The sequence below is a fragment of the Devosia indica genome, from assembly GCF_003056405.1.
Lineage (GTDB): Bacteria > Pseudomonadota > Alphaproteobacteria > Rhizobiales > Devosiaceae > Devosia > Devosia indica.
Genome location: NZ_PYVZ01000003.1, coordinates 1 through 115,343, shown reverse-complemented (window position 1 = coordinate 115,343; position 115,343 = coordinate 1). Strand labels below are relative to the sequence as shown.

Here is a 115,343-nt window from a genome sequence, read left to right as displayed (position 1 = left end):
GCCGCTGGACATGCGAGCAACGAGATCGTCTGCGGCGCCGTGCGCCTCGACGCGCGCAGCGGCAAGGTGACCGTCGAAGGTCAATCGGTGAAGCTGACGAGCCACGAATTGCGGCTTTTGAGCTATCTCATGCACCACAAGGGCAAGGTGATTTCGCGGACCGAGCTGACCGAGCACCTGTACGATCAGGATTTCGACCGCGACAGCAACACGATCGAGGTGTTCGTCGGGCGTTTGCGCAAGAAGCTGCCGGAGGATTGTATCCAGACCGTGCGCGGACTGGGCTATCAGATCCTTGGCGACTGACACGGTTCCTGGACCGGCGTGGCCGGCGGTATGAGGCGCTGAGATGTTGCGCAAGGGCTCGATCGCAGCCGCATTGTTCTGGTTGTCGGCAGGCTGGCTGGTGCTGGCGCTGGTAACAACGGGCGTCCTTCTGACCGATCTCTATTCGCGCACCCTCGACACCACCCTGACCGATACGCTCGACTTCCACGTCGAGAGCCTCGCCGGTGCCTTGCTCGAGGCGGGTGATCCCCAGGACAATGGCATCGCTCTGGCCGACCCGCGCTTCGAGCGGCCGCGTTCTGGCTGGTACTGGATCATTCGCGGCGAAGAAGGGGGGCTGATCAACCTGTCGACATCGGTGGTCGGCATCGATCTGCCCGGCGTGGGCACGGCGGCCGACGCCATGGGGCGCAGCACCGAGGTGATCAACGACCCGTTCGGCACGCAATTGCGCATGGTCGAGCGCAGCGTCACCCTAGATGACACGACATATCGGATCACCGTCGCGGGCAATCTGACCGAAATGCTGGAACTGGTTGCCGATTTTCGCGGCCAGACATTCATCGTGCTGGGCGCTGTCGGCATCATGCTCGCGATAATGAGCGCGATTGTTGCCCGCATCGCCTTGCGGCCGATCGCGCGGCTGAGCACGGCGGTCGAGGCCGTGCGGGAGGGCGAAAGCGCCGAAGTTTCCGGAAGCTACCCGACCGAAATTGCGCCGCTGGCGGAAGAGGTCAACGAGTTGCTGCGCTCTAACGTGCAGATCATCGAGCGCGCGCGCAATCAGGTCGGCAACCTTGCTCATGGCCTCAAGACGCCCATCGCGGTGCTGCGCAACGAGGCCCATGCCCGCAAGGGCGCCCTGGCCGACATCGTGGCCTCCGAGACCGAGAAGATGAGTAATATGGTCTCGACCTATCTCGAACGGGCGCGGCTGGCGGCCCGGACGTCGGTGGTGGGCAAGAAGGCCGATGCCACCATGATCATGCTGCGGTTGACGCGGGTGATGCGCAAGATCCATCCCGATGTAACTATCGCCTTTCAGCGGCCAGATGCCTCGCTGCCCTGGTTCCGGGGGGATGAGGCCGATTTCGAGGAAATGGCCGGCAATCTGCTCGACAATGCCTGCAAATGGTCCAAGGGGCAGGTTGGCGTGCGGCTGGGCAGCGTGCGCGGCGAAAAGGGCACGCAGCTCCTGATGCGGATCGACGACAATGGCCCGGGGCTTTCCGAGGCCGATGCGCAAAAAGTGTTGCGCCGAGGCGTCAGGCTGGACGAGAAAACGCCTGGAACCGGGCTGGGACTGGATATCGTCAAGGAACTGGTCGATGTCTATGGCGGCGAACTTGAACTCAAGCGCTCACAATTGGGCGGATTGCTGGTAGAGCTGCGGCTGCCGACAGCGCGCCTGGGCGGTTTGGTCAGGCCGCCCGGGAACTGACGCACTTTCGCCGCATTGCGACAACAAGAACCAACTGACTGCACCAGAGGCCAATCACCCCATGAATCGCATTTCGTTCATCGCCCTCCCGATCCTTGCCCTGGCGCTTGCCGCTTGTTCGAGCACCGGCACGACGCGCATTGCCCAGGTGCCGGTTACGCCCCAGCCCGTTGCGACACAGCCGCTGGTGCCGACCTCGGCCCAGACCGTTCAGACCGCCAAGCTGACCACCAGCATCGCCAACGGATTTGTGGATCCGGCCGCTTTGGCGCTGATGACGGCAAAAGATTCCAACGAGGCCAACAGCGCCCAGTTCTATGCCCTGCAGTTCGGCCGTCCCGGTGCACCGCGTCAGTGGGCGGGCGATCAAGGAACAACCGGTTCGGTGGCCGTTGGACCCTATGTGCGGGTGAACAATCTTGATTGCCGTGACTTCACACACACCGTCAAGGTGGGCGGCACGGACTATGTCAAGAAGGGCACTGCCTGCCGCGAACAGAACGGTAATTGGAACGTGGTCCAGAGCGCAGCCTGACTGGAAGCGGGCTTGCGGGAAAAGGATTGTTTACCACGGTCCTATAGGGTCGATGGAGTCATCATTGCTGACCCGAAGACCTTATGAACCAGCCTGCCACGAGCATTCCCGTAGCAACGCCGACACCCTCACGACCTGAGGCCGAGGCAAACGCGAGTGTGCGCCGGCCATTCTGTGGTCTGATCGACCCGGTGCTGGTCAACGAACCTGTGCTGTTTCCGCTCGGCAGTTCGGTCAGCGTCGAAGCCGCCAGAGGCGCCTGGGTCTGGGTGGTGCGCGACCTGTGTTCCGACCTGATTTCGGCCGATGGCGTGGCCAACGGCAACTTTGCTGCGACCGATCTCGAGCCCCTGATGCCCGAGGTGCTGGCGCGCATGAAAGCTGCGCTGGAAAAGATCGACGGCGACACCGAGGCCATGCGCCGCCTGCGCGCCCAATCGGGTCGCGAGAACTTCCGCGACGAAGCATCTGTGGTCATGGCAGCGCTCAGGGCGCGGGCCTTGTTGCCGAAAGCGCAGGGTTTCGGCCGGGCCATCAATACGATGAGCGATGAAGCTGCACTCGGCGTCGCCTTGCAGTCCATGCCGTTGCAGGATCCCAAGCTGGCCGGGCTGATGTTCCATACCGCAATCGGGCAGGTGGCCAATCCGACCCGCCTCGTCACGGCTGTGATCAAGTTGAGCGGCAATGCCAGCGAACAGGCGATTGCGCGGAACGGCTTTGGTCCCCTGATCGAAGCAATCCTCGGACAGGCGCAGAACCAGCTCAAGAACCTGCAGTTGGGCGGCCCCTTTGCCGACATCGACATGGCCTGCCGGAGCCTGGATCGTTTTCACCGCCTCGTGCGATCGCTGACCGGATATATCGAGTTTGCGCGCGGCAGCCGTTCCACGCAAATGCTCTCTACCATCACCAAAATGGTGTCGGACCGGGTCGAGCCGCGTCTCAAGGAGGTCGTTACCGACCTCAACCAGGCCATGCGCCGCCCGCGCGAAGGGACAGACCGGATCGACAATGATCGCCTGCTGGGCGCCATCAATGGTGTCTATCTGCTCTCGGCTGTCCGCGATTGCCGCGATTCGCTGGCGCTCAATGCCGTGTTCGACCAGGCCTGGAGCCAAACCGGGCAGGCCCTTGAACTGCATATCCAGCGCAATCTCGATTTGTTGCGTCAGGACCCCGACGATGCGGTGACCGGGGAAAGGTTGAATGCGGCGATCAAGATGGCCGAGATCCGCTTCAACCCTGAATATGCCGACACGCTGAAGCGTGCTCGGGCTGCGGCAGAGCGGCGCGCCTGATCAGGCATCCAGTGCCGCGATTTGTGCGCGTACGATCTGGCCCTTTTCCCGAACTGTGACTGGATAGTCGATTGTAGCCGCACTGGCCGCCACCAGCCCAATGGCTCCGGACGGCTCGTGGCGCAGGATCACGCCAATCGAATAATGAGGGTGACGGGCATCGGAATCGGGAAAGATCAACGCCCCGGCCTCCAATATCCGTGCTTCACTCGGAATTATGCGAACAAGCCTGGCCTCCGGGCCATATCGCCCAAGGAGGAAAGACGGAATCTCGGTCGCTTCGATGGGGACCCAAGTGTCGGGACTGGACGTTTCCTGTTCGACTGACAGTGGCACGGAAGCGACCCGTTCCTGCGCGACGATACCGGCGGCGTCTACCGGGATCAGCTTAAGGTCCACGCCGGCCGCGACCTCGTTTACCGCCAGTGCCTGTGGAGCCTCCGAGAGGAGCGTCAGAACGCCCGGCGCTGGTCTCCAGAAGGCAAACCTGCGCTTACGCCCCGCCTCGGCCGGACGCTGCAAAAGACCAATTCCGGCGTCGAGATAAGTTGGTGCGCCTTCTGGAACCGGCTGGGCGATTGCAATCGGGCCGTCGGGTGTTTCATGCAGGGGGTCAACAATCGGGTCATCCACGGCTCGACGCTCCCGGCCAAGCAGTTGGTCGACGGCGTCGGCGCCGCTCTGAATGCAGCCTCGCCGGGTGAAATAGCCTGCCGCACCACCAGCCAGGGCAATCGAGTCAAGGCGTCCCTGCGCCTCGATCCTGCCGCGGCCGGCATTCCAGACGCTGGTACCGCCGGCAATGTGCCACAAAGTGAGGTCAGGCTGCCAGCCGCCGCAGACCAGCAGGCGGTCGGTGACCAAGGCGGCCTCATGCCGGTTTTCCGTGTGGATGGACAACAGGCCGCCAGCGCGGGCAATGCCCACCGATGCCACCACTGCGCCAGGGGATTGCACGATCCCGTAGGCGCGCGAAAAGGCTATGAAACGCGATGCGGGTTCGGGTCGGGCGTCGAGAATCCGGCCAATACCAATGCCGGCATCGCTTGCCAGCATGGCCAATCGGTAGGCCGGATTGCTGCTGGTGGCCACAATAGCGCGTTGGCCCGTCCAAACGCCAAACCGTGTTGCCATTTCATAGGCGTCCAGACATCCGGCGATTCCGGGTAACCGGTTGCCCGCAAATATCGGCAGGCGTTCAAGCGCGCCTGTGGCGATGACGATGTGCGCAGCAGCAATATCGATGACACGACCGCGGCTGGTGCCGGGCGCGGTCTCGATCCGATGCGCACGTGCCAGACCCGGTCTTATCGAAAACACCTGGGTCGCGGTCAGAACGGTGATCGCCTCGGCCCCTTCGACCTCGGCGCTCAAGCGTGCCATGCTCTCTTCGGGGGCGTCCTCACCTTCCTGGGTGCCGAAAAGCCCCGAGTGTCCGCCGAGAAATCCCCTCGCCTCGACAAGTGTGACGGTCAATCCGGCACGTGCCCCGGCCAGAGCTGCCGAAAGGCCTGCGACGCCGCCACCGATCACCAGTAGATCCGTGGCTGCATCTGCGGCGCCAGGAATGGTGCGCCAGGGCCGAGAAAGCGGATGGGCCGAATCGAGCTTCAATCCAAGCGTCCGGCCAGGTTGAAACAGGCGCGCCACGCCGCGCGAGCGCTCGACCCCAAAGGTCACGAATTCGGCGCCGTCCTGAGCCGGGGTTCTGGCCATGGGGAGAGCAAATTGCGGGTCATTGGCAAGGCTGGCATGACTAATGGCCGGGTGGGCCCGCGATGTCAGGCCAATGGGGCTATCTAGGTGCTGGCCCACAGTGTCGATGCCAGCAGCGAGAGCAGCGCTCAAAACCGTATCGCCAGCAAATCCAGACACGATCCGCCCGTCGAGCCGGAACCGCAACGGTTTGGTGCGGTCAATTGCAGTGCCGGCAAAGCCCTTGGGTGCATTCTCCGGCAACCGATTGATCTGCGGCCTCATGCAGCGTGACCTTCCAGCGGCCATTGGAACTCATCAACGCGCGTCTGCCGGCTGGTGCGGTTGACCAGGTGCTGGTCGAACCATCGGGCCTCGTCTGCAGATGCCCCACCAGCCAACCACCGGGCGAGGGACGGCGCGATGAACGCCCCGTGGCACCCGGTGTTCGCGACAATGTCGGCGCCTTGCCCAGCCGCGCGACCAAAGGCAGGTGCCCCGTCTTTGGTCGCCAGCGCGGCATAGCTCGTCTGCCCGGCCTGTTCCACTTGCCTGTTTTGACCCAGAAGGCCGTGAACATGCTCAGAAAATGCGGACCTGTCGCCTGGACCAAAGGCGGCAACCCCGCCTTCTGCCTGCTGCGTCAGGAACAGACCCTTGTCCAGTTCGAGCATGATGGGAGCGGCCAGCGAACGCGTCGGCGTGGTTAGAATGCTTGTATGGTGCACACGCTGGAATAGCGTTGGCCACTGGCGCAGCGGCAGCCATGCCACGATCGCCTCGTCGTCGGCCAGCACGGCCTGCTGGGCCCGGCTTGTTCCCCCGTCGGTTTCAATCTTCACTGCGCCGTCATTCTCGACTGCAACCGAACGCGGCGCCAGGCGCTCCACGGAACAGTCCGTCAACCAGCGCTCCAGTCCTATTTCCAGCTGTGGGCGGTTCAGCCGCATGGCGTCGCGAAGGACCATGCCCGAACGATTGCCGCCCAGCACGGATTGTCCAACCGGTTCGGCCGCAATGCCAAATCCCCCTGCCATGTGGCGCATGTGGGAGAGGGCTTCAACGGCGCGCGGGTCCTCGGCAAAGAATATGGGGTCGACACGCGAAATGGCACTTCGACCGGCAATCCTGGTTACCAGACGTGCGGCCTCCGCAGAGGTACCAGGCAGCATGGCCCAGCTTTGTGGCCGCGTAATGGGACCAACAGAAAGGTCAATACCGCGGGGCAAGCGATAGCCTGCCCGATTCTGCCCGATGAGCAAGACTTTCCGGCCGTGTTCACCGCCCAGCAGCCCCGCCAGAAGCTGCGCCATGGGGGTTGAACCAAAGATCGCAAAGTCGAATTCGGCTGCGCTCATGCGGCAATTAGGCCTGCGACCACCGGCCCCTGTGGCAATGCGTCCTTGCTTTCACGCGCTGTTTTGATGGTTTTTTGCCGCATTCGGCTTATAGAGGGCCATGCCTTGCCGCGTCTGGCAGACAAGCGTTTGGGGCCCATGATTTTCTGGTCGATTGCCATTGCCGTTACCGCCATTGCCTGCGCTGCCTTGTTCTATGCGGCGGCGGGTCGCACGGTCAACGAGACGACCGGCGAAATGACTGATCAGAACAGACATTTTCGCTTGGCGCTTGATGCCATTGAAGCCGATGAGCGCAATGGCAAGCTCGATGCCAGCCAGGCTCTGGCCGCCAAGGGCGAACTGGCCCGTGAGATTTTGCGCAACAAGGCGGCGCCCGGTCCGGCGCCCGCTAAGTCGCTCGGTCAGGCACCGCTCCTGTCCGGTCTGGCCGTCACCGCCGCGCTGAGCCTAGTTCTTTATGCATTTCTGGGTCGGCCCGACCTGCCGGCCCAACCCCTGGCCGATCGGCCGGAACTCGTTGCCCAATCCCTTGATCTTGATGATGCGGTGGCACGGATTGAGGCGCGGTTGATCGAGGCGCCAGATGATCTGCGCGGATGGCAGGTCATTGCGCCGGCCTATGTCGAAATGGGTCGCTTTGCCGACGCGGCAGAGGCCTATCGCCGCGTGATGGCGCTGTCCGGCCCCAGCGCCGATCTGCGCACCGATCTGGCCGAAGCGCTGTTGCTCGATGCCAATGGTGCGGGATCCGACGAGGCGATGGATCAGCTTGAGCAAGCCGCCGCAGCGGACCCGGATCATGTGCGCTCGCGTCTCTATCTGGCCGCCGAGTTCATGCGGCTTGCTCGCTATGACCAGGCTCGGACCTATTGGCAGCAAGCCATCAACCTGGCGCAGGGCAACGAATCCTGGTTGCCTGCAGCGCGGCAGGGATTGGCGGTTGCGGCGAATGACGGCGTTGACACAACGGCCGCGGACCAAGCCGAGATGATCCAGGGCATGGTTGGTGGCCTGGCCGATCGACTATACGCTGAGGGCGGTTCTGTCGAAGAATGGACCCAGCTCGTCCGGTCCTATCTGGTGTTGAATGATCGTGACAATGCGCAGCGCGCTTATGATGCCGCTGTGGTCGCCTATCCCGCCGCGTTTGATCGTGGCGAACTCGATACGCTTGCCCTCGATGCTGGCCTGACGCTGAACGGAGATGATCAATGACCATGCCGGCAAACGCCCGCCGCGGCATGACCCGCAAGCAGAAGCGCCTGGCCGTTATTGCAGGTCTGGCCGTTGTGGTCGCGATCGCCACGGCACTGGTGCTGACGGCCTTGCGTGACCAGATCGTGTTCTTCTATGCGCCCAGCGACGTGATCGCGCGCGAAGTTGCACCAGGGCAGGCGATCCGCCTCGGTGGACTGGTCAAGGACGGTAGCTGGACCCGCGACGGACAGGACAACGTGTTCACCATCACCGATGGCGGACATGACATCGTGGCCCGCTATGTCGGCATCCTGCCCGATCTGTTCCGCGAAGGGCAGGGGGTTGTAGCCGAGGGCAGTCTTGGACCGGATGGTCGCTTCCAGGCCAGCAATGTGCTGGCCAAGCATGATGAGAACTACATCCCCAAGGAAGTCGTCGAGGCGCTCAAGGCGCAGGGCGAGTGGCGGCCGGGGGAGACCATGCAATGAGTATCGAGCTTGGACATTTTGCCCTGGTTCTTGCCTTTGCGATTGCCGTCGTTTCGGCAATGGGCGGGCTGCTGCTTTGGCGGCGCGGTGAGCGGCTGGCCGCGGTGCTCGGTCAGGCCGCCATCCTGCAATTCGTTCTGGTGTCAGTGGCTTTTCTGGCCGTGGTGCATGCCTTCGTGGTGTCCGATTTCAGCCTCGCACTGGCGGCCAATCATTCGCATTCGCTCAAACCCCTGATCTTCAAGATTTCAGGCGTCTGGGGCAATCATGAAGGGTCCATGCTGCTTTGGGTGTTGATCCTGGTGCTGTTTGGCGCTTTGGCGGCCGCATTCAGCCGCGGCCTGCCGTCCGACCTGACCAACCTGGTGCTTGGTACGCAGAGTCTGCTCACAGCCGCCTTTGCCGGCTTTACGCTGTTTACCTCCAATCCCTTCGCCCGGCTGTCGCCTGCGCCATTGGAGGGGGGCGACCTCAATCCCGTGCTGCAGGATGTGGGCCTGGCCATTCACCCGCCGCTGCTCTATGCGGGCTATGTCGGTTTTTCGATCTGCTTTTCCTTTGCCATTGCCGCGCTGATCTCGGGCCGCATCGATCAGGCTTGGGCGCGCTGGGTGCGGCCCTGGACCATGCTGAGCTGGGTCTTCCTGACACTGGGCATCGCCATGGGTTCATACTGGGCCTATTACGAGCTTGGCTGGGGCGGCTGGTGGTTCTGGGACCCGGTGGAGAACGCCAGCTTCATGCCCTGGCTGGCCGGCACGGCATTGTTGCACTCGGCGCTGGTCATGGAAAAGCGCAATGCGCTCAAGATCTGGACGGTCTTCCTGGCCATCATAACCTTCTCCTTGTCGCTCCTCGGCACCTTCCTGGTGCGCTCGGGCATTCTGACCTCGGTCCATACCTTCGCCAGCGATCCCACGCGCGGTCTTGTGATTCTGGCCATGCTGGCAGTGCTCATCGGCGGGGCTTTCCTGCTTTTCGCGATCCGGTCTCCGGCACTGCGCCAGGGCGGTTTGTTCGCCCCGATCAGCCGTGAAGGCGCACTCATTCTCAACAATCTGTTCCTGGCCACCGCCGTGGGAGCCGTGCTGGTCGGCACGCTTTACCCGTTGCTGCTCGACGCGCTGACCGGAACCACCATCTCGGTGGGTGCACCCTTCTTCAATTTCACCTTTGGTGCCCTGATGGCGCCGCTCCTGCTGGTCCTGCCCTTTGGCCCGCTCCTGGCATGGAAACGGGCTGATCTGGTTGCCGCCGGGCAGCGCCTGATGGGTTTTGCCGCCCTGGCGGTTTTCCTCGCCATTCTCATTTCGGCCCTGGCTGGCAATTCGATTTCACTGGTGCCGATCGGGCTGCTGCTTGGGTTCTGGGTGACCTTCGGCGCACTTGCCGAATTGATCGAGCGCAGCCGGCTCGGGCGCATTCCCCTGGCCGAGAGCCTGCGGCGGCTGGCCGGATTGCCGCGCAGTATCTGGTCGACGGCCATTGGTCATATGGGGCTGGGGCTGACAGTGCTGGGCATTGTTTCGGTCTCTGCCTGGGAGACCGAGCTGGTAACCACGCTCAACCCCGGCGAAACCGCCGAACTGGCAGGCTATGAGATTACCTTTGACAGCTTCGAACAGCTCGAAGGCGCTAACTACCTCGCAGACACCGGCGTGTTCACCGTGACCGACCCGAATGGGGGCAGCGACGTGCTGATGCCTGAACGCCGGACCTATGTGGCAAGCGGAACGCCAACCACGGAAGCGGCGATCCAGACCTATGGCCTGTCCCAGCTTTACCTGCAGCTTGGTGAGCCTTTGGACGACACCCATGTCATCCGGGTCTGGCACAAGCCCTATATTCTGCTGATCTGGATTGGGGCGCTGGTCATGTCCGGCGCCGGCATCCTGTCGCTGAGCGACCGCCGTGTCCGCTTCGGTGTGCCGCAGGCGGCGCGCAAGGCGAAGCTGGAGGCGTCCCGGTAATGCTGCGTGTCACGCTGATGTGTCTGATGCTGTTGCTGGCGCCGGCAGCTCAGGCGCTTGGGCCCGACGAAATTCTGCCTGACCCGGCCCTGGAGCAGCGGGCGCGCGATATTTCGGCCGGGCTGCGCTGCCTGGTCTGCCAGAACCAATCCATCGACGACAGTGACGCCGACCTGGCCCGCGACCTGCGCGTGCTGGTGCGCGAACGCCTGGTGGCCGGCGACACCAATGCGGAAGTCGAGCAGTATGTCGTTGACCGCTATGGCGAATATGTCCTGCTCAATCCACGCCTTGGGGCCCATACGCTGCTCCTTTGGGTGGCCGCGCCGCTGCTGCTGCTCGCTGGCCTGATCGCCCTGTTCATCGCGCGCAGGCGGCAGGCCGCGGTACCTGCAGACGGTCTGACCGCAGAGGAGACCGCCGCACTCGATGCCCTGAAACATGGCAGTGACAAGACCGGGACCTGACACAATCCCGCCCGCAACATTGCCAAAGCTTAATCTTGGCGCAACTTCATAGAAAGGCGCGCCGTTGCATACGTATCGCCACAAGCTGTTGAGAGCTTAACGAAGGAGATACGTTCCCATGCGTTCGACTATTCTTTCGCGCACCCGCCACTGGCTGGGCGCATCGGCACTGGCCCTTCTGGTCGGCGTCGGCGGCGTTTCCACCGCTTTTGTCCTCACAGGCCAGGCTGCCAATGCGCAGATGCAGAACGCCGCGCAGATCGTTGTGCCCCAGGCACAGGTTCAGCAGGGCTTCGCCGATCTTGTCGAGGCGGTTAAGCCCGCCGTGGTCTCCATCCTGGTCGAGGCCGAGGCCCCCGGTCGCACCGTCCAGCGCGGTGGCCGTGACTTCAACTTCGAGTTCAATTTCCCCGACCTGCCCGAAGATCATCCATTCCGCGACTTCTTCGACCAGTTCGGTGGCCCCAACGGTCCAGGTGCGCCCGGCGGACAGAGTGCACCGCGCCGCTTCATGGCGGCCGGTTCCGGCTTCATTATCTCCGATGACGGATATGTGGTGACCAACAACCACGTGGTTGAGGACGCAACCAAGGTCACGGTGGTCTTCGAAGACGGTTCCGAACAGGTTGCCGAAATCGTCGGCACTGACGAACGCACCGACCTTGCCGTACTCAAGATCGAAGGCGAGGACCTGCCCTTCGTCACCTTCGAGAACGATCTGGAACCCAGCCGCGTCGGTGACTGGGTCGTGGCGGTGGGCAATCCCTTCGGCCTGGGTGGCACAGTGACAGTGGGTGTCATTTCCGGTGCTGGCCGCGACATTGGCGGTTCCAACTATGGTGACTTCCTGCAGATCGACGCTGCTGTGAACACTGGCAACTCGGGCGGGCCGGCCTTCAACGTCAATGGTGAAGTGGTTGGTGTGAACACCGCCATCTATTCCCCCACTGGCGGCAATGTCGGTATTGCGTTCGCTATTCCGGCCCGTACTGTGAAACTGATTGTTGATCAGCTTATCGAGGACGGCACGGTGACCCGTGGCTATCTCGGCGTTTCGATCCAGGACGTCAGCCGCGATATCGCCGATAGTGTTGGCCTGCCCGACGCGCGTGGCGCCATCGTTCGCGAACCCACCGAGGATGGTCCGGCTGGTGCCGCAGGCGTTGAATCGGGCGACATCATTATCGAAGTCGATGGTGAGCAGATCGATGACGCGCTTGATCTCAGCCGCACGATTGCCAGCAAGGCCCCTGACAGCACTGTTGAACTGACGATCTGGCGCGACGGCGCGGAGACCACCATCTCGGTTCAGCTCCAGCAGCTTGATGAGACGGCAGCCGAAACGCCCGAGCAGCCGACACCACCCCAGGCCCTTCCGGAAGCCGCTACGGCTCTGGGCATGACCCTGGTGCCCAATGGTGACGGTTCGGGCGGCCTGTTGATCCAGGACGTCGACGGCGACAGCCCTGCGGCTCAGCGCGGCTTTGCCACTGGCGACGTGATCCTCGAAGTGGACAACAGGCCCGTGGCCGAGCCCGGCGATTTCGATGCGGCTGTCCAGGCTGTACGTGATCGGGGTCTCAACACGGTCCTGATCAAGATCGCCCGCGATGGCGAGGCCCGCTTCGTCGGGCTGCCGATCGGCGATACTGAGTAACAAGTCTTTGGCCTCCGGGTTTTGCCCGGGGGCCATCTCCCAGAATTATCGGAGCGTCAGCCGTGAAGATCCTGCTCATCGAAGACGACCGCGAAGCGGCGAGCTATCTCGTCCAGGCCCTCGATGAAGCCGGCCATGTGACCCATCACGCCGCGGACGGTGAAACCGGTTATGCCATGGCTTCGGCCATGGATTACGACGTGCTGATCGTGGACCGCATGCTGCCCCGCCGCGATGGCCTCAGCATCGTGGAAAGCCTGCGGGCCGAAGATGACAAGACCCCCGTGCTGATCCTGTCTGCCCTCGGCGAAGTCGATGACCGCGTCACCGGCCTTCGTGCCGGCGGCGACGACTATCTGACCAAGCCCTATGCCTTCACCGAACTCCTGGCCCGCGTTGAGGTGCTGGCGCGCCGGTCAAGCCCGGCCGAAGCAGCGACCAGCTATACTGTTGGTGGCTTGTCGCTCGATCGCCTCAGCCGCAAGGTCGAGCGCGATGGGGAGAACATACTGCTCCAGCCGCGCGAATTCCGCCTGCTCGAATATCTCATGAAGAATGCCGGCAAGGTGGTGACGCGCACCATGCTGCTTGAGAACGTCTGGGACTACCACTTCGACCCCCAGACCAACGTCATCGACGTGCATATGTCCCGTCTGCGCTCCAAGATTGACAAGGGTCACGCCAATCCGCTTCTGCACACTGTACGCGGCGCCGGCTATATGATCCGGGAGTAGCCCGTGAACCGCTTCGCCCAGGTTTGGCGCACATCAACTGTCCGGCTGACGGCCACCTTCATTGCCATCTTCATCGTTTTTGCCATCCTTCTGATGGCATTTATCGGTTGGCAATCGAGCGTGCAGATCCAGCGCCAGCAGACCGACGACATTGATCGCGAAATCCGTCAGTTCCAGCGCATCGAAACCAACCAGGGTATTCGGGCGCTGGCTTTCGCTGTCAACCGGCTCTCCTCACAGCCGGGCCCCGGCATCTACTTCCTTGGCGATGCTGCTGGCCTTTATTTGCTCGGCAATGTGACCGACGTGCCGGCCGAGGTGGTGATCAATCCTGGTGTCTATAGTTTCGATTATGAACGGCCCAATCCGCTCGGTGACGATGTGGTCGAAGAAGGCCGCCCGCCCCGCCAGCGCGAGGGCATTGCGGTGGTTCGATCCATAGAGCTGGGCAACGGCATGCGCCTGGTGGTGGGGCGGGATGTCGTGGAGCGGCGAGGCTACTCGGCTATCATTCTTCAAAGCTTCATGGTTGGCGTTGTTGGCATTGTGCTGTTCTCGCTGATCGCCGGCGGCATTACTGCGCGCCGGGTGCTGCGGCGCATCGATACCATCCAGCAGACCTCGACAAAGATCATGTCGGGCAATCTTTCCGAACGCGTGCCGGTCACCAGGCGGAATGATGAATTTGACGCCCTGGCGACCAATCTCAACGCCATGCTTGACCGTATTGAGCAGCTTTTGCAGGGCCTCAAGGAGGTCACCGACAATGTCGCCCATGACCTCAAGACCCCACTGACCCGTCTGCGCAATCAGGCCGAAGCGGCCCTGCGCGACACCGCTAGCGTCGAAACCCGGGAACAGGCGCTTGAAAATGTCATCGCCGAAAGTGACCGCCTGATCCAGACCTTCAACGCCTTGCTGATGATCGCGCGTGTCGAGGCGGGCGCGCCCTCCGGAGCGCTTTCCGAAATCAATATCAGCGAGATCGTGGCGGACGTTGCCGAACTTTACGGTCCCGTCGCCGAGGACGAAGGTATTGCGGTCGAGACCCGGATTGCCGAGGGCGTTACGCTCAAGGCCAATCGGGAACTGATCGGCCAGGCTATGGTCAACCTGCTCGAAAACGCTATGAAATATGCCCGTCCTGAAGACGGGAAGTCGGGCAGAATTGATGTCTCGCTGAGCAATGAGAGCGACCGGGTCTGTATCTCTGTGGCCGACAATGGCCCCGGTATTCCGGATGCGGATCGCAAACGCGTCCTGGAACGCTTTGTCCGGCTCGAAAAGAGCCGGTCCGAACCGGGCTCTGGCCTCGGCCTGTCGCTCGTCAATGCTGTGGCCAGGCTCCACGGCGGCACGTTCCGTATCGAGGACAGCGCGCCCGGCGTGCGCGCTGTGCTGGAGTTTCCCGCGCGCTAGCGCGCCGCCTTGCCGGGACTGCAGGGGCAGGGTATGCCTCAAAAATGAGCACAATTCTCGCCCCCCTGCCGGCCACCGATACCCCCCTGTTTCAGGCCCTGCTGACCGAGTTGCCCGACGCCGTTGCCAGCGCCCTTGGCGCCGAAGCGTCCGCGCTCGGTCCGCTGCTGGAGGCAGCACCCTATCTTCTCGATCTGGCGCGGGCACATGGCGAATGGCTCGCCCAGGCCCTGGACACGGGGCCGGACCGCGCCTTTGACGCGCTCTTGAACGAAATGGGGCGCGCAGGACGCGAGGATGACGAAGCTGCGGTTGCCCATGTACTGCGCTGCGCCAAGGGCCGCACAGCCCTCCTGGCGGCTGTCGCCGAAACCGGCGGTGCCTGGACCACCGCTCGCGCCACCGAAGCCCTGTCCGATCTGGCCGATGCCGCTCTTGAGGCCGCGCTGGACCTGCTGATGCGCCAGGCCTTCGAAAAGGGGCACCTGGCCATTTCCGCCCAGGAGGCGCGCGCCGCCAATTCCGGCCTCGCCATCTTTGCCCTGGGCAAGCATGGGGGGCGGGAACTCAACTACTCCTCCGATATCGACATCGTCGCCTTCTTCGACCCGCAGAAGCCGGTGCTCGCCGATCCGCTCGAAGCCACCAAGATTTACTCGCGCATGGTGCAGAAGCTGGTGGGTCTGATGGAGGACCGGCAGACTGGCGGCTACGTGTTCCGCACCGATCTGCGCCTTCGTCCGGATCCCGGATCGACCCCGGTGGCCATCTCGTTCGACGCGGCCCTGGCCTATTACGAAGTGCGCGGCCAGAATTGGGAGCGCGCGGCCTGGATCAAGGCGCGTCCCTGCGCTGGTGACAAGGCGGTCGGTGAGGCCTTTCTCAAGGAATTGGCGCCCTATGTCTGGCGCAAGCATCTCGACTTCGCCACCATTGCCGATATTCAGGCCATGAAACGCCAGATCAACGTGTCCAAGAAAGTCGGCGACATTCGTGTCGAGGGGCACAATGTCAAGCTCGGACGCGGCGGCATTCGCGAGATCGAGTTCTTCGCCCAGACCCAGCAATTGATCGCCGGTGGCCGCGACAAGGCACTGCGCGTGCGCCCCACGGCCCAGGCACTGGCGGCTCTGGCAGGGGCCGATTGGATCAGCCCGCAGACCGCCGAGGAACTGACCGAAACCTATTGGTATCTGCGCGCGGTCGAGAACCGCCTGCAAATGCTGCGCGACGAGCAGACCCACACCATGCCCGACAACCCCGAAGCTGTTGCCGTCATCGGCCGGTTGATGGGCCAAGCCGATCTGGCGGCCTTCGAGAAAGCCTATCGCGCCGCCCTCGAACGCGTGGCCCGCTACTATGCCGAGCTTTTCACCCAAGGCGAAACGCTGGGCTCTGGCGAGGGCAATCTGGTTTTCACCGGCAGTGACGATGATCCGGAAACGCTTGAGACCCTGACTGCCATGGGCTTTACCGATGCATCAAAGGTGATCCAGACCGTTCGCAAATGGCATTATGGCAGCTATGCCGCCACGCGCACCTCGGCCGCACGCGCGCACCTCACCGAACTGCTCCCCGCGCTGCTGCTGACCCTCGGGCGCGCGGGCAATGCCGATGAGGCGCTGGCCCATTTCGACGATTTCCTGTCGCGCCTGCCGGCCGGCGTCCAGCTCTTTGCGCTGTTGCGCAATCATGCCCAGCTCCGCACGCTCCTCGTGCAATTCATGGCCTCGGCGCCCCGCATGGCCGAGGCGGTCATTCATCGTGCCCATGTCATGGACGGCTTGATCGACCCCGCCTTTGCCAACGACGTCACCCATCGTGATGTGCTGGTGGCCAAGGTCGACGCCTTCCTCGCTGACGCGCGCTCCTATGAAGAGCTGATCGATCGTGCCCGCATCATCGGGCAGGAGCAGAAATTCATGGTCGCGGCGGGCCTGCTCTCCGGCACAGTCAGCGCGCAGGGGGCGGGGGAGCAGTTTACGGCGCTGGCCGAAACCCTGCTCAATCGCCTTTTCAGCAAGGTTCAGGATGAATTCGCCGTGCGCCATGGCCGAATAGCCGGGGCCGAAGTTGCATTGCTTGCGTTCGGTAAGATGGCGAGCCGGGAGATGACATTCACCTCCGATCTCGACTTTTTCCTGCTCTACGATGCGCCAGAGACGGAGTCCGATGGCGAACGCCAGCTCTCGACCTCACATTACTTTGCCCGCCTCACCCAACGCCTGGTGGCGGCCGTCTCGGCTCCCACGGCCGAAGGCGTGCTGTATGAGGCCGATATGCGGCTCCGCCCCTCGGGCAATTCAGGGCCCCTGGCAACCAGCCTTGCCGGGTTCAGGGCCTATCACAAGGACAATGCCTGGACCTGGGAGCATCTCGCGCTGAGCCGCGCCCGTGTCATCGCGTCAACTGGCGCATTGGCTGACAAGGTCAACGCCGAGATCGCCGATGTCATGTCGCGGCCCCGCGATGTTGCAAAAACCATCGATGACGTTGTCTCAATGCGCGCGCTGATGGCCCGCGAACGCAAGCCGCGCCATGCCTTCGACCTCAAGCTGGTCAGCGGTGGCCTCGTCGACCTTGAGTTTGTCGCTCAATCCGCTCAGTTGGTGGCTGGATCGAAGGTCAATCTTCCGCAGGAAACCACGGCGCGGGTTCTGGCGCGGCTCGGAGAGATCGGACTGGTACCGCAAGGCCAACGCCTGGCCGAAATCCACGGCACCTATTCTACGGCCTTGCAGGTGATGAGTTCGGCGCTGGTTAGCCCGTTCAAGGAAGAGGCATGGACACCCACGTTCAAGGAATTGTTGGCCCATTTGTCCAACTATCCCGACTTCGGGCGGCTTGAGCTCGATATTGCCCAGATGCGCGGCGAGGTCGAGGCCGCGGCATCCGAGTGGTATGGAAAGGCCAGGGGGCTTTAGGCGGCCAAGTTGGCTGCGGCCGGCTCCGTGGGCAAGGAAATCGCGACCGTCGTCCCGATCGTCGGACTGGAGTCGATGGCAAGATTGCCGCCGCTTAGTTCGGCTATTGCCCGGGCAATAGAGATGCCCAGCCCCGGGCCAACGCCCTCGCGTGTAAAGCTTGCGTCTCCCAAAGCAAAGGGCTGGCTGAGACTGGCCAGGCGATCTTCGTCCATCCCGATGCCGGTATCGCTGATTTCGATCACGACCCCGTCATCGGCGGCAAAACTTGCCAGTGTGACCTGGCCACCAGCCTGAGTGAAGCGCAGGGCATTATCCATGATATTGCCGATCATTCGCATCAGCCCCAACCGGTCGCCGCGCAGGACCGCGCCCGTTTCCCGGCCAATCAGCAGGGTGATGCCAGCCCGCTGCGCCTGTCCCTGAAAGCGATCGACAACGCTTTGGAGCACTTCGTCCAGTAGCACCGGCTCCTGCCGCAGCGCCTTGCGGCCGCCTTCGAGTTCAGCCAGGTCGAGAATGGCACCGAAAGAACTCAGCAGGTGCTCGCCCGAATTCTTGATTGTGGCGACGTAGTCCACATAGCGCTCGTCTCCTAGCGGACCATAGGTCTGGTGCTGCATCAGCTCGGCAAATCCGATGATATGATTGAGCGGGGTTCGGATATCGTGGCTGAGATGGGCCAGGAAATTGGTCTTGGCCCGGCTTGCAGCCTCGGCCTTGAGCTTTTCTTCATGGTAGCGGCGGGCCAGCAGACGCTGTTCCTCACGGATGGTTTGCAGCAAGGCGTCGGTGCGCTTGGTTTCGGTAATGTCCGAGACCAGCGTCATGAAGGCACCATCGCCCAAAGGGCGCTCGTCGATCTGCAGGCAGGTGCCATCTTCACAATGCAGCTCAAGCAGACGTAGGCTGTCGTCCTCACGCACCAGTTTCATGTAGCCCCCAGCGATCAGCCGGCTGACCGCCTGGTGGTAAGTCATCCGGGTGTCGTCAATGTCCAGCCGATCGCGATACTGCGCATTGCACACGATCAACTGGCCAGTCCCCGTCCAGCAGGCCAGGCCCATTGGAATGGCGGCGGCGAGCTGGTCATAACTCTCGCGTTCTTCGGGAGCAGGCACCCCTTTGCGCCGCCGGGCTGACAGCAGGGTGAGCAGGCCCGCCAGCGCGAAGGCCGCCGCGCCGCGCCCGCTGAGATCGGACAGAAGTGTGGTCTGTTCGACTTCCAGCCCCAGCAATCCATGTCGGCCGGCTGCCACAGTTTCGGTGAGCTGGCCCGGCGTGGCGCTGGCGGAAAGGCTCGCCTTGATCAGTCCGCCGGTCCTGAAGGTGGCCGCATCAAGTGCGGCCTTTGCTTCGCTGGCCGAACGCATGGCAATATCGGCGGCCAGCATTTCTCCAATTGCCGAAAGTTCATGCCGGACGCCGGCAAAGGTGCGTGTGACGTCGTAGACCACGAACAGGCTGGCAGCAAAAAATGCGGTGGCAGCGACAGCGGCGCTGGTGCGGGTAAAGCGCCACGCCCAGGGCGCAGGATTTGCTTTGTTGCGGCGTCCTGTCCCGTTCCATTTGCCGACGCGGAATCCAAGTGCGCCGGCGCCGGATACTCCCGACGACCGCATGAAATTCTCCATCCTTGAAAGGGGTTTAGACCCAAACCAAACTCGCCCTTAACAAGGTATGAATCAGGTCGCCCTATGTTGTCCAGTGTGCCTTGGAACGCAAATTTGAGCAGATTGGAAAAAGCAGAGTCGGCTGAATCACTTAGCTCGAAAGAAAAATTCTTCCAAAAAATTGGTCAATCAACGCCGGTGTCATGATGGACCGGGGAACGGCCGCGCCGTTCCCCGATAAGCTTGCTCACCCAGCAATAATGCGGTCAAGGATTTCGCCCACATTGCGGCTGAGCGTGTGTTGGTCCTTGAGCGCCTGCAGGGCGGCCATGCCTGCCTCGCGGCGCGGCGCCTCCAGTGTGGGGAGCACGCGGAAGCCGGTGAGAATGCGTGAGGCAACCTGCGGGTTGACCTTGTCGATCTCCACCACCGCCTCGGTGATGAACCGGAAGCCGGTGCCATCAATGCGGGTGAACTGCACCGGGTTCGCCATCACGAAACTGCCCAGCAGCGACCGCAGCCGGTTCGGATTGGTCTTGGGGAAGTCCGGTGCGTTCAGCGTCGCGCGCATCCGCTCGATCACTTCGTCGTCCGGCGCCTGGGCCGAAGCGGTCAGCCACTTGTCGAACACCAGAGGATCACCGGCGAAGCGGGTACGGAACTCGCCGAGCAGGGCGCTTGCCTCGTTCGTCCAGTTGCGCACTGAGATGGCCATGGCGGCATAGCGGTCCGTCATATTGGTCGCCGCTTCGAACTGCTCGGCCGCAAGGCTCGCGCCGCGGTCCGACCCGGCTGTGAGCAGAGCCAGCAGACCATTGCGCAGCGAACGTCGCCCGGCCTGGGCCGCATCGGGGCTATAGACATCGCTGCTGGCCAGGGCCCCATAGGCGCTGGCCAGCTTGGCGGCCACTGGCGAAACCAGGGCCGTGAGCAGACTCTTTCGGGCAGCGGCAACCGCATCCGGGTTGACGTCCTTTCCGATATGTCGGCCCACCACCGTCTCGGCCGGAATGTCGAGTGCCTGGGCCTTGAAGGCGTCATCGAGCTCGGCATTGTCCAGCGTCTCGATGAGCGCGGCGCGCAAGGCCTCCACATCACTTTCCGACCATGCCTTGCCCTGCGCAGCATTGGCGATCAGAGCAGTGGACACTGTCTGCAACGCATCCCAGCGATTGAAAGGGTCGCTGTCATGGCGGGCAAGGAACAGCAAGTCGTCCTGACTGAGATTGGTGTTCACTTTCACAGGCGCCGAGAAACCGCGGAACAGCGAGGGGACCGGCTTGTTGGCGACACCTTCGAATGTCAACGTGACGCTGTCACCGTCGAGCAGGACCAGATCGCCTTCTACTGCGGCGCCGGACACGCCAGTCCAGCCCATCGGGCTGCCATTGGGGCCGATCAACCCGAACCGCACCGGGATCAGCAACGGCTTCTTGGTGGGTTCACCCGGTGTCGGGTCAGTGGTCTGGCTAAGGGTCAATGTGTAGGTCTGGCTGGCAGCATCGTAGCTGTCCGTAGCACTGACCTTTGGCGTTCCCGCCTGCAGGTACCAAGTGGAGAATTGGCTGAGGTCGCGCCCGCTCGCATCCTCGAAGACCTTTATGAAGGCCTCGATTGTGGTGGCCTCGCCATCATGGCGCTCGAAATAGAGGTCCATGGCCTTGCGGAAGCCGTCCTCGCCCAGGATCGTGGCCAGCATGCGCACGATCTCAGCGCCCTTCTCATAGACCGTGGTCGTGTAGAAGTTGTTGATCTCGCGGTAATTGTCCGGGCGCGGGGGATGGGCCAGTGGGCCGCCATCTTCTGGAAACTGGCTGGTCCTGAGGTTCTGCACGTCATGGATGCGCTGCACCGGGCGGCTGCGCTCGTCGCTGGTGAATTCCTGGTCGCGGAATACCGTCAGACCTTCCTTGAGGCAGAGCTGAAACCAGTCCCGGCAGGTGATGCGGTTGCCGGTCCAGTTGTGGAAATACTCATGTGCAATGACCCGCTCGATGCCGTGGTAATTGGCATCGGTCGCCGTCTCGGGTTTGGCGAAGACCAGCCGGTCGTTGAAGATGTTGAGGCCCTTGTTCTCCATGGCGCCAAAATTGAAGTCCGACACGGCCACGATATTGAACACGTCCAGATCGTATTCACGACCGAACCGGCGCTCGTCCCAGGCCATCGAGCGGATCAGGCTGTCCATGGCATAGGCGCATTCAGCCTCCTTGCCATGGGTGCAGTAGATGCCCAGCTCGACCTTGCGGCCGCTCATCGTGGTAAAGCTGTCCTTGATTGATCCCAGATCGCCAGCAACCAGTGCAAACAGATAGGCGGGCTTGAGGAACGGATCCTCCCAGACAGCAAAGTGCATGCCGTCGCCCAGCTCGCCCTTGTCCACAAGGTTGCCATTGGCCAGCAAGACCGGTGCTAAGGATTTGGGTGCACTCATGCGCACCTTGAATGGGGCGAGTACGTCCGGGCGGTCGAGATAATAGGTTATGCGGCGGAAGCCCTCCGGCTCGCACTGCGTGCACCACGTGCCGCTGGAGCGGTAAAGGCCCATCAGCTTGGTATTGGCCTCCGGCTTCAGCGTGACTTCCGTTTCCAGCACAAAGCGCTTGTGCGGTGGCTCCACCAGGGTGAGTGAATTGGCATCGCTCGCATAGGCAGACAGCACAAGCGGCGCGCCATCCAAGGCGATGGAATCGAGCTTGAGCTCATCGCCATCAAGCACCAGCGGCGTACCCGGCGCGGTGTCCTCGCGCGGCTCTATGGTCAGTTGCGCCCGTACGCGGGTGCTTTCTTCCAGGATTTTGAAATCAAGCTCTACTGACACGATCCGGTATGGGGTCGGGGCATAGTCCTTGAGGTAGATGGTCTGTTCACTCTCGGTGCGCATGAAGCGGTCCAACTGTCATGGTTTTCTGGCAATAAGGTGTGGCCGTCCGGTGACAGCCGATTCTGCATTCTCGTGTATCCTACGCGGCTCTCGACTGCATAGCATGACTCTTGTGGCGTCAATTGGGACGCTATTGAGGAGGAGGCGCTAGGCGGCCGTCTGCACGTCGTTCCTCTGCGCCTTTCCGGTCGCACGAGCGATGGTTCCGAAATTTCCGTGCGGGTACAAACCGTCGGCCAGTTATGCCTTGGCCTCAACCGCGTTTGAGGTCGCTCAGCTATGGCCGACCTAATACACACCGCTTTTGAACGAATGGTCTTAAGACATGTTGCGCTGGTTTGAATCACGACTGGACCCCTATCCCAAGGGTGATCCGGTCGAACCTCCCAAGGGACTGCTGGAATTCTGCCTCCACTATAGTGACGGAGCCAAGCGCTGGCTGGCCCTGATGGCGGTCTCCGCCGCTCTGGTGGCAATTGGCGAGATCATCGTCTTTGGCTTCATCGGGGACGTCGTGAACTGGCTGGCCGATGCCGATCCGGCCACTTTCCTTGAAACCGATGGCAGGAAACTGGGCCTGATGGGCGCGATGATCGTCATCATCCTGCCCGCCATCATGCTGGTGTCCACGCTCACCATGCACCAGACCCTGCTGGGCAATTTCCCCCAACGCATCCGCTGGATGGCGCACCGCTACCTGATCCGCCAGTCGATGAGCTATTTCCAGGATGAGTTTGCCGGCCGCATTGGCGCCAAGTTGATGCAGACCTCCCTGGCCGTGCGCGAAGTGGTCATGAAGCTGCTCGACATGCTGGTCTATGTCGTCGTCTATTTCACCGGCGCGGTGATCCTGGCAGCCTCTTCGGACTGGCGCCTGGCCATCCCCTTCCTGGTCTGGCTGGCCGCCTATGTGTCGATGATGATCTATTTCATCCCGCGCATGGGCAAGATTTCCCAGGCCCAGGCCGATGCGCGCTCGATGATGACCGGCCGCATCGTTGACAGCTACACCAATATCGCCACGGTCAAGCTGTTCAGCCATTCCAATCGCGAAGAGACCTACGCCAAGGAGGCTATGGATGGCTTCCTTGACACAGTCTATCGCCAGATGCGGCTGTTCACTGTGCTCAACATGCTGGTGCTCTGGTCCAACGCACTTTTGCTGTTTGCCGTTGGCGCCGTGGGTGTGTGGCTTTGGATGGGCGGATTGATGTCTCCGGGGTCGCTCGCTGTCTCCCTCGGACTGGTTATGCGCTTCCAGGGCATGAGCCAGTGGGTCATGTGGGAAATGTCGTCGCTGTTCGAGAACATCGGCACGGTCAAGGATGGTATCAATTCCATCTCTCTGCCGCGCGTCGTTCAGGACAAGCCCGAAGCCAAGGCCCTGCCGCGGGTCAAGGGCGATATCAAGTTCGAGAATGTCGCTTTCCATTATGGCAAGGCCTCAGGTGTCATCGAAGGGCTGAACCTGCACGTCCGCCCCGGCGAGAAGATCGGTCTGGTCGGTCGCTCGGGCGCCGGCAAGTCCACCCTCGTCAACCTGCTGCTACGCTTCTACGACCGCGCTGATGGCCGCATTCTGATCGATGGGGAGGACATTGGCGGGGTCACGCAAGACAGCCTGCGGGCCAATATCGGTGTCGTGACGCAGGATACGTCCCTCTTGCATCGTTCGGTCCGCGAAAACATCCTCTACGGCCGCCCCGATGCCACCGAGGAGATGATGCGGGCTGCTGCTGAACAGGCCGAAGCCGCAGAATTCATTGAGACACTGAGCGACCCGCAGGGCCGCAAGGGTTATGACGCCCATGTCGGGGAACGCGGTGTGAAACTCTCGGGCGGTCAGCGCCAGCGCATCGCCATCGCCCGCGTGCTGCTCAAGAATGCCCCGATCCTGGTGCTGGACGAAGCCACATCGGCACTGGATTCCGAGGTCGAGGCCGCCATTCAGGGGCAGCTGCAGATGCTCATGCAGGGCAAGACAGTCATCGCAATTGCGCACCGGCTCTCCACCATCGCCATGATGGACCGGCTTGTCGTGCTCGATAAGGGCATCATTGTCGAACAGGGCTCGCACACCGAACTGGTCGACAGCGGGGGCATTTACAGCCAGCTCTGGGCCCGCCAGTCCGGCGGCTTCCTCGATGTCGAGCAGTCCGAAGTCGCAGCGCAATAGATCGGGGAGGGCGGGGCCGCAGGTTCCGCCCTTCTCTTATCCGGCCGCCCGGCCCTCGCGCTGCACAGGCGTACGCTCCCGCCTCAGATAGGTCTCGACCTCGTCCACGGCCATTGGCCGGCCGAAGAAATAACCTTGCATGACAGTACCGCCCAGGGCGATCAGAGCCTGCAATTGCTCCTCGGTTTCGACTCCTTCGAACACGCAGGAAATGCCCAGATTGCGGCACAGATCGACCATTGTCTTGACGATGGCCCGGCTGGCAATGTCATTGGTGACTTCGGCGACAAAACTGCGGTCGATCTTGATCCGATGCAACGGTAATTTCTGCACATGGGTCAGGCTGGAATGTCCGGTGCCAAAATCGTCTAGCGCAATGCGCGCGCCAAGGCCGAGCAGGATGAGCAGCGACTGATTGGCCTGTTTGAGATCACGCATCGCAGCCGTCTCGGTCACTTCAAAATCGATCTGGCACGGTCCGCGTCCACGCTCGAACAACGCCACGATTTGCTCGATCGCGGTGGTCGAGCCGATGTCGTTGGCCGATAGATTGACGGAAAGCCTGATACTGGGTGGCAGCGTCCGGCCGATCGCCAGGGCCTTGCGCAACACGCATTGGGTAATCTTGCTGATCCGCCCGGTGCGCTCGGCCATGGGGATGAAATCTGCCGGAGAGATCTCCCCGAGCACCGGGCTGCGCCAGCGCGCCAGCACTTCGAAGCCGGTGGTTGCCCCAAGCGCAACGTCATATTGCGGCTGCAGCACCACATAGATTTCGTCGTCGAGATCGGCGGAATACAGCAAGTGCTCCATATGGCGCACCTTGCTGATCTCTCGTGCGTGAACCTCCGAGAAGACAACGGCGCTGCCTCGTGCCTCCCGCTTGGCGGCGGACAAGGCATAGTCGGCGCGGTCAAAAAGCTGGTCACCGGTGTCATCGGGTTGGGAAACGGCAAATCCTGCGGATGCTGTCAGGCGGATCACGCCCTCGGGTTGCTCGAAGGACAGGCGCATGGCGCCGCACAGGACTTCGCCTGCATGGACAAGGGTTTGCTGGTCAATCGGTCCAGCCAGGATCAAGCCGAATGTATTGCTTTCCAGCCGGGCCACAAACGTGTCTGCCCGCCGCAGCGACTCGATGCGCCGCGCCGCTTCCACAAGGACCCGGTCACCCGCCAATTGACCAAAGATCTGGTTGATTGATTTGAAGCCGTCCAGGTCGAGCCGCCCCACCCCGATCTGCCGCCCCTCGGCTTCTGCTCTTTGCAGGGCAAGGTCGAGTTGGCGGTCGAAGCTGCGCCGATTGGGCAGGCCCGTTAGGGTATCAATATTGGCCAGCCGCTGGTTCTCTTCGCCAAGGCGCTGGGTCTCCAATTGCCGCTGCGCAATGGCGCTGCGCGAGGCGACCAGGTCGGCAAAGTCGCGAGAATTGCTCAACAGGATGATCAGCAGCACTGTCACCACCAGCACCATGTTGATGGCGATCGCCCCCAAAGTCTGTTGGCCAGTCGCGATGAAGAAAACGGCGAAGGGCCCCAATACGCAGATGCCAACAGCCAGGGCGGCCGCCCGGACGTGCATCAGGCAGAACATGCAGCCAATGGTGGTGATGCCCATGTAGAAGGCGATCTGCGATTGCAGATAAGCATCGCCGTATGGATATAGGCTGAAGCTCCAGGCGGTGAAGCCGATGGCCAGGGCCGCACCCACCCAGATCATGGCACGCAGATTGGTACGTGCTTTTTGGGGATCCAGGACCTTATGCCTGTTTCGCCACCACATCAGCATCCGGACAACACACAGGGCTGCCAGAGCTGCAGGAACATAGACAGTCAGTTCCAGGGGGGCGACAGCACTATGCGTCCAGGCCACGATCAGTGTGTTGGACACCAGCATGACATACATCAGTGGAATTTGTCGGCTCAGGGCGCGCCATTGTGCCAGGGCGAGTTCAGGCGTGTCGGTCGGCGCCGAAACCAGTCTGGAGATGCGCGTGAGCAGTGACATGATGCTCGCCCTTCCTGCCGCAAGCCTATGCGGTCAAATCCTAATTTATCTGTAAAAACGTTTTCGGAATTCTCGCGGTGAGAAGGCCAGTTCGCCCGCGGGGACTGGTGCTTTGCGCACATTGCCCGGCAAGCATGGCTTGATATAACGTTGCATTGAAATCGATTGCAGAGACTGGTATTGGCCAGCGCAATTCGGCGCTTTGCCGACCCCGGAGGATAGATTCATGGCCGTCCCAACGCACAATTCCGCCCTTTATCTGGGCGGCGCATTCACTTTGACCGCAGACGCGCGCGGCCTTGAAACGACCATGAACCTGCCTGGCGATGTGCATCACGCCCTTCTGGCCGCAGATCTGATCCCGGATCCCTATTTCGGCGAGAACGAGAAGGAGGTCATGTGGGTCAATGAGACGGCCTGGAGCGTCGAGCGCCAGTTCACAGCCACGGACGCCGATATCGATGGCTACCTGACCCTGACGCTGGCAGAGGTCGACTGCATTGCCACCATTTTCCTCAATGGCGAGGAGATTGCCCGGACCGACAACAGCTTTGTACGCAACGATATCGATGTGACCGGCAAGGTGCATGCTGGCGAGAACACGCTGCGCATCGATTTTGACATCGCGCCGGAGGTGGCCAAGGCGCGCGCCGATGCCCATCCCTTTCCGATCCCCTTCACCAAGAACTACCAGACCAATGGACTAAAGGGCATCCATATGAATTTCATCCGCAAGGCGGCCTGCCATGCGGGTTGGGACTGGGGCATCTGCCTCATGCCCATTGGTGTCTATGGCACAATGAGCCTCAGGAAGGCGCGTCTGGCGCGGCAGGAAAGTGTCCAGGTCGATCAGGCCCATGGCCAGAATTCGGTCGAACTCTCGATAAAGACTCGGCTTTTCGCCTTTGCTCATGGAGAGGTTGAACTCGAGCACACCATTGATGGTCAGGTCATCACCGACAAGGTGGTGGTCCATAAGGGCGACAATGTCTTCACCCACAATGTGACCATTCAGAACCCGAGGATCTGGTGGCCGGCGGGGCAGGGTGAACAGCCGCTCTACGACCTCGCGACCAATCTCGAAGGCGAAGTGACCACCCGCAAGATCGGTCTGCGCCAGCTCGACTGGGTCGTTGAAAAAGACGAGATCGACCATTCCTTCAAGTGCCGCATCAACGGCCGCGACGTCACGATGATGGGTGCGAACTGGATACCGGCCGACGCCATCCCCAGCCGGGTCACCCCAGCCGTCATTCGCGATCTGCTCGAAAGCGCCAAGGCCGCCAACATGAACATGTTGCGCATCTGGGGCGGCGGGCAATATGAGCCCGACTGGTTCTACGATATGTGCGATGAACTCGGCATTCTCATCTGGCATGACTTCATGTTTGCCTGCATGAGCTATCCATCAGACCGCACATTCCTCAAAAGCGTCGAGACCGAAATCACCCAGCAAGTGCACCGGCTGAGCCACCATGCCTCGATTGCGCTTTGGTGCGGCGACAACGAGGTGATCGGTTCGCTCGACTGGTACCCCGAGACCAAGGCGGACAAGGAACGCTATATCGCCAATTACGACCGGCTCAACTCGATGCTGCACCGCATCGTCGAGGATGAAGACCCGGCCCGCCGCTTCTGGCCGTCCTCGCCTTCGCTGGGCTATATGGATTTCTCCGATGGCTGGCATTCCGACACCCGCGGCGACCTGCACTATTGGGACGTCTGGCACTCGGCCAAGAGTTTTGAAGCTTACCGCACGGTCAATCCGCGCTTTGCCTCCGAGTTCGGCTTCCAGTCCTTTACCTCCATGAACGTCGTGGAGACTTTTGCCGAAGAGAAGGATCGCAATCCGTCATCGCCCGTTATGGAAAACCACCAGCGCAATGCCGGTGGCAATGCGCGCATTCTGGAAACCATGACGCGCTACTTCCGCTTCCCGCGCGACTTCGAGCAGATGGTGTTCCTCTCTCAGATCCAGCAGGGTCTCGCCATTAAGACCGCCATCGAATACTGGCGCTCCACCAAGCCGCGCTGCATGGGAACACTCTATTGGCAGATCAACGACATCTGGCCGGTGGCAAGCTGGTCGAGCCTGGACTATGGCGGGCAGTGGAAGCTGATGCACTACATGGCAAGGCGCTTCTATAATCTGGTCAATGTAGTTGCAGTGCCCCAGATCACCGAAGTGCAGACCAATTCGCGCGGCACCCCGGTCGAGGGACAATTGCCCGACCAGATTGCTCTGCGGGCCATCAACGATACCGGCAAGCCGGTGTCGATCGCGCTGGAAGTAACAGCCGTCAAGGTGACGGGCGAAAGCCGCGTGGTCTTTTCCGGCAATTCGGCGGTTGGTCCGGATGCGGCCATCACGGTGGCCGATATCCCCTTCGGAGACCTGGCCGAAGACGAGTTCCTGTATTTCATCTGGAAAGACGCACAGGGCAACATCCTGGGCGAAAACGATTATTTTCCGAAGCCCTATAAGACCTATGAGTTGGTCGGGGCCGATATCCGCGCGGAATGGTCGGATCGTGACGGCAAGGCCGTGCTCACGCTTGAATCTGACAAACCGGCCTTCTTCACCACTGCCACCGTGGATGCTCCGGGCTATTTCTCGGACAATGCCATCACCCTGTTGCCCGGTCGGCCCGTGGACCTGACATTCATCCCGCGCCACGGGGCAGTGGTCAGTTCTGCCACGCTCGCTGGCTCGCTGAGGCTCCAGCACCTCGCAGAGACATTCTAGCGGCGCACGCTTCCATACAAGAAACTGCCGCCCGGTCATTGACTTGGGCGGCGCTCTTGTCCAGCCTTGCCGGTGGCCGCACCTCTCCGCGGCCTCTGGAACTCTAGATGTCTCGTCCCTATTCTCCGCCAGCAGAACAGCGTCTGCTGGGCATCGGTCTGGCGCTGGCCGCTTATTTCATGTTCACCGGCATCGACTCCTCGGCCAAGTGGCTTGGGATGGTCGGCATCTCCTTCATCCAGATCGTCTTCCTGCGCTATGCGGTCCACCTTGTGCTGGTCGCCACCATTCACCTGCCGCGCCATGGCCGCAGCATGGTGCGCTCGGGCAATCTTCGGCTGCAATTCTTTCGGGCGCTGGCACTGCTTGGCGCGACAAGCTGCAATTTCCTGGCCGTGCAATTTCTGCCGCTGACCGTCACCGGCTCCATCGCTTTCACGGTCCCGCTGTTGATCTGTGCCCTGTCGGTGCCGCTCCTGGGCGAACAGGTGGGCTGGCGCCGCTGGAGTGCCATCGCGGTCGGCTTTCTCGGTGTGCTGGTCATCGTCCGGCCCGGCACTGATGCCTTCCACCCCGCAACCCTGCTCTCGCTTGTTGCGGCCCTCAGCACCGCCTTCTACATGCTGCTCACCCGCAAGGTATCCAGCTATGATAGCGCTGCCACCAGCCAGTTCTATGTCGGCATCTTCGCTACGATGTTCCTCTTGCCGGTTGTGCCGTTCTTCTGGTCCTTCCCCAGCAGCGCCGATGGCTGGTTCGTGTTCTTTGCCATCGGCATGTTCGGCTTTGTCGGGCACCAGCTCATCACGGTGGCGTCCAGCCTGGCCCCGGCCACGGTGCTGGCACCATTTTCCTATTTCCAGATTTTCTTTCTGGCCGCGGCAAGCTGGATCATCTTCAACCAGCCGCCCGATATCTGGCTCTATGTCGGCGCGCCCATCGTCATCGGCTCCGGGCTCTATATCTGGCTGCGCGAACGCAAACTGGCCAAGCCCGAGACTGTGGTCGTTTCCGAGCGCTAGTTTTCGTCCACCTCTTCAAGCGGCTTCTGGCTCGCCGCTTCCCCGTGCGTGATCAGCCGCGCGCTGCGCTGCCCGGTGAGATAGATCCATAGCCAGCTCAGCGTGATGAAAATGCGGGTGCGGGTTTCAACCAGGAAGTAGATATGGGCAATGCCCCAGAGCCACCAGGCCGGCCAGCCTTTGACCTTGGTAAAGCCGAAATCGATCACTGCCGAACTCTTGCCAATGGTCGCCAGATCTCCGGCATGCTTGTAGCGGAACGGCTCTGCCGGGCGGCCCGCCAACTTCTGCTTGATCACTCGGGCGACATGCTTGCCCGCCTGCTTGGCCGCCGGCGCCACCCCGGGCACAGGCTTGCCATCCGCCTGCGTGACGCTGGCCACGTCACCGATCACGTAGACATCTTCTAGCCCCGGCACCGACAGATCGGGCGCGACTTTTACCCTCCCGGCACGGTCCCCCTCGATACCCAGCCATTTGACCACCGGCGACGCCGCCACGCCCGCCGCCCAGATCACGGTATGCGTCTCGATCCGCTGGTCGCCAAACCGGACACTCTGTGCGTCGATCCCGCTGACCATCCGGCCAAGCTCCACCTCGACCCCCATGCGCCGCAATGCCCTGAGCGTGTAGTCTGAAAGCTCCGGGTCGAAATTGGACAGCACCCGCTCGCCACCCTCGACCAGGACCACCCGCAAATCCTTGGGGTCGAGCGTATTGAACTGGCCTCTGATACTGGCCCGCCCTAGCTCGATGATGGCACCGGCCATCTCCACACCGGTCGGCCCGCCGCCGATAATCGTGAAGGTCAACAGGCCCTTGCGCCGTTCATCGTCCGTTTCACGCTCTGCCGCTTCCAGCGCCAGCAGCAGCTTGCGGCGGATCGCCGTCGCGTTTTCAACCGTCTTGAGTCCTGGCGCGAATGTCTCCCATTCGTCGTGGCCGAAATAGGCGTGCTGCGCGCCCGTGGCCAGCACCAGGCTGTCAAAAGGCTCCTGCGCGCCGTCTTCCAGCAGCACCCGTTTGGCCTTGGTGTCGACGCCACTCACCGTGCCCATCAGCACCCGCACATTGTCCTGCCGACGCAGCAGATGCCGGATCGGCCAGGCAACTTCCGACGGACTTAGCGCCGCCGTGGCGACCTGATAGAGCAATGGCTGGAACAGATGATGATTGCGCCGGTCGATCAGGACAATATCGACATTGGCCTTTCCCAGCGCCTTGGCCGCCGACAAGCCACCAAATCCCCCACCGACGATGACTACTTTATGTCTGGGGGATGGCATGTTGCGCTCCATTGGCTGCGGCGCGAGCGCATCAACCTTGTGTGCGCGCTCTCCACCTTTCGATATAGGCCTCAAGGTCCTCGGCTTGCAGAGCCACCACTGCATGGCTGCCCCCGGCCTCGGGCAGGACCCCACCGAACAACAGGCTGGCCCCCAGGCTCGTTCCCGTCGCATCGCCTGACGCAAACACCGGCACCCCGCTCAGATGCGCCAGCGCCTGCCCGAACAGCCGGTTGCGCGCCAGCGGCCCTTCCAGCGTGATGCTGCGGCCCAGGCCGCAGAGCTCCAGACAGGCGCGCGCGACCAGCGCCAGATAGAGCGAGGCGGCCACCGTGCGCTGACCCGGCGTCAGGCTGCCCGGATCACAGGTCCAGCGCCCGGTCTTGTCGCCAAATGGCCCCACCCCGGCTGCAAAACTCGGCAGTGCCTGCACGTCATTGGCGATGACAAAGGCCAGATCCGCCTCGGTTGGCTCCGCGATCTCGGGCACCATCGCATCGAATTCACGCCCGCCCATGAAACGTGCCGTGGGGACCGGTCGGCCATAGGCATCGACATTGGCCAGGCTATCCTTGGCCGGATCGAGCGCGCCCGTGTCACCGCCCACCGTCATCAGGATTGACCAGGTGCCGGTCGAGACAATGGTGAATGGCGCTTCCTGCCGGCCCAGATGCGGCACCAGCGAAGCATTGGAGTCGTGAATGCCGACGGTCACCGGGGTCTCGGCGGGCAATCCAGTTTCCGAAGCAATTTCGGCCCGCAGCGTGCCGATGACTGATGTAGCGGGTCTCACATCAGGAAACAGATTACGCCACCCCAGCGCGTCGACCATGCTGGAAAAATCGCCGCGATCCGGTGCCCAGAGATCGGTATGGCACCCCAGCGACGTCACCTCGCTCGCCAGTTCTCCCGTCAGCCGCCACGCCCAGTATTGCGGATAGGGCACAATGGCAGTGACCCTGGCGAAGTCTTCAGGAAACATCCGGGCCTGCCAAAAAAGCTGCGCGCCCCAGTTCAGCCCGTTCGGCAGGCGAGGGGACAGGCTCTCGGCAAAATTCGGGCGGATACCCGCATAGTCGGTGGCAACCTCTTCCGGCCCGTCAAATTCATAGTCGAGCACGGGCAGCGCCAGTTCATCGCCCGCCAGCAGCGCGCCTGTAGCGCCATGGGTGGTTATTGAAATGCCATCGACCCCATGGTCCTGGTGCAATGCCTTCAGCCCCTCCGACATGAAACGCCACAGCATCGCGACATCGGCATGCGGGTAGGGTCCATCCGTACGGATAGCATTCGGCACACTTTTCGCAGCGACCTGCATGCCAGTTGCGCTGTCGATCAGCACGACTTTGGCATTGGTCTTGCCGATATCGATGACAGCCACATGGCGGGGGGTGGTCTTGGTCATGGCCGAACCTGAATTGAACAGATGCGGGGGACTTAGACCATTTCGCGTCGCTATGCCACCACTGACATGTTAGCTCTATTTCACCACCAGAACCGGCATATCGGCATGGGCCAACACCTCGGCGGCCTGGCTGCCCAACAGCAGGCGCCCAAGGCCCCTTCGCCCATGCGAGCCCATGACCACTAGATCCGCAGAAATCTCCTTGGCCGCGTGCAGAATGCCCTCTGCAGCGTGGCTGTTGGCCACATGCATCTGGGAGAGGTGAGCACCGGTTTCCCCGGCGATCTTTTCCGCGTCGGCCAGAATACCCTTGGCCGTTTCTTCCTTGGCCTTGTCGAGATCCTCGATGATCGAGCTGGTATCGACCATCATGATCTCGGCGCCCGGTGCAACGACGATGGAAGGCTCTGTCACTGTCACCGCCGTCACCTTGCCACCCGTCTTGGCGGCCAGCGCGAGCGCATGGCGCAGTGCCTTATTTGCGAGGTCAGACCCGTCGACACCGCACACGATATTGGAATACATGGCGAACTCCCTTGACGCTTAATTGTGTTCCCACACTGCATCAACGCATGGCATCACGCTTTGATCCAGATCAGTCGCGAGATTGCATAGGTGGGCCTTCCGCACTATTTCGGTGCCGGATGATGCCCTATTGGTGGCCCACCACCTGATCAAACCCATGGAGCGGCGGTTTTTTGCAGCAGCTAAGCTTACACAGTGCGACCACCCTGGAACGGTCCCGCCGATTCTCGGTGGCGCCGATGATGGACTGGACGGATCGGCATTGCCGCTTCCTCCATCGCCTGTTGACGCGCCATAGCCTGCTCTTCACCGAAATGGTCAATTCCGGCGCCATCGTACATGGCGATGCCGAACGCCATTTGCGCTTCCATGAAACCGAGCATCCTGTGGCGCTCCAGCTTGGCGGCTCCGACCCCGCGGAACTGGCCAAGGCGTCGGCGATTGCCGGGACCTTCGGCTATGACGAGATCAATCTCAATGTCGGGTGCCCGTCCGATCGGGTGCAGTCCGGACGCTTCGGCGCTTGTCTGATGGCCGAGCCCGATCTGGTCGCCACCTGCGTCCGCGCCATGCGCGACGCCACGGACCGACCGGTAACCGTTAAATGCCGCATCGGTATCGACGATCAGGACACCGAAGAGAGCCTTGATCGCTTCGCTGACGCCATGGTCGAAGCGGGGGTTGATGCGCTCTATGTCCATGCCCGCAAGGCCTGGCTTCAGGGGCTCAGCCCCAAGGAAAACCGCACTATCCCACCGCTCGACTATCCGCGTGTGCACCGGCTGGCCAAGCGGCTCGCCCCGTTGCCCACCATGATCAATGGCGGTATCGAAACGCTCGACCAGACCATGGAACATCTGGACCACATGGATGGCGTCATGCTGGGGCGCGCCGCCTATCACAATCCCATGCTGCTGGCCGAGGTCGACGCGCGGGTCTTTGGTGACTCTTATCCGGCTCAGGACCTGGCCGGGATCATGGCGCTGATGGCGGACTACGCCGAAGGCGAGCTGCAGGCCGGTGTCCGCCTCAACAACATTGCGCGCCACATGCTTGGCTTGGCCAATGGCAGGCCTGGTGCTCGCCAGTTTCGCCAGATCCTGAGTGTCGATGCCTGCCGCCCAAAGGCGGGGCCGGACGTGTTTGCGCGCGCGCTGGCCGCAGTCGAAGACCGGGCGCTGGCCGCAACGGCCTGAAACATGTTTCCCGAAGGTGGCCAACAGTTTCGGGACAATGACAGGCGCAAAAAGGTCTAAAGCACAAGGCGCCGATCTGAAAGATCGCGGCGCGGTTTAGTCCACCAGTTCCAGCGAGTTCTGCGTCACGCTGTAGCGGCTGAGCGTTTCGAGGAAAGTCATGCCGAGCAGGCTCGTTTCCAGCGCTCCGGGCTCTGTGACGAAAGCCGTCAGGTTCTGCCGCACGATGCCACCCACCTCGATGCTGTCGAGCCGGGTTCTGGCGGCCAGGCCCTGGCCATTGGCTGTCGAAACCGGAACCGTGTAGCGCAGCCCTTCAACGTTCAGGCCCGCCGCTTCCGCATCCGCAATAGTCAGCACCACGGCGCTGGCGCCGGTATCGAAGATCATCGGCGTCGTGTGGCCATTGATCGTAGCATTGACCTCGAAATGCCCGCCCATGCCGCGCCGGAAGATCGCGGTACCTGCCTCGCTGTCCACCAGCGCAACACCAGGCTGTAGTTCCCCCGCGACCCGGCCGACAACGCCCAGCAATTCGTCGCGATAGGCATAGGTCACCATGGCCACGCCAAACAAACCCACCCAAAGCAGAAGGCCGCCCACCAGTTCGGAGGCGCGGTGGCGGCGGGTGAACAGGCCCCCCGCGAAGATGATGAGCAGCACCAGCAGCGGAACCAATTGTGCTGTCTGCATCTGGTTCAGGCCCACCATGCTCCCGACGTCGGCACTGATCAGCAGCACGATGCCGGCGGCAATGATCAGTGCGATGCCGATAAAGCCCATCAGATTTGCCCTTTCACATTTCCCTTCCCGATTAAGGGCGTGGGCGCGGCGATTTCAAGGCATCACGCGAAGATCAGCAGCACGGTCAGGGCTGCGACTTCGCCCAAACCCGCAGCCGCCCCGATCAGGTCCCCGGTTTGTCCCCCCACCAGTCGTTTGCAGATGGCCGTCCACCCCAATACGACAAGGACAACGGACAGTGCCGAGAAGATCACCCCAAGCAGGCTCGATGCCGGCGCCCCGATCACGAAGACCAGTATCAAAGCGAGCGCCGCCCCGATCCAGAATTGGGACGCGGGCAGTTTGCCCGCTTCGGCGGCAGCGCCATCGGCGCGGGCAGGGGGCAGTGCAACAGCTACCCACAATGCGCCCGATCGCCCCGCGATATTGGCGGCCAGCCAAAGCGCGGCGGCGGCCAGCGGATTGATCGTTGCTACACTGCCAATGGCCGTCACCCTCAACACCAGAAACAGGCACAGCGCGGACACACCATAAGTCCCCTGCCGGCTGTCTTTCAGGATTTCAAGCCGCCGCTCTGGCGTCGATCCACCAAACAGCCCATCGGCAGCATCGGCGAGCGAATCCTCCATCATGCCGCCACCGACCACCACCATGGCCGCGACCGACAAGGCCGCCGCAAAATTTCCGGGCAGGCCCAGCCATACCCCGGCGAGAAGCAGGATTGGGCCAAGACCGATCACCACCGAGGCAAGTGGCAGGGCCATGGCTATCCGCCCAAGATCAGGCTTTTCATGTGGCGTGTCGCCCGTGGGCAGGCGCGAAAAGAACCGCAGTGCCATCACTAGGTCGTCCTTGAGACCTAGGCCGCCGCGAGCGGCTTGCGGCGCATGGTCCTCGCGATTGGCAGTGTCGATCCGCCCTGCCTCGCCGGTTCTGGCCCCGTTCTCGCTCAATTGCTTTTCGCTCCGTTATGGGCAACAAGACGCGCGCCTTCCTACCATATCGCGCCGGACCTGCCATGCCACTCAACCCTGCCTTTGCTGACATTGTCGAATTGCTTGTGGCCGTGCCCGATGGCGATGAACAGGCTGTGACCGCTGTCCGGCAACGTGATGCCCAACTGACCAAGCCCCCCGGTTCGCTGGGCCAGCTTGAAGGGCTGGTGGAGTTCCTGGCGCGCTGGCAGCATCGCTCAAAGCCGCGCCTGGACAATCCCATGGTCACCATCTTCGCCGGCAATCATGGCGTGACCGACCAGGGCGTTTCCGCTTTCCCGCGCGAAGTTACCGCCCAGATGGTCGCTAATTTCACCAATGGCGGCGCCGCGATCTCACAGATCTGCGGCCTGCACGAAATCAATCTGCGGGTTTTCGAGCTGGCGCTGGAACTGCCCACCGGCGACATCACAAAGGAGCCCGCGCTGGATGACCAGATGTGTGCTGCCACCATCGCCTATGGCATGGAGGCGGTCGCGGGCAAGCCGGACCTGATCTGCCTTGGCGAAATGGGCATCGGCAACACCACGATTGCAGCCGCCATCTATGCGGCCCTCTATGGTGGCAATGGCGCAGACTGGGTTGGTCGCGGTACCGGCGTTGACGATGAAGGCCTCAAGCGCAAGGCCGATGTTGTTGACCGCGCCCTGGCGCTGCACAGGGCCGAGCTCGACCACCCACTGGCCATTCTGGCCCGCCTCGGTGGCCGTGAGATTTGCGCTATGCTCGGTGCCCTGGTGGCCGCGCGGCATCAGAAAGTGCCAGTCATCATCGATGGTTATGTTGCCACCACGGCCGCAGCCATCGCTCACGCCGTCAATCCGGCGGCCATCAATCATTGCCTGTTCGCCCATGTCTCGGCCGAGGGCGACCATGCACGGGTGCTTTCGAAGATGGGGCAGTCCGGCCTGCTTGATCTGGGCATGCGCCTGGGCGAGGGGAGTGGTGCCGCGCTTGCAGCAGTCATGGTCAAGACGGCCCTGCACCTGCACAACAACATGGCGACCTTTGAGGGCGCATCTGTCAGCGGCAAGTCTGTCTAGATCAGCCAGAGCGCTTCAATCAAGCGATGATGCGCTCTGGTCGTCCTGAGGCCGCCCCTCGAACCCGTTGGGGCCGGGCGCCAGGTCAAGCAAGTTGACATTCATCTGGTTGCGGAAGCGCGCCACCGCGGCCATGGCCAGCGCGTAGAGGGTCTCGAGGTCCTTTTGCGCAAGCGCAGTGTTGAGCGCAGCGTGCTCGACCAGGAAGTTGAGGACATAGCCCTCTGCCATTTCCTGGCGCTGCTGGTCGCTCAGCCTGAGGAAAGTCGGATCATTGGCAAAGGCCTGGCGCAATTGCTGTTGGACCGGACGGCTGTCGACTTCGACACTATAGGCGCCATTTGCCGCCACCCAGTTGAGCACCCAATAGGCGGTCAGGGCGTCGGCTACATTGTTGGTCGTGAGTCCATCGGGCGCAACCAGTTCCTGCCAGATCTCGCTCGGACTGCGCTCGGCAAACGCCTCCGCCAGATTATCCCGTACCTCGGCTCCGGCTGACCACCGAATGCGTGAGAGAAACTCACGCTGCATCCGCGCCGATATGCTGGGAGATGGCCGATAGCTGGTATCGAACTCCACTGCGTCCGCTGTTGCAGGAGCATTCTCAACCGCCTGGGGCAATTGCTGTGCAAGGGCCCCTAGAGGCGGCGCCAGCAGCAAGAGAGCTGTCAGAAATGGGCGTATGAGCATCGAGCCTCCAAACACGCGATCCTCAGTGTGATCGCGGCAAAATTTCGGCACGCAGCAAATGGCCGGGCAGTTTTCAGCCAGCTTCCGAGTAGATTTCCAGCCGATTGCGCTTTTCCACAACGGGCGCCAGTGCATCCATCACCCGGGCGCGCGGGAAGGTGGCGATCACCTCGGTGCCGAAACGCAGCTTGGAAAACAGGTCGAACCGGCCCTGATGCAGGTCCATGATCTTCTGCACGATCGGCAGGCCCAGACCAGCACCTTGTTCGGCGGTCTTCTGCGCCAACGATCCCTGGCCGAACGAGGACAGGACAGTCGCGATTTCGCTCTCGGGGATGCCCGGACCATTGTCCTTCACCGAAATCAACTGACCGCCATCGCCACTGCGCTGCACCACGAGCACGATTTTGCCCTGCTGCGGGGTAAACTTGATTGCGTTGGAGAGCAGGTTCAGCACCACCTGCCGGATCGCGCGCTCATCCCCCCACAGCCGGGGCAGATTATCGCCCACGCTGAACACCAGCTCGATATTCTTGGACTTGGCGCGCAGCTCCATCATCCGCCGGCAGTCGTCGGCAATATCGACCAGCGACACGACCTCTTCATTGAGCTCATACTTGCCCGCCTCGATGCGGCTGAGATCGAGCAATTCGTTGATCAGGTTGAGCAAATGCTGCCCGCTGGCGTGAATGTCACCCGCATACTCCTTGTATTGCGGCACCTGGTGCGGACCGAGCAATTCGGATTTGAGCACTTCGGAAAAGCCGATAATGGCGTTGAGCGGCGTGCGCAGTTCATGGCTCATCGTGGCCAGGAACTGGCTCTTGGCGATATTGGCCTGCTCGGCGTGCCGGCGCGCTTCGTCCGACATGTTGCGCGCCTCTTCCAGCTCGTAAATCAGCGTATCTTTTTCGGCCTGGTGGGTGATGGTTTCCAGTTCCGAATTGTGCAGTTGCCGGGCCAGGTAAACGAAAAAGATCTCACCGCAAATGGATACTGCCGCCAGCGTATAGTTGAGCGTGCCGCCCAGCGCGATCAGCGAGATCGACACCGTTGTCGTGACTGGCAGCGTGCTCATCAGCGTGGCCGGGGGCAGGGTATGGGTGGCAATGGCATTGCTCGCGATACTCACCAGCACCATGGCGAACATCACCGGCGCCAGCGCCTCGGGGTCGGTCACCAGGGTAAACAGTGCCAGCAGCGATAGTGCTAACCCGCCCAAGCTCTCAGCCGCCACAAAGCTGGTGGTCCAGCGCGCGGCATTGAATTTATGCAGTTCGACCGATTTGAACCGCCGCGCCGTGACCACCACCACCAGGAGGCTCGAAATGACCAGGCCTGCCCAGATGGTCGTGACCATCAGGGGCACCCAGAAACTCGCGACAATGGCCAGAATGCTGACAATGGCAGCCATGGGCATCGCCGCACCGATCCGGGAATCGGCATAGTCATGCATGAGTTCGAAGTCGAAATCGGCGCGCGTGCCAGAGCTCGACGTCAGCCGCTGACGTGCCTCAAGCACGGCTTTCTGTGCTGTACGCTTGCCGTCACGTCCGGGGCGTGCGCGGACACTGGCGTCGTGGACCGACATGGAAGACTTACTCATTTACTCGATACTGCGAACAAAAACGCGCTCGCGACGCTCTGGATCGAACCTTAGGGGCGCCTTGGTTAACAGGGCGTGAAACCGTCCCGCCAAGATCCTGCCCATTCAGCCATTTGAAACGACATCGCTCAAGAATGCGCTGGCCTGTTGGCGCACGACAGCGTTAATATAGTCCTGCGACATTTCCTCGATTGCCACGCGCAATAATATTGCCCCGCTACCGCGATTATGGCACTTGTGTTGGCGTTGATGGTCAATTTCTATTGGCTGCACGAAATCTGATTTCAAGAGATCGAGATGGCATTGGACAAGATCGACCGGAAAATCCTCACGCTCCTGCAACGGGATGCCACCATGCCGGTGGCCGAGATTGGTCGAAAGGTGGGGCTTTCCACCACCCCCTGCTGGCGCCGCATCCAGAAGATGGAGGAAGACGGGATCATCCAGCGTCGCGTGGCCGTACTCGACCCGGTCAAGGTCAATGTCGGGGTCACTGTCTTCGTGTCGGTCAAGACCAACGAACACAACGATTCCTGGATGCGCAAATTCTCCGGCGTGATCGATGAATTCCCCGAAGTCGTTGAATTCTATCGCATGAGCGGCGATGTCGATTATCTCATGCGTGTCGTTGTTCCCGACATCGGTGCCTATGACACCTTCTACAAGCGCCTGATCAGCAAGATCAATTTGACCGATGTCAGCTCGGCCTTTGCCATGGGGCAGATCAAGTACACCACGGCCCTGCCGCTTGATTTCGCCATCATCTCCGATGATGACAAATAGGCCTTGAACCATGTTGCTCGGCTTTGAACATGTCGGCATGACCGTGAGCAATATGGAGCGTGCCATCGACTTCTATTGTGGACTGCTCGGTCTGCGCCTGAAGTTTCGTAGAACCACGGCGGGCGGTGAGCTCGCCTTTCTCGATGCCGGTGGCGGCATGCTCGAGATTGCGGCGCCTGCCATAGAGGTCGGGCCATTTCGGGATGTCCCTCATTCCGAGGCGGGATTTCGTCACATCACCCTGGCCTATGACGATGTGGACGCCATGATCGAAACGCTTGAAGAGGCTGGCGTGGAGATCACCGAGCGGCCCCGGGCAGCCTATAATAGTGAGATGATCAAGCGAGTGGCATTCGTGCGGGATCCTGACGGAGCGCTTGTCGAGCTGATCGAACGCGCGGAGGGACGCTAGAGCGCTTCGGCAATCGCCGAACACCGCTGCATTGCCCAATCAGTCAGCCGCGCATCACCATCTGCGAACGCCTCATGCAGGGTCTCGAGTCCGATCCGCAATTGGTAGCAGGTCAAGATTTCCCGTTCCGCCAGGCGCCAGGGTTCAAGCTGCTCGAAATAACGGCATTGCTGCTCCATGCAGTCGAGCCAGCTCCGCCAGAACAGAATATTGGCCACATCATAAAGCGGGTCGCCAATCCTGGCTTCGGACCAATCCAGTACACCGCTGACCAGCCCATGCTGCACCAGCACGTTGTTTGATCCGAAGTCGCCATGCACCAGCCCCTGGCGCTGCGGCAGGCTGGCGACACATCCCGCCACAAGGTCCGTCCAGCGATCAATTGAGTTGTGCGCGCCGGTACTGGCCTGGCGCCAGTCCAGCCGCGTGACCGTCGCAACAAAGTCCGGCCAGCTTGCCTGCGTGGCCATCAGCGGGGTGGCTGCCAGACGGTGCAGAATTGCCTCGTCGAGCCCGGCAAGTTGATCCAGGATCTGCGCAATGGCACTGCCGAATGCAAAGGCGCCGCCCTTGGGCAGAGCTTGCAGTGTGTCACCGGGCAGGAGCCGGGAAACGCAGGCAAAACGGTCATCCTCCAGCGGGGCGATCAGCACGACGTCTGGCACCGGAATGGCGCTGTCGGACAACGCCGTACCGATAAGCCGGTCCATCTCGAAGCCCTCCGCCGTCGCGTTGACGCGAACGACGAGAGCCTCTTCCCCGTTTTCTAAGGCGAAAGCCCGTGATTCCTCGCCTTCCGTCAGTTGCCGCGATAGCCCTCGGAGGGGGAATGCACTTTCGAGAAACCGGTCCAGAGCTACCGCCGAAAACTCCGGTTTAGCCACCCGTCACGCTCATATGCCGCGCCACGGCGGGCTCTGTACGGGTCCGGTCCAGCACGAAATCATGGCCCTTTGGCTTGATGATCATGGCATGGTCCAGCGCGGCGTCGAGGGCTTCAGCGCCACCATTGCGCCAGGCATCGCGCAGATTGACCTGATCATCCTGCCCCAGGCAAAGATAGAGCTGCCCTGTGGCCGTCAGGCGCACCCGATTGCAGCTTTCGCAGAAATTGTGGCTCATCGGGGTGATGAAGCCCAGCGTCCCACCGGTCTCGGCGACATGTACATAGCGCGCCGGTCCGCCCGTGCGCTTGTCCAGCTTGGTGAAGCTGTAGCGGCGTGCCAGCCGGTCATGCAGTTCACGCAAGGGAAGATAGGTATCGACCCGGTCGATGCCGACCTCGCCCAGCGGCATGCCCTCGATCAGCGTCAGCCCCATGCCGCCACCATGCGCCCAGTCCATCATGGTTTCGATTTCGTCGTCATTGACGCCGCGCATCGCTACCATGTTGATCTTGATGGCCAGGCCCGCTGCCTGGGCGGCGCCAATCCCGGCCAGCACATCGCCCAGCCGGCCGCGTCGGGTGACCTGCGCAAATCGCGCTTCATCGAGCGTATCGAGCGAGACATTGAGGCGACGTACCCCGGCGGCAAACAACCCCTCTGCGTGCTTCTGGAGCTGGCTGCCATTGGTCGTGATGGTCAATTCGTCCAGGCCGTTGCCGATCCGGCCGCCCAGAGTGCGCACCAGGTCCATGATATCGCGCCGCACCAGCGGTTCGCCGCCGGTCAGCCGGATTTTGGTCGTGCCGCGGGCAATGAAGGCGCTAGCAATGGCCTCGACTTCCTCGAAGCTGAGTACATCCTTTTTGGGCAGGAAGGTCATGTCCTCGGCCATGCAATACACACAGCGGAAGTCACAACGGTCCGTCACCGAGATGCGCAGATAGGAAATGCGCCGGCCGAAACTGTCGACAAGGGGGCGCTGAGGTGTGGACGAGCCTGTCATGTCCTCAGCTTATCCCGCTGATCCGCCAACGCAAAGCGCCCAAAAGAAAAGAGCCGCCAAATTGGCGGCTCTTGCTGAAAATCTGTGTCTTGATCAGTGATTGACCACGATCAAAGCACCGACGCGGACTCGCTCATAAAGATCGATCACATCGTCATTGGTCAGGCGAATGCACCCCGAGGACACCGCCTGGCCGATGGACCAGGGCTCGGAAGTGCCATGCACGCGATATAGCGTCGAGCCGATATAGAGCGCCCGTGCGCCGAGCGGATTGTCTGGGCCACCGGGCATATAGGCCGGCAGATCTGGCACGCGCTTGCGCATGGCCGGCGGCGGCGTCCAGCCCGGCCACTCGGCCTTGCGGGTGATGCGGTGGGTGCCGGCCCAGCGGAAACCGTCGCGGCCGACGCCAATGCCGTACTTCATGGCCTTGCCGTCTTCGAGCACCAGATAGAGCCGGCGTTCGCTGGTTTCGATAACAATCGTGCCAGGCTTGTGATTGGTTTCGTAATCCACGACCTGCTTGCGGATGGAGCTGCTGCCGGTCCGGCCGCTGGCTGAACGTTCCTCGAACTTGTTGGTGTCCGGGTTATACCACAGGGCCGCGCTTGACGGCAGTACGGTGCTGACCGCCAGCAAGACTGCCATGCCAAACGCCAATACAAATCTTGTGATGCTCATGCTTCCACTTGGCCTCTCAAATACGCAGCCCTGATTCGGGCCTGCGACTATTTGCGCTACTTACTTGGTCTCGATCGGGGCCGAAAGGGACCTGCCCAGTTTCCGCCACATATGCGTTATCATCGCCACATTGTGTTGCCAGTCGGTTACACCTGCGAGTCACCAATCCGTGAACACCCAACTTTCGGATGCTTGACAGTCATAGTGCCCCGCTGCCAAACCCGCCGAAATTGGCGAAAGGACTGACCAATGAGCGAAGCGCTGAAGCGCGAGGCTGCGGCTCGGGCCGTCGCCGAGATTACCTCCGGCATGAAACTGGGCCTGGGCACCGGTTCGACGGCGCGGCACTTCGTGGAACTGCTCGGCGAGCGCGTGGCGCAGGGCTTGGAGATAGTGGGCGTTCCCACCTCGGAAGCCACCGCCCGGCAGGCCCGGGAATGCGGCATCCCCCTGACCGATCTGGATAGCCTTGATCGCCTGGACCTCACTGTTGATGGGGCAGACGAAATCGATCCGTCTCTCAACCTTATCAAGGGAGGCGGTGGTGCGCTGCTGCGCGAGAAGATCGTGGCGGCGGCGTCTGACGCCATGATCGTGATTGCTGACAGCTCCAAGATCGTCGACGCGCTTGGTCGGTTCCCTCTGCCCATTGAGGTCAACCGCTTCGGCCTGGGCGCGACACGACATGCGATAGCGGCAATAATGAAGCACCATCATGCCCAGGGTGAGCTGAAATTGCGGACCTCCGGCAATGGCGAACCTTTCCTGACCGATGGGGGGCACCTCATCCTGGATGCATTTTTTGGCCGCATTTCGCAGCCAGAAGCCCTCTCAAACGAGCTTCTGGACATTCCGGGCGTGGTCCAGCATGGACTGTTCCTGAAAATGTGCCGCAAGGCTTATGTGGCAACGCCGAATGGCGTAGAAACACTTCTCAAGGGCAACTGACCAGCGTGGGACGAGACAAGATGGCATTGTGGAATATTGGAAACTGGGCACGCAGTGCCAGGATGATGGCGCTGGCTGCACTGGTTGCCGGTACTTTTGGCTCGGCTGTTCCGGCTTTCGCCCAGGAAGTGGCGCCCGAGCAGCTTGCCATGGCGCGTAAATATATTGACCTGACCGACCGCGGCGCCGTGTTCGAAACCACAATTGTGGAAATGGGCATCGATACGATGCGCCAGATCATCACCCAGAATCCGGAAATCCAGGAAGAGACCAGCGACGCCATCGGCGAGGTCATCAAGACCTATAACGGCCGCAAGGGTGAGCTGCTCGACCAGTTTGCCCGCGTTTACGCAATCTACTTCACCCTTGAGGAACTGACAGAAATCGTCGCCTTCTACGAGTCGCCGGTCGGCCAGAAACTGGCCACCGCCAATTCCGAACTGAATGCCGATGTTCGTCGCGTGCTGCAGGTTTATACAAACAATCTGCGCACCGAATTTTTCGCCAAGGTGCGCGCCGAGCTGCGCGATCAGGGCATCGAGCTCTGATCCTCCGGTCTTGCCAGACATCGACCCCGCTTTGTGCGGGGTCTTTTTTTGTGCAAAGCCGGAACTATATTCATCGGCATTAGACGATATAAGACCGGCATGCTGTGATGCGCTGAACCGAGCAGGGGACTGAAATGGATTTCGACTATGATCTGATCGTCATTGGCGCCGGTTCCGGCGGCGTCCGCGCGGCGCGCATGGCTGCGACCTATGGCGCCAGGGTGGCCATTGTCGAAGAGTTCCGTGTTGGCGGAACCTGCGTCATTCGTGGTTGCGTGCCCAAGAAACTCTATGTCTATGCCGCGCGCTTCCGCGACCAGTTCGATATTGCACAAAGCTTTGGCTGGCAGGTCGACGCCAGCTTTGATTGGCCGACCCTGGTTGCCGCCAAGGAAAAGGAAATCACGCGGCTCGAACACGCCTATGTCAGCAATCTGGAAAAGCCCGGTGTCGAAATCATCCGCGACCGTGCCGAAGTGACTGGTCCCAATGGCATTCGTCTGGTGCGCGACGGGCGCGAACTGAGCGCCAAATTTATTCTGGTGGCCACCGGCGCGCGGCCCTTCATTCCCGATATTCCGGGCGCCGAATTCGGCATCACCTCCAACGAGGCCTTTGATCTGCCCAGGCTGCCGCACTCCATCCTCATCGAGGGCGGGGGCTATATCGCTGTCGAGTTCGCCACCATCTTTGCCGGCCTGGGTGTCAACACTACCATTATCCATCGAGGTGACTGCATCCTGCGTGGCTTTGATGAGGATATGCGGCGTGGTCTGGAAGCGGGCCTCACCGAGCGCGGTATCCGCTTGATCTATCAGACCACCATCAAGTCGCTGGCCAGGACCGGTGATGATGTGACGGCCACGTTCAGCGACGGCGTCTCTGCTCCCTACGGGGCCGTCATGTTCGCCACTGGCCGCCGCCCCAATATCGACGGTCTCGGTCTTGAAACCGCTGGGGTGAAGCTCACCGAGCATGGCTCGATCGCTGTTGACGACTATTCGCAGTCTTCCGTGCCCTCCATCTACGCCGTCGGTGACGTCACCGGGCGCGCCCAACTGACTCCGGTGGCGATCCGCGAAGGCTGGTACTTCGCCGAGACCGTGTTCAATGACAATCCGCTCAAGGTCGATCACTCGTTGATCCCGACTGCGGTCTTTGCCGAGCCGGAGATCGGTACCGTCGGTCTGACGGAAGCCGAGGCTGCGACCCATGGTGATATCGATGTCTATGTCTCGCGCTTCCGCCCCATGCAGAACACGCTTTCGGACCGCACCGAGCGGATGGTCATCAAGCTCATCACCGAGAAGGATGAGGGCAAGGTGCTCGGCGTTCATCTTCTGGGTCCAGGAGCCGCAGAAATGATCCAGCTCGTCGGCATCGCCGTCAGCATGGGCGCCAGCAAGGCCGATTTCGACCGCACAATAGCCCTGCATCCCTCTGCCGCCGAAGAGCTGGTGACCTTCAAATCGCCCAGCTATTCCTACCGCGACTGCAAGCGCGTCTGACCCTTTCCGCTTGGCAGGGGCGCTCTGGCTTGCTAGATCGCCCTCACTCATCCTGCCCGGCCCGAAGCGAGACTGATTATGACCACCTGGACCCCCAGTTCCTGGCGCGACAAGCCGATCCGGCAGGTGCCTGCTTATCCCGATCCAGCGGCCCTACAGGACGCTGAACGTCAGCTCGCAACCTTCCCGCCGCTTGTCTTTGCCGGGGAAGCGCGTGAACTCAAGTCTCGGCTCGCGGCGGTCGCGCGTGGCGAGGCCTTCCTGCTCCAAGGTGGTGATTGCGCCGAGAGCTTTGCCGAGCACGGTGCTGATCATATTCGCGATTTCTTCCGCGTTTTCCTGCAGATGGCGGTGGTCCTGACTCATGGGGCATCCAAGCCCGTGGTCAAGGTCGGCCGCGTCGCGGGACAGTTCGCCAAGCCGCGTTCGGCCGATACCGAAACCATCGACGGCCTTGAACTGCCCTCCTATCGCGGCGACATCATCAATGACATTGCTTTCACCGAAACATCGCGCGTCCCCGATCCAAACCGTCTGCTGATGGCCTATCGCCAATCGGCGGCGACTCTGAACCTGCTCCGCGCCTTCTCAATGGGCGGCTATGCCGAACTCACTCGCATCCACGAGTGGACCATGGGCTTTATGAAGGGCTCGAGCTGGGATGCGCGCTTCGAGGAAGTGGCCCGACGCATTGACGATGCCATCACCTTCATGTCTGCCCTGGGCATCAATCCCGACAATACGCCGGCACTCAAGCAGACCAGCTTCTACACCAGCCACGAGGCGCTGCTGCTCGGCTACGAGGAATCGCTGACCCGCCGGGACTCGATAACCAATGACTGGTACGCCACCTCGGGCCATATGCTCTGGATTGGCGATCGCACCCGAGACCCTGACGAAGCCCATGTCGAGTATTTCGCCGGCATCCACAATCCCATCGGCATCAAATGCGGCCCCAGCCTGTCTAGTGACGATTTGCTGCGGCTGCTCGACCGGCTCAATCCGACCGACGAGGCCGGTCGCATTACTTTGATTTCCCGCTTCGGGGCCGACAAGGTGCATGAGCATCTGCCGCGCCTGATTGAAACGGTCCAGAAGGCTGGACGCACCGTCGTCTGGTGCTGCGACCCGATGCACGGCAACACCATCAAGGCGTCGACAGGCTTCAAGACCCGCCCGTTCGACCGCGTGCTCGCAGAAGTGAAGCACTTCTTCGAAGTGCACCGCGAAATGGGCAGCTACGCCGGCGGCGTGCATATCGAAATGACCGGCGACGACGTCACCGAGTGCGTCGGCGGCGTCTCGGCAGTCACCGAAGCAACACTTTCGGATCGCTACAATACCTATTGCGACCCGCGCCTCAACGCCAGCCAGGCGCTGGAACTTGCGTTCCTGGTCGCCGAAGAAGTGCACGCGCAAAAGCCGCCACGCCAGCAGCGTCTGGCCGGCGAGTAGTCTTCCCAGCCTGCATCGCCGCTTCCCGATTGCGCCGCTTGCCCTCGCCAGGGTGAGCGGCTAATCCTTGCGCCGCATCCGGCGCCATGCCGGATGGTCCTGTCCCTTGCACCCAGGCCAGCTTCCAGTGACCGACCAGCTTCGTATCGCGCTCGCCCAGCTCAATCCCAAGGTGGGCGACCTGTCCGGAAACCTTGCGCTCGCACGCAAGGCATTGGACGACGCCAAGGCTGCGAGGGCCGACATCCTGATGTTGTCCGAATTGTTCCTCACCGGCTACTTTCCCGACGACCTGCTGTTCAAGGAGCAGTTCATCAAGGACGCTATCGGTGCCGCGCGCGCGCTGGTAGCCGATACGAAGGGCACCGATGTGGTCCTCATTTTGCCCACCATTTGGCTCGATGTGACGGGCCTGCACAATGCGGTCCTCGTTGCCGAACATGGCGACATCATCGCCATCCGCTACAAGCGCGAACTGCCAAACAGCGACGTCTTTTATGAAAAGCGCTACTTCGAGGCCGGCCCGCTGCCGCTGCCCGTTGCCATCAAGGGCGTCTCGGTGGGTATTCCGATCTGCGAGGATGTCTGGCACACGCCCGTCTGCGAGCATTTGGCTATGCGCGGCGCCGAAATCATGCTCTGCCCCAACGGATCGCCTTACTGGACCAACAAGCAACATATCCGCAAGGACCTGGTGCGCGCCCGCGTTGCCGAAGACGGCGTGCCCATGCTCTATCTCAATCAGGTCGGTGGCCAGGACGAGCTGGTCTTTGACGGCGCCTCCTTTGCCATGGAGCCGGGCGACAAGCTCGTCGTGCAAGGCAGGTCTTTCGAGCCGGATTTCATAGTTTCGGACTGGACGCGGAGCGATAGTGGCTGGACCTGCACCAACGGCCGCATTGAGGACCTGACCTCGGTCGAGGAAGCTCCCTGGCGCGCTTGCGTACTCGGCTTGCGCGACTATGTTCAAAAGAACGGATTCTCCCACGTCGTGCTGGGGCTTTCCGGCGGCATCGATAGCGCTGTCGTTGCCGCCATGGCCGCTGATGCCTTCGGGCCGGAGAAGGTCCACGCCATCATGCTGCCCTATCGCTACACCTCCGAGGCCAGTCTGCGTGATGCCAAGGATTGCGCCGAAAGGCTCGGTGTCCGCTATGACGTGGTTGCCATAGGCGATCCTGTCGACAACGCGCTCAACGAATTGCAGCCCATTTTCGGCAACCGGCCAATCGACATAGCCGAGGAAAACATTCAGTCTCGCATGCGCGGCACAATACTAATGGCAGTCTCGAACAAGCTGGGCTCCATGCTGCTCACCACGGGCAACAAGTCCGAAATGGGCGTTGGCTACGCCACCATCTATGGCGACATGAATGGCGGCTATAATCCGCTCAAGGACATGTTCAAGATGGATGTTTACGCCCTGGCCGCCTGGCGCAACAAGAACATGCCGGGTGATTGCCTGGGTAGGGCAGGGGAGGTCATTCCTCAATCCATCATCGACAAGGCGCCCAGCGCGGAATTGCGCCCGGACCAGACCGATCAGGACAGCTTGCCACCCTATCCGGTGCTCGATGACATTCTGACCTGTCTTGTTGAGGAGGAAATGGCGCTGGGCGATATCGTTGCGCGCGGCCACGATGCGGCTCTCGTCAAACGTATCGAACGCCTGCTCAACATTGCCGAATACAAGCGTCGCCAGTCAGCGCCGGGCCCGAAGATCACGCCCCGCGCCTTCGGGCAAGGTCGCAAATATCCCATCACCAATGGCTACAAGGATGGGACCATCGGATGAGTGTAGTTGTTCGCTGGGCGCCGTCTCCCACTGGCCGCATTCATCTCGGCAATGCCCGCCCGGCCTTGCTCAACTGGTACTTTGCCCGCCGCCATGGCGGTCGCTTCGTGCTGCGCATGGATGACACCGACCACGCGCGCTCCACCCGCGAATTTGCCGATGGCATCGAGGCGGACCTGTCCTGGCTCGGCATCCAGCCAGACCTGTTGGTGCGTCAGTCCGAGCGCACAGCGCTCTATGATGCCGCACGCGATCGTCTGATCGCGGCCGGTCGTCTCTATCCGTGTTACGAAACTGAGGAAGAACTCGACCGCAAGCGCGCCCGCGCGCGCTTGCTCGGCAAGCCGCCGATCTATGATCGTGCTGCACTGAGCCTCACGGATGAAGATCGTGCCCGGCTCGAGGCCGAAGGCCGCACTCCACACTGGCGCTTCAAGCTCGATGGGCGGCCGGTGCAGTTCGATGATCTCATCAAGGGTCCGCAGACGGTCAACACCGCATCCATGTCAGATCCGGTGCTTATCCGTGCGGATGGGTCTTATCTCTACACGCTGCCATCCGTCGTCGATGATATTGATCTGGGCATCACCCATATCATCCGGGGCGAGGACCATGTCTCCAACACGGGTACCCAGATAGAAATCTTCGAGGCCCTGGGTGCCGCGCCGCCAATCTTCGGTCACCACAACCTGTTGACCGACGCACAGGGACAGGGCTTCTCAAAACGCCTCGGTAGCCAGTCGATTGCCGATTTCCGTGCAGAGGGCTACGAACCGCTGGCCATAGCCATTGTTGCCACCCTGACCGGCACCAGCCTGCCGGTCGAGGCTTATGACAGCCTTGATGCGATCGCCGAGAAGCTCGATTTTTCGATGATTTCGCACGGCTCGGCCCGGTTTGATCCAGCCGAACTCGATACGCTCAACGCCCGCCTGCTGCACGCGATGCCCTATGCTGTCGCCGCGCCACGCCTCAGCGCCTTGGGGCTGGAAGGCGAGGCCATGTGGACCCTGCTGCGTGAGAACCTCGTCAAGTTCCCTGACATCGTGGAATGGTCCAAGCTGCTGACCGGGCCAGTCGAGCCAGTTGTTGCCGACGAAGACCGTGACTTCCTGGCATTGGCCAAGGCCCTGCTGCCCCCCGAACCCTGGGACGAGACCACCTGGAGCCATTGGACGAATGCGCTCAAGGCGAGTACCGGACGCAAGGGCAAGGGTCTGTTCCTGCCGCTCCGCATGGCGCTGACGGGCCGTCATGACGGCCCAGAACTCAAGTCCCTGCTTGTCCTGCTCGGGCGTAAGGCGTGTCTGGACCGACTACCCTGACACTCTTCCCGCCAAGCTCGACAATCCGCAGTTCCGGCGCGGCTGGCGCACTTGGCTGACGGGCAATTTCTCCTGGCCCTGCCGGACGCGGTCTGGGCAGGGGTACATCGACAAGGGCCACAGTCGCCACGGCTTCCACCGGGGCAGCCTGCACCGGGGTAACGCCCCTTGGGTCGCGCAACGGCATGGGAATGCGTAGCCCATTGATGTCCAGCATGGCCCGATTGCTGCCATCTGCAGCGGCCACCACGGTCACCGACCCATCGGCGGTGGGTGCGGCGCTGCAACTGGCCGACTTGTCGAACTCATTGCGATAGGCGAAGGCCGTAGGCAGCGAAACATAGGGCACGCCATTGATGCTGCGCATCTGTTCAGGCTCTTCGCCGGGATTGTTGTAGTAGTAGAGCTCCACTACCGTATTCGGGCACATCTGCTGACAACTGATGGCATCATTGCCAATGAACTCGGGCAGGGTCGCGTAGCTGATCGGCCAGAAATAGCCGTCACTCAGGCGCACGCATACCGTGCGCACGGTGTTGTAGCCCTGATAGCCCCAGTAGTCGCCGCCATCAATAAAATCGCCATTGGTGAAATCACCCTCCGACGTCGTGCCGAAAATCCGGTCGAAAATATCCTGACGCTCGCGCGTAAAAGTCGCATTGGATCCCGAATTGCAGCCAAAGCGTGCCATTTCCTGAAGGATGGCCTCGCGCTGCTGGGCCACCGCATTGGCTGTCTCTACCGACTGGCTCACCTGGGCGTAGTCGTCCCTCAGGCTCAGCACATCTCGCGCGATCAACTGGCAACTCCGGCTCAGCGTGCGGCCGGCGCGGGCATCATCATTGCAGCCTTCACGAATGTAGCGGCTCTCCGCCTGTTGCACTTGGCGCTGTAACTGGCGCGCCGCGTTGGAGTTGCTGCCGAGCTGGCGGAAGTCGCCATTGCGGTCGAACTGGGCCAGCGCTGACTGCAATTGCTGGCACTGGGCCGCCTGTGCATGGGCTGCCTCGACATCCAGCGCCAGGACGATTGTCGTCAGGATCAGCAGGACAATTGGGCGAAGCCCGGACAAAGTGAAATTCACGCCATGTTCCCGTTTGCGGAGGCCAAACCAACTTGCGATTGACGGCCCCTGTTGGATCGCGCGGCAAATCAATGACTTGAAGCGCCAAACCGATTCTAACGCCATGGATAATGCTTTAACGTCCGTGGCAACATTATAGCGACATGATTTGCCCCGCGGTAGCGCGTCCGGGCAACACAAGCTTCAAGGAGAGATCGCATGAAACTCGCCACCCTGCGCAATGGCCGCCCTGACGGTCAGCTCGTGGTTGTTTCCAGCGATCTAGAAAGATGCGTTTCGGCGGGCCGCATCGCGCCCAACCTCCAGGCCGCAATGGATGAATGGGGACGCGCCGAGCCTGCCCTGACGGCGCTGGCGGCCCAGCTTGATGCTGGCGAGATTGCCGGCCAGGTCTTTGACCCCAAGGCAGCACATGCGCCTCTGCCCAGGGCCTACCAGTGGATTGATGGTTCGGCCTATATGAGCCATCTGGAGCGCGTCCGGTCGCTCAAGGGCAGCAAGGACGAAGAGCTGCAATCCATCCGTCCGCTGCTCTATCAGGGCGGCTCCGATTCGCTTTCCGCCGCGACGGCGCCCATTATTATCGCCAGTGAGGATCTGGCCCTTGATTTTGAGGGCGAAGTCGGCGTGATCATTGGGGCCGTGCCCATGGGCGCAACGCGCCAGCAGGCTGCGTCCGCCATTCGCCTTGTGACCGTACTCAATGATGTGTCGCTGCGCCGTTTGGTGGCTGATGATCTTCAGAACGGCTTCGGCTTCTTCCACGCCAAGCCGTCCACCGCCTTTGCGCCCATTGCCATGACTCCGTCCAGTCTCGGCGCCGACTGGCGTGACAATCGCCTGCACCTGCCCATTCGTATCGAAGTCAACGGCAAGCTTTACGGGCGCCCCAATGCCGGCATCGGTATGCATTTCGATTTTGCCGATCTGATCGTCGAGGCGGCACGCACCCGCAATTTGGCAGCCGGCACCATTATTGGCGGCGGCACAGTGTCCAATCCGCACGATCAGACCCTGCCGCTCAAATCCGATGGCATCGGCTTTGCCTGCATCGCCGAGGCGCGCACGGCAGAAAAAGCCAAGTACGGCAGGGCCCGCACGCCGTTTTTGAAACCTGGCGACAGGGTACGCATCGGCGCTGTCGATGAAAAAGGGAAGTCGGTCTTCGGCGATATCGATCAGACGGTCGAGTTGCTGGCCGCTGGTTGATAACTTTCACGTGTGCCCGTTGGGACTGTCACAAAGCCATGTAATCGTGCGCTCAACGGGAAGAGGGGCCCGGATCGGTGCACATCTTGTTTGAGGGAACCCATTGATGCTCAACCGCAAGCTTGCCAGCTTTGCATTCGCCGCCTTTGTGGCCGTCGGGGCTGCCACCGTATTTGCCCAGGAGGCGTTCACCCCGCCTGCGACTCCAGAAGAGGCCGTCTCCATGCGCCAGGCGCTGATGCGCGAAGATGGTGGTATTCTGCGCACCGCACGCGACCTGACCGGCGCCGAGGCAGTGGCGGCGATGACAACCCTGCGCGACAATTACAGCCACATTCCCGCGCTGTTCCCTGAAGGTTCCATCGTCGGGGACAGCGAGGCTTTGCCGGCCATTTGGGAGAACTGGGAAGCCTTTACGGCCATTGTCGATACCGGTCTGGCCGCTGCGGAGGCCGGCCTTGCCGCTGCCGAGGCAGGGGATGCGGCCGGCTATGCTAGCGCGTTGCAGACCCTGATGGGCACCTGCGGCCAGTGCCACCAGCAATTCCGCTCCTGAAAGCGGCATAGAGTTTCATTCGCCTCCAAAGCGATCGGGCGGTCTGCGGACCGCCCCTTTTTTGGTTGGGTGCCTTTCCCCAATACTGAGCCTGTTTTGCAGTTCGGAAACGTGGCGCGCAAAATCACTTGATTTCTACGCGTCACCCGGCCAATCTCCGCGCCATGAACACCGCGTGCACCATTATCTGCTGCATTATTACCTGCTAACCCCAGCGTTGGCGGAGCGGTCTTCTTCATCCTGATGGTTTGAAAACGGATAGAGGCTCTCCCGCCAGAGCAACTCCGTATGGCCCACAGGACCTCGCGATGACCACGGCAAAGCCGCAGCTTTCTCTCTACAACACGCTCACCCGGACCAAGGCGCCCTTCGTGCCAATGGACGAGAACAATGTGCGCCTCTATGCCTGCGGTCCCACGGTCTATGACTTCGCCCATATCGGCAATGGTCGCGCTGCAATCGTCTTCGACCTGCTGTTTCGCCTGTTGCGCCACACCTATGGGGCCGAGCACGTCACTTATGTGCGCAACATCACCGACGTCGACGACAAGATCAACGCCCGCGCCCTACGCGACCATCCCGACCTGCCGCTGAACGAGGCCATCCGCAAGGTTACCGAAACCACCGCCGCGCAATACCAGAAGGATGTTGCTGCGCTCGGCTGCCTCGAACCGACCATCCAGCCCCGCGCCACCGAAAACATCGCCGAGATGCAGACGATGATCCAGCGCCTGCTGGACAAGGGTAATGCCTATCAGGCGGGCGGCGAGGTGCTGTTCGCCGTTGATTCCATGCCCGATTACGGTCAGCTTTCCGGTCGCAATCTCGAGGATAATCTGGCCGGCGCCCGCGTCGCGGTGGACACGCACAAACGCAATCCGGCCGATTTTGTACTCTGGAAGCTGTCGTCCGAGGACGAACCCGGCTGGGACAGCCCCTGGGGTCGCGGCCGGCCCGGCTGGCATATCGAATGCTCCGCCATGTCCGAGCGCTATCTGGGCCAGACCTTCGACATTCATGGCGGCGGACTCGATCTCATTTTCCCGCACCACGAAAATGAGATCGCCCAGTCGCGCTGCGCCCACGGCTCACACGCCATGGCCAATGTGTGGATGCACAACGGCTTCCTGCAGGTCGAAGGCCAGAAGATGAGCAAGTCGCTCGGCAATTTCTTCACCATCCACGACCTGCTGGAAACCAATGCTTTCGGTGGCCGCAAATGGCCCGGCGAAGTCCTGCGGCTGGCGATGCTGATGACGCACTACCGCGAGCCGATTGATTTTTCGCAGCGTCGATTGGAGGAGGCACTTCGAATCAATGAGAAGCTGCGTCGTTGGGCGCTCGCGGCTGACGAGCTTGGATTTGAACCTGACTACGACAGACTTAGTACAAACTCCGATTTTGAAGCTGCGTTGATGGACGATTTGAATACTCCTGACGCGATACAGTCGTTGCACCAGCAAATGTCCGACCTGTCGGATCGCGAACTTCAATCTAGGCCAGAGCACAATCGGCGACTTGCGGAGTTCAGGCAGTCGCTGCGGTTGCTGGGAATAAAGGTCGAGGCCGACACTGTAAGCCCGCTCGTCAGAGAACAGCTTGCCGCCCGCCTCGCCGCCCTCAACGCCAAAAACTTCGCCGAAGCCGACCGCATCCGCAACGAGCTTGCCGAACAGGGCATCGCCCTGATGGACTACAAGGACGAAACCGGCCAGCGCCAGACCAAGTGGGAGGTCAAGCGGTGACCTTCCTGCCATGCCCTGTCAGCGGAATCGCGCCAGATCGCCACTCCTCAAACCGGAGTTGGACCCATGCTTGATCACGTTGGAATTCTCGTCGCGGACTGGAACAAGGCCAAGGCCTTTTACGACGCCGCATTCGCCCCGCTGGGCATCACCCTGCTCAACGAAGTGCCGGTGGAATTTACCGGCGGCGTCAAAGTGGGCGGCTATGGCAAGGATGGGCCGGATTTCTGGTTGACGGAGGCGAGCGAGACCGGTCCCGGCCGCCATTATGCCTTCCGCACCGAGACCCGCGCTGACGTGGACGCCTTCTACGCCGCTGCTCTGGCCGCAGGCGGAACCGACAACGGTGCGCCGGGCCTTCGCGAGCACTACCACCCGACCTATTACGGCGCTTTTGTCATCGACCCGGATGGCAACAATATAGAAGCAGTGTGTCATGCCCCAGGCTGAAGCCCATACCGGCGGCTGCCAGTGTGGCGCGGTTCGTTTCCGCGTCACACGTCTCGGCCGGCCCTCCATCTGCCATTGCCGCATGTGCCAGAAGGCCTTTGGTGGCTTCTTCGGACCCCTGGTCACTGCGCATAACGCCGTCTGGACCCGGGGCGAGCCAAGATGGTTTCAGAGCTCCAATGCCGCCCGCCGCGCCTTTTGTGGCGAATGCGGCACCCCGCTTGCCTATGAAACGCGTTTCGGGCTCGAACTGGCCATCGGTGCGTTTGACGACCCAAATGTCGCCGCCCCGGAAATCCAGGTCAATCTGACCGACAGGCAGCCTTTCTTTGCCGGGCTCAGCACGCTGCCTGAACGTCATGATGTCAGCGACGAGTGGCGCGACTTCATGGCCGGCATCCATTCCAACCAGCATCCAGATCACGACACCAATGACTGGCCACCCAGGGAGGAAACCTGATGGACCGCTACAAGAAAGAGGTCAGTGGCGGCTGCCAGTGCGGCGCCGTGCGTTACCATGCGACGGAAATGATGGATAACTCCCACATTTGTCACTGCCGTATGTGCCAGAAGGCGGTGGGCAATATCTTTGCCGCACTGGTCGCCGCCCCGCGCGAAGCGATCACCTGGACTCGAGGTGAACCGGCACGCTTCCGCAGTTCCGACCACGTCGACCGCGGCTTCTGCGTCCGGTGCGGCACGCCGCTGTTCTATGACGACCTGAGCGGCGATCGTGTCAATTTCACCATTGGCTCGCTCGACCACCCGGAAGAGTTTCCGCCCCTCGCCAATACCGGCAATGAAAGCCGCGTCCCCTGGTTCGATACATTGCCATCCATCGAGCATGGCGGCATTACCGAGGACCCCGAGCGCGAAGACTGGTGGAGCGCAATCCGAGCAACCTCCCACCAGCACCCCGACCACGACACTGACGTCTGGCCCGTAAAACAGTAAGCCCAGTTAGGCCCCCAATGTCCCGCACACGCCTCTATCTATTTGACACCACTCTGCGCGACGGTGCGCAGACCGCCGGCATCGAGTTCTCGCTTGAGGACAAAATCGCCATTGCCGGCATGCTCGAAAAGATTGGCGTGGACTATATTGAAGGCGGTTATCCCGGAGCCAATCCCGTCGACACTGCCTTCTTTGAAGAGAAACGTACCAACAAGGCGATCTTCACTGCCTTCGGCATGACCAAGCGGGCAGGGCGCTCTGCAGCCAACGACCCTGGCGTCATGGGGCTGGTCAATTCGGCGGCTGGGGCTGTGTGCTATGTGGCCAAGGCCTGGGACTACCAGGTCGAACTGGCGCTTGGCTGTAGCACCGACGAGCACCTCGAAGGCATCGCCGATTCTGTTCGCACGGCCTCCGACGCCAAGAAGGAAGTGCTGGTCGATCTGGAACATTTCTTTGATGGTTACAAGGCCAACCGCACCTATGCCCTCGCTTGTGTGCAGACGGCGCTTGAGGCCGGCGCGCGCTGGGTGGTGCTCTGTGACACCAACGGCGGCACCATGCCCTCGGAGGTGCGCGAGATCGTTGAGGACGTGATGACCATCGCCCCTGGCGACCGGTTGGGCATCCATCCCCATGACGACACCGGCCAGGCCGTTGCCAACGCCCTGGCGGCCGTGGAGGCCGGCGTCTGCCAGGTTCAGGGTACGCTGAACGGCCTGGGTGAGCGTTGCGGCAACGCCAATCTGGTGACCCTGATCCCGACCCTGGTGCTCAAGCCCTACTACGCGGAACGCTTCGAAACCGGCATTTCGCACGAACATCTCGAAAGGCTGACGCATATTTCGCGCGCTTTCGACGATCGGCTCAACCGCGCCCCGGCGCGGCAGGCGCCCTATGTCGGAGCATCGGCCTTTGCCACCAAGGCGGGCATCCATGCCTCGGCTCTGCTCAAGGATTTTTCCACCTATGAGCATGTGCCGCCCGAAAGCGTCGGCAATGAACGGTCCATCATGGTGTCCCAGCAGGCCGGCAAGTCCAACCTGCTCACCGCCTTGGCGCGCCACGATATCGTGCTGCAAAAGGACGACCCGAAGCTGGAAAGGCTGCTGGCCACCGTCAAGGAGCGCGAATCTCGTGGTTACTCCTACGACGGCGCTGATGCGTCCTTTGCGGTTCTCGCCCGCCGTGTCCTCGGCATCTTGCCCGACTTCTTCGATGTGGAGAACTATCGGGCCATGGTGGAACGCCGCCACAACGCAATGGGCGAGGAAGTCACCGTTACCGAGGCCGTGGTCAAGATCCGGGTTGATGGCGAACTGCTGATGTCGGTGGCCGAGGGCAATGGCCCGGTTAACGCCCTCGACCAGGCCCTGCGCAAGGATCTGGGCAAGTATTCGTCCCGAATCGAAGATCTTGAGCTGGTGGACTTCAAGGTGCGTATCCTGGACGGCGGCACGGGCGCGGTCACCCGTGTACTGGTCGAAAGCCGCGATGGTAGCGGTGAGCGCTGGGTAACTATCGGCGTTTCGCCCAATATCATTGATGCCTCGTTTGAAGCTCTGTATGAATCAATCACATACAAGCTGTTGAAGACTGAGGCGGCACAGGATTCGACGCTGGGGGCAAACACCAGCCAGGCGAGAACGCTCGCCGGCTGATTGAATTTTTACCGGGAGGGCAAACTGGCCGAAACCGCTCCGAAACGACCTCTGGCTCTGACGATCGGGGCAGCGGCAGTCACTCTACTCGTTGTTCTAGGCGTTCTGTCCGGTCCATCGATTGTCACCTGTTTCAACAGCCCCGAGGGGATGGGGCAGTGCCTGCGCGGCAAGATGGTCGAGGTCGGGCTTATCCCGGCCCCGCCCGCGCCCGCTATTGCCGAGACCGAAGCGCCCGCCGAAGAGGTTGTCGCCAGTGTCGAAGAAGCGGTGCCGGCTGAACCCGAACTCGATGTCACACCACCCGCAGAGCTTGAGGCTGAGCCGGCAGCGGAAGCTGACGTCGATCAGGTCGTTGCCGCCACGTTCGGGCTGCTGCGCGCCGAGCCTGATGGTTCGGTAGTCATCGCCGGCAGCGGCACGCCCGGCAGCCGCGTTGAAGTCTTTGCCAATGGCGAATTGCTCGGCACGGTCGAGGTGGAATCGAGCGGTGACTGGGTCTTTGTGCCCGATGCTCCGCTGCCCCCCGGCGGTCTGGAAATCACGCTGGGCGAAGAAGGCAAGCCCGGCACCGCCGAGGACGCTTTCATTGTCGTTATCGACGAAGACAAGACCAGCCAGCCCCTGGTGGTCGCGAGCACGCCAGGGGAGGCCAGCGAAGTGCTCCAGGGCCTGACGGACCCGGTCCAGATCGCCCAGACGCCAGAGCCCACACGGGAGCCGGCAACCGCCGAGGCGCCGGTATCCGCGGCAGCACCTGAGGCTACCGAAGCAGGCGAACCTGCCGACGTCGTTGAACCGACGGTTGAAAGCGAGACTGCGGAGGCCGAGCCGGTCGAGCAAGGGGACGCGCCTGAACCGACGGCGCCTGAAAGTGACCCAGTGGTGCCCGAGCCCCTGCGTGATGCCGATCAGTCGGTCGACGAGCCCGCCATGGACATCGCAGCTCTTCCAGATCCGGTAGAGCCGGAAGCGTCAACCGATGCTGAGCCGCCGCCCGCCACGCCAGAGTCGGCTCCGACCCAAGAGGCGCCTGCTACCCAGGAGGCCGCAGTCGCCGTCGACGCGGCTGAGCCTGCAGCGGACACGGATACGGCTGAGCCGGCCGTCGAGCCGTCGGTTGCGTCTGAAGTTGCTACTGAGGACACGGTGGACGCCGCCGAGGCCCCTGTGGCCGCCACCGACGAGCCAGCAGTTATAGATGAGACGCCCGTCGAGGAACCTGCGCCGGTGCAGAGCGCTACGGTGCCGCCGACCATCGATGCCATCGAGCTCGAGAACGATCGCACCTTCTTTGCGGGTGCCGGGCCCGATGGCGGCATTATTCGCCTCTATGTTGACGACAGCTTCGTCGCGGACACAACTGTCGAAGGCGGTCGCTGGCTGGTCGAGGCCGGTCCGGTCCTTGATTCACCCAGCCAGCGGGTGCGTGTTGATCTTCTGCAGCCGGGCTCCGCGGAAGTGATCGCGCGCGCGGAAGTAGACTTCGTTGTCGATGTTCCGGGCGCAGAAGTGCCGATAGATGTTGCCGAAGCACCGGCGTCTGCGCCGACGGTAAGTGAACCCGCGCCGGCACCGGAAGCCACTGCTCCCGCATCGACGCCTCCGCCGGCAGAGGCTCCTGCCGAACCTCGGACCGCCACGCCCGAGGAGCCCGTTGTCGAGGCTGATGTTGCTGCGGCTGAGGAAGCTACACCCCAACCTGCAGACGCCGTGGATACATCTGCCGCCGAGCCGGAGCAGACACCTGACGTGACTGACCAGCAAGTTGCTGTCAGCGAGCAGGCTGAGCCTGTGTCGACGGAGCCTGTGACGCCTTCGCCGGCGACTGAAGTGCCCGCCGCCGAACAGCCTCAGCAGGCGCCAGCCGAGGCGGTTGAGACGCCTGCGGAAGTTGTCTCGGACGAGCCGGCCGTGCCGACCATGGTCGCCGTGTCCCTTGGAGATCCGGAAGCCCAGCGTTTTGCCTCCGGCAAGGCCATTATTCGCCGCGGTGACAACCTCTGGACCATCGCGCGACGCGTCTATGGCGAGGGGCTCAAATACACCACGATCTACCAGGCCAATACTGGGCAGATCCGAGATCCGGACCGCATCTATCCCGGTCAGGTCTTTGACTTGCCCGAGGATGCATTGGGTCAATAATCCACTGGAAAACGGCGCCGAAAGGCGCCGTTTTCACGGGCCTATTGATTTTCCGCGCCGCAACCCCCATCTTCCATCGCAATTCACCGATCAACCGGACGGCGCTGGCCCTATCGCGCGGTCCTGATATGTCGAGCACAGCGCCATGCATGATGATGACATTGCCAATACCATGCGCGCACTTGGACATCCCGTACGGCTGGAAATTCTGCGCATCCTGGCGACCCAGCAGCAGGGACAATGCTGCTGCGCCGATGTGACGGACAGCCTGACCCTGGCCCAGTCGACCGTATCCCAGCATATCAAGGTCCTGCTTGATGCAGGCCTGATCGAGCGCAAGCCGCATGGCACGCGCAATCGCTACTATCTCCGCCATGACAGACTGGCTGAACTCAGTTCGTCCTTTGGCGGTCTCCTCAAGGGGCTGGCGCCCGTCGCCGCCAACAAGGAAACGGAACAGGCCTGATGGCTTCTGACAGCACTGAGAAGAAACCGTCCGTCAGCGCGGACGAAGGATCGGTATTTTCTACCGTTCGCAACCTCTGGTCCTATATGTGGCCGGACAATCGCCCCGATCTGAGACTGCGCGTGATCATGGCGCTGGCTGCCCTTTTGGCCAGCAAGGTCGCCACCACGCTCATACCCTTCGCCTATAAGGGCATCATCGACAGTCTGGATGGCCCCGAGCCGGATCAGACCCTTATCCTGGGATTGGCTATCCCGCTGGTCTTGGTCATCGCCTATGTCCTGGGCAACATCATCGATGCCGGCTTCCAGCAGTTGCGGGATGTCTGGTTCGCCAGTGTCGGCCAGCATGCCGTGCGAAAGCTGGCCCTACAGACCTTCCACCACATGCATCGCCTGTCCCTGCGCTTTCACCTGCAACGGCGCACGGGCGGCCTGTCCCGCGTCATCGAGCGCGGCACCAAGGGCATCGAGACGGTCGTCCGTTTCGCCATGCTCAACATCGCCCCGACCATGGTCGAGTTCGTGGTGGTTGCCATCATCTTCGTCTGGCTGTTCGGTATCAGTTATCTCGGCGTGCTGGTGGTGATGATTTGGGGCTATCTCTATTTCACTATCAAGGCCTCGAACTGGCGCATTTCCATCCGCCGGGACATGAACGAGAGCGATACCGATGCAAACGGCAAGGCGATCGACAGCCTGCTCAACTTTGAGACCGTAAAGTACTTTGCCAATGAGGAGATGGAAGCCAGGCGCTTCGACGGCGCGATGGAAGGCTATGAACGCTCGGCCATCCGCATCTGGACCTCGCTCGGCTTCCTCAATTTCGGCCAGGCGGTCATCTTTTATGGCGGCTTCCTCGTCATCTCCATCATGTCCATTCTGGGTGTCATGGATGGCACGCTGACCCTTGGCGACTTTGTCCTGCTCAACACCTTCCTGATGCAGATCTACCGGCCGCTCAACTTCATCGGCTTCGTCTATCGCGAGCTCCGCCAGGGCCTCACCGATATTGAAGAGATGTTCAAGCTGCTCGACCAGGATCCCGAAATCCAGGACAAGCTTGGCGCGAAAGCTCTCGCCGTGACCGGCCCCGTCATCCGCTTTGAGGATGTGAGCTTCCACTACGATCCTGATCGCCCGATCCTGAAAGGCGTGAGCTTCGAGGTTCCAGCCGGCAAGACCGTGGCCATTGTCGGCCCGACCGGCGCCGGCAAATCAACCATCTCGCGCCTGCTGTTCCGCTTCTACGATGTCACCGGTGGCCGCGTGACCATTGACGGGCAGGATCTGCGCGAGGTCACCCAGGAAAGCCTGCGTTCGGCCATCGGCATGGTTCCGCAAGATACCGTGCTGTTCAACGACACCATCGGCTACAATATCGAATATGGCCGGCCGGGGGCTTCTGCAGAAGAGGTCAAGGAGGCTGCGCGCATGGCGCAGGTTGCCGGCTTCATCGAGACGCTGCCCAAGGGCTACGATACCCCGGTAGGGGAGCGCGGTCTGAAACTCTCGGGCGGTGAAAAGCAACGCGTTGCCATCGCCCGCACCATCCTCAAATCGCCCTCGATCCTCATTCTCGACGAGGCCACCTCGGCCCTGGATACCAAAACTGAACGGGACATTCAGGCCGCTTTGGACGAGGTGTCGCGCAATCGCACCACTGTCGTCATCGCCCACCGCCTTTCCACGGTCGTCAATGCCGACGAAATCCTGGTGCTGCGCGACGGACAGATCGCCGAGCGCGGCGATCATGCCAATTTGCTGCAACAGGATGGGCTTTACGCCCAGATGTGGAATCGCCAGCGCGAAGCAAACGAGGCCGCAGAATTGCTGGCACGCACTCAGGATGACCCCGACGGCTTCGTCAAACGCGGTACACCGGCGGCCGAGTAGTCATCAAGCCGGTCTGGCTGTCATAGCAGGCGTGGCGCGACTGTCAGAACGGCAGTCATCGCCATGCCAATGGGCCAGTACAAGGAGCGCATCTGACCCGCATGGAATTGCGTCAGCGCGCGCATTCGGGCGCCCTTCGAAGCGTTCTATTCGGGAGGAACAGCATGACGGTATCGCTCCGCAGGGCGAGGGAGGCGGACAAGCCCGCTATCGCAAACCTCATACAGCTCTACCTGCACGACATGACCGAGTTCATGCCGTTTCCTGTCGGGCAAGACGGTCGGTTTGCATACGACTTTCTCGACCGCTTCTGGCGCCATCCCTATTTCATTATGTCACGCGAAGAGATCGCGGGCTTTGCTTTAGTCATCGACGAATGCCCGCTGACTGGCCGAAAGCCATGCTGGTTCATGGCGGAATTCTTCGTACTCCGCGCCTATCGGGGCAGGGGGGTCGGCCGGACGGCGCTCGACCTGGCCCTTAAGGCACATCCCGGCGCTTGGCATATTGCTGTGCCCCACGCCAATGTCGCGGCCCAGACGTTCTGGCCTCGGGCACTTGGCGGCAGGTTGGTCATGCCCCGTGACATCGTGTTCGATGGCGACGCCTGGACGCTGACAGCGTTTCAGTCCCAATAGAAATGCAGAAAGGCCCGCATCACTGCGGGCCTCTCCCATAGACTGGAAAGATGCTTCTACTCCGCAGCATCCCTTCGGCTGACCACTGTCACGCCATTGGCTTCCTTCTCGGTCAACCCGGCCTGCTTGGAGACGATATAGCGCTTGCTGCTATCCGCTTCCTCCGGGATTTCGACGGCCATGCCGTCAAAGCCTGCCGGCGCCGCTGCTTCCTTCTGGCGGAAGGGGCTGGCGATCCAGGCGCCCATTGCAGCAAAGACCGACCCGAGCCAACGGACCTGGCTCCACATTACCGTGGGTGCGGTAATCATCACAGGCACCATCACCAGGGTCAGGGCCGTCGACAGGAACAGGCCTGACACCAGCGCCGCCGAGAGGTGAACGAACCACGAGCCTGCAATACCACCCACCACGATTTCGCGGCGGATGAAGTCGAACTCGACATTGGCCCACATCGGGATCACGCCCAGCGCCGTCAGGAATGCGGTCAGCAGCACAGGTCGGACACGCTGGCTGACCGTCAGCAGCATTGCCTTGACCGCTTCCACATTCTGGTGCCGGTGGTAGTCGTTATAGGTATCGATCAGCACAATGCCGTTCTTCACCACGATGCCGGCCAGAGCCACGATGCCCAGCCCGGTCATGATCGCCGAGAAGGTCATGCCTGTGATGAGCATCCCCAACAGGACACCGGCGACTGACATCACCACCGTCATCAGTGTCACGAGCACCTGATAGAAGCTGTTATACTCCAGCAGCAGGACGAACGAGATAAGAACAAGGGCCATGATCATCGCCTGCCCGATAAAGGCATTGGCGTCACCCATCTGCTCTTCGGCGCCGCCGAACTCCACGTTCACCCGGTCCGGGAAGTCCTGCTGAGCAATCCAGGTCTGCAACTCCTCCACCTTATCGGCGGGATAGACCCCTTCTGGCAGGTTGGTCAGCCCCGCGGCCACGGTCATCGTGTAAACCTGGTTGCGCCGCTCGATATTGGCCACCTTGGGAACAGCGGTGCGTTCGATGAAGTTCGAAACCGGCACCAGACCCTGGCTGGTTGCAATGCGCATGGAGTCGAGCGCGTCGAAGGTCCGCTCGTCTTCCGGCAGGCGCACCCGAATGTCGAGCTCGTCACCGGTCTCGGCATCCCGATAGGTACCCAGCTTCACGCCAGAGGTCACGAGCTGCACATAGGGGGCCAGTTCGCGCACGCCGATGCCATATTTGCCGGCCTCGGCACGATCCACCTTGATCTCCCAGTCAATGCCGGGAGAGGGACGCCCGTCTTCGGCGTCGACAACCTCCGGCCACGTGGCGAGGTGATCGCGGATCGCGGTCACGACCGGCACAAGGTCATCGTAACTGGTGCTCTCGACACGCAGGTTGATGTCCTTGCCGGCCGGAGGCCCGCTTTCGGCCGCCAGCAACTGAATGTCCAGACCCGCAAAGCCGGATACACGCTCGCGGATATCGGCAAAAATCTGCTCAGCAGGGACACGATGGTTCCAATTGGTTAGCTGAAGCTGGAAATTGCCAATCGTGTCGGGCGGCATGGTGCCGAAGGCGCCGGTCGTGCCGAACTGCATGATGACGTCCTGGATACCCTGAACCTGCAACAGCTCGCTCTCGACCTCCACCAGCATGTCCCGGATCTCTTCGGGAGAATAATTGCCCCTGCCAACCACGGCGACCGTGGCGAATTCGGGCTCCGAGGCCGGGAAGGCTTCCGAGCCGGTCGGATTGGTTGCGTAGGCCACAAAGATGGTGGCGATGACACCGAAACCGACCGCCAGCGTTGGCAGCGGCCAGTGCAGCAGCTTCTCCATCACGCGCACATAGAAACCGGTCAGGCCGCCCACCTTCTTGGAGTCGAACTTGTCCGGATACATGACGATGTCGGCCTTGGCCTTTTCCTTCTCGTCGACATGGGTCGAGGCAATGATCGAGCCGATCACCGGCATGAAGATCAGCGCCGAAATGAAGGATGCGATCATGACAATGATCACGATCGTCGGCAGGTAGCTCATGAATTTGCCGATAATGCCTGGCCAGAAGAGCAGCGGCACAAAGGCGCCCAGCGTCGTTGCGGTCGCTCCCACCACGGGCACGAACATCTTGCGCATGGCCATGATGAACGCTTCGCGCTTGGGCACGCCTTCCTGCAGCTTGCGTTCGGCATATTCGACCACCACCACCGGATCGTCGACGAGCACGCCCACGGCGATCACGAGGCCAAACATCACCATCATGTTGATGGTCATGCCCAGACCCTGGGCGACAAGGAAAGCCATCATGAATGACAGCGGGATCGACATGCCGATCATTATGGCAGGGCGCACACCCAGCGTTGCCACACAGGTGATCAGCACCAGGGCCACTGCCGTCAGCACCGCCGCTTCAAGCGAGCGGAACAGGGCCGTTGTGGTTTCCGCCTGGTCCAGGAAGAACGAATAGCTCACGCCTGTCGGCCAGTCCTTGGCAACCTCAGCGGTCACTGCGCGCACCTTGTCGGAAACGTCAATGATATTGGTGCCCGGCTTCTTGGACACACCCATGATCAGGGCAGGGGAGCCGTTCACATGAGTATATTCAGTCGCATCGGCCAGGGTGCGGGTGATCGTGGCTACGTCGCCGAACGTCACGATGGTGTTGCCATCGGTCTTGAGGGGCAGGTTGAACACGTCTTCAGCCGTGGTGATCAAACCCGGCACTTCAACGTTAAACGAGCCCTGTCCGGTGTTCAGCGTGCCGCCGGCCACCACCATGTTGTTGCGCGACAGCGCGTCGAAAAGCTGATTGGCCGTCAGGCCATAGGCCTCGAGCCGCAGCAGGTCGACCCGCACTTCGAGCTGCTCCTTGCGAGCGCCGGAAAGCACGGCCTCCCGAATCTCGGGAATGGCTTCGATGGCGTCCTGCAGCAGTTCGGCGCGCCGGACGAGTTCCTTTTCGGGGGCTGAACCATAGACGGCAACCGACATGACCGGGCCGATGAAGTCGATTTCCGAAACGGTAGGATCGTTGGCGTCATCTGGCAGAGCGGCGCGCAAGGCGTCCATGCGGGCACGGGTGTCCTGCAGGGCCTTGTCCTTGTCGGTATTGATGTCAAACTCGAGCAGCACTGAAGCGTGGCCCGTTGTCGACGTGGTTGTGATGTTCTGCAAGCCGGGCAGGCCTGTCAGTTCATCTTCCGCCGGCTTGGCGAGCAGGTTCTCCGCATCGCGGGGCGAAACGCCTGACTGGCTGATTGAGACGTAGAGATAGGGAACGTCGATGGCCGGGAAGCTCTCCTTTGGCAAAGAGAGATAGGCAAGTGTTCCGCCGCCTAGAACGACGACCATGATCGTCAGGACAACCCGCGGCATCCTGAGGATTCTTTCGATGAAATCGAGCATGGCTTGCGTCCTTAGCTGGCAACGGTTTCGGAGGGCTGATCGACCGGGCTGGCCTCAACGGCCTGCCCGGAACTCACATTTTCCTGCCCGACGGTAATGACGTCGGAAACCAGGGGTAGGCCGGTGACCCACACGCCTTCGCGCGTGTCGCTCACGATGGTGATCGGGTAGAAGGCCACGACGCCGTCTTCCACGGTACGCACACCCAACACGCCTTCATCATCCAGCGTCAGGACAGATTGTGGCAGCAGATGTCCCGGCGCCGTGCCGATATTCACGATCGCCTCGGCAGTGACCCCGTCACGAATGGCGAAGTCTTCATTGGGGATCTCGATTTCAGCCGGGAAGGCCCTTGTCGCGTTGTCCGCCACTGCAGACACATAGGTCACCTTGCCCGAAACGCTCTGGCCGGTCACGGTCGTAATCTTGGCTTCAAGCCCGGTCTTGGCCAGTTCGATATGCGCTTCCGGCACCATGCCGGTAAAAACGATGGGGTTGAGCTGCACGATTGTGGCGCATGGTGATCCGGCATTGAGCATGGAACCCTCAACCGCAACCGGGTCCTGCACCAGCCCGGCGACCTTGGCGACGATTTCGGTGCGTTCAAGCTCTGCCTCGGCATTGTCGAGACCGGCCTCGGCCTGGCTGACACCAGCCTTGGCCTGGGCCAGTGCAACTTCGACGGCGTTGGCCGTGTTCGCTGCGGCCAGTCCGCGATCACGCAGATCGGCATTGGTATCGAAATTCAACTGCGCCTGGGCAAGAGCCGCCTCTGCCTGGGCAAGAGCGGCTTCCGCCTGAGCCACAGCCGCGACGCGTGTTCCCTGGTCGAGCGTGCACAACGGGTCGCCGACGTCAACGCGCTGGCCTTTGGTGACATGCACGACATCCACGGCACCTGAGGTTTCAGCCACGGCTGTAACAGTTGCCTTGGCCTGGGTGCGGCCGCGCAGGGGAACTTCGATGGGCATGGGCGCCGCTGTAAATCGCTGGGTGCGCACGCTTTGCAGCGGCGCGCCGGAACCTGTCGTTGCTTCATTGCGTTGAGCAATCGTCAGCGCGGGATCGACTTCGGGACCAGAGTGCTCTGCCAGTACGCCAGCATCGGCGAGTGCTGTCGCAATCGGGCCGTGCTCTTCGCCTTCGATGACGGCGATGATCGGCGTTTCGCCATTGCCAGGTCCTTGACCGCCCTGAACCAGGGTTCCGGTTGCCAGCCAGCCGCCGGCGAGAAGCAGGATGGCGAACGCCAGGCCATAGGAGAACAGTGCACGCATAAAGTTTATCTCGCCCCTTACTCAGCCGCGTCTTTGCGTGGCTCGGCTCGCGCCATTGTGATCAGTTCGTGCATATGGGTGCGGAAATGTTGTTCCGCAACCTCCAATACTGCACGTCCGTAGTTGATGACCCACATATCTGCTGCATTGCAGCTATGCTCTGCAGGTGCATGGTCCAGTTGTTCGCGGCTTGTGACCGTCCGCTCCAGAAATTCAGCGCAACGCTGTTCAACCAGCTCGCGCGGTAGAATGTGTGCAAAGCGCGCAAACAGCAGGAATGGGCTGCGAAACATGTCTTCGCCCAGCGGTTCGCTAAGTTCCGCGGCAAATGCGGCCTTTCCGGCCTCGGTTATGGAATAGACTTTGCGCGCGGGCTTGCCGGTCTGCTGCTCGGTGCGGCTGGCGACCAGACCCTCTTCTTCCAGGCGCGCGAGCGCCGGGTAGATCGAGCCATAGCTGGCTTCGACGAAGTAGGCGAAATTGCCTTCCGTACACATCCGGCGAATGTCGTATCCGCTGGCCTCTTCATCATAGAGAATGGAGAGGCAGAGAGTCCTGACGTTCATGCGCGCGTTCCTCTGGCCATATTCTGGTCCGATATATGATCGGCGTATATATGGCTCTCACACCTGCTGCAAGCTTAACGGCAGGGAACGTCGTGCAGATCAGTTAACCGCTCATTGCATGTCTGAGCTCTGCTCAAGGCCAGCCAATGGGTTCCGGGACTTGGCAGTGCAGCCCGGCCGCATTCACAATTCTAAGAGGCGCCGCATCTCTCTGGCCCCGGTCTGCGCAAGCTCCAGGCTGGCTGCCGCGACAAAATAGGGATTGAGGAATTTCAGCTCCCCCTTGCCGTAGCGCATCGGGGCGCCATCCAGGGTGAGAACAGCGCCGCCCGCAGCTTCAAGCACGGCCTGCCCGGCTGCGGTATCCCATTCGCAAGTCGGGGTAAATCGCGGGTAAAGCTGCGCATCCCCGCGTGCCAGCAGGCAGAACTTGAGCGATGATCCCACGGAAACATCGCTTTCCACTTCCAGTGTGTGGCAAAGCTCTGCAAGGGCCGCATGACCATGGCTGCGGCTGGCAACAATCTTGGGGCGCTGCAACAGCCCTACCTTGATGGCCTCACGTCCGGCCACAACGCCGCTTGCGATCTTGCCGGCCCAGGCACCATCCGCGTCACCCACAAAGATTTCGCCGCTGGCCGGCGCCAGAACCACGCCCATCACCGGCCGGCCATGCTCGACCAGCGCAATATTGACGGTAAACTCGCCATTGCGCTTGATGAACTCCTTGGTGCCATCCAACGGGTCGACGACGAAATAGCGTTCGCCCAGTTGAGGGATGATCCCTGCCGCAACGCTCTCTTCGCCCAACACCGGCAGGCCCGTAACCTTCAAATGCTCGATGATGATCGCCTCGGCGGCCGCATCGGCCTCGGTGACTGGCGAGCCGTCATCCTTGGTCACCACATGGATCGGACGGTCATAGACCGTGCAGATCACCCCAGCCGCGGCAATCGCGGCATTGACGGCAATATCGGTCAATGACAGGGCAGGAACATCGGACATCATGCGTCGCGCCCCGCTTGAATAACAACGTCCAGTCCCAGATCGAGAGGTGTGGCGCCCATGGTGATCTGGCTCGTGGAGATGAAGTCCACACCGGTCTCGGCGATAGACCGCACCCGCTCCAGCTTCACCCCGCCCGACGCCTCCAGTTTTGCCCGGCCGCCATTGATCGCCACAGCCTCGCGCAGGGTGTCATTGTCCATATTGTCGAGCATGATGATCCGGGCCCCGGCCGCCAGCGCTTCTTCAAGTTCTGCCAGCGTCGTCACTTCAATCTCGATGGCCACCAGGTGCCCCGCAAAGGCTTCGGCCGCCTTGTAGGCCGCAGCCACGCTACCCGCGACGGCAATGTGATTATCCTTGATCAGGATAGCGTCGTTGAGTGCAAAGCGGTGATTGGCGCCGCCGCCGCAGCGCACGGCATATTTTTCGAAGGCCCGCAGGCCAGGGGTTGTCTTGCGGGTGTCGCAGATCATTGCGCCCGTTCCCGCAACGGCGTCGGCATAACGCCGGGTCTGGGTTGCGATCCCGCTCAAATGATTGAGGAAGTTCAGCGCAACACGCTCGCCTGACATGACCAGCCGCGCCGGGCCGGAAATCTCCGCCACGATCCCTCCAACCTCGACCCGTTCGCCATCTGCTAATCTTGGGTCGAAGTTGACGCCGTCGCCCACGAGCCGGAAGGCGGCAGAAGCAAATTCGAGGCCGGCGATCACACCCGCCTCACGCGCGGAAAGCGTGGCCGAGGCCCAGGCCTCCGGCGCCAGCGTTGCCTGGCTCGTCAGATCGCCTGCCAGTCCCAGATCTTCTTCCAGCGCCGCAATAACGGCGCGTTCGATTGACAGGCGAGGCAGTTGAGGAGGCAGGGCGGTCATGACGCGTCACCGATAACAAGGGCTGGCCCGTGATGTACGACGCAGGCTCGGAGCTGACAACAGCGCCACGGGGTACGCTTTTGTGTCTCTGCCGCCTAACGCAGCAAACTCTGCCCTCCATCGATCCACACCGGGCTGCCCGTGACATGCCGCGCGGCATCGGAAACCAGAAAGGCGATGACATCGGCAACATCGCCGGGTTTGCCTTTTGCCCCTCCTGTCAGCGGTATATCGCCCTCGGGAAAATGTACGGGAATGCCGGCTTCTTCGCTTTCGCGATGCTCGGTATTGTCCTCAATGTCACTTTCGATGGCACCGGGACAGACAGCATTGATACGGATTTTCTTCTGGCCCAGCTCCAGCGCCAACTGCTTGACCATGGCCAATTGGCCCGCCTTGGTTGCGCTGTAGGCTGTTGCGCCCGGCGAGGTGAAGGTGCGCGTGCCGTTGATCGAGGAGACCACCACGATGGCCCCTCCGCCAGCCGCCTCCAGCGCGGGCACGGTATGATGGATGGTCAGGAAGGTGCCGCGTAAATTGACGGCGATGGTCTTGTCCCATTCCTCGGGCGCTAGGTCTTCAACGGGCGCCCAGACGCCATTGATGCCGGCATTTGCCACGACGATGTCAAGCCGCCCGAAATGCCCCAGGATCTCGGCAATCAGAGCCTCCATCCCGGCGTCATCGGTAATATCGCAGGTCGCGGCCCTGGCTTTTCCGCCGGCGCGCTCGATCTCGGCGGCAGTGGCCTCAACCTCATCGCGGGTGCGGCTGACGGCAATCACGACTGCCCCGTCTCGCCCCAGCCTGATTGCCGTCGCCTTGCCGATGCCGGAGCCCGCGCCTGTGACCAGTGCAACCTTGCCGTCCAGAATTGCCATTGCCCATTCTCCATGTTGCTCTGGGGGCAACGCGGCAGACAGGCATTGGTTGAGTTCGAATGTGACGAACGCAGCTAGAGCCGCTTGGGGTGATCGGCCTCGATGATCCCATGCGTGAGGCTGCCGGTCACCGGGTAGAGAGGGATCAGGCAGGCCTGCAAGGCGTGGTATAGGTCCGGCTTGCCAACAAATAGACGCGAGGTCGGCACCAGTTGCTCAGTCAACTCGCTGTGCCAGCCGCCGCGCTCGTGGTCGATCACATGGTTCTCGGCAAAGTCCCACAGTTTTCGATACCAGACCTGGTAATAATCGTCCTTGTCATAGGCACCGATATAGGCTGCCGCACCAATCGCCTCGGCCACCGGCCACCACAGCTTTTCGCGCATGATCGGCTGATTGTTCCAGTCCAGCGTATAGAAGAATCCGCCATGCACCTTGTCCCAGCCTAGCTCGATGGCCTGCCGGAACAGGCCGCGGGCTGACTCGGTCATCCAGCTATGTTCCTTGCGGCACAGAACGAAGAGCTGGAACAAGAGGCGCGACCACTCCAGCGCATGCCCCGGCGTCGTGCCGGCCGGCCGGAACATTTCCGAGCCGAGATAGTCCTTGTTCAGGCTCCAGTCCTCGTGGAAATGCTCCGCCACCCGATAGTCGAGCTTGGCCGCATTGCGGTTGATGATCAGGTCGGCGATTTTGGTTGCCTTCTTGAGATACTCAGCCTCCCCGGTGGCTTCATAGGCGGCCATCAGGGCTTCGGTCAGGTGCATGTTGGAATTCTGGCCGCGATAGGTGCTGATCTGCCGCCAGTCATTGCCGAATTCTTCACGAACCGCCCCGACTCTCTTGTCCCAGAAGCGCTTCTCGATCACTTCGGTAGCGTCGGCGATCACCTGATCGGCCAGGGGATGTCCCACCAGCTTGGCGCTCGCGCCGGCCAGCAGCACGAAGGCATGGCCGTAGGCCTGCTTGCTGTCATCCACATAGCCATCGTCATCCAGCGACCAGACATAGCCACCGTGGTGTTGGTCGCGATGCTTTTCCCAAAGGTAGCGCATGCCATGATCGACAATCTCGTCCGAGCCGGGCCTACCGATCAGGCTGCCGATCGTGGCGCAGTGGATCATGCGTGTCGTGACATGTACCTGCCGAACGCTATTTTCGGGCGAAAGCGGTTGACCGTCATCGGACAGCTCGAAGAAGCCGCCCTTGGGGTTGAGTGATGAGGCTTCAAAAAAATCGAACAGCCGGCTTGCCTGTGTCATCAGATATTGCCGGTGAAACGGGCGGCTTTGCCAGGCTCCCCAATTGGTTTCGGGCAGGCGATTGGGGTCGTGGGTCATGCTGGCTCCTCCCGGCTTGGTCACGCGCCGGCCATCTTGGGCAGGGGTTCTATCGAAACAATGAGAACGTTGCAATTCCTGGGAGGCGCTTTGCTTGGTTCAAGTTTCTCCCTCTGCATGCAAAGGAGCAGCGTCTCCTCATCTACCCCCGTCCATACCAGACTTCCACCCGCTTCACCTCGTTGGCAGATCCCAGAATGACCGGCACGCGCTGGTGAATATCGGTGGGTTCTACCTCAAGAATATCCTGCGTTCCGGTTGTTGAGCGGCCGCCGGCGCCTTCTACCAGCCAGGCCATAGGATTGGCCTCATAAAGCAGCCGCAGCCGTCCGCCCTTGCTGGCAGTCTCGCTGTCGAGCGGATAGAGGAAAACGCCACCCCGCATCAGGATGCGGTGAACATCGGCGACCATCGAGCCAACCCAGCGCATATTGTAGCGCTTGCCGGCGGGGCCGGCTTCACCTGCAATGTTCTCGCGCACGTAACCGGTCGTTGCCGCATCCCAGAAGCGTTCGCGCGCCGTATTGATGGCAAACTCACCCGAGGCGGCCGGCACCTTGGCATCGGCAACTGTCTGAACCCATTCGCCCTCGTTGCTGAGCGTAAAGATGCTGGTGGGCCCCTCGATCCGCACCACCAGGCTCGTCGCCGGCCCATAGGCAACATAGCCAGCGGCCAATTGTGCCCGCCCCTTTTGCAGCGGTCCGCCCGCGTTGGCCAGAACCGAAAAAATTGTTCCGACAGTGACGTTTACGTCGAGGTTTGAAGATCCATCCAGGGGGTCGGTGGCTACAATCAACCGGCCCTGACTCGATAGGTCAACGGCTTCATCCAGCTCTTCCGACACCAGAATCGAAATGGCCGCATTTGCCTTCAAGTGATTCAAAACAATGTCGTTTGAGATGACATCGAGTGCCTTCTGCGCCTCGCCCTGCACATTGTCCGATCCGGCCAGCCCGGTCTGCCCGGCAATGGGAGCCTCGCGCAGCACGGCGGCAATTTCCGCCCCCGCCGCGGCCATCGACAAGATTGCCTCGCCGAGGTCGGTATCGTCCGTCTGCGCGCTTAGCCATTGGGCGAGGTCGGTCATCTTCGGGTCTCCGTTTGCTGATGCCAACATCGGCAATTGGTGCAACCATACAAGGCAGACTTTCGGGTGAGGAGGAAAGGCGCGCCGCTACGCTTCCCTTGCCAGGTCCGTCAGCAGGCCAGCCGCAACGCTCAGACGCGACACGGTAATGCCGCCCTCGGTCAGTTCCTTGACTGCTGCCACGGACCGCGCCAGTGCGACAGACCGCTGCGCCACGAAGTCATCGACACTCCCTGCGACCAGAACATCGGCGGCCAGATCGCGCAGCGCGCGCATCAGATTGGCCAATGCCCGGTCCAACGCCATACGGTCGAACCGGTCCCCCAGAACAATGGCGCGGCCATCCTCGATAATGCGGAATAGGTCGAACAAGCCAGCTACGCCAAAATAGGCCTTGGCTGCCTTGAGCACATCCACATTGCCGCGCTCGGCGACCAGCACGATATCACTGGCATGGCTGAGGAAGGGAAGGGCGCCGATGCGTTGCGCGAGGGCCTCAGGAACCCCGTGCGTCATCAGACCGCTGATCCGCACATCAAGCGCCTGGCGCTGATCCTCCGGCAACAAGCCTTCGGCAGCGGCCAGTTGCGCTACCCCTTCGCGATGCCGCTCCACCAGATCGGCCAGTCCCCTGGTGACCGAGGCATTGCGCAGGAACCACAAGACCTCCTGGCGCAGCAGCGACTCGACTTGTGCATAGAGCGCTAATTGCACCGAGCCGGGCAGGGCGCCATCTAGCGCATCGATCTGTGCATTGAGACTGCGCAGCCCGTACGCGTCGCGCACCGCGGCATAGGCCAGGGCCACTTCGCCGGCGCTGGCGCTGGTCGCCGCGGTCAACTCAGAGACGAATGCGGGCCCGCCGCGATTGATCATGGCATTGGCCAGCACCGTGGCGATCACCTCGCGCTTCAGCCGATGCGCCTGGACCTGTTCGGGATAGCCCTTGTGCAGGGTTTCCGGGAAGTAGCGGAGCAGTTCCCCGGCCAGATAAGGCTCATCGATTGCGGTGCCCGCCAGCAGGTCATCGAACAGGGTCAACTTGGCATAGGCCAGGATCACTGCAAGCTCGGGCCGAACCAAGCCCCGACCTTCGGCGGCCCTGGCATCCAGCGTGGCATCATTGGGCAGGAACTCGACCGTGCGGTTGAGCAGGCCACGCTGCTCGAGCCCCTCAATCAGCACGCGATGGTCGGGCAATTCTGCCAGTCCCGCACGCTCGGCCAGCGATATGGCCAGTGTTTGCAGGTAATTATTACGTAGGCAAAGCGCTGCCACCTCCTCGGTCATCGACGCCAGAAAGGCATTGCGCTCGATCATCGGCAGCGTGCCCGAAGCCACCACCGACGCCAGGGCGATCTTGATATTGACCTCAAGGTCCGAGGAATTCACCCCAGCCGAGTTGTCGATGGCGTCCGTGTTGATGCGTCCGGCACCCAGGGCATAGGCAATACGCCCGCGCTGGGTTGCGCCCAGATTGGCGCCTTCGCCAACCACCTTTGCCCGCACCTGGTCTGCCGTGACGCGGATTGCATCATTGGCGCGGTCGCCAACCTTGGCGTCATCCTCGTCACTCGCCTTGATATAGGTGCCAATGCCACCGAACCAGAGCAGGTCCACCTGGGCCATCAGGATGGCCCGGATGATCTCGGAGGGCGGCGCCGCTTCCTTTTCCAACCCGAGAACGGCCTGCATTTGCGGGCTGAGCGGGATGGATTTCAGCGACCGCGAAAACACCCCGCCGCCTTGAGAAATCAACCCCTTCTCATAATCTTGCCAGCTCGATCGCGGCAGCTTGAACAATCGCTCGCGCTCGGCAAAGCTGGCCGCGGCATCCGGGTCGGGATCGATGAAAATGTCCCGGTGGTCAAACGCTGCGACCAGCCGGATTTCGTGGCTGAGCAACATGCCATTGCCGAACACGTCGCCACTCATGTCGCCGACGCCGGCGACTGTGAACGGCTCTTTCTGGATATCGCGATCCATCTCGCGGAAGTGGCGCTTCACGGCCTCCCAGCCGCCGCGCGCGGTAATGCCCATCTTCTTGTGGTCATAGCCCGCCGAACCGCCCGATGCGAAGGCGTCGCCCAGCCAGAAGCCGCGCGCCGTGGCAATGCCATTGGCGATGTCGGAAAAGCTCGCCGTACCCTTATCGGCCGCCACCACCAGATAGGGATCGTCGCCGTCGCGCCGGACCACATCGGCCGGCGGCACCACAACGCCATCGACAAGATTGTCGGTCACGTCCAGCAGAGCGCCGATGAAGACCTTGTAGCTGTCCCGGCCTTCCTCGAGCCAGGCCTCGCGCGCCATGCCCGCTGTCAGGCGCTTGGGCACGAACCCGCCCTTCGCCCCGACCGGCACGATCACTGCGTTCTTGACCTGTTGCGCCTTGACCAGGCCCAGCACTTCGGTGCGGAAATCCTCGGGCCGGTCCGACCAGCGCAACCCGCCGCGGGCAATGGCGCCAAATCTGAGATGCACCCCTTCCACGCGCGGCGAATAGACCGAGATTTCCCGATAAGGCCGGGGCGCGACCATGCCCTCTACCTTGTGACTGTCGAATTTGATGGCGAGTGCGGCCCGCCTGTCGCCGTTTTCGTCGCGCTGCCAGGCATTGGTGCGCACCGATGCCTCGATCAGGTTCCAGAAGCGCCGCACGATCGTGTCTTCGTCAAGCGAAGTGATCTGGTCGAGCGCCGCCACGATGGCGGCGCGCGCGTCCTCGGCGGCCTGCGCACGGTCGATCACCTCAGGATCGTGCAGTGCTGCGAACAGGGCCACCAGCGCCTGCGCGGCCGACCGCTGTGTCACCATGGCCCTGGCGATGTAGCGCTGTGAGTGGGAGGTGCCCACCTGCCGCAAATAGCGCGACAAGGCGCGCAGCAGGGCGGCGTCGCTCCACTCCAGGTCGGCCAGGGTCACTAGCGCATTGAGCTGGTCGCTCTCGGCCTGGCCCATCCATACGGCCAGCAGCCCCGCCTCGATCGCCCCGGCGCGCGCCAGAACGTCGATATCGCCGTCCTCGTTCAACTCGAGCACCATGTCGTGAAGATAGCGCTCGACCCCATCGCGCGGCACGATGGTGTAGGTCCGCTCATCGATCACCCGGAAACCGAAATGCTCCAGCATTGGCACGCGGTCCGACAGCGGAATGGCGGTGCCTTCATGATAGAATTTGAGGCCGAGCGCCCCGTCCGTGCCGGTACGCCTGACCAGGCGAATGGCCACACCGTCATCGCCCAGCCCCTCGAAAACCGCGATATCGCGCAATGCGTCCTGGGCATCATTGCGGCTCTGATAGGCGCCGGAAAAGGCCTGCTTCCAGTCGCTGACCGCCGCCTGCTCGGTGGCCGCCGCCATCAACATGTCGGAAAAATCATGCGTCAGGGCCTCAACGCCCGTCTCCAGCGCTCGTCGATCGGGCTGGGGCGTTGCCCCGCCATTACGTCCGATGATCACATGCAGCCGCACCAGGTCCCCCTCGGGGAAGTGCGGGTAGTAGGCCGAAACGCGCCCATCATAGAGGTCGGCGAGATATTGGGTGATCCGGGCGCGAACCGCACCGTCATAGCGGTCGCGCGGTACATAGACGAGAATGGAGACGAAATTGTCGAACCGGTCGATCCGCGGCAACACCCGCACGCGGGGGCGGTCATAGAGGCCGGCGATGGCGCCGGCGAATTCGGCGAGTTGCTGGGTGTCGATCTGGAACAACTCGTCCCGCGGATAGCTGTCCAGCGCCCCAAGCAGAGTGCGACCGGCATGCCCCAGCGGATCGACACCAGACTGTCGCATCACATCAGCAATCTTGCGCCGGATGATCGGCACGTCGGTGTGCGGGGTCGCCAGCGCCTGGGCGGTGTAGTGCCCCACAACGCGCAATTCGCCGCTGGCCGCCCCTGTCGCGTCGTATAGTTTGATCCCGACATAATCCAGGTGGGTGCGCCTGTGCACGCGGGCCCGGACATTGGCCTTGGTGACAAGCAGGGGCTCGGGCCCGGCGACAAAGTCCACCAGTTGCGGCGTGCTTTCTACGTAGTGCGGGCCGCTGCGCAGGACTTTGAGGCCTTCGTCGCGCAAGATGCCCAGCCCGGTGCCAGCCACAGGCAGCAGCACGTCGCCGTCCAGGCGGTATTCGCGGCAGCCCAGAAAGGTAAAATTATGCTCGATCAGCCATTCGATGAACCGCTCAGGCTCATCGCGCTGCACGGCCTTGAGCTGCCCCAGGCCTTCGGATGCACGCCGCACCCGCTCCAGCATGGCTTGCCAGTCCGCAACGGCCCGCGCCACCTCCAGCAGCGTTGCCTGCATTTCCTCGACCAGCGCATTGGCATCGGCGACTGGATCGCTTTGAATATGCAGCATGCTGACGCTCTCGCCCCCCTGGGGCACGACGACGCCATTGGCAACTTGCAGCACAGGATGGGCAAACATCCGGATGGTGCCGCCCATGGCCCGCAAAGCAGCCAGGGCACTGTCCACGATGAACGGCATGTCCGGGCAGACAATGTCGAGCATCAGAGCTTCGCCCGGACCAGCAGGGGCGGTGGTTGCAACACGGGTAGCGCCTTGCGGAGTCGCGGTCAGCCGCTCATGGCTGGTGGTCAGCGCGGCAATCAGCGCATCGCCATTCTGTCGCTCCAGATCGTCCGCATCGGCAGCGGAAATCGCCGCAACGAGGAGTCGTTGCAGGCTGTCATTGCCCGCCGACTTTGATTTTGCCAGCTCCAGCAATTGTGCCTTGACCCTAGTCGTCATCCCAAGCTTCCCCCGTGACTCGCAGCCCTACCTTATGCACCTCTGATGACAGTGTCTGCACCACCAAGGTTGGTATTCGAAGTGTCTCCTTCGGGAGCGCAATTCAGCACAGCGTTTCATTGGAACGTCACAATTGGGCAATCCGTTTCTCGGCATCTCATCGGCACGATGCGTTTACGACTTGTTAAACTCTACCGATCTGATAGAGTTAGTGCAGTTTCGAAAGCAGGATCCTCCATGCCCAAACTGTCCCACTATGTTTCCTATATCGGTCTGGCCGCGGCCTTGCTGTTCGGCTTCTTGGTGACTGTTCACGCCGGAGCGATGTTCGGGTAGGCGCGGTTCGCCACCTGAGAAAATAGCAATGGCGGCCAATTGGCCGCCATAATTGTTTGCAGCGATATGGTGCGTTGTATTGGCGCCTAGTGGATAGTCGCTGGTTCAATCGGCGTGGCAGGGCCATTACCGACCTTCGGGCCAGCCCAGAACACGACATAGAGCAGGTCGTGACCAGCGGCATCGGTAATTTCGATCGAGCGGGGCGCGTCCATTTCGCCCCCTTCACCCGCCACTTTTTCAATTATGGCCCGGCCCATCTCTGCGGCAGTTTGCTCTGCGGCATCCAGATCGGGGTGCTCGCTGCCGGACTCGTCGCGGATCAGCGCTTCATCAGTACGGTAGTGAAAGTAATATTTCGGCACGATAAGTTCCCGTTCTCCGGGGGTAAACGTCGCGTGGCGGCAGAGGTTGCCCTGACGCGCACCCATAGTGTGGCACTGCCGGGCCTGTCAGTCGACCCCGTGCAAGGCGCGGTAGCCGTGCCGATGCCAGAGCAGGGGGCTTGCTCCGGTACTGGTTTCCGCTTCGATAATTGCGCCTGCAAACAGCACATGCGTGCCTGTTTCCATCGCCCCGATCACTTCACAGTCCAGCGCTGTCACAGCCCCTTGCAGATAGGGTTGCCCCGAGGGCCAGCGTCCCCATTGTCCGATGCCGAACCTGTCCGCCGGTTCCACGCGCCCGGCAAAGGCATCTGCAATGTTCTCTTGACCGGTCGCCAGCATGGCCAGGGAGAAGCAGCCGGTCTTGGCGATCAGATCGGCCAGTCGGCTCACAATGTCGATAGATACCAGAATGGCAGGCGGCTGTGCCGACAAGGACAGCACCGAGGTGGCCGTCCGTCCCACACGTTCGTCGCCCCGACGGGCGGTCACGACGTGAACACTCGAAGCCAGGCCCGACATGGCCGAGCGGAACTCGGCATCATTGATGGCTGGCCGGCGCAGCGGCCTAAGGGCCATGGTGTCAGGCAATTCGAACTCGGGCATGGGGATAGTCATGGTGGAAACAGGCTACCAGTGCAATGTGGCCGGTGCAAAATACCGGGTTGCACCTCCCCCGCTCAGAGGGAGGATAGGTGGGGTTGAGCCGCGCACGCCGGAGTCGCGGCTCACAGCGGGGCTTTAGCCCAGATTGGCTTCGGCAAACTCGTAATTGGCGAGCTTGTCGAGGAAATTGCTCACATAGTCCGGTCGGCGATTGCGGAAGTCGACATAGTAGGAGTGTTCCCAGACATCGAGACCGAGCAACACCTTGCCCTCTCCGGTGGCCAGCGGGTTGGAACCATTGGGGGTCTTGGTGGTCTTGAGCTTGCCGTCGGTCCCAAGCACCAGCCAGGCCCAGCCCGATCCGAATTGCGTGGTCGCAGCGGTCTTGAAACTATCCTTGAATGCATCGACAGACCCGAAATCCTCGATGATCTTGGCTTCCAGCTTGCCGGGCAGCTTGCCGCCCTCAGGGGTCAGCGCCTGCCAGAAATGGATATGGTTCCAGTGCTGGCCGGCATTGTTGAACACTGGCGCGAGATCAGCCTTGTCGTTTGCAAACGTCACAATCTCTTCGAGCGACTTACCGGCCAGTTCCGGCATCTTTTCGACAAAGCCGTTGAGCGCTGTGACATAGGCCTGATGGTGCTTGCCGTGATGCAGTTCCAGCGTTTCCTGGCTCATGCCATTGCCAGCAAGGGCATCGGCTGAATAGGTCAGGGAGGGCAGCGTGAAGGTCATGTTCGGGGTCCTTTCGCATTCGGCTTGCAAGTTTGTGCGCGCCGGGTTAATTTCCAAGCAATGGCTTTGAAAACCCTTTCCGATGATATGTCAAGTTCGAGCTTGGAAAATGCTGTGTGGTCGCCACGCAGCCCGGCCGAGCGTGTTCTCATGGCCCTCAAGATGCACGGTGCGCTCTCGGCGGCGGCCTTGGGGAAATCCCTGGGAACCACCAGCGAGGCGGCCCGCCAGCAATTGCAGCGTTTGGCCGAAGAGGGCCTGGTGGAAGCGCATAGCGCAGCCAGCGGCGTCGGACGGCCAACCCAGTTGTGGAGTCTGGCACCTGCTGCCCAGGCCCGCTTTCCTGATACGCATGCGGCGTTGACGGTGCAATTGCTCGATATCGTGCGTGACCATCTCGGCGAGGATGTGCTCGACACCATCATTACCGCCCGCGAGACCGATACACGTTGCGCCTACGAAGCAGCAGTAGGGTCGGCGACGGACTTGAGGTCCAGGGTCGCCGCGCTGGCCGATCTGCGCAGCCAGGAAGGCTATATGGCTGCCTGGACCGAACAGCCCGACGGGTCGATGCTGCTGGTCGAGAACCACTGCCCGATCTGCGCTGCCGCAACGGCCTGCCAGGGCTTTTGCCGCGCCGAGCTCGAAGTGTTCCGATCGGTGCTGGGTCCAGACGTTGAGGTCGAGCGTCAGGAGCATATTGTTTCAGGTGGGCGTCGCTGCACCTATGCGATCAGGAGCATTGATAATGCCGCCCCATGATCGGCCATCCGTGGGCACGCAACTGCACCGCATCGGCTGGGATACGCCCGAGGGGCTCGACGAAGCAATGATCCGAACCGTCGTCGATGCGTTCTACGCCCGTGCACGCCGCGACGATGTAATCGGTCCGATCTTCAATCGCGTTATTGCCGATGCGGAATGGCCAGGGCATCTCGACAAGATCACCGATTTCTGGAGTTCGATGCTGCTCGGCTCGGGACGCTACAATGGCCGGCCCATGCCCAAGCACATGGCCATTCCCGATCTCGCCGATATTCATTTCATGCGCTGGTTGCGCCTCTTCCGCCAGACTGTCGAGGAAATCTGCCCGCCCGATATTGCGGCGCTGTTCGTGGAGCGATCCGAGCGCATCGGCAATTCGTTCCGCATGAATATCTCCATGCGTCGTGGCGACGACATTACCCAGATGGGACCACTGCGGCGGGAGCCCGACCCGGTCTGGAAACCAGACCAGGATTGAGATGATCTGAACGCCATTGCCGCACGGTGTATGGCGCTCGATCGCCATTCAACAAAAGTATCGTTTCCAGGAGTATTGCGCAAACTATCTGCGCTAGACTGTGCTCAACGATTCTTCTGGGCTTTGCACGTGCAGGTCACTGGTACAGGATTTGGCGAACACTTTTCAGCGGGCACCTTGCTGCTGCGCGCCGGTGATCTGGATGAAGCCCTGAGTCATTTCAAGGCTGTCTATTCCAGCGCCGAAGAAGCCGGAGCTGCGGACCTTATGGCCGCCAGTCTCTGCGAGATCGCCTGGACCTGCTTCAAGATGGGTGATCCGGAGCAGGGCCTGGAGTGTGCCATAGGCGCGAAATGGCTTTGGCGGCGTCTCGGTAACGCTGAGGAAATTGCGCGCGCTCTGGCCGTCGAGGCCTTCCTGTTCCTCGACCTTGGCTTTGGCGATGAGGCGTTCGACCTTTCGGGCGAAGCGCTGGAACTGGCGCAATCCCTGGATGCGCCGGCAATACTGGCCTTTGCCTTGAATGTGCGGGGCGTTGTGCTTTCGGTGTGCCAGGAGTCCGAACTGGCTTTGTCCTTGCTCGAACAGGCTGTGAATCTGGCCCGGGTGGGCGGCAACACTGCTGCTGAGGCATTCTACACGCTCAATCTGGGCTTTGCGCACTCCAAGATGGCCGAACTGGCGGCCAAGTTGGGGGAGGACGAGCGCCGTGCCGATCAAAGGGCCTTGGCCATTGCCCAAAGCACGGCGGCCGCAGGCCTGGCCGAGGCTGCGGGCGATCTATGGACCTTGCGCGTTGCCCTTTGCAACGGCGCCGAATTTCTGTCCGCTGATGGCCGCAATGATGAGGCGATCAGCTTGCTCGACCGCTGGACCAATGTACCGGGCGAGGCCAGCTCCAGTCTGCATGCCCACCATCTCTATACACGCGGCCTCGTTCTCTTCGCCGTGGGTCAATACCGCCAGGCGGAGATGGCCTGCAGGGACGCCCTGGCACTGGCGGAGTCGGCCGGACAGATTGACCATCAGGTCAATGCTGCCCTGGCGTTGAGCCGCATCTTGGAAGCCATGGGCGACACCGCTGCGGCCTTGGGTATGCATCGCCTCTATCACAACCTCTTCGTTCGCCAGTCTGGCGAAGCGGTCCGCCGCCGCGCACGCGTCGAGGAAATCCGGACCGAGGCCGACCGGCTGCGCGCCCGTGCTGCCGAATTGGCAGACCAGGCCCTGTCCGATCCGCTCACCGGCATCGCCAACCGTCGCAGCTTCGATCAGATCCTCGACCGGCTGGCTGGCAATCCATTGTCGGTGGCAATTGTCGATCTGGACAACTTCAAACTGGTCAATGATCGCCACACCCATATCGCGGGTGATGCCGTGCTTCAGCGCGTCGCCCGGATCATGGTCGACCAGATCGCCACGCATGGCCATGTCGCGCGCCTGGGGGGCGAGGAATTTGCCCTGATCTTTCCCGAAGCCCCGCTGGCCACGGCCGCCGCCTTCTGTGAAGGTGTGCGGGTCGCAATCGGCAATGCCGACTGGGACAAGCTCACCCCCGGCATGAAAGTGACGGTCAGCATTGGTGTTGCCTCCGGGGACGGCATGCGCCCCACGGGTGAGCTGATGCAGCTTGCCGATTCACGCCTGTATCTCGCCAAATCAGGCGGGCGCGACCGGGTCGTGGCAGAGGAACCGCTTGCCTCCAGGCACGCCGGGTAGCCCTGGCTCACCCGAGCAGCCCCAGATCCTTGGAAATATCCCGCTCGCACACCAGCACCCCATCCACCACGGTCAACCGGGCCTGGTGGATCGCCGTGCGCCGCGCCGCAACGTCGGGCGGTCCGTCAGTCTGGCTGCGCTCATCCCATTCGGGGTGGGTGAAATAATACATCGCGGCATGGTCACCATTGACCACCACATCTGCATGGCGGGCATAGCGCTGGTCCATCGGGTCCGCGCCGGGCCTGTCGGCGATGAGCCCCTGTCGCGTCCATCTCAACGTATCGTCCGACCGATACACCGCCTGTCCGCGCCATTCGTCGACGATCAGCCAGTAATAACCGCCCAGCGCGAAAACATTGGGCCCTTCATGCGGCGGCGCATCGGGTGAACCAGGCAGAACCAGCCCCTCCAGGGTCCAATTCATCATGTCAGGGCTGGTCGCGCTCCAGGTGCTCGATCCCTGACCTTCATCCTTGTACCACATCCGCCACTGGCCATCGGGACTGGGGAAAACGCAGGCGTCGATGCAATTGCTACTGGATAGCTTCAGCGGCCCGACCCGTGTCCAGGTCTCCAGGTCAGGACTGGTGAAATGGGTAATGGTGCGCGGTACCTTCCAATGGGTCGGCACCCCGGTGATATAGCTGAGGAACATGTGATACTGCCCCTCGGCGAACACCACTTCGGGTGCCCAATGCGTATTGAGGCCATCATCGCCCGGCGCATCCAGCCCCTTCACCGTCCCCCGATAGGCCCAGCTCGCCCCGCCGTCCTGCGAGACCGCAATGCCGATGGGTGAACCATGAATCCAGCCGAAGCCGGGTTCGTCCGCGCTGGCCCGGCGATTGGTGTAAAACATCCACCACTCATCCGTGCCTTCGCGCCTGACAACCACCGGATCGGCAGCGCCATCCTCAATCGGGTCGCGGAAGATGGGGGCGCTCATGCATAGACCCGCACATGTCGCCCGTCCGGCCGTGCGACCAGTTCGCCGGCCCGCCCGACGCTGTCATTGGCCAGATCAAGCATGCCGGGATCGGTCTCCAGCTTGCCGGCGCCTGCGTGGTCAGTCGAGAGCACCGAGGCCTTGAGCAGGCGCGAATAGGCATGCTCGGGATTGTCGAGCACGGTCCGCGCATCCCCCATTTCCACGATCCGCCCGCGCTGCATGATGATCAGCCGGTTAGAAATGTAATAGGCGGTGGCCAGATCGTGGGTAATGTAGATCACCGACACCTTGAGATCATCCCGCAGGCTTTTGAGCAGATTGACGATGCTCATGCGCAACGAGGCGTCGACCATGGACACTGGTTCGTCGGCGATCAGCAGCGGTGGGTTGGGGATCAGCGCCCGGGCAATCGCGCAGCGCTGAAGCTGCCCGCCGCTCATTTCGTGGGGAAACCGCCCGCGCACTTCCTTCAGACTCAAGCCCACCTTTTGCAGGGAGTCATCCATCGCTTTGTCGATAGCGGCCTTGTCCGAGGTGCCCAGAAAGCGTCGCGCCGTGCTTTCCAGATAGCGCTCGATCTCCTTGAGAGGATTGAACGCCTCGAACGGGTTCTGGAACACCGGTTGCACCCGGCTCATGAACTTGAGCCTTTCGGCGCGGCCGGCATGCCGATCCACCTTCTCGCCCCGGAACAGGATGTCCCCTTCAGTGGGATCTTCCAGGCCCAGGATCATGCGCGCCAGCGTCGTCTTGCCCGACCCTGACTCGCCAATGATCGTAAAGATCTCCGGATTTTCCGAACTCAGCGAAAAGCTGGCATCCATCACCGCGTCAATGGTTTTGCGGCCGAAAATGCCGCCCATGGTGAAGCGCTTGGACACATTGCGCACATCGAGAAGCGTCGTCATGCCATCGCTCCTGCTGGGGCCGCAATATTGACCAGCGGCTTGACGTCTTCCCAGCGCCAGCAAGCGCTGCGCTGTCCTGGAGCAACCTCGATCATGGGCGGCACCTCCTTGCGGCATTTGTCGACAGCCAGCGGGCAACGCGGATGGAACCGGCAGCCTTGCGGCGGATCGGCCAGGTTGGGCGGGCGGCCTTCCAGTGCAGGGCGCTGCTGGGTGTCGCCAATGCGCGGCAGGCTCGCCACCAGATGCGCCGTATAGGGATGCTTGGGAGTGAAGAACATCTGCCGCGTCGGCCCTTCCTCCACCAGCCGACCGGCATAGATGATGCCCACGCGGTCCGCGACATTGGCATGCACGCTCATGTCGTGCGTCACGAACACCACCGAAGCACCCATTTCCTTCTGGATATCTCGGATCAGGCTCAGCACTTCCTTCTGCACCACCACATCAAGCGCCGTGGTTGGTTCATCGGCAATGATGAATTCGGGGTGACACACAGTCGCCAGGCCAATGGTCACACGCTGCCGCATGCCGCCCGATAATTCATGCGGATAGGCCTTGAGAACATCGGCCGGCAAGTTGAGCCGCGCCAGATGCTTGACGACGCGATCCTCGAACGCTCTGCCGCTCAGCCCCAGCGGGCGCTGGGCAAAATCCTGAAAGGTCCGGCCAATGCGGCGGACCGGATTGAGCACGCTCATCGAGCCCTGCATGATGTAGCTCAGGTGCTTCCAGCGGACGGTCTCGATCTGCTCGGGACTGGCCGTGGTCACGTCGATCGGGCCATTCTTGAAATTGTACTTCACCGTACCCTCGACCACCCGCAGTGGCGGGCGGATGGCGGCGGCCAGCACCTTGATGAAGCTGGTCTTGCCCGAGGAGCTTTCCCCGGCAATGCCATAGACCTCGTTCTTGCGCATGGTCATGGTGATGTCGTCGACCGCCCGAACCTCCCGGTTCACACCGAAATAATTCATCTGGTAATAGGCCTTGAGCCCTTCGACCTGGAGGATGATGTCGTTTTCCTGCGTCATGGCTCAGGCTCCCATGCGGCGCAGACGGCTGCGCGGGTCGATATATTCGTTCATGCTGATGGCCAGCAGGAACAGGCCGATAAAGGTCATCACCATCAGGATCACCGGTATGGCGATCCACCACCACACGCCCACCACCATGGCCGAGTGTGAGTTGGCCCAGTACAGCGCCGTGCCGATAGTCGGGTTGTTGATATTGGTGAAGCCAAGCACCGCCAGCGTCACTTCCAGCCCGATCGACCACAGCATGTTGTTCATGAAAGTCGAGAACACGATCGGCATCACGTAGGGCAGATGCTCCTCGAGCAGGATCTTGCGCGTGCTCATCCCGGCAAAGACAGCGTGGCGGGTAAATTCGCGATGCTTGAGGCCCAGTGCCACCGAGCGGATCAGCCGGGCGTCGAATGGCCAGCCAAAACAGGCCATGATCAGCGCCAGCGTGAAGCTGTCCATATTGTTGCGCAGCACGAAATAGAACAGCACCAGCACCGGGAAGATCGGAATGGCCACGAAGATGTCATTGACGAACATCAGCACCCGGTCGACCCATCCGCCCAGATAGCCTGCGGTCAATCCCACGGCGATGGAGATGATGCGGGAAAGGACCGCAACGGTGAGGCCAAAGGTCAGACTGTTCCGGAAGGCTGCCGAGAGCTGCCAGAACATGTCCTGGCCACGCGAATTGGTGCCGAACCAGAATTGCGCGGAAGGTGGCTGGTCCGGGATGGTCGTATAGATCAGCGACGGATCGACCGGCGAGAAGAAGCTCAGGCAGGCAAACAGCACCACCACGCCCACCAGGATCAGCCCGATGGTAAACTCGATATTGTAGCGGATAAGATCGCGGAATACGGCAAACATGGACTTACTCCGCCCGTACGCGTGGATCGAGAATGGGATAGAGCAGGTCCACGATGAATATGGATACGGCCACCGCGGTTACCGACACGGTCGCGACCGCCAGCACCAGCGAGTAATCCCCGGCATTGACCGCGTCGATCAGCAGGGAACCTAGTCCGGGATAGTTGAAGACCTGTTCGGTGATCACTGTTCCGGAGAATACGGTACCAAGCGCCATCGCCAGCGCCGTGAGCTGCGGCAGCAGCGCATTGCGCATGACATAGGCCCCAACAATCGTCGAACGCTTCACACCAGCAAGTTCTGCATAAGTCACATAGTCCTCGGTGACGACGTTGGAGACCAGCGCACGCATGCCAAGGAACCAGCCGCCAAATCCGACCAGCACCAGAGAAAGTGCGGGCAGTGTGGCATGCTGAATGACTGAAGAGATGTAAGGCCAGTTCCAGCCCGGCGTCACATTCATTGCGAAGCCACCGGAGATCGGCAGGATCGGCCAGATAAATCCGAACACGATCAGCATGATGAAGGCGACGACATAATAGGGGATCGGCTGGATGCCGATGGCCACCAGTCCAAAGGCCTTGAGGAAGCGGTTGTTCTGGTTGTAGCCAGCAAGGCCACCCATGATGTTGCCAACGGCAAAGGTGATCAATGTCGCCAGGGTCAGCAGGGTGACAGTCCAGGGCAGGGCGCGCATCACCAGCGTCATCGCCGGTGTCGGGAAGGCCAGCAGCGATGGGCCGAAATCGCCTTGCACCAATCGGGTCCAGAAATTGATGTACTGGCTCCATATGGGTTCATCGACGCCATAGAGCTCGGTCAGGGCGGCGCGCATCGCCACGATGGCCTCCGGGTTGGAAACCGACCTTGCGGTCATTCGGCCCAGAGCCGATTCCACCGGGTTGATTGGTGACAGATGCGTCACCAGAAACGTTGCCGAAACACCGAAGAAGATCACCGCCAGCAATTGCAGCGCGCGCTTCCCCACAAACCAGAGATAACCGTGCATTCGGACTCCTCGACTGCCCTAGAAAACTCGACCCACGCATTGAAGTTCGCCTTGGCAAACCGCTGATTGTCATGCCGGTCCAGTGTGAGGGTCACTGCTCTTGCAGTAACGCCGTTCAGTGGGTGATCGGAGCCGGAGACAGGACGGGGCGCACCCATGGGCGCGCCCCGCCGAACGGCCCGGTGTTCCGGGCCGCCCAGGGAGGAGCGCTACGAGGCGCCTTCAACCGGGCTGATCTGGGTGAAGATATACTTCGCGTTCGACCAGTTGGTGACCGGGTTGGCGTAGTTGTTTTCGGCATTCGGCCAGCCGGTCCAGAACCGGTTCGACTGCATGGAGAACACATTGTAGGACATGATCGGAATGTTCGGCATCTCCTCGAGGTGGAGCTTGACGAACTCGTGTCCGTATTCGATCGCCTTGGGGTCATTGAAGTCGATGCCACGAACCTTGTTGATGATCTCGTCAAGGCGCGGATCGGTCCAGCGCATCCAGTTGCGGCCAGGCTGTGTTTCCCCGGGCTCGACCACGAAGGAGGAGTGGTAGCTGTCCAGGAAGAATGCCAGGTCCGGATGACCGCCATAGGTTTCCACGGCCCAGCCGATTTCCACCTCGAAGTCGCCTGCGCCGGTACGATCCCAGATGTCGGTGGCCACTTCCGCCGTCGCCTGGACGCCGTTCTGGGCCCAGCTCTGGGCGATCATCACGCCGAGGCGGTTGATGACGCCTTCCTGCGGGACGAGCACGCTGATCGTGAACGGTGAGCCGTCAGGCATCATCCATTGATTGCCGTTCTTGGTAAAGCCGGCCGCGGTAAGCAGTTCCTCGGCGGCCTGCACATCCGTCTTCCACCAGCCATAGCCGAAGGAATTGCGGATGGCTTCCGGATCGGTTGGTACCTGGTCGCCGAACTGCGGACGCACCATTTCTGCAATCTGCAGGCCCACATCAGGATCGTACGGCTTGATTGTTCGCGTGCCGGTGTCGAGCTCGAAGTTGATCAGGTAATCCTGCAGTGGCGCATGGTAGTCGCGTGGATGTGTGCCAGTCGGCGGAATGGAGATCGCCGAAAGCGTTGCCGCACCGCGATAAGAGGCCATGGACATGGCGCGCGCATCCAGCATGAGCGTGAGCGCCCAGCGCACCCGCTTGTCCTGGAACTTGGGGTTCTGCAGGTTGAACACCGCCATGGGCAATGTTGGATCGGGGTGGGCATAGGGGAAGCCCGGGAACCAGCCCTGCACGTCCGGATCCTGCTGCACGATGGAGAACGTGCCCTCCGGCGACAGATCGTGGATCATGTCCAGATTGCCATTGCGCATCTCGATCAAGCGATTGTCGGTCGAAATGTTGTTCCGGTAGATAATGTATTTGGGCTTGGGTTCGCCCACCAGCGCCATGGTGGTCTTGTCCCAGTCCGCGCGCTTTTCCCAGATGTACCAGGTGCCATTCGGGTCGTATGAATGCAGCGTGTAGGGGCCAAGGCTGACCGGCGGGTTGTTCTCGAACGCCACGATGTCCTCGACGCCTTCAAACACATGCTTGGGCATGATCCAGGCGGCGTTCCAGCGCACCGAGAAAGTCGTGTGGAAGCGCGAGTTGGGAGCCTTGAGTTTGAAGTGGACGGTGTAGGGATCTTCTGCGGTGACGCTCTCGATTTGGGTCGAGAAGGCACCGTACCAGCCTGTGCCCGGCGTCGCAGCCTGCTTTTCAACGGTAAAGACCACGTCGTCGGCGGTGAACTCCACGCCGTCACTCCACATGATGCCCTTGCGCAGGCGCACGGTCATCTCGGAGAAGTCGTCATTATACTCCCATGGACCCTCGGCCAATGAGTAGTAGATGGCGTTCTCGCTGGCGCCTTCGATGCCGGCATCGGGATCGATGTACCAGAATGTGTCGGCGGTGAGCTGCTGCAGGCCGGTCGACAGACCGCCGCCGCCATTGGCCCAGAGGTTGAACCAGCCAGGATTGCGGATCACCCCTTCGGGGTTGTGAACGATGACCGTCTCGTTGCGCGGAAACTGCGCCAGATCCGGTGCCGACCCTTCCGCTTCCTGCGCCATGGCCAGGCCGTTGCCTGCAACCATGAGTGCGCCGATAGCGGTGGTGCCGATCAGAAAACTGCGTCTATCCATCGATGTCCTCCCATTGCGAAGCGCCTTGTTGCGCTTCCTTCCACGAGGCTCCTCAACCTCGCGATAAGTCATACTTAACTAGGGGGTTGGGGCTGTCAATGTGTTTTATGATGTAAATCCAAAACTATGATACAAAATGCAGTGAGGCCCGCCTTTTGGGGCGGGCCTCGTGAAAATGCCAGTGCGTGGCCTGTTCATCTTGAGGGTCCAGGACTGCTTGGGCCTCAGATTTTGACACGCACCATCTGATAGGAATAGGGCGGCAGGACGACCGAAAGCCTATCGCCGTTCACCTTGGCGCCGGTCCCCTTCTTCGGTGCAACCTCTTCCTGGTTTCCGGCCGTGTTCACGGCCTTCAGGTCGGGGTGCGTCATGACCTGGTGATCAATGATCGATGCCTCGGCAAAGCCCTGCAGGCTGACTTTCGTCTCGATGCTCTCACTGGTGTGGCGATTGACGAGGAAGAAGCTCAGTGTGCCGTCATCCTCATTGTGCACGCCGGAGACGTCGACAAACGCTGTATTTTTGCCATGCGGCGTCTCATAGCCCGGCGAGTTCGCCACCAGTTGCAGCGCCGTGCCGCGGCCGAAGGCCGATGCAAAGTAATAGGGATAATAGATGGTCTGCGCCCAGGCCGGTCCGCCCTTCTCGGTCATGATCGGGGCGATCACGTTCACGAGCTGGGCGATACAGGCGATTTTCACCACGTCCGAGCGCCGGATGAAGGTGTTGAGGATCAACCCCACCATCAGCACGTCCTCGAAATTATAGATGTCCTCGAGCAGACCCGGCGCATGCGGCCAGCCACCGTTGCCATCCAGGATCTCGCGATCCTTCTTGTTCGAATGGTACCAGACGTTCCACTCATCGAAGGAGATGTAGACATCTTTCTTCGACTTCTTCTTGGCCTTCACCTGCTTGATGGTGGCGGCAACGGTCTCGATATAGGTGTCCAGCTTCTCGGCCAGCCCAAGGTAATTGGGCGTGTTGTCGTCGCGATTGGCGAAGTACATGTGCAGGCTGATATGATCGACATGATCATAGGTGTGCTCAAGCACGATGCGTTCCCAATCGGGATAGCTTGGCATGTCCGAATTGGACGAGCCACAGACGATCAACTCAAGTGATTGGTCGAACATGCGCATGGCGCGAGCGGTATTGGCAGCCAGCTTGCCATATTCATCGGCATCCTTGTGGCCGACCTGCCAAGGGCCGTCCATTTCGTTGCCAAGGCACCACATCTTGACGTTCCACGGCTCCTTGCGCCCGTTCTTGATGCGCAGATCGGACCAGTAGGAGCCGCCGGGATGATTGACATATTCGAGGAAGTTGCGGGCATCATCGACGCCGCGTGAGCCCAGGTTGACGGCCAGCATCATCTCCGTGCCGACGCTGGCGCACCAGTCGGCGAACTCGTGCACACCTACGGCATTGCTTTCCGACGTGTGCCAGGCCAGATCGAGCCGGACCGGGCGCTCCTCACGCGGGCCAATGCCGTCTTCCCAGTTGTAGGCGGAAACAAAGTTGCCGCCGGGGTACCGCACGACGGGCACGTTGAGTTTTTTGACCAGGTCGATCACATCGCCGCGCATGCCGTTCGTATCGGCGCTCGGGTGGTCTGGTTCATAGATGCCCTCATAGACCGCTCGGCCCAGATGCTCCAGAAAGGCCCCATAGACACGATCATCGATTTTGGCGATCGTGTAGTCCTTGTTGGCAATGACGGACGCCTTCACCGGCTCCTCCCACTAATTCCGTTTTTCTGATTTATATCAGTAAAGACGTTTGTAGCGATGGCGCGGCAGGCGCGCAAGTTCAAAAATATGATTTTTGAGGCGTGCGTGGTTGAGCCCCGCTGGATGGTGCCGCGGCGAGGAGTGTAACGGCAATCGGGACAGCGAGGATAAATCAGGGCGCCGTTTGCAGGCGCAGCGTAATGTCCTGATCGTAATTGCCAAATCCGCGACCGAAAATATTGATACCGCCGGGATGTTTGGCGTCGGGCTTGACCGCGATACGCAGCCGGATCGAATGATGGTTCCCCAGGTCGAGGTCATGCAATGAGACAGGCGAGATCTTCATCCCGTCCACATAAGTGCCGTCCATGGTGACGCGCCAGCTCTTGAGCTTGCCATATTGGCTGCCCTTGAGCTTCCACCAGTCCGGCGTATAGACGCCGCGCTTGTCGCCGAAATCGCCCGTCGACAGCCAGGTGCCGATCTCCGTGCCATTGACCGACAGGGTGATGTCGCTGGGCCAGTCCGCCGAGGTGCCGGGTACCTCCGAGCTCAGCTCCAGCATGAACTCCATCGATTCAATGGTATTCTGGGCCAGCTTGGCATTGTTGGGGAACTGATATTCGAGATAGCCGCGCGTGAACCAGATCAGCCCTGCCTTCATGCGATCAGGGTCGAGGAAGGTATCGGGCACGTCGAGCAGTCCGATGATGCCTTCACTGGAGCATAGCCCGCATGGCGCCGACACCTCGCAACTGGTATAGAGCCCCAGTGGCATGGACACTTCGATGGTGTTGGCGCGGAGCGGCTCGATGTCATCCTTGAACATCACCAGCACTTCGTCGAACGTCGAATGGCAGATTTTCTGATTGCCCTTGCGTGCCTTCTGCGTCTCGGTGCGGATCAGCCCTGCGCCCTCCAGAATCTGCAGGTTTGTCGACACTGTCGACTGCGGCAAACCGAGCTTTTCGGCAATGTCATTGCCATTCATGGCCCCTTCGACATGCAGCAATTTCAGCATCTTGACGCGAATAGGGGAGGCAAGGCCCTTGAGCACGTCGATGCCTTCTTCAGGGTCGATAACCAGGAAATTGCGGCTCATGCGACTACGGTGCTGCCCTTTGGATAAAACCCGATTGTGTATCAGGAAATCTGAACCAATCAACCCGATGGGTGCCAAAACCAGATGTGATCCTGAAAATCAGATGCCTTTGCCTACGACTAAGGCATAACTTCCCTTGGGGCAGCAGACCTGATCTTGAAAAGTTTGCCCGCGTGGGGACGCGGCCCGGCGCGCGACCATGCCGCGCCGCAGATGGGAGAGATTGATGTCCGACGAAAAGGCCACCAGCCTGCGCGATGCGGCGCTGTATTTTCATGAGTTTCCCAAACCAGGGAAGCTGGAAATCGTGGCCACCAAGCCGCTTGCGAATACACGCGACCTCTCTCTGGCCTATTCGCCCGGGGTGGCCATTCCCTGCGAGGAAATCGCCGCCAATCCGGCCGATGCCTACAAATACACCTCCAAGGGCAATCTGGTTGCCGTAATCTCCAACGGCACGGCGGTGCTGGGGCTGGGCAATATCGGTGCGCTGGCGAGCAAGCCGGTCATGGAAGGCAAGGCGGTCCTGTTCAAGAAGTTCGCCGGCATCGACTCGATCGACATCGAGGTCAATGAACAGGACCCCAAGCGCTTCATAGAAATTGTTGCGCCATTGGAGCCCAGCTTTGGCGGCATCAATCTCGAAGATATCAAGGCTCCCGAATGCTTCGAGATCGAGGAAGCGCTGCGCGAGCGGATGAACATCCCGGTCTTCCACGACGACCAGCACGGCACTGCGATCATCGTGGCCGCCGCGGTCATCAACGCCATGCGGCTGGTCAAGAAGGACATCGCCAAGGCCAAGATCGTTACCTCTGGGGCGGGGGCGGCAGCGATTGCCTGCATGAACATGCTGATTGCCGTCGGCGCAAAACGGGAAAACATCTGGATCGCCGACTCCAAGGGGCTGGTCACGAAAAAGCGGGACAACTCCGTTGACCGCTGGCGTGGTGCCTTTGCCCAGGACACCGATGAGACTGAGCTTAGCGCCGTCATGGCGGGGGCGGATATCTTTGTCGGTCTCTCCAAGGCTGGCGCGCTCAAGCCCGAAATGATGAAGGACATGGCGCCCAATCCGCTGATCCTGGCGCTCTCCAATCCCATTCCCGAGATCATGCCGGAACTGGCAAAGGAAGCTCGGCCCGATGCGCTGGTCTGTACCGGTCGGTCGGACTATCCCAACCAGGTCAACAACGTTCTATGCTTCCCCTTCCTGTTCCGTGGGGCGCTGGATTGCGGTGCCACCATCATCAACGAGGAGATGAAGGCAGCAGCAGCGCACGCCATCGCCAAACTCGCCCATGAGCCGGGTCTGGAATCCACCAGCCACGGTGTGCCGGCCATTTTTGGCGCGGACTACCTGATCCCCAATCCCTTCGACCAGCGGCTGATCCTGCGCATTGCACCCGCAGTGGCCAAGGCGGCGATGGAGTCTGGCGTTGCGGCCAGGCCGATTGCCGATTTCGACGCCTATCGGGATCAATTGCGCCGCTTCGTCTTCCGCTCCGGCATGGTGATGAAACCGATGATCGAGCGGGCCCAGGCCTCGGGCAAGCGGATCGCCTTTGCCGATGGGGAGGATGAGCGGGTGCTGCGCGCCGCCCAGGTCATTCTCGAAGACGGTATCGGCAAGCCGATCCTGATCGGACGCCCCTCGGTGATTGAATCACGATTGGAGCGTTTCGGGCTAACCATCCGGCCCGGCACGGATTTTGAAGTCATCAACCCCGAAGACGATCCGCGCTACCGCGACTATGTCGCCGACTTCCATGCCCTGGTCGGGCGCAAGGGGGTGACCCCCGACACCGCCCGCACCATCGTCAGAACGAACACCACCGTCATCGGCGCGCTGGCCGTCAAGCGTGGTGAGGCCGATGCGCTGATCTGCGGGCTGCAGGGGCGCTTCATCAAGCATGCCCGCGACATCCATTCGGTGATCGGGGTGGCACCAGGAGCCCAGCAACTCTCGGCCCTGTCCATGCTGATCCTCAATCGCGGCGTGTTCTTCCTCGCCGACACCTACGCCAATATTGACCCCACCGAGGACGAGCTGGTCTCGATTGCCCTGCAGGCCCGCGATCACCTCAAGCGCTTCAATATCGAGGCCAAGGCGGCGCTGCTCAGCTATTCCAATTTCGGCTCCCGCGATGGCGAGACCAGCGAGAAGATGCGGGCGGTCTATGACCGGTTGAAAGTCGAGGCCCCTGACCTGATGGTAGAGGGTGAAATGCAGGGTGATCTGGCGATCAATGAGAGCCTGCGCGAACGCTATATCCCGGACTCAGTGCTCAAGGGCGAAGCCAATTTGCTGATCTTCCCGAACCTTGAGGCCGCCAACCTTTCGATGACCCTGCTCAAGGAAATGAACAATGGCCTGCATATCGGCCCCATCCTGATGGGCACGGCCCAGCCCGCGCATATTCTGGCGCCCACTGTCACGAGCCGCGGCATCGTCAACATGACCGCCATCGCAGCGACCGAGGCTGCCGGGTAGGCACGACTGCGCGCCGCCCGGCCATTTGGCGTCGCGGTTGTGAAAACAGAGCGGTGTCCCGAGACGGCAATCGTCCCTGAAACTAAAAAACTGAGACGAAAGCCGTCTCGGGAACGCCGGGTTTTCTCGATAGGGGGTGAACTTGGAATGCTGTCCGGCGCGACCGCCCCTGGGGCACCCGCTTTCAATTGTGGTCGAAGCCACAATAGGCACGAACTCTCGCCGACCGACCCCCAGACCGCGGCGGCACGCGACTGCCCCACGCCCGGCTGTTCCTCCCGCCACTGGTCGCTGCAGGCCGCCCTGACGCGAGAGGAATGGGCAGGATTATGGGGCCGCTTTTGGTCGCGGGGATAATTTCGAAATGGTGCGCGGATTTTTTTTTGGACGTGCGCGGACTGGTCATCAGCAGCAGCCCTTCGCTAAGGTCCGGGCAGGCCATATCGACCATGTGGCATCAGAGGAGAATACCCCATGAGTTTCCGCGCCCTGCTGACTGAAAAGGCCGAAGACGGAACCGTTTCGTCGGCGGTGCAGATGCTTGAGGACACGCGACTGCCCGAGGGTGACGTCACGGTGGACATCGAATGGGCCGGGCTCAACTACAAGGACGGGCTGTGCCTGACGGGGCAGGGTGGCCTGGTGCGGACCTATCCCCATGTCGCAGGGATCGACTTTTCCGGGACCGTGCGGGACAGCGATGATTTCCGCTATCGAGTCGGAGACCAGGTGGTGCTGACCGGCTGGCGGGTCGGGGAAGCCCACTGGGGCGGCTATGCGGAACGGGCGCGGGTCAAGGCCGACTGGCTGGTGCCGCTGCCGGCCAATCTGACCACGCGCGATGCCATGATTATGGGGACAGCCGGCCTGACGGCGATGCTGGCCATCAATCGCCTCGAATGGGCGGGGCTTGCGCCTTCAAGTGGCGAGGTGCTGGTGACCGGGGCCGCCGGCGGCGTCGGCTCGATTGCCGTGGCCCTGCTGCGGCGTCTGGGCTATTCCGTGGCGGCGCTGTCCGGGCGCCCGCAACATGCCGATATGCTGCGCGATCTCGGCGCCGCCAGCGTTCTTGACCGTAACGAATTCATGGCGCAGCCCGACAAGCCGCTCGAAACAGCTCGGTTCGCCGCGGCCATCGACTGCGTCGGCGGGGCAGTGTTGGGCAAGCTCCTGCGCCAGATCGCCTATGGCGGGTCAGTGGCAAGCCTGGGCAACGCGGCGGGGATCAAGCTCGACACCAATGTGCTGCCCTTTCTGCTGCGCGGGGTGAACCTGCTGGGCATCGACAGTGTCATGCAGCCATTCGATGCGCGCACTGATGCCTGGGCGCGGCTGGCCGGCCTGTTCGATTTCGGCGCCTATGCCGGCAATGTCGAAGAAGTGGGTCTCGACGCGCTGCCGGACAAGGCGGCGCAGATCCTGAGCGGCGCGGTCAAGGGCCGGGTACTGGTCAATCCCAAACGCTAGGGCGTTGGGGAACCAGACCAGATCGCCCTATCGGGCGCCCAGCAACGCCGTCTCGATTGGATTCCAAATTTTGATGGCTCCGAACAAACCGGCCGGGTCGGTTCAAAGCAATTGACTTGTATGGAAGAGGAAGTGATCCTGAGGCTCAATTGCGCACTCTTGGCCCATTGGCCTGGGACGACCACGCGATGAATACGTTGCCGGTGCAGAGCCAAGCTATTGATGCGCAATTGCTCAAGGCCAAAGGCCAGCGGATCGAGGCGTCTGCGTGAAGCATCCACTGCTTGACCGCTTGCGGGCGCTGGACCTGGCCGAAAAAATCGGTCCGCTCGCCAAATCAGCCGATGCGGCGCTGCTAACCGAATGGCAGCGCTCGGGGGTTCGCTTTGTTTCGAGCGCTGATCGGCTGACCGACCGTTATTATGACGCCGTGCGCGAGCTGTTCGACTGCATCGCGCCGGCAGCGGACGACACGCCGATCCTGCATGAAGGCGGCATCTATCATGGCTGCTGGCTCGAAAGCACCGGCACCATCAATGCCGAACTCTTGAGCCGGTTTCTGCCCTCGGTGACGACGGCGACCTATTCGACCTTCGCCCGCTACCAGCGGGAAGATGGGCTGTTGCCCTACAAGGTCACCCCGCAGGGCCCCGCCTTTAACCAGATCCAGCTCGTCACGCCGCTGGCGCGGTCGGTCTGGAATCATTTCCGGCTCAACCGGCTCGATACGGACTGGCTGAGCGGCATGTTCGGTGCGATGTCGCGCTATGATGCCTGGTTAGCCCGGCATCGAGATACCCTGGGCACGGGTGCTGTCGAGGCGTTCTCGACCTATGACACCGGGCACGACCTGTCCTCGCGCTTCTGGCATGTGCCGGACAGTCCCTTCGCCAATGACCCCGCGCGCTACGACCCCGACAGCCCCATCCTGCCCTTCATCGCGCCAGACCTGACAGCCAATGTCGCCTGCCAGCGGGATTATCTCGGCCAGATGGCCGACCAGCTCGATCGTAACGGCGATGATTGGCGGCAGAAGGCCGAGGCCAGCCGCAAAGCGCTGTTCGCGCAATGCTACGATCCTGATGACGCCTTCTTCTATGATCGCGACCGCAATGGCCGCATGGTGCGCATCCAGTCCGATAATCTGCTGCGGGTGCTGGCCTGTGAAATTGGCGACGCCGAGAGTTTTGCCCAAGCGCTGCAACGCTATCTGCTCAACACGCGGAAATTCTTCGCAAAATTCCCGCTGACCTCGATTGCGCTGGATGATCCGCGTTTCGACCCGACATTTGGGCACAATAGCTGGGACGGGCCGAGCAATTTCCTGACGCTGATCCGCACCCCGCATGCCTTCGAACATCACGGCCATCATGTCGAGCTGAGCTGGATCATGCAGCCGACGCTCTCGGCGCTGTTCGGAGCGGATCGTTTTCCGCAGACGCTCAGCCCCTTTACCGGCGAGGCCGGGTTTACCGAGAAATACGCGCCATCGATCCTATGCCTGCTCGATTTCGTTGAGCGCCTGTCGGGCATCTTGCCGCGACCCGAGGGCGATCTGTGGTTCACCGGCCTGCTGCCAAAGCCGGCGACGCATCGCTACGAGCAGTGGGATACCGCTTACGCGCGCAAGGTGGATGGTGTCGATTTCGAACTGGTCAACGGCGTCGAGACAAGCGAAGTCTGGCGAGGTGGTGAACGGCTGGGTCGCTTCCCGTCAGGGCTGCGAATCGTCACCGACCGTGCTGGCACCTTGCGCGAAATTATCGGCCTGACCAGCCGAACACTGTCCGGCACCGTCGAATGGGATGGGGCGTCCTATCCATTCGCCATCGGACCCAATGAACGCCAGAGCCTTGAGGCAGGCGGCTTTGGGCAAGTTGCCAATCCGGGTATGGTCTTGCCGAGCCACGGTTAGCAGGCGTAGCCTCCCTGACAGGACGATGACAGGGAGCAGGCATAAGCTTGCTCTTACGAACGCAACGACGTTCGCAATTGTTCTAGGGAGGAACTATGAACAAGCTGCTTCTCGCGGCGCTGGTAACCGGCGCCCTTTCCGCACCCGCTTTTGCTGCCGATTACACCATCATGGCACCGGCCGGCCCCGGCGGCGGCTGGGACCAGACCGCTCGCACCATGCAGGAGGCCCTGCAGGCCGAAGGCATTTCGGGCAATGTGCAGGTCACCAACGTGCCCGGCGCTGGCGGCACCATTGGCCTGGCGCAGTTTGCGACCCAGGAAAATGGCAATCCCAATGCCCTGATCGTGGGCGGCTATGTGATGGTCGGCGCCATCCTGACCAACATGTCGCCCGTGAGCCTCGACAATGTCACCCCCATCGCGCGCCTCACCGGTGAAGCCGTGGCGCTGGTGGTGCCGGCTGCGTCCGACATCGAGTCGGTTGACGATCTTGTTGCCGCACTCAAGGCCGATCCGGGCGCAGTGGCCTGGGCCGGTGGTTCTGCTGGTGGTGTCGATCACATCACCGCGGGCCTGATCGCTCAGGCGGTTGACGTCGACCCCACCCAGGTCAACTACATCGCCTATTCGGGCGGTGGCGAAGCCCTTGCCGCTATCCTGGGCGGTCAGGTCACCGTGGGCCTCTCCGGCGTCAGCGAGTTCGCTTCGCAGATCGAAGCGGGTGAACTGCGCCTGCTGGCTGTCTCCACCGATACCCGCGTGCCGGGCTTTGATGCCCCCACGCTGATGGAAGAAGGTGTCGATGTGGCCGTGCAGAACTGGCGCATGGTCGCGGCCGCTCCCGGCATCACCGACGAGCAGAAGGCGGCCATTACCGCCGACGTGAAGGCCATGGCAGAGTCCGCCACCTGGCAGTCCGCGCTCGAAACCCGCGGCTGGGTCGATACCTATCTTGACGGCGATGCCTTCGCCACCCAGCTCGAAGCCGACAAGTCGGCCACCGAGGCTATCCTGAAAGACATTGGCCTGGTCCAATGACAACAGGCTCCTCCAAGCCCGAGCGCCGCCCCGATGGGGCGGCGCTTGTCATCGCAGCCATTCTCGCCGGCCTGGCGGCCATCATCTTCTGGCAGACCAGCCAGATGCGCCTGCCGCCCATCCAGCAACGCGTCGGCCCTACAGTCTTTCCCTATGTGATCGCCAGCGGGTTGGTTCTTCTGGCCATCGGCACGGTTGTGTCGGCCATGCGCGGCAGCTTTCCCGAGCGCAGCAAGGATGACTACAAGCCGATCTTCTGGATCGTCGGCGGCCTGATCGGGCAGATCCTGCTGCTCTCAACGGCCGGGTTCTCCATCGGCACGGGCGTTCTGTTTGCCTTTACCGCCAAGGCCTTCGGGCGCGGACCGTTGTGGCAGACCATTCCGATTGGGACGGTCTTTGCCTTCGCCGTCTGGTTCATCTTTGCCAAGGGCCTGCAATTGTCGCTTCCGGCCGGTGCGCTGGAACGCCTGCTGACGACGGGGACTCCCTTCTGATGGAAACCTTCGACCTTCTCGCCCAGGGGCTGCTCTCGGCGCTCCAGGTGCACAATCTGATTTATGCGCTGATCGGCGTGACCCTGGGCACCGCCGTGGGCGTGCTGCCCGGCATCGGCCCGGCGCTGACCGTGGCGCTGCTGCTGCCGGTAACCTACAAGCTCGACCCGGGCGGCTCGCTCATCATGTTCGCCGGCATCTATTATGGCGGCATGTATGGTGGCTCGACGACCTCGATCCTGCTCAACACGCCGGGCGAAAGCGCCTCCATCGTCACCGCGCTCGAGGGCAACAAGATGGCCCGCCAGGGACGGGGCGGCCCGGCACTGGCTACTGCCGCCATCGGTTCCTTCGTCGCCGGCCTCCTGGCGACCCTTGGCCTCGCCTTCATTGCGCCATTCGTGGTGAAATTTGCGCTGTCCTTCGGACCCTGGGACTATTTTGCGCTGATGGTTCTGGCTTTTGTGACCGTTTCGGCGGCGTTCGGAGACTCGGCCCTGCGTGGGCTGACGGCGCTGTTCATCGGACTGGGCCTGGGCCTGATCGGTATCGACCTGCAGACCGGCCAGACGCGCCTGGCCTTCAATGTCATGGACCTGCTCGACGGCATTGAGGTGACGACGCTTGCCGTGGCGCTATTCGCCATCGGCGAGACGCTCAAGACGGCCTCCGACCGCGACCAGGCCAATACCGAAGTAACGGCGGTCAAGGGCTCGGTCTGGATGACACTGGAGGACTGGAAGCGAAGCTGGGCCTCCTGGCTGCGCGGCACCTTTATCGGTTTTCCCATTGGCGCCATGCCGGCGGGCGGTGCCGATGTCGCCAGCTTTCTCTCCTACAGTACGGAAAAGACCTTTTCCAAGAAGCCCGAGGAATTCGGCAATGGCGCCATTGAAGGCGTGGCCGGGCCCGAAGCGGCGAACAATGCCTCGGCGGCCGGTACGCTGGTGCCGCTGCTGACGCTCGGCCTGCCGACCACGGCCACGGCCGCCATCATGCTGGCTGGTTTCCAGCAATTCGGCCTGCAGCCGGGACCACTCCTGTTTGCCAACAACGCGCCGCTGGTCTGGGCGCTGATCGCCAGCCTGCTGGTGGCCAATTTCATGCTGCTGGTGCTCAACCTGCCGCTGATCGGGCTCTGGGTGCGGCTTTTGACTATCCCCAAGCACTGGCTTTACGCGGGCATCCTGACCTTCGCCACGCTGGGAACGCTCGGGGCCAATGGCGCCATGTCCATGGGTTTTGGCCCGGTGCGGATCTCGTTCGAACTTGTGCTGCTGCTGGCCTTCGGCATTCTGGGCTATCTGCTGCGCCGCTTCGGCTATCCGATCGCGCCGGTGGTGGTGGGCCTGATCCTGGGGCCGATGGCCGAACAGCAATTGCGCCGGGCGCTGGCCATCAGCCAGGGCGACATCGGCGTGCTGTTCTCCTCGCCCATTTCGATTGTGCTCTATGTCGCTGCCATCATCGCTGTTGGCGTGCCGATGATCCTGCGGCTGCGCGGGCAGGGCGGCGTGCTGGGCCAGTTGGCGACCGACGAGGACTGACGAGATCCTGCGGACGCAGGGCAGGTCTCGCCCCTTGCCGTGATTGGTGGGGGCGAGACCGATTTAATCTTCTAGCGAATAGTGAGTTTGTTGGGGCCCGATGGCGAGGTCGGATCAGGCGAGCCGCCGCCGCTGCCCGAAAGGGATTGGGGCGCCTCATCCCGGCCTTCAAACTCCGAATTGATATCCTGGCAGAAATCGGTGGTGGTTTCCGGGTCGGTCAGGGCGCACTCGGCCTTGTAATTGCCGCGCGTGTCGCATTCGAGCTCGTCTTCGCCATTCTCAAGCTGGTACTCGAAACAGATCAGATCATTGTCATCAGCCATGGCGATGCTCGGGACCATCGGGGTCAGGGCAAGCAGGGCGCCCAGCGTCAGCAATGTCGTGCCCAGGGCGCGCGTCTTGGTGGTGGTCATGTTTGGTCTCCTCATTGGGGGCCGGACTGTCCGGCTGGTTTGGATGACCGCTAAATGACCGCCCGTGCTTGAACCGGGACTGATGCGCGCTTTCAGATTTCGTTCAGCCAGTGGACGCGCAAAAAAGCCCGGCTGCCAGGGAGGGATCTGGCAGCCGGGCTTATCATACCGGCAGGTTTGCGCGAAGGCCTCTGGAGGGAGGGGCCTGGGCCCCGCGCTTCAAAGCGTCGACGCTGGAATGCGGAGCTTAGAGCTTGCCGATGTTGCGGAACGCGACCGGGTCGATGCCCAGATTGTCCAGGTGCTTGGACTTGGGCACCCGTCCAGCTTCGACGGCCGCCGACACAGCAGCAGCGCTGCCGAACACGGTGGCGAAAGTGTCGAGGGTCGCAAAGAACTTGTTCTTGCGCGGGGTGCTCATTTTCCAATCCTTCCTGTTCAACCCAGAACGGCCCGGGTCGTTTCCATGACCTGTAGATGGACCTTGCCCATCCGGATCGGTAGGGGTCGATTGGTCACCCCAGCCATGCATTGCGGGAAGATCTTCTCACCCCGTCACCCGGCCTTGCCGGCAGGTCATGGCTTGGGCGAGACGATCTCCTGCCAGGTATCGAGGAAGCGTTGCCGCCGCAGCGTATCGAGCGCCACGAGCAGGCCCGGACCCAGCGGGATCGGCTGGATAACGCCCCGGCCACGGGCGGCAATCGTCTCGCTGGTCCACTCGCCCGCACTGCCGGGCACCACGGCGCCAAGGGCCGTTGGCCCCGCTGCCACGGCCTGACCCGCCGGGGACAGGGCGAAGTCGACAAACCCCTTGGCCAGCTCTGCATTGGGTGCATCCCTCGGGATCAGCATGGAGCGCGTCAATACCAACACATAGTCATCGGGCACGACGATTTCGATAGGCGCGCCCTCCGCCTGCCGGGCGAAGGCATAGGAGCCCAGCACATTGTAGCCAAGGGCCAGTGATCCATCGGCGACGCCGTTAAGAATGGCCGGGCTCGAGCCTGAAAAGCGCGCATTGACCCGGCCAAAGGCATTGGTCAGCCGCCAGAAGGTCGAGGAGATGGTCTGGTCCTGTGCCGCCAGCAGATAGCCGACACCCGAAAGGGCAATGTCATAGGTGGCGATCTTGCCGCGAAACCGCTCGGTCTGCGTCTCGATCAATTCGGCCAGCGTCAGATGGGTGCGCGGCACCTCATCATCGTCGATCAGGTCGCGATTGTAGATGATGACAGCCGGCTCGAAGGTGAAGCCGAAGACTTCATTGCGCCAATGGGCCCATTCGGGCAGGGCGCCGAGATGGGGACTGTCATAGGCGAGGGCATAGCCGTCATTGGCGAGCTTGAGCTGCAGATCGGAGGCGGAGCTGATGAGCAGGTCCGGCGGGGTTTCCAGTTCCCCGTCCAGATAGCGCCGGAACAGCGGCAGGGAATCGGTTTCCTCATAAACCACCGTGACGTCGCTGCGCTGGGCCTGATAGGCCGCAATGAAATGCGCGAAGAGCGGGGTATCGGTGACCCCCAGAATATTGAGGGTCTGGGCCGAACTGCCATCCGGCGCGGGATAGATCGTGGTCGCTGCGTCCACCGGGGCCGGGGACAGCAAAAGCGCCGGCACCAGCACGAGCGCAGCGACGAGGCCAAACGCAGCGCTGCCGCTGGCGCGCCGGGGCAAGGGCAGGGTGATGGCGACGCTCAACCCGCCGCCCGTCCGGTCCAGCAGGCGCAGACTGCCGCCATGCGCCTGAGCCACACGGGCAACGATGGAAAGGCCAAGGCCGGACCCTACCTTGCCATTGCTGGCCTTGCCGCGCTTGAAGCGTTCCAGCACTTCCGATTTCTCCCCTGCCTCAATGCCCGGGCCGCGGTCACTGACCTCGACACAGAGCGCGCCATTCTCGATGCGCCCGACGATGTCGATCGGGCCGTCGGAATAAACCAGCGCATTGTCCACCACGTTGCGCATCATTTCGCGCAGGGCCACGCGGTCCCCCCGCAGCGGGGCTTCTGCCGCCTGGCCCAGCGCGACCTGCAAGCGCTGTGCCTGATCGGGATCAAGGCGCTGGCGCACATCCCCGATCACCGAAGCGAGCGTAGTGGTTTCGACTTCGCTGTTTTCCATGCGGTGGGAAATCGTTGCTTCCATCAGAAGCTGACTGACCAATTGGCTGGCCTGCACGGCCCCGGTGTGAATGCGCCCGACGCGCCGGCGCAGGGCATCGGGGTCCTGCTCGTCCATGGCGACTTCCGCCTGGGCGCGCAGGGAGGCCAAGGGCGTGCGGACCTCATGGGCCGCTTCGGCCACCAGCCCGCTCACCCGCTCCATGGCCTTCTGCAACCGGGCCATGAAGCCATTGAGCGCGGAGACAAGATGTTCCACTTCGCTTGGCACCGGTACGGTGATTGGGGAGAGGTCGTCTGGCGAACGGGCACGCAATTCATGCTCCAGCTCGGTCAGGGGCGCGAACATGCGGGAAATGCCGAACCAGACCAGGCCAATCGCCAGCAGCGTCAGCGCCAGCACCGGCAGCACGGCATTGGAGAGAATTTCATTGGACAGCGCCTCGCGCTGGTTCTGCGTTTCGGCGACATGGATGGTCACCCAGCCCGTATCGCTCGGGGTGGAGATCAGACGGCCGACGCTGGCCACGCGCGCAATCTCGCCGCGATAGAGGATGTCGGTGAAGGTGGGCTCGGACGACACCGTTTCCGCCATCTGTGCCGCCAGGTCCTCATAGCCGGTCACCGTGCGGGCATCGGGATCTTCCACGGCGTAGAACACCCGGTCCTGCCCCGAAAACATGGCAAAGGCAGCGAAGGGGATTTCCACCACCACCGCCTCGTTCTCAACCTGCACGGCGCCAGCAATGGTGAGCGCCGAGGCGGCCAGCAGCCGGTCGAAGGCACGGTCCGACGCACGCTCGGCATAGTCCCGGATAAAGACGATCAACACGACGGACGCCGCCAGCAGCAGAGCCAAAGCCAGGGCGAAGATTCGGCGGCGGATCGAGAAGGGTTTCTGCCTTGTGGCAGTCGCCGTCCTATCCATCGCTCACCCGCACCACATAGCCCACGCCGCGCACCGTGCCGATCTCGATATTGGCCGCTTCCAGCTTCTTGCGCAGGCGCGAAATATGCAGTTCGAGCGCATTGACCGAGACATTCTCGTCGAAATTGAAGAGCTGGTTCATCAACCGCTCCTTGGCGACCACCTTGCCGGCATGGGCAACCAGGATTTCCAGCAGCCGGAACTCGCGCCGCCCCAGCTCCAGCGCCTTGCCGGCGACCGAGGCGTTGAGACCGGCCAGGTCGAGTTCGAGATTGCCCACGGATACCGTGCTCGATGCCTGCCCGCCGGTGCGCCGCAACAGGGCCCGCAACCGCGCTTCGAGTTCGCGCAGGTCGAACGGCTTGACCAGATAGTCATCGGCCCCCAGGTCGAGCAGGCTGACCTTGTCGTCGATTTCGGAGCGGGCGGTAATGACCAGGATCGGCGCATTGAATTTGTGTCGGCGCAATTCGGCGATCAGGCTGATGCCATCGCGATTGGGCAGCATCAGATCAAGCGCCACCGCATCGAAGGGTTCCGCCTCGGCGGTGGGCAGAACATCGTCTCCGTCGCGCACCCATTCAACCGAATGCCCGGCCGAGCGCAGCCGCTTCTCAATGGCCTCGCCCAGATCTTCATTATCCTCCACCAGCAATATGCGCATCGGTCCTCCTGATGCTGGACACTAGTGCATTGGCGGTGATGGTGGAAATTGGAATTACGGCGAATAGCCGCGGGTCAGGAGCTGATCGGCGCGCCGCGCAGGAGCGCCGAAAAGCGGGCGCCTAATGTGCGGAGCTGCCGCCAGACGCCGGAGAGCTGAAGGCTGGACGGATCGGCGTAGTCAGCCAGCATGGTTTCGGCGATTGCTTTGCCCTCGCGCACGATCCGGCGCTCGATCAGATCCTGTCCGGCGTTGGGAACGCGCATGCCCGGCCTCCTATGGTTGATGAAACCTTAACAGGAGGCAGCCGGCCTGTCCGCAAACTTGCGTCCGAATGGTTTACGCCGGGGCAGGGTGCTTGTGGACAAGCGGGCGATGCATCGACTTGCATGGGCCCAGTTAAGAAGGCGGCAAGGGAGCGCGGCTAGCGTTCGGCCATGCCTTTCGACAAGCTCCGCGATTCAGCGGCTTCGCCCCTATTGCTTGAACGCCGGATCGCCCCGCGCCGGAACACCTACATCCAGGCCAGCATCGCCATGGGCTTTACCAATCTGCCCTGCATCGTGCGCAATGTGTCCGATACCGGCGCCAAGCTTGAAGTGGCCCGCGTCGCCGGCATTCCCGATCGCTTCGATCTGATCGTGCCCGGCCACCGGCCGCAGCCCTGTCGCGTGGTCTGGCGCTCGCTCAAAGAAATCGGCGTTGAGTACCAGGCCGCGCGCCACGAGCCGGCGGATAATCTGAACCTGCGCTGATCGCTACATCATCCGGCGGTGCCATGCACACAAGATATGGTGGCCATGCACGGGCGGTGCATTACCACCTGTGGATAGTCGGTGATTTCCCAAGTGCTGTCGTAAAGGCGCCAAAAATTCTGCACTTGACAGTTTCGGTGCTGGGGAGAATCGGGACTTTCCCCTATGGTGAATGCGCGGTTAAGCGCTGGTCACACCTGCCGAACAGTGAGATTTTCCGTGGCTTTAGCGCCAGACTCTAGCGCGCTTCAGAGGCTGGATGAGCTCGGTGAAGCACCAGTCAAATCGAGGCCACAACGGCGCTGTTTTGCTTGATATTTGTCCCCATAATCCACATATTACCCATACCATCCCTTGTTTGAAACCAGGGGTGGGGCACTAGGTGTTGTGATTTTCTGACGTTGACGACAGCCGTGAATCGCACGAACCTGATCCTCGGTCCGGCGCTTGGTTTCAAGCTTCGGGCAAGCCCTCGGAACAAGCATTGGCGATACGACTGATGCAGGGCCGGGGCACGGGGCAAGTTCTTGGGTCCGCCCTCCCGCGGGCCCGGGGTTGGTAACAGCGTCAACGACAGACCGGACGAAGCCGGACTACGGCAGGCGGGCGCGTGCGCGCTCGTGACTTGGGAATGACTGAAGCGATGGTTCGCGCGTTGATCTTTGAAGCGATGCCGGAGCGGCCCTCTAAGGGGCCAGGTCGTGTCCATGCCAGAAGGCCTGCCTTGCACCCACACGTCCACCCGCGGATGGCTCGCGCCCTCCGTGCAATATCAGTCCTGTGAGGATTACGATGAGCATCACCGTCTATAGCAAGCCCGCCTGCGTCCAGTGCACCGCCACCACCCGTGCGCTCGACCGCAAGGGTCTCGACTACACTCTGGTCGACATCTCCGCCGACGCCGACGCCTATGCGCGCGTTGAAGAGATGGGCTACCGCCAGGTTCCCGTGGTCGTGGCTGGTGACATGCACTGGGCCGGCTTCCGTCCCGACATGATCGGCAATCTGGCCTGATCTCATGGAGCAGGGCCCGGACATGAGCGGCCTCGTCTATTACTCCAGCACCTCGGAAAACACCCACCGCTTCGTGGAGCGGCTTGGGGTAGGCGGGGTCAGGCTGCCGGTGGACGCTGCCAGCGAACCACCGGTGATGGACGAGCCATTCGTGCTGGTGCTGCCCACCTATGGGGGCGGGGAAGGCAAGGGCGCCGTGCCCAAGCCGGTGATCCGCTTCCTCAATGTCGCGCATAATCGCGATCTCATCCGCGGCGTCATCGCCGCGGGAAACACGAATTTCGGCGCTGGCTACTGCCTTGCGGGCAATATCGTCTCGCAAAAATGCGCCGTGCCACTCCTCTATCGCTTCGAATTGCTCGGAACCGATGAGGATGTCACCAATGTCAGACAGGGACTGGAACGGTTTTGGACACGCTCACATTAGACCGCACCGAAGAACGGCCGGCCGGTAAGCCTACTCAGGATAAGAACGAGCAGGCGCTGGATTACCATGCGCTCAATGCCATGCTCAATCTCTATGATGAGCAGGGCAAGATCCAGTTCGACAAGGACCGGCAGGCCGCGCACCAGTACTTCTTGCAGCATGTGAACCAGAACACGGTGTTCTTTCACAATCTGCGCGAGAAGCTGACTTATCTGGTTGAGGAAGGCTATTACGAGCAGGACGTGCTCGATCAGTACAGCTTCAACTTCGTGCGTGACCTTTACGATTACGCCTACGACAAGAAATTCCGCTTCCCCACCTTCCTGGGCGCGTTCAAGTATTACACCAGCTACACGCTCAAGACCTTTGACGGTAAGCGTTATCTTGAGCGCTATGAAGACCGCGTCTGCATGGTCGCACTGGCCCTGGCGCGCGGCGACGAAGTGCTGGCCAGGAACCTGGTCGACGAGATCATCTCCGGCCGCTTCCAGCCTGCGACCCCGACCTTCCTCAATGCCGGCAAGAAGCAGCGCGGCGAGCTCGTCTCGTGCTTCCTGCTGCGTGTCGAAGACAATATGGAATCCATCGGTCGCGCCATCAATTCGGCGCTGCAGCTATCCAAGCGCGGCGGCGGCGTGGCGCTGAGCCTGACCAATATCCGCGAGATGGGCGCCCCCATCAAGCAGATCGAGAACCAGTCCTCGGGCGTACTGCCGGTGATGAAGCTGCTCGAAGACAGCTTCTCCTATGCCAACCAGCTCGGCGCCCGCCAGGGTGCGGGTGCGGTGTACCTCCACGCCCACCACCCCGACATCATGCGCTTCCTCGACACCAAGCGCGAAAATGCTGACGAGAAGATCCGCATCAAGACGCTCTCGCTGGGCGTCGTGATCCCCGACATCACCTTCGAGCTCGCCCGTGACAACGAGGATATGTACCTGTTCTCGCCCTATGACGTGGAGCGCGTCTATGGCGTGCCGATGACCGAGATTTCGGTTACCGAGAAATACCGCGAGATGGTCGAGGACAAGCGCATCAAGAAGAAGAAGATCAAGGCGCGCGAATTCTTCCAGATCATCGCCGAGATCCAGTTCGAGAGCGGCTATCCCTACATCATGTTCGAGGACACGGTGAACCGGGCCAACCCGATCGATGGCCGCATCACCATGAGTAATCTCTGCTCGGAAATCCTGCAGGTCAGCGACGCCTCGATCTACAACGAGGATCTGAGCTACGAGCACATGGGCAAGGATATTTCCTGCAATCTGGGCTCGCTCAACATCGCCAAGGCGATGGACTCCGAAGATTTCGGCAAGACCATCGAGACCTCGATCCGCGCGCTGACCGCCGTGTCGGACATGAGCAATATTTCGTCCGTGCCCTCCATCGCCAAGGGCAATGCCGACAGCCATGCCATTGGCCTGGGTCAGATGAACCTGCACGGCTTCCTGGCCCGCGAACGCATATTCTACGGCTCGGAAGAAGGCGTCGATTTCACCAACATGTATTTCTACGCGGTGACCTATCACGCCCTCCGCGCCTCGAACCTGATCGCCACCGAGCGCGGCGAGACCTTCAAGGGCTTCGGCAAGTCGAAATATGCCGATGGCAGCTATTTCGACAAATATACCGACAAGGAATGGACCCCGGCGACCGCCCGCGTGGCCGAGCTGTTCGAGAAGGCCGGCATTCACCTGCCGACCCAGGAAGACTGGAAGGATCTGAAGGCCAAGGTCATGATGACCGGGCTCTACAACCAGAACCTGCAGGCCGTGCCGCCGACCGGCTCAATCTCCTACATCAACCACTCCACCTCCTCGATCCACCCGATCGTCTCCAAGATCGAGATCCGCAAGGAAGGCAAGATCGGCCGCGTCTATTACCCGGCCGCCTACATGGATAATGACAACCTGGAATACTATCAGGATGCCTATGAGATCGGTCCTGAAAAGATCATCGACACCTATGCGGCGGCCACCCAGCACGTCGACCAGGGCCTGTCGCTGACCCTGTTCTTCCGCGATACCGCGACCACCCGCGATATCAACAAGGCGCAGATCTACGCCTGGAAGAAGGGCATCAAGACCATCTACTACATCCGTCTTCGCCAGCTTGCCCTTGAAGGAACCGAGGTTCAGGGCTGTGTCTCCTGCGCGCTCTGAGAAAAAGGCCCCCAAACCCATGAATATGCACGCCAAGCCGATCGCCCGGGTCCGCGCCATCAACTGGAACCGCGTCCAGGACGACAAGGATCTTGAGGTCTGGAACCGCCTGACCTCCAATTTCTGGCTGCCCGAAAAGGTGCCTCTGTCCAACGACATCCCGTCCTGGGGGACCCTCAAGCCCGAAGAGCAGCAGCTCACCATCCGCGTGTTCACCGGCCTGACCCTGCTCGACACCATCCAGAATGGTGTCGGCGCGGTGCGCCTGATGGCCGATGCGCAGACCCCGCATGAAGAAGCGGTGCTGTCCAACATCTCCTTCATGGAAGCGGTGCATGCCCGCTCCTATTCCTCGATCTTCTCGACCCTGTGCCTGACGCCGGATGTCGACGACGCCTATCGCTGGAGTGAGGAGAACGAGTTCCTGCAGCGCAAGGCCATGCTGATCATGCAGCAGTATGACAGCGGCGACTCGCTCAAGAAGAAGGTGGCTTCGGTATTCCTCGAAAGCTTCCTGTTCTATTCCGGCTTCTACCTGCCCATGTACTGGTCCAGCCGCGCCAAGCTGACCAATACGGCCGATCTGATCCGCCTGATCATCAAGGACGAGGCCGTCCACGGCTATTACATCGGCTACAAGTTCCAGCGCGAGGTCGAGCGTCTGACTGACGCCGAAAAGCAGGAAATCAAGGACTTCGCCTTCGACTTCCTGCTTGAGCTCTACGACAACGAAGCGCGCTACACCGAGGACCTCTACGACAGCGTCGGGCTCTCCGAGGACGTCAAGAAATTCCTCCACTACAACGCCAACAAGGCGCTGATGAATTTGGGCTACGAAGCCCTGTTCCCGCCCGAAGCCTGCAAGGTCAACGCCGCGATCCTCTCGGCCCTCTCGCCCAATGCCGACGAGAACCACGACTTCTTCTCGGGGTCTGGCTCCAGCTACGTCATCGGCAAGGCGATCTCCACTGAGGACGAAGACTGGGATTTTTGATCCTGCACGAATTGCAACGAAAGGGGCGCCGCGTGGCGCCCTTTTTTATTGGTCTGAGAGCGCACGATATCCCCTTCTCCCCTTGTGGGAGAAGGTGCCCGAAGGGCGGATGAGGGGTCTTGCGAACGCGAGGGGGCATCCAGCGCGCCGAGAGAACCCCTCACCCTGGATTTCTGCTGAACGCAGAAATCGTGTCCCTCTCCCACAAGGGGCGAGGGGTGGCCGCGTCCTTGAATGCAATGGGCATATAAAGAAACCTTTATATCTCCCATTGACACCTCGGTCCCCCTCCGCCATCCTGATCAGCGTCCATGGTCCCCGCGAGGGGATAACAGGGAATGCCGGTGCGGGGCGCTAAGCCCCAAGTCCGGAGCTGCCCCCGCAACTGTTGGCGGAGACGGGTGTTCGTTGTCCCACTGGTCATCATTGGCCGGGAAGGGGAGCATCCGGTTCGATCCGCGAGCCAGGAGACCTACCATGGGCGTGAACTTGCCATTGTCAGCCGATCGGGTGGATCGGCCGGAGGACACGACCATGACGATCCGTCACCATTTCCGAATGCGACGCTGCTAAGCGGTCAGTTCTGACCCCAAACCAGCCCTGATCCGCCCGCACTGACACCAGTGCCGGGCGCAATTCAACATATTCGCGCGCCTGGCCGCACCGTGTTTTGCACGGGCGACCCTGCGCGCCTGTCACAAACGGAATTATCCATGACCCGCTCAGCCAATCTCGGCTTTCCCCGCATCGGCCTCAATCGCGAGCTGAAAAAGGCCCTCGAATCCTATTGGAAGGGCGAAAGCGACGCCGCCGCCTTGCACGCCACTGCCGCCCAACTCCGCGCCCGCCATTGGAGCCTGCAGCGCGAAGCTGGCATCGAGGTGATCCCCTCGAACGATTTCTCGCTCTACGACCATGTGCTGGATACTTCGGTGCTGGTCGGCGCCATCCCGCCGCGCTTTGCCGGAATTACCGACCCCGACGCCCGCTACTTCGCCATGGCCCGCGGCACCGACGCCGCCCCGGCCATGGAGATGACCAAGTGGTTCGACACCAATTATCATTTCATCGTGCCCGAACTGCATCGCGGGCAGCGCTTCGCGCTCAATGCGGGAAAACCGCTCGATCATTTCCGCGAGGCACGGGCGCTTGGCCTTGCCACAAGGCCGGTGATCCTGGGGCCCGTCTCCTTCCTCAGCCTGGCAAAGGCAAAGGATGACGGCCTTGATCCTCTCGACCTGCTCGATGCGCTGCTACCGGTCTATGCCGAGCTGCTGGCCCAGCTCAGGGCCGAGGGCGCAGGCTGGGTGCAGATCGATGAGCCTGTGCTGGTGCTCGACCTTTCCGGCAAGCAGCAGGCCGCGCTTGAAAAGGCCTACGCGGCGCTGGGCAAGGCCGGTTCCGATATCCTGCTCACCACCTATTTCGGCGATCTGCGCGACAATACCGAACTGGCGGCAAGGCTCCCGGTTGCCGGGCTGCATATCGATCTCGTCCGCGCCCCCGATCAGCTCGACGCGGTACTGGCGGCCCTTCCGGCTGACAAGACCTTGTCGGTCGGCGTGGTCGATGGCCGCAATATCTGGCGCACGGATTTGGATGCGGCGTTCGGCCTGGTCACCAAGGCCTGGGATCACATCGGCCCGGAACGGCTGGAAATCGCGCCATCCTGCTCGCTGCTGCACAGCCCGGTCGATCTTGAGGCTGAAACCGCGCTGGACGATGAGCTGAAATCCTGGCTGGCCTTTGCCCGGCAGAAGCTGGACGAGGTTTCCGCGCTGGCCATTGCACAGAAGCGGGGCAGAGGCGCAGCCCGGGCAGCTTTCGAGGCCAGCGCCGCCGCCATCGCGGCGCACAGGGCCTCCCCGCGCATTCATCGGCCCGAGGTGAAGGCCCGCGCTGCGCAGGCCATTACGCTGGATCGCAATTCGTCCTTCGCATCCCGCCGCGAGAAACAGCGCGCCCGCTTCAACCTGCCAGCCTATCCGACCACCACCATCGGTTCGTTCCCGCAGACCAAGGACGTGCGCCAGGCTCGCGCGGCGTTCAAGAAGGGCCAGCTCGATCAGGCTGGGTATGATGCCTTTCTCGAACAGCAAACCGAGAGCGCCATCCGCATCCAGGAAGAGCTGGGGCTCGATGTGCTGGTGCATGGCGAATTCGAGCGCAATGACATGGTCGAATATTTCGGCGAACAGCTCGATGGCTTCGCCTTCACCAGAAATGGCTGGGTGCAGTCCTACGGCTCGCGCTGCGTCAAGCCGCCGGTGATCTATGGCGATGTCTCCCGTCCTGCGCCGATGACGGTGCGCTGGTCAGCTTTTGCGGCTTCGCTCACGGACCGGCACATGAAGGGCATGCTGACCGGTCCGGTCACCATCCTGCAATGGAGTTTCGTGCGGGTCGATCAGCCGCGCGCCGAGACTTGCCGCCAGATTGGCCTGGCCATCCGCGACGAAGTGCTCGACCTCGAACAGGCCGGCATCGGCATCATCCAGATCGATGAACCGGCCCTGCGCGAGGGCCTGCCGCTGCGCCGGGCCGATTGGGACGCCTATCTGCGCTGGGCGGTGGACTGCTTCCGCCTCTCGGCCTCGGGCGTGGCCGATGACACGCAGATCCACACCCATATGTGCTATGCCGAGTTCAACGACATCATGCCCGCCATTGCCGCAATGGATGCCGATGTGATCTCCATCGAAACCTCGCGCTCGGACATGGAACTGCTCGAGGCTTTCCGCGACTTCAACTACCCCAATGAAATCGGCCCCGGCGTCTGGGATATCCACGCCCCGCGCGTGCCCGATCAGGCCGATATGGAAGCCTTGCTGCACAAGGCCGGGCAGGGCATTGCCCCCGGCCAGCTCTGGGTCAATCCCGATTGCGGGCTCAAGACCCGCGGCTGGCCGGAGGTGAAAGCCTCGCTGCAAAATCTCGTGGCTGCCGCCAAGGCCTTGCGCCTTGCAGCAGCCGGGTGACAAAAGCCTGGTGAAAACCCTGCCGCCGCTTCTCAACAAAAGCGGCGGCACTTAAATTCGGCGCTACGGCTTAATCCAATCTTTGTGCCTTCAGCGCCATGATGGGGGCTCGAGTTGGAACTTGACGATGCCTAGTCACGAACATGGCCAGTTGGATGTCGACGCCTATCTGCATGGCATCGTGCGCGCTCGCCTTGGTGTTTGGGACTGGAACCTGGTCAGCGGCGAATGCGGCTACTCGGCAAGCTGGTTCGAGATGCTCGGCTACGCGCCCGGTGAACCGATCCTCGTCTGCATCGAGATCATCGAAGTCCATGAGGTCGCCCTCGCCACTTGGCGGGTGCATCTCCGGCTCTTCACGGTCGGGCCCGAACATCCGTGCTTCATTTGAAGTGGATGCGGGC

93 protein-coding genes and 1 riboswitch (1 of these 94 running past the window's edge) are annotated in these 115,343 nt (G+C 61.7%); of the genes, 52 read left to right on the top strand and 41 right to left on the bottom strand.

Annotation, left to right across the window (positions count from 1 at the left end; all coding sequences use genetic code 11):
- From DDE76_RS03910 to DDE76_RS03895, 4 genes are all read left to right on the top strand, one after another.
- On the top strand, window positions 1-306 hold the 3' end of the coding sequence (locus tag DDE76_RS03910) for a response regulator transcription factor (protein ID WP_104891532.1). 354 nt of this gene lie to the left of the window's left edge; the window shows 306 of its 660 coding nt (coding positions 355-660); its start codon lies off the left edge, out of view; the stop codon is at window positions 304-306.
- Window positions 307-349: 43 nt separating this feature from the next.
- Complete coding sequence (locus tag DDE76_RS03905) at window positions 350-1,729, top strand: sensor histidine kinase (protein WP_104891531.1); 1,380 nt, start codon at window positions 350-352, stop codon at window positions 1,727-1,729.
- 61 nt (window positions 1,730-1,790) lie between these two features.
- Window positions 1,791-2,264, top strand: a complete 474-nt coding sequence (locus DDE76_RS03900) for an RT0821/Lpp0805 family surface protein (RefSeq protein ID WP_104891530.1) — start codon at window positions 1,791-1,793, stop codon at window positions 2,262-2,264.
- Between the two features lie 83 nt (window positions 2,265-2,347).
- The gene (locus tag DDE76_RS03895; protein ID WP_157955650.1) at window positions 2,348-3,565 is read left to right on the top strand and encodes a hypothetical protein; all 1,218 of its coding nucleotides are present in this window, start codon (window positions 2,348-2,350) and stop codon (window positions 3,563-3,565) included.
- Here the strand turns inward: DDE76_RS03895 and DDE76_RS03890 are convergent, their stop codons facing one another.
- Window positions 3,566-5,545 (bottom strand): FAD-dependent oxidoreductase, encoded by a 1,980-nt coding sequence (locus DDE76_RS03890; protein ID WP_158672365.1) that lies wholly within the window; start codon window positions 5,543-5,545, stop codon window positions 3,566-3,568.
- Window positions 5,542-6,618 (bottom strand): FAD-binding oxidoreductase/lyase, encoded by a 1,077-nt coding sequence (locus DDE76_RS03885; RefSeq protein ID WP_104891527.1) that lies wholly within the window; start codon window positions 6,616-6,618, stop codon window positions 5,542-5,544. The genes DDE76_RS03890 and DDE76_RS03885 overlap by 4 nt, the downstream gene beginning before the upstream one ends.
- Before the next feature lie 105 nt (window positions 6,619-6,723).
- Here DDE76_RS03885 and ccmI point away from each other — a divergent pair, with 105 nt between their 5' ends.
- The 8 genes from ccmI to DDE76_RS03845 all read left to right on the top strand — a co-directional run bounded on the left by ccmI (window position 6,724) and on the right by DDE76_RS03845 (window position 17,477).
- Complete coding sequence (gene ccmI / locus DDE76_RS03880) at window positions 6,724-7,836, top strand: c-type cytochrome biogenesis protein CcmI (protein WP_157955649.1); 1,113 nt, start codon at window positions 6,724-6,726, stop codon at window positions 7,834-7,836.
- Window positions 7,837-7,862: 26 nt separating this feature from the next.
- Complete coding sequence (gene ccmE / locus DDE76_RS03875; RefSeq protein WP_104894705.1) at window positions 7,863-8,306, top strand: cytochrome c maturation protein CcmE; 444 nt, start codon at window positions 7,863-7,865, stop codon at window positions 8,304-8,306.
- Window positions 8,303-10,276 carry a heme lyase CcmF/NrfE family subunit gene (locus DDE76_RS03870; protein ID WP_104891525.1) on the top strand — a complete coding sequence of 658 codons (1,974 nt, stop codon included), beginning with the start codon at window positions 8,303-8,305 and terminating at the stop codon, window positions 10,274-10,276. Before ccmE ends, DDE76_RS03870 begins: the two co-directional genes overlap by 4 nt.
- Entirely contained in the window at window positions 10,276-10,743 is a 468-nt protein-coding gene (locus DDE76_RS03865; protein ID WP_104891524.1) for a cytochrome c-type biogenesis protein, read from the top strand. The genes DDE76_RS03870 and DDE76_RS03865 overlap by 1 nt, the downstream gene beginning before the upstream one ends.
- Window positions 10,744-10,861: 118 nt before the next feature.
- A complete protein-coding gene (locus DDE76_RS03860; protein WP_104891523.1) occupies window positions 10,862-12,400 on the top strand; it encodes a Do family serine endopeptidase in 1,539 nt (512 codons plus the stop codon).
- Between the two features lie 62 nt (window positions 12,401-12,462).
- Complete coding sequence (locus tag DDE76_RS03855; protein ID WP_104891522.1) at window positions 12,463-13,134, top strand: response regulator transcription factor; 672 nt, start codon at window positions 12,463-12,465, stop codon at window positions 13,132-13,134.
- 3 nt (window positions 13,135-13,137) lie between these two features.
- A complete protein-coding gene (locus DDE76_RS03850; RefSeq protein WP_104891521.1) occupies window positions 13,138-14,553 on the top strand; it encodes a HAMP domain-containing sensor histidine kinase in 1,416 nt (471 codons plus the stop codon).
- 44 nt (window positions 14,554-14,597) lie between these two features.
- Window positions 14,598-17,477: a bifunctional [glutamine synthetase] adenylyltransferase/[glutamine synthetase]-adenylyl-L-tyrosine phosphorylase gene (locus DDE76_RS03845; RefSeq protein WP_104891520.1), complete on the top strand. Its 2,880-nt coding sequence runs from the start codon at window positions 14,598-14,600 to the stop codon at window positions 17,475-17,477.
- Here DDE76_RS03845 and DDE76_RS03840 read toward each other — a convergent pair.
- Window positions 17,474-19,099, bottom strand: coding sequence for a sensor histidine kinase (locus tag DDE76_RS03840; protein WP_158672364.1), 1,626 nt, complete (start codon window positions 19,097-19,099; stop codon window positions 17,474-17,476). The two genes, DDE76_RS03845 and DDE76_RS03840, sit on opposite strands and share 4 nt — an antisense overlap.
- A gap of 238 nt (window positions 19,100-19,337) precedes the next feature.
- Window positions 19,338-21,974, bottom strand: coding sequence for an aminopeptidase N (gene pepN / locus DDE76_RS03835; protein ID WP_104894704.1), 2,637 nt, complete (start codon window positions 21,972-21,974; stop codon window positions 19,338-19,340).
- Between the two features lie 325 nt (window positions 21,975-22,299).
- On the opposite strand from pepN, the gene DDE76_RS03830 reads away from it, so the two are divergent.
- Window positions 22,300-24,150 carry an ABC transporter ATP-binding protein gene (locus tag DDE76_RS03830; protein WP_104891518.1) on the top strand — a complete coding sequence of 617 codons (1,851 nt, stop codon included), beginning with the start codon at window positions 22,300-22,302 and terminating at the stop codon, window positions 24,148-24,150.
- Between the two features lie 36 nt (window positions 24,151-24,186).
- On the opposite strand, the gene DDE76_RS03825 is transcribed toward DDE76_RS03830, so the two are convergent.
- A complete protein-coding gene (locus DDE76_RS03825) occupies window positions 24,187-26,157 on the bottom strand; it encodes a putative bifunctional diguanylate cyclase/phosphodiesterase (RefSeq protein WP_104891517.1) in 1,971 nt (656 codons plus the stop codon).
- A 226-nt stretch (window positions 26,158-26,383) separates the two neighbouring features.
- Between DDE76_RS03825 and DDE76_RS03820 the strand changes: the two genes are divergently transcribed.
- Window positions 26,384-28,903, top strand: coding sequence for a beta-mannosidase (locus tag DDE76_RS03820; RefSeq protein WP_104891516.1), 2,520 nt, complete (start codon window positions 26,384-26,386; stop codon window positions 28,901-28,903).
- Window positions 28,904-29,010: 107 nt separating this feature from the next.
- Entirely contained in the window at window positions 29,011-29,925 is a 915-nt protein-coding gene (locus DDE76_RS03815) for a DMT family transporter (RefSeq protein ID WP_104891515.1), read from the top strand.
- On the opposite strand, the gene DDE76_RS03810 is transcribed toward DDE76_RS03815, so the two are convergent.
- The 3 genes from DDE76_RS03810 to DDE76_RS03800 all read right to left on the bottom strand — a co-directional run bounded on the left by DDE76_RS03810 (window position 29,922) and on the right by DDE76_RS03800 (window position 33,141).
- Window positions 29,922-31,211 carry an NAD(P)/FAD-dependent oxidoreductase gene (locus DDE76_RS03810; protein ID WP_104894703.1) on the bottom strand — a complete coding sequence of 430 codons (1,290 nt, stop codon included), beginning with the start codon at window positions 31,209-31,211 and terminating at the stop codon, window positions 29,922-29,924. The genes DDE76_RS03815 and DDE76_RS03810 overlap by 4 nt on opposite strands.
- Window positions 31,212-31,242: 31 nt before the next feature.
- Complete coding sequence (locus tag DDE76_RS03805; RefSeq protein WP_104891514.1) at window positions 31,243-32,616, bottom strand: FGGY-family carbohydrate kinase; 1,374 nt, start codon at window positions 32,614-32,616, stop codon at window positions 31,243-31,245.
- A gap of 75 nt (window positions 32,617-32,691) precedes the next feature.
- Window positions 32,692-33,141, bottom strand: a complete 450-nt coding sequence (locus tag DDE76_RS03800; RefSeq protein ID WP_104891513.1) for a universal stress protein — start codon at window positions 33,139-33,141, stop codon at window positions 32,692-32,694.
- Between the two features lie 206 nt (window positions 33,142-33,347).
- Between DDE76_RS03800 and dusA the strand changes: the two genes are divergently transcribed.
- Complete coding sequence (gene dusA / locus DDE76_RS03795) at window positions 33,348-34,337, top strand: tRNA dihydrouridine(20/20a) synthase DusA (RefSeq protein WP_104894702.1); 990 nt, start codon at window positions 33,348-33,350, stop codon at window positions 34,335-34,337.
- A gap of 96 nt (window positions 34,338-34,433) precedes the next feature.
- Here the strand turns inward: dusA and DDE76_RS03790 are convergent, their stop codons facing one another.
- On the bottom strand, window positions 34,434-35,120 hold the full coding sequence (locus DDE76_RS03790) for a retropepsin-like aspartic protease family protein (protein ID WP_104891512.1): 687 nt from the start codon (window positions 35,118-35,120) through the stop codon (window positions 34,434-34,436).
- Between the two features lie 62 nt (window positions 35,121-35,182).
- Window positions 35,183-36,034, bottom strand: coding sequence for an adenosylcobinamide-GDP ribazoletransferase (locus DDE76_RS03785; protein ID WP_104891511.1), 852 nt, complete (start codon window positions 36,032-36,034; stop codon window positions 35,183-35,185).
- A gap of 65 nt (window positions 36,035-36,099) precedes the next feature.
- Between DDE76_RS03785 and cobT the strand changes: the two genes are divergently transcribed.
- Window positions 36,100-37,119 carry a nicotinate-nucleotide--dimethylbenzimidazole phosphoribosyltransferase gene (gene cobT, locus DDE76_RS03780; RefSeq protein WP_104894701.1) on the top strand — a complete coding sequence of 340 codons (1,020 nt, stop codon included), beginning with the start codon at window positions 36,100-36,102 and terminating at the stop codon, window positions 37,117-37,119.
- A 15-nt stretch (window positions 37,120-37,134) separates the two neighbouring features.
- On the opposite strand, the gene DDE76_RS03775 is transcribed toward cobT, so the two are convergent.
- Window positions 37,135-37,809, bottom strand: coding sequence for a DUF6683 family protein (locus DDE76_RS03775; RefSeq protein ID WP_157955648.1), 675 nt, complete (start codon window positions 37,807-37,809; stop codon window positions 37,135-37,137).
- A gap of 73 nt (window positions 37,810-37,882) precedes the next feature.
- The gene (locus DDE76_RS03770) at window positions 37,883-39,415 is read right to left on the bottom strand and encodes a sensor histidine kinase (protein ID WP_245891790.1); all 1,533 of its coding nucleotides are present in this window, start codon (window positions 39,413-39,415) and stop codon (window positions 37,883-37,885) included.
- A 303-nt stretch (window positions 39,416-39,718) separates the two neighbouring features.
- Between DDE76_RS03770 and DDE76_RS03765 the strand changes: the two genes are divergently transcribed.
- Both DDE76_RS03765 and DDE76_RS03760 read left to right on the top strand, forming a co-directional pair.
- Window positions 39,719-40,198: an Lrp/AsnC family transcriptional regulator gene (locus DDE76_RS03765; protein ID WP_104894700.1), complete on the top strand. Its 480-nt coding sequence runs from the start codon at window positions 39,719-39,721 to the stop codon at window positions 40,196-40,198.
- Between the two features lie 10 nt (window positions 40,199-40,208).
- Window positions 40,209-40,610 carry a VOC family protein gene (locus DDE76_RS03760; protein WP_104891508.1) on the top strand — a complete coding sequence of 134 codons (402 nt, stop codon included), beginning with the start codon at window positions 40,209-40,211 and terminating at the stop codon, window positions 40,608-40,610.
- Here DDE76_RS03760 and DDE76_RS03755 read toward each other — a convergent pair.
- The 3 genes from DDE76_RS03755 to DDE76_RS03745 form a co-directional block, all read right to left on the bottom strand.
- The gene (locus DDE76_RS03755) at window positions 40,607-41,494 is read right to left on the bottom strand and encodes a phosphotransferase family protein (protein WP_104891507.1); all 888 of its coding nucleotides are present in this window, start codon (window positions 41,492-41,494) and stop codon (window positions 40,607-40,609) included. The two genes, DDE76_RS03760 and DDE76_RS03755, sit on opposite strands and share 4 nt — an antisense overlap.
- Window positions 41,487-42,500, bottom strand: a complete 1,014-nt coding sequence (gene moaA / locus DDE76_RS03750) for a GTP 3',8-cyclase MoaA (protein ID WP_104891506.1) — start codon at window positions 42,498-42,500, stop codon at window positions 41,487-41,489. The genes DDE76_RS03755 and moaA overlap by 8 nt, the downstream gene beginning before the upstream one ends.
- A gap of 93 nt (window positions 42,501-42,593) precedes the next feature.
- A complete protein-coding gene (locus tag DDE76_RS03745; protein ID WP_245891789.1) occupies window positions 42,594-43,181 on the bottom strand; it encodes a L,D-transpeptidase in 588 nt (195 codons plus the stop codon).
- Between the two features lie 249 nt (window positions 43,182-43,430).
- On the opposite strand from DDE76_RS03745, the gene rpiA reads away from it, so the two are divergent.
- The 6 genes from rpiA (at window position 43,431) to gltX (ending at window position 50,760) form a co-directional block, all read left to right on the top strand.
- The gene (gene rpiA, locus DDE76_RS03740; RefSeq protein ID WP_104891504.1) at window positions 43,431-44,129 is read left to right on the top strand and encodes a ribose-5-phosphate isomerase RpiA; all 699 of its coding nucleotides are present in this window, start codon (window positions 43,431-43,433) and stop codon (window positions 44,127-44,129) included.
- Window positions 44,130-44,149: 20 nt separating this feature from the next.
- On the top strand, window positions 44,150-44,677 hold the full coding sequence (locus DDE76_RS03735) for a DUF2059 domain-containing protein (RefSeq protein ID WP_104891503.1): 528 nt from the start codon (window positions 44,150-44,152) through the stop codon (window positions 44,675-44,677).
- A 134-nt stretch (window positions 44,678-44,811) separates the two neighbouring features.
- Window positions 44,812-46,185, top strand: coding sequence for a glutathione-disulfide reductase (gene gor, locus DDE76_RS03730; protein WP_104891502.1), 1,374 nt, complete (start codon window positions 44,812-44,814; stop codon window positions 46,183-46,185).
- A gap of 75 nt (window positions 46,186-46,260) precedes the next feature.
- A complete protein-coding gene (locus tag DDE76_RS03725) occupies window positions 46,261-47,640 on the top strand; it encodes a class II 3-deoxy-7-phosphoheptulonate synthase (protein WP_198650838.1) in 1,380 nt (459 codons plus the stop codon).
- 127 nt (window positions 47,641-47,767) lie between these two features.
- Window positions 47,768-49,435 carry an NAD+ synthase gene (locus tag DDE76_RS03720; RefSeq protein WP_104891500.1) on the top strand — a complete coding sequence of 556 codons (1,668 nt, stop codon included), beginning with the start codon at window positions 47,768-47,770 and terminating at the stop codon, window positions 49,433-49,435.
- Window positions 49,432-50,760 carry a glutamate--tRNA ligase gene (gene gltX / locus DDE76_RS03715; protein WP_104891499.1) on the top strand — a complete coding sequence of 443 codons (1,329 nt, stop codon included), beginning with the start codon at window positions 49,432-49,434 and terminating at the stop codon, window positions 50,758-50,760. The genes DDE76_RS03720 and gltX overlap by 4 nt, the downstream gene beginning before the upstream one ends.
- Here the strand turns inward: gltX and DDE76_RS03710 are convergent.
- The gene (locus DDE76_RS03710; protein WP_157955647.1) at window positions 50,705-51,844 is read right to left on the bottom strand and encodes a DUF2865 domain-containing protein; all 1,140 of its coding nucleotides are present in this window, start codon (window positions 51,842-51,844) and stop codon (window positions 50,705-50,707) included. The genes gltX and DDE76_RS03710 overlap by 56 nt on opposite strands.
- Before the next feature lie 198 nt (window positions 51,845-52,042).
- Between DDE76_RS03710 and DDE76_RS03705 the strand changes: the two genes are divergently transcribed.
- The 11 genes from DDE76_RS03705 to DDE76_RS03655 all read left to right on the top strand — a co-directional run bounded on the left by DDE76_RS03705 (window position 52,043) and on the right by DDE76_RS03655 (window position 63,563).
- On the top strand, window positions 52,043-53,053 hold the full coding sequence (locus DDE76_RS03705) for a fumarylacetoacetate hydrolase family protein (protein ID WP_104891497.1): 1,011 nt from the start codon (window positions 52,043-52,045) through the stop codon (window positions 53,051-53,053).
- Between the two features lie 106 nt (window positions 53,054-53,159).
- Window positions 53,160-53,609: a c-type cytochrome gene (locus DDE76_RS03700; RefSeq protein ID WP_104891496.1), complete on the top strand. Its 450-nt coding sequence runs from the start codon at window positions 53,160-53,162 to the stop codon at window positions 53,607-53,609.
- A 308-nt stretch (window positions 53,610-53,917) separates the two neighbouring features.
- On the top strand, window positions 53,918-55,354 hold the full coding sequence (cysS, locus tag DDE76_RS03695; RefSeq protein WP_104891495.1) for a cysteine--tRNA ligase: 1,437 nt from the start codon (window positions 53,918-53,920) through the stop codon (window positions 55,352-55,354).
- Between the two features lie 66 nt (window positions 55,355-55,420).
- Window positions 55,421-55,804, top strand: coding sequence for a VOC family protein (locus DDE76_RS03690; protein ID WP_104891494.1), 384 nt, complete (start codon window positions 55,421-55,423; stop codon window positions 55,802-55,804).
- Window positions 55,791-56,264, top strand: a complete 474-nt coding sequence (locus tag DDE76_RS03685; RefSeq protein WP_104891493.1) for a GFA family protein — start codon at window positions 55,791-55,793, stop codon at window positions 56,262-56,264. The genes DDE76_RS03690 and DDE76_RS03685 overlap by 14 nt, the downstream gene beginning before the upstream one ends.
- Complete coding sequence (locus tag DDE76_RS03680; protein ID WP_104891492.1) at window positions 56,264-56,758, top strand: GFA family protein; 495 nt, start codon at window positions 56,264-56,266, stop codon at window positions 56,756-56,758. The genes DDE76_RS03685 and DDE76_RS03680 overlap by 1 nt, the downstream gene beginning before the upstream one ends.
- A 17-nt stretch (window positions 56,759-56,775) precedes the next feature.
- Window positions 56,776-58,419 carry a citramalate synthase gene (gene cimA, locus DDE76_RS03675; protein WP_104891491.1) on the top strand — a complete coding sequence of 548 codons (1,644 nt, stop codon included), beginning with the start codon at window positions 56,776-56,778 and terminating at the stop codon, window positions 58,417-58,419.
- On the top strand, window positions 58,420-60,564 hold the full coding sequence (locus DDE76_RS03670) for a LysM peptidoglycan-binding domain-containing protein (RefSeq protein WP_157955646.1): 2,145 nt from the start codon (window positions 58,420-58,422) through the stop codon (window positions 60,562-60,564). It begins immediately after the preceding gene.
- A 145-nt stretch (window positions 60,565-60,709) separates the two neighbouring features.
- Window positions 60,710-61,030: an ArsR/SmtB family transcription factor gene (locus DDE76_RS03665; protein WP_104891489.1), complete on the top strand. Its 321-nt coding sequence runs from the start codon at window positions 60,710-60,712 to the stop codon at window positions 61,028-61,030.
- The gene (locus tag DDE76_RS03660) at window positions 61,030-62,925 is read left to right on the top strand and encodes an ABCB family ABC transporter ATP-binding protein/permease (protein WP_104891488.1); all 1,896 of its coding nucleotides are present in this window, start codon (window positions 61,030-61,032) and stop codon (window positions 62,923-62,925) included. The genes DDE76_RS03665 and DDE76_RS03660 overlap by 1 nt, the downstream gene beginning before the upstream one ends.
- Before the next feature lie 164 nt (window positions 62,926-63,089).
- Window positions 63,090-63,563 (top strand): GNAT family N-acetyltransferase, encoded by a 474-nt coding sequence (locus tag DDE76_RS03655; RefSeq protein ID WP_157955645.1) that lies wholly within the window; start codon window positions 63,090-63,092, stop codon window positions 63,561-63,563.
- Between the two features lie 56 nt (window positions 63,564-63,619).
- On the opposite strand, the gene DDE76_RS03650 is transcribed toward DDE76_RS03655, so the two are convergent.
- From DDE76_RS03650 to DDE76_RS03595, 12 genes are all read right to left on the bottom strand, one after another.
- Complete coding sequence (locus tag DDE76_RS03650; RefSeq protein ID WP_104891486.1) at window positions 63,620-66,955, bottom strand: efflux RND transporter permease subunit; 3,336 nt, start codon at window positions 66,953-66,955, stop codon at window positions 63,620-63,622.
- A gap of 11 nt (window positions 66,956-66,966) precedes the next feature.
- Window positions 66,967-68,232 (bottom strand): efflux RND transporter periplasmic adaptor subunit, encoded by a 1,266-nt coding sequence (locus DDE76_RS03645; protein WP_104891485.1) that lies wholly within the window; start codon window positions 68,230-68,232, stop codon window positions 66,967-66,969.
- 17 nt (window positions 68,233-68,249) lie between these two features.
- Window positions 68,250-68,798 carry a PadR family transcriptional regulator gene (locus tag DDE76_RS03640; protein WP_198650832.1) on the bottom strand — a complete coding sequence of 183 codons (549 nt, stop codon included), beginning with the start codon at window positions 68,796-68,798 and terminating at the stop codon, window positions 68,250-68,252.
- 183 nt (window positions 68,799-68,981) lie between these two features.
- Window positions 68,982-69,806, bottom strand: coding sequence for a 3'(2'),5'-bisphosphate nucleotidase CysQ (gene cysQ / locus DDE76_RS03635; RefSeq protein ID WP_104891484.1), 825 nt, complete (start codon window positions 69,804-69,806; stop codon window positions 68,982-68,984).
- Window positions 69,803-70,678 (bottom strand): carboxylating nicotinate-nucleotide diphosphorylase, encoded by an 876-nt coding sequence (nadC, locus tag DDE76_RS03630; protein WP_104891483.1) that lies wholly within the window; start codon window positions 70,676-70,678, stop codon window positions 69,803-69,805. Before nadC ends, cysQ begins: the two co-directional genes overlap by 4 nt.
- 95 nt (window positions 70,679-70,773) lie before the next feature.
- Window positions 70,774-71,559 (bottom strand): SDR family oxidoreductase, encoded by a 786-nt coding sequence (locus DDE76_RS03625; protein ID WP_104891482.1) that lies wholly within the window; start codon window positions 71,557-71,559, stop codon window positions 70,774-70,776.
- 74 nt (window positions 71,560-71,633) lie between these two features.
- The gene (locus DDE76_RS03620) at window positions 71,634-72,899 is read right to left on the bottom strand and encodes an AGE family epimerase/isomerase (RefSeq protein ID WP_104891481.1); all 1,266 of its coding nucleotides are present in this window, start codon (window positions 72,897-72,899) and stop codon (window positions 71,634-71,636) included.
- 142 nt (window positions 72,900-73,041) lie between these two features.
- Window positions 73,042-73,989: a class 1 fructose-bisphosphatase gene (locus DDE76_RS03615; protein ID WP_104891480.1), complete on the bottom strand. Its 948-nt coding sequence runs from the start codon at window positions 73,987-73,989 to the stop codon at window positions 73,042-73,044.
- An 87-nt stretch (window positions 73,990-74,076) separates the two neighbouring features.
- Window positions 74,077-78,750 carry an NAD-glutamate dehydrogenase gene (locus DDE76_RS03610; protein ID WP_104891479.1) on the bottom strand — a complete coding sequence of 1,558 codons (4,674 nt, stop codon included), beginning with the start codon at window positions 78,748-78,750 and terminating at the stop codon, window positions 74,077-74,079.
- Between the two features lie 422 nt (window positions 78,751-79,172).
- Window positions 79,173-79,451 carry a DUF6894 family protein gene (locus tag DDE76_RS03605; protein ID WP_104891478.1) on the bottom strand — a complete coding sequence of 93 codons (279 nt, stop codon included), beginning with the start codon at window positions 79,449-79,451 and terminating at the stop codon, window positions 79,173-79,175.
- A gap of 87 nt (window positions 79,452-79,538) precedes the next feature.
- Window positions 79,539-80,078 carry a flavin reductase family protein gene (locus tag DDE76_RS03600; RefSeq protein WP_245891788.1) on the bottom strand — a complete coding sequence of 180 codons (540 nt, stop codon included), beginning with the start codon at window positions 80,076-80,078 and terminating at the stop codon, window positions 79,539-79,541.
- 135 nt (window positions 80,079-80,213) lie between these two features.
- Window positions 80,214-80,816 carry a superoxide dismutase gene (locus DDE76_RS03595; RefSeq protein ID WP_104891477.1) on the bottom strand — a complete coding sequence of 201 codons (603 nt, stop codon included), beginning with the start codon at window positions 80,814-80,816 and terminating at the stop codon, window positions 80,214-80,216.
- A gap of 150 nt (window positions 80,817-80,966) precedes the next feature.
- On the opposite strand from DDE76_RS03595, the gene DDE76_RS03590 reads away from it, so the two are divergent.
- The 3 genes from DDE76_RS03590 to DDE76_RS03580 all read left to right on the top strand — a co-directional run bounded on the left by DDE76_RS03590 (window position 80,967) and on the right by DDE76_RS03580 (window position 83,778).
- A complete protein-coding gene (locus tag DDE76_RS03590) occupies window positions 80,967-81,578 on the top strand; it encodes a helix-turn-helix transcriptional regulator (protein WP_245891787.1) in 612 nt (203 codons plus the stop codon).
- The gene (locus DDE76_RS03585) at window positions 81,565-82,059 is read left to right on the top strand and encodes a group III truncated hemoglobin (protein WP_104891476.1); all 495 of its coding nucleotides are present in this window, start codon (window positions 81,565-81,567) and stop codon (window positions 82,057-82,059) included. Before DDE76_RS03590 ends, DDE76_RS03585 begins: the two co-directional genes overlap by 14 nt.
- A gap of 129 nt (window positions 82,060-82,188) precedes the next feature.
- On the top strand, window positions 82,189-83,778 hold the full coding sequence (locus DDE76_RS03580; protein WP_157955644.1) for a tetratricopeptide repeat-containing diguanylate cyclase: 1,590 nt from the start codon (window positions 82,189-82,191) through the stop codon (window positions 83,776-83,778).
- 7 nt (window positions 83,779-83,785) lie between these two features.
- Here the strand turns inward: DDE76_RS03580 and DDE76_RS03575 are convergent, their stop codons facing one another.
- The 8 genes from DDE76_RS03575 to DDE76_RS03540 all read right to left on the bottom strand — a co-directional run bounded on the left by DDE76_RS03575 (window position 83,786) and on the right by DDE76_RS03540 (window position 93,518).
- Window positions 83,786-84,727 carry a family 43 glycosylhydrolase gene (locus DDE76_RS03575; RefSeq protein WP_104891474.1) on the bottom strand — a complete coding sequence of 314 codons (942 nt, stop codon included), beginning with the start codon at window positions 84,725-84,727 and terminating at the stop codon, window positions 83,786-83,788.
- On the bottom strand, window positions 84,724-85,638 hold the full coding sequence (locus tag DDE76_RS03570; RefSeq protein ID WP_104891473.1) for an ABC transporter ATP-binding protein: 915 nt from the start codon (window positions 85,636-85,638) through the stop codon (window positions 84,724-84,726). Before DDE76_RS03570 ends, DDE76_RS03575 begins: the two co-directional genes overlap by 4 nt.
- Window positions 85,635-86,672: an ABC transporter ATP-binding protein gene (locus DDE76_RS03565; RefSeq protein ID WP_104891472.1), complete on the bottom strand. Its 1,038-nt coding sequence runs from the start codon at window positions 86,670-86,672 to the stop codon at window positions 85,635-85,637. Before DDE76_RS03565 ends, DDE76_RS03570 begins: the two co-directional genes overlap by 4 nt.
- Window positions 86,673-86,675: 3 nt before the next feature.
- Window positions 86,676-87,533 (bottom strand): ABC transporter permease, encoded by an 858-nt coding sequence (locus DDE76_RS03560; protein WP_104891471.1) that lies wholly within the window; start codon window positions 87,531-87,533, stop codon window positions 86,676-86,678.
- Window positions 87,534-87,537: 4 nt separating this feature from the next.
- A complete protein-coding gene (locus tag DDE76_RS03555; protein ID WP_104891470.1) occupies window positions 87,538-88,542 on the bottom strand; it encodes an ABC transporter permease in 1,005 nt (334 codons plus the stop codon).
- A 209-nt stretch (window positions 88,543-88,751) separates the two neighbouring features.
- Window positions 88,752-90,632 carry an ABC transporter substrate-binding protein gene (locus tag DDE76_RS03550; protein ID WP_104894696.1) on the bottom strand — a complete coding sequence of 627 codons (1,881 nt, stop codon included), beginning with the start codon at window positions 90,630-90,632 and terminating at the stop codon, window positions 88,752-88,754.
- Between the two features lie 272 nt (window positions 90,633-90,904).
- Window positions 90,905-92,416, bottom strand: a complete 1,512-nt coding sequence (gene arfA / locus DDE76_RS03545) for an arabinosylfuranosidase ArfA (protein ID WP_104891469.1) — start codon at window positions 92,414-92,416, stop codon at window positions 90,905-90,907.
- A gap of 172 nt (window positions 92,417-92,588) precedes the next feature.
- A complete protein-coding gene (locus DDE76_RS03540; RefSeq protein WP_104891468.1) occupies window positions 92,589-93,518 on the bottom strand; it encodes an ArsR/SmtB family transcription factor in 930 nt (309 codons plus the stop codon).
- A 226-nt stretch (window positions 93,519-93,744) separates the two neighbouring features.
- On the opposite strand from DDE76_RS03540, the gene DDE76_RS03535 reads away from it, so the two are divergent.
- The 6 genes from DDE76_RS03535 (at window position 93,745) to DDE76_RS03510 (ending at window position 102,478) form a co-directional block, all read left to right on the top strand.
- Window positions 93,745-96,012, top strand: coding sequence for an NADP-dependent malic enzyme (locus DDE76_RS03535; protein ID WP_104891467.1), 2,268 nt, complete (start codon window positions 93,745-93,747; stop codon window positions 96,010-96,012).
- 474 nt (window positions 96,013-96,486) lie between these two features.
- Window positions 96,487-97,479, top strand: coding sequence for an acrylyl-CoA reductase family protein (locus DDE76_RS03530; RefSeq protein ID WP_104891466.1), 993 nt, complete (start codon window positions 96,487-96,489; stop codon window positions 97,477-97,479).
- A gap of 268 nt (window positions 97,480-97,747) precedes the next feature.
- Complete coding sequence (locus DDE76_RS03525; RefSeq protein WP_104891465.1) at window positions 97,748-99,394, top strand: MGH1-like glycoside hydrolase domain-containing protein; 1,647 nt, start codon at window positions 97,748-97,750, stop codon at window positions 99,392-99,394.
- A gap of 95 nt (window positions 99,395-99,489) precedes the next feature.
- Entirely contained in the window at window positions 99,490-100,434 is a 945-nt protein-coding gene (locus DDE76_RS03520; protein WP_104891464.1) for a Bug family tripartite tricarboxylate transporter substrate binding protein, read from the top strand.
- Window positions 100,431-100,931: a tripartite tricarboxylate transporter TctB family protein gene (locus DDE76_RS03515; protein WP_104891463.1), complete on the top strand. Its 501-nt coding sequence runs from the start codon at window positions 100,431-100,433 to the stop codon at window positions 100,929-100,931. Before DDE76_RS03520 ends, DDE76_RS03515 begins: the two co-directional genes overlap by 4 nt.
- Complete coding sequence (locus tag DDE76_RS03510) at window positions 100,931-102,478, top strand: tripartite tricarboxylate transporter permease (protein WP_104891462.1); 1,548 nt, start codon at window positions 100,931-100,933, stop codon at window positions 102,476-102,478. The genes DDE76_RS03515 and DDE76_RS03510 overlap by 1 nt, the downstream gene beginning before the upstream one ends.
- 71 nt (window positions 102,479-102,549) lie before the next feature.
- Here DDE76_RS03510 and DDE76_RS03505 read toward each other — a convergent pair whose 3' ends face one another.
- From DDE76_RS03505 to DDE76_RS03490, 5 genes are all read right to left on the bottom strand, one after another.
- Window positions 102,550-102,894: a hypothetical protein gene (locus DDE76_RS03505; RefSeq protein ID WP_104891461.1), complete on the bottom strand. Its 345-nt coding sequence runs from the start codon at window positions 102,892-102,894 to the stop codon at window positions 102,550-102,552.
- Between the two features lie 247 nt (window positions 102,895-103,141).
- Window positions 103,142-103,315: a hypothetical protein gene (locus DDE76_RS19745; protein ID WP_198650830.1), complete on the bottom strand. Its 174-nt coding sequence runs from the start codon at window positions 103,313-103,315 to the stop codon at window positions 103,142-103,144.
- Between the two features lie 155 nt (window positions 103,316-103,470).
- Window positions 103,471-105,945 carry a sensor histidine kinase gene (locus tag DDE76_RS03500; RefSeq protein ID WP_104891460.1) on the bottom strand — a complete coding sequence of 825 codons (2,475 nt, stop codon included), beginning with the start codon at window positions 105,943-105,945 and terminating at the stop codon, window positions 103,471-103,473.
- Entirely contained in the window at window positions 105,938-106,609 is a 672-nt protein-coding gene (locus DDE76_RS03495; RefSeq protein ID WP_104891459.1) for a response regulator transcription factor, read from the bottom strand. The genes DDE76_RS03500 and DDE76_RS03495 overlap by 8 nt, the downstream gene beginning before the upstream one ends.
- Before the next feature lie 74 nt (window positions 106,610-106,683).
- Window positions 106,684-106,875 carry a hypothetical protein gene (locus tag DDE76_RS03490; RefSeq protein WP_104891458.1) on the bottom strand — a complete coding sequence of 64 codons (192 nt, stop codon included), beginning with the start codon at window positions 106,873-106,875 and terminating at the stop codon, window positions 106,684-106,686.
- 171 nt (window positions 106,876-107,046) lie between these two features.
- On the opposite strand from DDE76_RS03490, the gene DDE76_RS03485 reads away from it, so the two are divergent.
- The 7 genes from DDE76_RS03485 to DDE76_RS03455 all read left to right on the top strand — a co-directional run bounded on the left by DDE76_RS03485 (window position 107,047) and on the right by DDE76_RS03455 (window position 115,330).
- The gene (locus tag DDE76_RS03485) at window positions 107,047-107,364 is read left to right on the top strand and encodes a PilZ domain-containing protein (RefSeq protein WP_108463681.1); all 318 of its coding nucleotides are present in this window, start codon (window positions 107,047-107,049) and stop codon (window positions 107,362-107,364) included.
- A 792-nt stretch (window positions 107,365-108,156) separates the two neighbouring features.
- Window positions 108,157-108,378, top strand: coding sequence for a glutaredoxin-like protein NrdH (gene nrdH, locus DDE76_RS03480; RefSeq protein WP_104891457.1), 222 nt, complete (start codon window positions 108,157-108,159; stop codon window positions 108,376-108,378).
- Window positions 108,379-108,400: 22 nt separating this feature from the next.
- The gene (nrdI, locus tag DDE76_RS03475; protein ID WP_104894694.1) at window positions 108,401-108,805 is read left to right on the top strand and encodes a class Ib ribonucleoside-diphosphate reductase assembly flavoprotein NrdI; all 405 of its coding nucleotides are present in this window, start codon (window positions 108,401-108,403) and stop codon (window positions 108,803-108,805) included.
- The gene (gene nrdE / locus DDE76_RS03470; RefSeq protein ID WP_198650829.1) at window positions 108,787-110,967 is read left to right on the top strand and encodes a class 1b ribonucleoside-diphosphate reductase subunit alpha; all 2,181 of its coding nucleotides are present in this window, start codon (window positions 108,787-108,789) and stop codon (window positions 110,965-110,967) included. The genes nrdI and nrdE overlap by 19 nt, the downstream gene beginning before the upstream one ends.
- 19 nt (window positions 110,968-110,986) lie before the next feature.
- Entirely contained in the window at window positions 110,987-111,961 is a 975-nt protein-coding gene (gene nrdF, locus DDE76_RS03465) for a class 1b ribonucleoside-diphosphate reductase subunit beta (protein WP_104891456.1), read from the top strand.
- Window positions 111,962-112,256: 295 nt separating this feature from the next.
- Window positions 112,257-112,455, top strand: a riboswitch (cobalamin riboswitch).
- A gap of 219 nt (window positions 112,456-112,674) precedes the next feature.
- On the top strand, window positions 112,675-114,939 hold the full coding sequence (gene metE / locus DDE76_RS03460) for a 5-methyltetrahydropteroyltriglutamate--homocysteine S-methyltransferase (protein ID WP_104891455.1): 2,265 nt from the start codon (window positions 112,675-112,677) through the stop codon (window positions 114,937-114,939).
- A 127-nt stretch (window positions 114,940-115,066) separates the two neighbouring features.
- Window positions 115,067-115,330 (top strand): hypothetical protein, encoded by a 264-nt coding sequence (locus DDE76_RS03455; RefSeq protein WP_157955643.1) that lies wholly within the window; start codon window positions 115,067-115,069, stop codon window positions 115,328-115,330.
- Window positions 115,331-115,343 lie beyond the last annotated feature (13 nt).

Excerpts from the sequence above, each read along its gene's own strand:
- DDE76_RS03905 (WP_104891531.1), top strand. The coding sequence starts at position 350 with ATGTTGCGCAAGGGCTCGATCGCAGCCGCATTGTTCTGGTTGTCGGCA.
- DDE76_RS03900 (WP_104891530.1), top strand. The coding sequence starts at position 1,791 with ATGAATCGCATTTCGTTCATCGCCCTCCCGATCCTTGCCCTGGCGCTT.
- DDE76_RS03895 (WP_157955650.1), top strand. The coding sequence starts at position 2,348 with ATGAACCAGCCTGCCACGAGCATTCCCGTAGCAACGCCGACACCCTCA.
- DDE76_RS03890 (WP_158672365.1), bottom strand. The coding sequence starts at position 5,545 with ATGAGGCCGCAGATCAATCGGTTGCCGGAGAATGCACCCAAGGGCTTT.
- DDE76_RS03885 (WP_104891527.1), bottom strand. The coding sequence starts at position 6,618 with ATGAGCGCAGCCGAATTCGACTTTGCGATCTTTGGTTCAACCCCCATG.
- ccmE (WP_104894705.1), top strand. The coding sequence starts at position 7,863 with ATGACCCGCAAGCAGAAGCGCCTGGCCGTTATTGCAGGTCTGGCCGTT.
- DDE76_RS03870 (WP_104891525.1), top strand. The coding sequence starts at position 8,303 with ATGAGTATCGAGCTTGGACATTTTGCCCTGGTTCTTGCCTTTGCGATT.
- DDE76_RS03865 (WP_104891524.1), top strand. The coding sequence starts at position 10,276 with ATGCTGCGTGTCACGCTGATGTGTCTGATGCTGTTGCTGGCGCCGGCA.
- DDE76_RS03860 (WP_104891523.1), top strand. The coding sequence starts at position 10,862 with ATGCGTTCGACTATTCTTTCGCGCACCCGCCACTGGCTGGGCGCATCG.
- DDE76_RS03845 (WP_104891520.1), top strand. The coding sequence starts at position 14,598 with ATGAGCACAATTCTCGCCCCCCTGCCGGCCACCGATACCCCCCTGTTT.
- DDE76_RS03840 (WP_158672364.1), bottom strand. The coding sequence starts at position 19,099 with ATGCGGTCGTCGGGAGTATCCGGCGCCGGCGCACTTGGATTCCGCGTC.
- pepN (WP_104894704.1), bottom strand. The coding sequence starts at position 21,974 with ATGCGCACCGAGAGTGAACAGACCATCTACCTCAAGGACTATGCCCCG.
- DDE76_RS03830 (WP_104891518.1), top strand. The coding sequence starts at position 22,300 with ATGTTGCGCTGGTTTGAATCACGACTGGACCCCTATCCCAAGGGTGAT.
- DDE76_RS03825 (WP_104891517.1), bottom strand. The coding sequence starts at position 26,157 with ATGTCACTGCTCACGCGCATCTCCAGACTGGTTTCGGCGCCGACCGAC.
- DDE76_RS03820 (WP_104891516.1), top strand. The coding sequence starts at position 26,384 with ATGGCCGTCCCAACGCACAATTCCGCCCTTTATCTGGGCGGCGCATTC.
- DDE76_RS03815 (WP_104891515.1), top strand. The coding sequence starts at position 29,011 with ATGTCTCGTCCCTATTCTCCGCCAGCAGAACAGCGTCTGCTGGGCATC.
- DDE76_RS03810 (WP_104894703.1), bottom strand. The coding sequence starts at position 31,211 with ATGCCATCCCCCAGACATAAAGTAGTCATCGTCGGTGGGGGATTTGGT.
- DDE76_RS03805 (WP_104891514.1), bottom strand. The coding sequence starts at position 32,616 with ATGACCAAGACCACCCCCCGCCATGTGGCTGTCATCGATATCGGCAAG.
- DDE76_RS03800 (WP_104891513.1), bottom strand. The coding sequence starts at position 33,141 with ATGTATTCCAATATCGTGTGCGGTGTCGACGGGTCTGACCTCGCAAAT.
- DDE76_RS03790 (WP_104891512.1), bottom strand. The coding sequence starts at position 35,120 with ATGGGCTTTATCGGCATCGCACTGATCATTGCCGCCGGCATCGTGCTG.
- cobT (WP_104894701.1), top strand. The coding sequence starts at position 36,100 with ATGCCACTCAACCCTGCCTTTGCTGACATTGTCGAATTGCTTGTGGCC.
- DDE76_RS03775 (WP_157955648.1), bottom strand. The coding sequence starts at position 37,809 with ATGCTCATACGCCCATTTCTGACAGCTCTCTTGCTGCTGGCGCCGCCT.
- DDE76_RS03770 (WP_245891790.1), bottom strand. The coding sequence starts at position 39,415 with ATGAGTAAGTCTTCCATGTCGGTCCACGACGCCAGTGTCCGCGCACGC.
- DDE76_RS03760 (WP_104891508.1), top strand. The coding sequence starts at position 40,209 with ATGTTGCTCGGCTTTGAACATGTCGGCATGACCGTGAGCAATATGGAG.
- moaA (WP_104891506.1), bottom strand. The coding sequence starts at position 42,500 with ATGACAGGCTCGTCCACACCTCAGCGCCCCCTTGTCGACAGTTTCGGC.
- DDE76_RS03745 (WP_245891789.1), bottom strand. The coding sequence starts at position 43,181 with ATGAGCATCACAAGATTTGTATTGGCGTTTGGCATGGCAGTCTTGCTG.
- rpiA (WP_104891504.1), top strand. The coding sequence starts at position 43,431 with ATGAGCGAAGCGCTGAAGCGCGAGGCTGCGGCTCGGGCCGTCGCCGAG.
- DDE76_RS03735 (WP_104891503.1), top strand. The coding sequence starts at position 44,150 with ATGGCATTGTGGAATATTGGAAACTGGGCACGCAGTGCCAGGATGATG.
- gor (WP_104891502.1), top strand. The coding sequence starts at position 44,812 with ATGGATTTCGACTATGATCTGATCGTCATTGGCGCCGGTTCCGGCGGC.
- gltX (WP_104891499.1), top strand. The coding sequence starts at position 49,432 with ATGAGTGTAGTTGTTCGCTGGGCGCCGTCTCCCACTGGCCGCATTCAT.
- DDE76_RS03705 (WP_104891497.1), top strand. The coding sequence starts at position 52,043 with ATGAAACTCGCCACCCTGCGCAATGGCCGCCCTGACGGTCAGCTCGTG.
- DDE76_RS03700 (WP_104891496.1), top strand. The coding sequence starts at position 53,160 with ATGCTCAACCGCAAGCTTGCCAGCTTTGCATTCGCCGCCTTTGTGGCC.
- cysS (WP_104891495.1), top strand. The coding sequence starts at position 53,918 with ATGACCACGGCAAAGCCGCAGCTTTCTCTCTACAACACGCTCACCCGG.
- DDE76_RS03690 (WP_104891494.1), top strand. The coding sequence starts at position 55,421 with ATGCTTGATCACGTTGGAATTCTCGTCGCGGACTGGAACAAGGCCAAG.
- DDE76_RS03685 (WP_104891493.1), top strand. The coding sequence starts at position 55,791 with ATGCCCCAGGCTGAAGCCCATACCGGCGGCTGCCAGTGTGGCGCGGTT.
- DDE76_RS03680 (WP_104891492.1), top strand. The coding sequence starts at position 56,264 with ATGGACCGCTACAAGAAAGAGGTCAGTGGCGGCTGCCAGTGCGGCGCC.
- cimA (WP_104891491.1), top strand. The coding sequence starts at position 56,776 with ATGTCCCGCACACGCCTCTATCTATTTGACACCACTCTGCGCGACGGT.
- DDE76_RS03665 (WP_104891489.1), top strand. The coding sequence starts at position 60,710 with ATGCATGATGATGACATTGCCAATACCATGCGCGCACTTGGACATCCC.
- DDE76_RS03660 (WP_104891488.1), top strand. The coding sequence starts at position 61,030 with ATGGCTTCTGACAGCACTGAGAAGAAACCGTCCGTCAGCGCGGACGAA.
- DDE76_RS03655 (WP_157955645.1), top strand. The coding sequence starts at position 63,090 with ATGACGGTATCGCTCCGCAGGGCGAGGGAGGCGGACAAGCCCGCTATC.
- DDE76_RS03650 (WP_104891486.1), bottom strand. The coding sequence starts at position 66,955 with ATGCTCGATTTCATCGAAAGAATCCTCAGGATGCCGCGGGTTGTCCTG.
- DDE76_RS03645 (WP_104891485.1), bottom strand. The coding sequence starts at position 68,232 with ATGCGTGCACTGTTCTCCTATGGCCTGGCGTTCGCCATCCTGCTTCTC.
- DDE76_RS03640 (WP_198650832.1), bottom strand. The coding sequence starts at position 68,798 with ATGAACGTCAGGACTCTCTGCCTCTCCATTCTCTATGATGAAGAGGCC.
- cysQ (WP_104891484.1), bottom strand. The coding sequence starts at position 69,806 with ATGATGTCCGATGTTCCTGCCCTGTCATTGACCGATATTGCCGTCAAT.
- nadC (WP_104891483.1), bottom strand. The coding sequence starts at position 70,678 with ATGACCGCCCTGCCTCCTCAACTGCCTCGCCTGTCAATCGAACGCGCC.
- DDE76_RS03625 (WP_104891482.1), bottom strand. The coding sequence starts at position 71,559 with ATGGCAATTCTGGACGGCAAGGTTGCACTGGTCACAGGCGCGGGCTCC.
- DDE76_RS03620 (WP_104891481.1), bottom strand. The coding sequence starts at position 72,899 with ATGACCCACGACCCCAATCGCCTGCCCGAAACCAATTGGGGAGCCTGG.
- DDE76_RS03615 (WP_104891480.1), bottom strand. The coding sequence starts at position 73,989 with ATGACCGACCTCGCCCAATGGCTAAGCGCGCAGACGGACGATACCGAC.
- DDE76_RS03610 (WP_104891479.1), bottom strand. The coding sequence starts at position 78,750 with ATGACGACTAGGGTCAAGGCACAATTGCTGGAGCTGGCAAAATCAAAG.
- DDE76_RS03600 (WP_245891788.1), bottom strand. The coding sequence starts at position 80,078 with ATGCCCGAGTTCGAATTGCCTGACACCATGGCCCTTAGGCCGCTGCGC.
- DDE76_RS03595 (WP_104891477.1), bottom strand. The coding sequence starts at position 80,816 with ATGACCTTCACGCTGCCCTCCCTGACCTATTCAGCCGATGCCCTTGCT.
- DDE76_RS03590 (WP_245891787.1), top strand. The coding sequence starts at position 80,967 with ATGGCCCTCAAGATGCACGGTGCGCTCTCGGCGGCGGCCTTGGGGAAA.
- DDE76_RS03585 (WP_104891476.1), top strand. The coding sequence starts at position 81,565 with ATGCCGCCCCATGATCGGCCATCCGTGGGCACGCAACTGCACCGCATC.
- DDE76_RS03575 (WP_104891474.1), bottom strand. The coding sequence starts at position 84,727 with ATGAGCGCCCCCATCTTCCGCGACCCGATTGAGGATGGCGCTGCCGAT.
- DDE76_RS03570 (WP_104891473.1), bottom strand. The coding sequence starts at position 85,638 with ATGACGACGCTTCTCGATGTGCGCAATGTGTCCAAGCGCTTCACCATG.
- DDE76_RS03565 (WP_104891472.1), bottom strand. The coding sequence starts at position 86,672 with ATGACGCAGGAAAACGACATCATCCTCCAGGTCGAAGGGCTCAAGGCC.
- DDE76_RS03560 (WP_104891471.1), bottom strand. The coding sequence starts at position 87,533 with ATGTTTGCCGTATTCCGCGATCTTATCCGCTACAATATCGAGTTTACC.
- DDE76_RS03555 (WP_104891470.1), bottom strand. The coding sequence starts at position 88,542 with ATGCACGGTTATCTCTGGTTTGTGGGGAAGCGCGCGCTGCAATTGCTG.
- DDE76_RS03550 (WP_104894696.1), bottom strand. The coding sequence starts at position 90,632 with ATGGTTGCAGGCAACGGCCTGGCCATGGCGCAGGAAGCGGAAGGGTCG.
- DDE76_RS03540 (WP_104891468.1), bottom strand. The coding sequence starts at position 93,518 with ATGAGCCGCAATTTCCTGGTTATCGACCCTGAAGAAGGCATCGACGTG.
- DDE76_RS03535 (WP_104891467.1), top strand. The coding sequence starts at position 93,745 with ATGTCCGACGAAAAGGCCACCAGCCTGCGCGATGCGGCGCTGTATTTT.
- DDE76_RS03530 (WP_104891466.1), top strand. The coding sequence starts at position 96,487 with ATGAGTTTCCGCGCCCTGCTGACTGAAAAGGCCGAAGACGGAACCGTT.
- DDE76_RS03520 (WP_104891464.1), top strand. The coding sequence starts at position 99,490 with ATGAACAAGCTGCTTCTCGCGGCGCTGGTAACCGGCGCCCTTTCCGCA.
- DDE76_RS03515 (WP_104891463.1), top strand. The coding sequence starts at position 100,431 with ATGACAACAGGCTCCTCCAAGCCCGAGCGCCGCCCCGATGGGGCGGCG.
- DDE76_RS03510 (WP_104891462.1), top strand. The coding sequence starts at position 100,931 with ATGGAAACCTTCGACCTTCTCGCCCAGGGGCTGCTCTCGGCGCTCCAG.
- DDE76_RS03505 (WP_104891461.1), bottom strand. The coding sequence starts at position 102,894 with ATGACCACCACCAAGACGCGCGCCCTGGGCACGACATTGCTGACGCTG.
- DDE76_RS19745 (WP_198650830.1), bottom strand. The coding sequence starts at position 103,315 with ATGAGCACCCCGCGCAAGAACAAGTTCTTTGCGACCCTCGACACTTTC.
- DDE76_RS03500 (WP_104891460.1), bottom strand. The coding sequence starts at position 105,945 with ATGGATAGGACGGCGACTGCCACAAGGCAGAAACCCTTCTCGATCCGC.
- DDE76_RS03495 (WP_104891459.1), bottom strand. The coding sequence starts at position 106,609 with ATGCGCATATTGCTGGTGGAGGATAATGAAGATCTGGGCGAGGCCATT.
- DDE76_RS03490 (WP_104891458.1), bottom strand. The coding sequence starts at position 106,875 with ATGCGCGTTCCCAACGCCGGACAGGATCTGATCGAGCGCCGGATCGTG.
- DDE76_RS03485 (WP_108463681.1), top strand. The coding sequence starts at position 107,047 with ATGCCTTTCGACAAGCTCCGCGATTCAGCGGCTTCGCCCCTATTGCTT.
- nrdH (WP_104891457.1), top strand. The coding sequence starts at position 108,157 with ATGAGCATCACCGTCTATAGCAAGCCCGCCTGCGTCCAGTGCACCGCC.
- nrdI (WP_104894694.1), top strand. The coding sequence starts at position 108,401 with ATGAGCGGCCTCGTCTATTACTCCAGCACCTCGGAAAACACCCACCGC.
- nrdF (WP_104891456.1), top strand. The coding sequence starts at position 110,987 with ATGAATATGCACGCCAAGCCGATCGCCCGGGTCCGCGCCATCAACTGG.
- metE (WP_104891455.1), top strand. The coding sequence starts at position 112,675 with ATGACCCGCTCAGCCAATCTCGGCTTTCCCCGCATCGGCCTCAATCGC.
- DDE76_RS03455 (WP_157955643.1), top strand. The coding sequence starts at position 115,067 with ATGCCTAGTCACGAACATGGCCAGTTGGATGTCGACGCCTATCTGCAT.